We start from the raw sequence: 100545 nt of genomic DNA on the forward strand, positions 1-100545 counted from the left end.
AAGCAATTAAGGCAAAAGCATAAATTAACGCAAAGTGAACTGGCTGAAATTCTTGGGTTAAAACCCACCGCTATTTCAAATTATGAATCTGAGAGAAATGAGCCATCCATCGAAAAGTTAATTGTTCTGTCACAATACTTTGAAGTATCCTGTGATTATCTGCTTGGAATCACCGACTCCTATCTGCCCATCGGCGGTGAAATCCTGGACAAAGACATCGTAGAATTGTTTGATTTGTATCAACAATTATCTCCTGAGAATGTGGCCGAAATCAAAAACTATGCAAGGTATCTGATTTACAAACAAGAGAACCTATCTTGATACAAGTATAAAACCTTATTGAAATAGCACAGGTGCTGCAGACCGCACAAACCCCACCGCCTTATTATAATTTAAAATAAAGGGGGATTTATATCCAAGGCCTGCAACACCCGTTTATTATGCGTTAGCTCCGCAACATTTCTTATACTTCTTACCGCTGCCGCAAGGACAGGGATCATTTCTCCCCACCTTCTTATCCTTCACAACGGTACCGGATTGCTTCTGTTCACGGTACAGCTCTTTTCTGCGCTCCGGTGTAAGAAGCGTATCCCATTCTTCCATCTCGTAAAGCCATTCCGCATGAGCTGCAACCATATTATAATACAGCTTCTCCTTATCAAAGGCCAAGCTGACAGTGGTGTTCTCATCCATCTCCTCAATCGGATTGGACTTCACCAGACTGTCATTGATTCCATCCAAAAAGCCGACAAAGTATTTTAACTCCGTATCAAACTCCGCCGCAAGAGAAGCTACTGTCCCTTCCCACACTTTATTTGCATCCGCAAGTAAAACCTTATAAATTTCCTTCTCAATGTTAAAATAATTGGCCCAGAATAATTGGCCGGAGCGATTATCCATATCATTGGCATAAGCATAATCTCTCCACTCTTGTAATAAACTCATGGTTTCCATCCTTCCTCGTACATAAAAATAACCATTTTCGGCTTCTGTACCTTCCTCTTCCCTTGATTCTTCGGCACAGGTATGATATCTGTGGCTATTATACCATGTATATATATAAATTTCCAATATGAAATATTTTTATTTTAATGTATAAATCTTGTAAATGTGTATCATAATAGTAATATCCTAATAAGGAACGAGGTTCCATTGAGGGATGTAAATGCGTATGCTCTTTCATAATTGGATTCCCCCTCCAATTATGGTTACCAAAGAGAAGTTAAATACTTATCCTCCCCTTTTTAGTAGAACCCCCGTTACAACGACGTAGCGGGGGTTTTGCTTGTGGCTGGAATGGCCTGTTTTCGGAACTTATAGCTAGATAAAAATCATTTATTTCTTCCAATATATCTACTTTATATGAGATTTGCCCCAAAATTGCCCCAAAATTATGATTTTCCAAGCATGGAATCAGAAATATTACATAATCAATATAGTGGGAAGTTTGTTTACTTATTATCATTCATAACAGGTCCTTTTGATAATTTATTGATAAAAACTTCTAAATTTAGTTCCCTCGGTGCAGCAGCAATTATTTTAAAAACCTTTTGGATATTTTGAAACACGCTGTCTTTATGAGATTGAATATACTCCATTGATAAATTTTCAAAAAACATCCATAAAAAATAGAAATTTTGATCGGTCTTATGACTAGTTCCCAAAAGTATTGGAAGTTGATAGCCATCATCCCCAACAACCAAACAAAGTTTACGAATAAAGGTAGAAACTCCATTTATAGATTCTTCAAAATTTGCTATATCTTTATGCGTCAGACTTTCTAGCATTTTTGTAATACGATCCTTTGATGAGATTCGAGCACATACATGCTTATCGCGTATATAAATTGTTAATAAATCAAAATATTTCGCACTTTTATATGTTTTTTGATAATGTAAATATGCCAATGCAGTAATTAATTCTTCATTGCTCATTCGGGTATCCTTTGATCTAAAGATTTTCCCTTCATATTGTGAAGCTATACTTTTTATTTTTTTTGTAATAGCTTGTGTAACATAAGCATTCCACATTTCAAAGCTGTCGGGTTTTATAGGATAAGGCTTAGTATTCAATCGCAGAAATAAATCGATACTATTAAATTCCGGATTTTGTGCAGCATCGATTTCGACAACATCAATGGTAAAATCTAAAATATTATCAATATAATGTGGATATTTATCATGGACATCATCAACATTCATTCCATTAAGTTCCTTTAAGATTTTCAATCCACTAAGCCTAAATTTATGTTTATCTGAAATCCTTTCAACACCATTCTCGTCAATATAGCTTTTACCTAAAAAACCAAGAAGTGTCAGAATTCGTTGTTGACCATCTATTACTTCTTTTACACGCTCTTTTCCTTTATAAATATAAATTGGAGGAATTTTAATACCTAACATGATACTTTCTAATAAATATGATGACTTTTGAATATTTTTCACTTCCGACCTTTGATATGAAGGTCTAACTAAAAATTTCGATTGAAGCATATCAGCTAATATATCATCAATTGTCACAGAAACCGGGTCAGGTTTTATTAGTTTTAGGCTTATTAACTGTTCTTTCTGTGAATTTTTATCCATTATACTGGAGAAAAAAGCTGCATCTTTCATATGCATAGAAAAATCTATCTGATATTTTTTGTTTAAGTAATTGCTTATAAAGCGATACCTATCTATCGTTGCATTTCTATAATGACTACCTGTTAATTCAAAAATTGCTTCTGGTGTATGAAATACATTTAAAATATCAGACCAAAAAATAGTATTACTTGATGCATTAATAATGTTTTTTGCAATATTAAAAGCATCTTTTTGAGGTATCTCTATTTCTTGATCCATCGCAATAAGAAATCCCCAGCAAAGTACTTCGTAGAAAAGTACATTATTATAGATAGCATTTTTATCTAGTTCTTCCTTTATCGATGTTAATAGATTTATAACCACTAGAAATCTATGCATAATTACATCAGGATGACTTTGAGCAATTTCTATAGTATAAAACTGGCGGATAATATCATATCTGCGAGATGATTTTGCGTAGTTATAAATAGGGATTTTAGTCATCGTAAGTATTGTACGAATTCGATCAATCAAAATATTAATTCGATCCCTTTTAGACAAACCGAATTTACTTTTAGGCAAGAACAATTCCTCAGCATCCTTTAAACTTTTAGGCATCTTATCAAGATAAGACTTCAAAGCAACTGTAATAGGATCATCAATGTATTCAGCTCTTGCATTTTCTTCCCTTTTCAAAGGTGTAATTCCAGAATTGTATCTTTTAAAAATCTCCTTTTTAATTTTGTCTTCTTTTTCCGATGTCAGTAGTGGTTCATTTGTAACGCTGCATTGAAGAATACGCAATTTTGTATTATTAAAACTGTCAAGTGTATCCTCATCAAAATCAATATATTTTTGGCCTGTAAAGGAATACAAACGATGTAAACCGTTTTCTTGCAAAGTTAAATCATTTCCCAAAAACTTCAATAATGTTTCATATCTTTGGCGACCATCAATGACTTCATTTTTTGCATCATTATTTGAAGAACCTTTAAAAAGCACCAACGGAGGTATTTCCGTTCCAAGTAATATGCTTTCAATAAAATATGTGGCTTTTTCCTTATCCCAAACATAGTTTCTCTGAAAATAAGGTTTATAATTAATTTTTCCTGCAAATCTTTGGTTTAAAAAAATGGATTGAATTGACCTTAGAGAATTTTCTATTTTTAAATTGTTTTTAAAAATATCCATAATATCACTATAATCTAAATTCCAACTTGAAATATCTTTTGTAGATGACATAATTTAACCTCCTATTATTTCTCTTTTTCTTCTGACTTTTGCTTTGAATGATTCTAATTCATCCTTTGAAATTACAGATCCTTGGAAAAAGAATTCATTATTATAATTTATACGTTGCTTTACTAATCCGTCTAAAGCAAAACGAAAGATGTACTGCCAGCTTTTGTTCCTCATTGCATTTTCTATTTGATGAATAGCAGGAAGCCATTCATAAAGATAACGGCATTCATCATAAATTACTAGGTCTGTAAACATATCTGTACTTTTTGCACAATACTTATAAGAATGACGTTTCTCTTCATTACTATGGAGCGGGTACGCTAATTGATTAATGACCACATCAAAAAAGAGGGACGCTGAAGGGCGGTCCAGAAATTGGTAGATATTTTGATTAGTATCAAAAAAATTTCCAATCGATGCAATTTTCACATCACCTCCAAAACAACCATTCTTTAATGCTATAAAGAATCTTACACCTCTGACAAGCTTATCCCAGCTTCCATCTAAACCCACAAGATCAGTATATAGGAGATTAGAATTAAATTTACACTCATTTTGACTTTTCTTCTTTAACAATAAATCCATAGTAAGAATCCATTTACATACTGAGTTGTTTTTTATACTATTTATAATCTCCAGATTTGTAGATGACTTGGCTTCCTCTATTTCACTCATAGTAAATAAATTAGAATATGGCGCCAGCTCTCCAAATCGTTGAAGTGGAATAATTATTGATGCCAAATCCGATAGGATACATGTAATAAACCTATCATAATAATCGTCAAACATTAACTGAACCTCTTGATAAATCTGCTCGTAATTATCAACACTAAAACTATTTTTTTCATTATTAGAAACATTAACATTCGGGGATTGTTTGAAAAGCATATATAATGCAATCATCTTTGCATATTCAACTTTGATGCTTTCTTTTGTAATATCAGGCTTTGCAAAATTGGTTATCAATACGCCTGGTGAATTTAATCGCTGATGATAAAAAAGAGTTGCAGCACATCGAAGAGCATGTTGAGTAGAAATAATAGCCCCACAAGCATCAATATAAACAATATCAAATTTTTTCGGTGATTGCTTAAAGAATTGCTCAATTGACATTTTAACTATTTTGGGTTGTGGAAAGGCCGTTGTATTGTAGGTATCAACTGCTTTTAAATAAGTTTCTTTATCATTTTCAAATGCCCAAATATTTTGTGGCAAAACTCCAAGTGATATCAATTCGTTAAAATCATTTTCCGGTTGTGGTCCGGACAAATAGCAAACACTTAAATCAGAAGGACGTTTATATCCAATTACTGAATCATGTAATGATTCCCACGCAGAAAAGTAAGTCGATTGAATTTCTTCAACTTCTTTTCTTGCAGGTTCACCCTCATCAAGCTGAAGAAAATAATCAATGATTTGCCTAACATATTTTCTTGGTACGCAACAAGCCTGATGTCTTTCCACAGTCAAAGCCTCTATTGCATGAGACAGGATTCTGTGACGTACAAAATTTTTATCATCTTGCTTATAATCATATATATTCATTAATAACCCCTTTCTGTATAGTTTTATGATTGATATAAGGAATATAATAAACTTCTCATGCTTGCTATAATATATAATTCAAACATTATACGTTAATATTACCATGTATTTCACCTTACAAATACATGGTAATATTATACACCAAACATCAATATAGGTTCAACACTATTATTTTACAAAATCCAAAATAAACCTGCAATTTTCTGCATTTCATTTGCTTTAATATTGGGTAAAACATGTGAATACAAATCCATAGTCATTGCCAGTTTGCTATGGCCAAGAATTGCTTTAAGTACCTGCGGCTGCATTCCATTTTCGATACATCTCGTCGCAAATGTATGCCGGAATGTATGCGGCGTTATATGCTCAAATACGATACCGTCACTGTTAATACTATAGATTACTGCATTTAAATCTAATCTAAACCGATCTCGATTCATCGGATAGCCTAATTCAGACGTAAACACAAGGTCCTCCAATCCTTCCTTTGACATCCATAGTTCCCCCAAATTCATACGCTGCTCTGCCTGTTTCTTCTTCCTATTCTTTAGAAGATTATACACATTATCGAGCATTGGAATATCCCTTTTGGAGGTTATAGTCTTTGGCGTATCCAAATAATACTCATTATTATTAAAATTCAACGAGTTATTAACATGAATTATTTTATTTTTCAAATCAATATCCTGCCAGCGAAGGCCACGTAATTCACCGGATCGCATGCCAGTAGATAATGCAAGCTCACAAATATCCGCAAGATAGCTCTTTTTAACATATTCCAGAAATATTGCTTGTTCCTCAACGGTCATGACCCTATGCTCTTTATGTATTACATTTCGCGGTAACGTTGTAAGCGGTACGGGATTCTCCTTAATCACCTTGTTCTTAATCGCTTGCTTATACATACCGCTTAACACAACTGACGTTAATTCAATTGTATTATTTGAATAACCTTTTCGCTGCATGTCGTTATAAAGCTTTTGAATATGCTCTGGGCGTATATCTTTCAATTTCCTTTTACCAAATTCATTTTTAATATAACAATTGAAATGTTCTTGATAAACAGTTATAGTGCCTTTCTTAACAGAAGGTCTTTTATACTGATCTAACCATGTTTGAAACCAATCGTTCACCGTTATATTTTGCTGCTTTGCATAGATACCATGCTCTACCTCATACCGTAAATCATTGAGCATCTTCTTGCACTCGCTTGATGATTTGCCAACCACATAATAGTCTTGACCCGCATATCGGAATCTTCCTTCATATCTGCCATCTACTTTTTGACGTATTCCCTTTGGTAATTCCTTACCGTTATTATCATAAGCCATTATGCTCCTCCTCTGTACTTAGGAAGAAGGCATCTGCTTACTCATCCTTGAATCCGCAGATGCCTTCTATCTCTTATTCTGCTATACTGTTTATGTAGTCTTTAATAATTTCCATGCTCCATAAAACTCTCCTATTAATTCGTATTTTGGCACCGGCATTTACGCCAATTCTCACAGCCGTTGCTCTTCCACAGCCAAGTCTGAGTTTTAGTTCATCAGTATCAACCAAAAGTTTGTTTCTGTCAGATTTTATTGTTCTCTGCATTTTTATCACCTCCATATATGTACTGTATGTATTCCATCAAAGAAATAATATATAACTCATCTTGTAACCTGTACGAGCTAATCTAAATAGCATGTTTTTTCTTAAATATACCCAGTTCCTTAGTCGTATCCTGTTCATCAGTCACCTCCTGTCCCCTTTCTTCCAATTCATCTAGATCCACTAATTCAATTCCTTTATACCCTCTGGAATTATAAGGAACTGACGGATCATTGGTTATATTTTTTCTGGTCACATGGAAAATCGACTTTAATATCCTTGACCAGCTAGAGCTATACATTACATCAACACCTTTCTTATCGCAGAATAATCTGTAATATTTTTCGAGCTGACAGCTTGCTACCGCTTTTTTCGGATTACGCCTAATATGCTTTTGAGCAAAGGCAAGAAAGCTATTAACATCATTGATATACCCTTCCACAACTTTATTCATTTCTTTCTGATTACTAAAAACAAAATTATTTTCCTTTAGTCTTTTTAATGCTTCCATTGCACGTGATACGATAAGTTCTCTTTCTTCAAGCAATCTTTCTGCCAGATTATCAATTATATCCTCTGGATCAACTACATTCTTAAAAGGTAATATTCTCATTCTCTTAAAAAAAGCCTCATCTGCATCCGTCGCCTTAGCAACTATCGGTAACTCGTTACAAGCAAAAAGAAATAATGCCTTGTTATCAAAAACAAAATGGTCCTGTCCCTTATAGCATACAGTAATTGCATCAGAACCCGTTAGTGACTTAAAGATATCGATTCTTTTATTTGCGATCCCGCTCATTTCGCCACTCACATTTAAGTGCTTTCCAAATAATTGGGCCACTGTAAATTCCTCGCCTAATTGTGAAAAAGACACCGCAGATACGAATTTATTACCGACAATATTTTTTATTAAACTTAATGCCACTGACTTTCCCGAATTACTTGGCCCATAGAAAAATAGTGATATTTTTCTATTTCTTATATTACTTATACAAAGACCGACGATTTCCTCAAAGGTATCTCTCTGTTTCTTATCATCAAACGTCCTCTTCAGAAATTTATAATACTCACTTTCTTCAAATTTCTCCTTATCAAATGTTCCCGGTCTCTTCATATTCAGATGATATGTAAAATAAAATTCCGGTGTCTTTCTCTGTATAACCTCAGATGAAGCAATATTTACCAGACCATCAAGATAATTGAGGTAGTAATTCCGTTGCTGTAAATCTTTTGCTTCAACATAAATAAGTTTCTGATCAGACTTTATCCACTTTACTGCCTCTCGTATGGAAAATGTGCCTATATATAACTTGATACCCTCATCCATACTGTTTCTAATGATATACTCCCCTCTGTCACTATCAATCGGGGTATAATCATTACTAACTTCATCATAGATACTGACGACGCCATCTATATTGGCGCATCTGCATTTTTCCATGATGATCTGAGATATTTCATAGGAACTAATTTTACCTCCCTTGCTTTCACTCCGATCCATCCTATCTTCTCCTTCTTCATTGAAGCTTTTCATGTTAGCTTACCTCCTATTGTTGGATTTGTTTTTACGTTTTCTGTTGCAAATGTGGCCGCTTCATGATACAATTGCATTAAATCTACATGACTTGTTTTTAACTTAGCACCTCCTGTTTTTGATGTAATCTTAGTATATAAAAAATATATAAGGGTTTCTAATGGACTTTATTTCTTACCATTTTCTGTAAATCATTTAAATATAACTGTTTAGCTCATCTCATTTTATCAATGTAAAATTTCGCAAAAAAAGATTATCAGAAACATTACTATTTCCAATAATCTTTAAGCCGGACTATTCCTAAATACATTATTTTATATTATTGCTGGTCTTTATTTTTCATTGCTATAATATATTGACATTTGCTTCCGTCTCGCCCATATAATATCATTCATTATCATCCGATTTATTCTTATTTCATTATCCGCAACACTTAGCATATTTTGCATAAGTGATTTAATGCTCTCTTCTTTTGTTTTGATAAACCGCTTCAGCATTTCTTCATAACCCAATTTAAATGTCGCAACAATAGACGCTGTATAATAATGACTGATCATTATGTAAAAAAGATCGGCCAATCCTATGGCAGATATATATTGAAGAAAGATCCTGTTACTGGTCAAATTATAGTTTATTTCCTTTAAAGGATTAAGAAGTTTCGGCAGAATAATAAAGTCAGGATGACTATATGATCTCTTTATTCTTCCAAATACTTCATCAAAAAGTTCGTTATTTATTAAATCATCAGCAATTGAATCCGACATTTTTTTTAATGATATCTGATGCAATAAATGCCTTGTCTATTATTTTTATCTTTTCATTTTTCTTTACAATTTCTACAAGCAGATTTTTTAAGTTAATATGGATATTTTCTTTTTCCTCTTCATCAATTTTAAACAGCCATCTATCCCTAAAATTCCAGTTTCTTTCTTTTCCAAACCTCCCACACTTTCTGATTTCTCCATAAAATAGATTAATAACATTTCCATCTTGGAGTATGTCGTCTATTATAGATACAGTCAAATCGTACATAAACTCATTCGCATCCAGTTCTTGTTTCTTAGAAGGCAATTGCTGATGTATACTCTTCAAATGTCTATTACTTTTGAGAAGGCTAAATATTTTCGTCTTCAATTTTTTGTTTTTTAAAGCGTGTATTATAATCTGTGTATGAAAAATATATGACTGTGCAATCCAATCTTCCTTGTATCCATATACTTCTTTACAGATTGCATTATGATCAAGTTGAAAGGTAAAATCTAATTCACAATTATCTCCGCAAGCGGTTTTCAAGTGAAATAATTGCTCATTTATAAAAGTAAATACAATCATATGGAGATCAATCCATGAGCCTTTTTCTGACTTTTTGGGCAATATACATTTTGATTTCAAGGCCAAAATTTCTAATCCTGCATCATCCTTAGGATCTATAAAAAAATGATAGTTTTTAATCAAAAAAACATAAAACAAAAATTCATAATTACTTTTGTTCCACCCTTTACTATTTTTATCCTCTCTATAGTTAAAAATTGATCTCCAAATATAATCGCATTGCTGTTCAATATCAAAAGTCAATACATTGTCATCATCTTCATAGAATTTATCCTCATACCTCTTTATAAACCGAAATGTTGCATTTTCAAATATGGCAATATTATTACTCATTAAGTAATCTAAACTTTTCTTCACGAATGCCACATATTTCGTTATTGACTTTACTTCACAATGACTTTCGTTATCTTCCACATGACATAAGATACTATCGTCAATAATACTTCTTCTTATAGCGGCAATATTTTGCTTGATAAATTTGTCAGATTTTGAACGCCCTAAGGTATGGGTTATTCGATTTAAGAATTCATCATATAGAAATTCTGTCATAGTATAGAATTTTTCATGATCAGTATTATCTTGCTCCATAGATTTAAGTTGACGAATCGTGCTTTTTTCAATCTCATCATACATTACGAACATTTTTTTCCTGTCATTTCCGATATCACCATTTAACTCCTTGAAAGCATTGTATTTTACATTTTTCATCCTAGTAATATCCTCCCTTATCCTATTTTACACCTTTTACATCTTTTACAGATAGAGTATCTTTTGATAGGTATATCAATGAAAATAATCTTTACTACCAATAATATAAGTTATCAAAATAGCCATATCTAAATAGTATGCCAACGATTACAGGAACGCAGATATTCCTGTATACCTGTCTCCACTTAATGTACATAGGTGTAAAACCTGTAAACCTGTAAATTTCCCTTCACCAACATACAGCACTTTTATAGATGCTATCAAAAAAAGAGAATAATATATCATTTACATATTCTCTTTTTTTGATAATCAATATTTTACCATAACTTGATCACTATTCCTATTATATTCGTAAACTGTATTCGATAAAAATTCATTTTCTGAAACCTCCGTCTGATTTACCATATATACCACATTTCTCATATCTTCTGTTTCTATATAGCCAACAGGGACAACAATTATTTCGTGTATGCTACATGGAAGAATATATAATCCATCTGTCCCTATCTGATCGGCTATGCCAGCTAATACCTTGGGTTGAAACGCCACAAAAGCTCCATTAAAGTGATCCTCATTTGTCACCACATACATTTCATGACTATCTGTGTCTTTATGAATAATCTTCCTTATTATCTCCTCTCTCTCTGTTGTATCTTCCGCCTCCCTGCCGTTAAGTTCTCTAAGCATCATATGTATGATGAAATCCGTCATTTTTTCAATGACTACCGGCTCCATGACAAGCGTATTTTCCTTTGCCGTCCGCAATAATTCATCCGGCTCAATTCCCCATCCACTTAACAAATAGTTATTGACCGCCATTGACATTATACCCTCTCTTCTGGAAATGACCAGGTACGGAACGACAGCCAGATCCAGCATCCGTTCATGTGGCACTGTCTGAAGCAATTTTATATTTCTCTCATAATTAATCAGTCTGGCTCTTAATTTCGGCCTGGCCCATCCATAGTCCCGGATATTCTGTGTAAAGGCATTCATATCAATCTGATGCCCTAATGCCAGTGCAAGTATTTTCCTTACAATGTACTGCATATCCTTTCCGTCTTGATACTCCGTATAATAATCTTCAAGATAAATCGCCGGTGCCCCAACTGCATCCCTGCGCCGTATACATATATTATTGTATTCCCCGTTGGTTACAAACACTCTGGAAATAGTGATAGGATACTCTTCACCAGCAATCTTTTTTATCTCATTTTTGACCGCTTCCATAAACTGCTCAAAATCCATTTTTTCATTCATACTTTTCCGCTCCTTAAAAACCCGGCAGTTATGCTGCCGGGCTGTTCTCTGCATTATCGTCCAGTTCCCTATACTCCCCATCAATCGGCTCGCTCTTTACCTCGGTCATATCAATGGCGATCTCCGTCTTAATGGATTCATCCGTTTCTACCGCCCGGAGGAAGTCCGTTTTAAGCGGCGCATACTTCAGCACTTTCTTAATCACGGTTTTCTTTGCCATTTCCTCATAATTGGTCTTCCATGGACTGTAGGAGGAAGTGTATCCTTTGGAGTACTTTGTTGCATGGGCATCAATGTCCTCCCTGCTCATTACTTCAAAAGCATAACCGTTGTTTTCAAGCTTGAATAACGCATACACCAGTATCAGCTCTCCCCGGTCTCTTAAGGCTGGCTTATGTACCAGCTTTGCATCCAGTCCCAGCTCATATTCAAATTCATCATTCTCGTATACACACTGTGCCTGGATGGACTGCACCTGTTCATTCCGGTAAACCAGGTCGATCATTCCCTTAAAGCCGATCTGGAACTGACACTCCAGCTTTCCTTTGTTGCTGTACGGAATTAGATAAGCCTGCCCCAGCGGGGTATTCGGCTCCAATCCCAGTTGTGCTGCATTCATCAGTGCAGCAAGAAAACTCAACTGGGTACATTCAGACAGCTTCGGCGTGGTATTTAGGGCGGACAATGCCATTCTGGTGAAGCGCTCCGGTGTGATAACGGAGGGCAGCGCCTTTTTGATCTCCGGTTCCAGCGCCTTGATCATATCCGCTATACTCATATTCTTAGTTATTTTGACTTCCTGCTTCTCCGCTTTTCTTGCAAGCTCCTGTTTAATATCCGGCATAATTCATCCTCCTTTATGCGGCTCTGACCGAAAATCTCCGGCTCTGCGCCTGTTTACAGTAACTCCGGTATATGTCCGGCTGCTCCGTCTTAATTCTGTCCACATCAAGCCGGACGCTGGATACATTCTTCCAGTCCACTTGATAGTTTTCACAATATGCTGTTTCCGCTTCTGCCATGGCAAGCTTGATTTCCTGCTCAATCATTTTCTTTTCCCGGTCAATCCGGTCCATCAGTCCGGATAATTCTTCCCTGCGCTTCAGCCTGTCTTCATATCCTTCCAGCAGGATGCTTTCTGTCCCTGCCGTTTTGAAATAGCTGTTAATGATATCATCCGCTGCCCTGGAGCCGTCCGGGTCCGGCATAACCCCCTTCAATACATGGTTGTTCCAGAAATCCGCTTCGATTGTGATCAGATTGCTTATGATATCTTCATCACGCTCGATCCGCACATATTTGAACTCTTTCCCCAGAATAACTACAGCGATATACCATGCCTTTGCTCCGGTAACGGCCATATAATGATGGCACTGTATCTGGTAATGAGCAGGAACCTCCCCGTCCTTCCATTTATCCGCATTCAGAACATTGGTCGTCTTACATTCCAGCCCGGCTGCTTCCCCTATAATCATACGGTCTACATTGGCGAGCATAAAGGGAAATTGATCATGTGCATACATGACATTTGCCTTTCTGACCTTTAATCCGGTCTCCTGTATAAACCGCTCCGCCACATAATTCTCTAAATCCCTTCCCTGTCTCATGGCTTCATTATCCACAACCTCGGAATCAGGATTGATCTTGTCCAGGTAAACCGATATTGCCGAAGTGTAAGGATTTAATCCACAGATAGCCCCTGCGTCCGAACCTCCTATCCCCATTTTCCTGTATTGCAGCCATTCGCTCCGGGATAAATTAATCGTTGATACTACCTTCTTCATCCTTGACCTCCAAACAGATTAATATTTTTTAGATTTGTTTTAATAATTTCTTTTATAAATAACCCGTACCGTGTTTTTCTCTCCGCCTGCCGGCTCAAAAAAACACCCGTCAGCCTATATGAAAGCCGACAGGTGTTCTAAACTTTATCCATCTATGCCGCCTTAACCATCTCATATGCCCTGTCAATCAGCGCATTCCCGTCCATGGTTCTGGCAAATAGGTTTTCCTTAAAATTGCTGGTTTCCCTCAGCGGTTTTGAATGGGTGGCAAAATCTGAAACCGCATTGATGAACCGGTATCCGTTTCTCCCGACACCGCTTAAATCCGGGGCGTCAAAATAGCGAAGCTTCATATCCTCCCTCAATTTCATAATGTTTCTTTCCTGTATGGATGAACTGTTCTCGTCTGCCGGAAGCAGCAGTTGAATGAATTCCATAACCTTACTGTCGGAGAGTCTGATTTTATTCAGATTTTCAAATTCTTTGCCCAGGGAATCCATATATCTCTCCGCCATGAAAAGCGTCTGTCGGGCATCCTCCAGCTTGATCCGGATATCCCCGGTATGGATTGCAGACCACGCCCTTGTTGCTGTTGATAATGCGAGATTCAAGGTGTTCTGGCAGACTACCCGGATCGGTGTCATGGCTACTCTGATGGCTCCGCTGCCATCATGGGAATTACTGAATACCATGAAAGGACTAATTCGATCCCCCAGCATAATATATTCGCTGGGCAGCTTTGCAAGCAGCCAGGTCTTCCGCCCTTCCTGTAATGATCCGGCTGTTTCATACCGGACGCCACTTCCCAGAAGATCATCGGTAAAAGCGAACGCTTCCTCATTCTGTACCACCTTATAACGGTCTGTGACCACGCCTAAAACCTTATCGTCCGTATCTCGGACATTTGCCCGGTATCCCTCGATAGTGATACCATCCTCTGTGACAATGGATTTCTGCAGTACCTTCCAGTCAAGTCCCGATGCGGCTAGTGCCTCCCTGGATGATAACGCATGGCTGACCTGTGTTCCCAGGCCATGCCAGGGCTTCTCTCTGGTATAAAACATTGTCTCAACATTTGCTGACATAATACATCCTCCTTCAAAATATGATTACTGGTTTACCGTCTCTTCGGATCGAAAATACCGACCACAATCGTTGCAATTCCAATTGACGCTACCGCTACCGTAGTAACTACTTTTAAAAGTAACTTTCCTACTGATATCATGCAACCGCCTCCTTCCATTATTTATAAGAGAATAATATATAAGCACAAAAAAGGAATTAACGGTTTGTCCCACAGGAAAGTTTAAAACGGTTTAAAATGGATGTTTTTTGTAAGGATTTTTTATCGATAGATTTTCATATGACAGGAACACTGTATTAAACCAAAGAGAACCGGCCAGTGCCAATATAAACCGGATTTTCAAGAAAGGAACGGTGAGAAAATGTTAGAGAATACCCCGGATATTCTGACTGTTAAGCAGTGCCATGTTAAGCAGTGCCAGGCACTCTTATCCGTTGGAAAGAACACGATGCTGTCTCTAATCCATAATGGAGAGATTGAAGCTTTTATGGTCAACCATAGATGGCGTATTACGAAAACCGCTTTGATACATTTCATACGGCAAAACCAATATTAAAACAAAGTATTATGATTGCATGCTTTTAGTATAAATCATGATAATTTATATGATCTAAAAAGCGTTGGAGGGTACATAAATGCTACTCTCCAACGCTCTTTTATTTAAATGCATTTATCATTTCTCTAATCCTTTTTATTCTTAATCATTTCTTGCTGTACTGTGTATCCGATAATCCCCATTGCAACAACAGCCTTTCTATAATAGGGTATTTTTGTTCTCATTGAAAAGAATGCTTTCGCTATTGAAAATCTCCACCAGATGTTAAAAATCCCTTCTTCATTATCTACTAAAACATCATAGATAATTCCTTTATCTATAATACATGGGCAACCATCAGACTTCTTCTCCACTCTCATATTTAACTGTGTTAATGGCAGTATAATATAAGATAACAATACTTCATTTTCAATATGGTAGGGTAACTGAAATCTTATTTTTCTTAAGTTATTCTTCATTCTCCAATCAGCAATACAATGCTTTATGCCCAAGGCCGTAAGGCATAATAATAATCCCAGAATGACAGCACCATCAAATCCACCCATTATAACTCCAAGGATAACACCTGCTCCACCCAAAATGTAGTACAACTTATTATATTTTCTAAGCCCATCATCCAGCGGTTCCGGAGATTTCAAAATCAATATCTTATCCTTTTGATTACTCGCTTCATTTCTCACTTCATTTCCTCCTTTGTTTCCCTTGTCATCTCAATTTATTATCCTATTCACTCTGTTTCCCTGGTAGACATGCGACATTTTCCTTTATCATCTGCCTAAGTCTGCGTTCGGTATAACCGTACTTCTTAGCGATTGCCTTAATATTCATTTGCTTACCATTCTGTAATGTTTGTTGCAGTATATACGATTTTGTATATAACTTTTTAGGTAATGTAATCTGCTGCCCTTGAAAATCTTTATGCAATCGCAAGGTTGCTTCTAATCCGATTATCTCTGCTATGTCTTTATATATTCCGGCTAAATCAGATGGTTTTAGCTTGTCACTGGCCGTCAAAATACCTCCTTCTTTCTTTTGTATATTAGCTACTATAAATATACCGTTTTCAAATTGAAAACTCACTCCTTTTTCTTCCTTGAAATTTTCCTTGTATTTTTCCTGGCATAAAAAGGCAACCTACTTACCATAAATCATGTTTAGTAGATTGCCCCTTAAAATCAAATCATGCTATTTCTAATAAAGACAAATTTGCTCTCATTATTCCTCTATTTTTTTTACCGTCGAACCAGCCAATACAATAACCAGTGACTTTCCCCCTTCAACATTATCATACGAACTATTTCCTAATGGTAAACCTATCACATTAATCATATCACCCTCAAATATATCATCCAATGCTCCTTTATAAAAGACATAGTATTGTTGCCCATATTCATCTATAGTGTTAATAGAGGTAATATATTTGCCTCCCGGAATGACCTCTTCCTGTATTTCTACAACACCAAGCAGTGGTAAGGACATTAACATATCGCCATATTTACTTTCGTTTTTTAATATATGCTTTGCCTCTATTCCGTAATCAATCAAATCTTCCTCTATCATTCCTTTACATGGAAATAAGTCTTCGTATTCCTTAAGAAATGATTTTGCCTTACTATTTAAAGTATAACTCGCTATTTCATTTTCTTGTAATATATCATAAAAATCTACTGGTGAATAATCTGAACTTTGTGAAGTACCATCTTCTTTCTTTTCTGATACAGCAGACTGTTTTACACTATCTCCCTGCGCATTTCCCACATTAGTAGTATTCTCTGTCACAGTTCCATCCCCATCAGCCAACATCCCAATAATAAAAAGAACAACTAGTAAAATAACAACTGTAATTATAATCTTTTTAAGACATCCACCTTTTTTCATTCAAAAAATCCTCCCTTGTATTTACATGATTTTTTCTTAAGCATTTTGTTATTTCTATTACCGTTTTAATCAAGCCCATTTGCAGTTCCTTTTGATCGTATCACCTCCATATCTTAATCCAGGACATATGTTTCAACATCATTCTTATAATATACCGTTTTAAAATTAAAAACTCACTCCTCCTTTTTCCTTGAAATTTTCCTTGTAAATTTCCCACATGACCAAAAGTCATTATCTAATCGCTATATCACAGATATTGATATTTACAGCTTATTTTGTTTTCTGATCCATAGGCATGAAAAAGGCAGTAGAATTTCACACGGAAACTCTACTGCCTTTTTGTTTTTACAAAACATCTGGTTGTTTTATCGGCTTATTATATTCCTTCGTCGCTCCGAATTCTCTGAATAATCTGTCCAATATTACAGGTTATCTTTCCCTTACAATCATGTATATCCCGATTAACTTTCTGTTCCTGTTCAATAGCAATATCTATCCTTGCAGCCAATTCTCCAATCCGAGAATTCTTCTTTGAATTAATGCCCGTTCTATTCAGCAAAAGTTTATAAATAAATGTCTGACTTCCATCCTTCTCATTCTTTATAATCTCATCCCTATTAGGCAGAATATCTTTTTCATAGGCATCCTCAAAATGAAGAAGCAGGAACAGTTCAAATGCCGGGTTTATCACCGCTAGAATATTATCCCTTTCCCCATATTCAATCAATTCCTTATAATCCTGCACTTTTTCTTCAAAAATATCAGCATCAAATACAATAATCATTTTATCCTGCGCCTTATCAAAGGAAATATCGGGATTCTCCTTTTGTGCTTTGGCAAATTCCATCAGTTTTCTCGGATAACTGATATCCCGGTCACCCCCTGTCTTTTCTAACAGACGTATATCAATCAGCGGGTGAATATTAAGCAGTTTTCTGATATCTATCAACTTTTTAAAATACCACGTCTCTGTGTTGGCGCCTTCACAGATAAAGAAGTACTTACGATAGGGTTCTCTCTGTTCTTCATTGTCCGTTATTCTGCTATTCCAATTTGTATAACTTCTGACCGGAGCCATGTCCCTATCCCTCCTCTCTGAAATCAAAAGAGGTAAACACAGGGATTGCTCCATATCTGCCCTCAAGATATGCCTTACTCAATACCTTATCGTATCGCTCCTTAAAGCGATCCAAAGAATAAATCGTGCTAAAATTATCTGCATTCCGCTCGATAAACCATATTTCGTCCCTGCGGAATATAGTCTGATCCATAATGGATGATTCATGCGTTGTAAAAAGCAACTGCATCCGGTGATCCTTATGAAGTTCCATGAATAGTTTCAAGAAGCGTTCCGTTAATTTAGGATGCAGACTTCGTTCCAATTCATCGACGACGTAAATTACATCCTCCCTTTTATTTAGCAGCATGTCCATCAAATCAAATAATCTGCGTGTGCCGTCAGACTCTTCCTCAAAACTGAAATCATAAAAGGATCGATTATGATGTAAACGAATCGTCGTTATTTTAAGCTCATTATGCCCCTGCACATCAATATTGAAAAAGTTTTCATTGGATCTCATTGTCATGCGGAAGGAAGAGTTCTCCTGTTCCTCTATTCTGCTCTTCACCTGGTTCATAACCTTGTCAAAAATGGGCTTTGGCATAGCATTACTTAACTCATCCAGAGTGATCTCCTCCATTTTGACCTGGCTTATTCCTGTATCAAAGGTCTCAATCAACTGGTTGATCATCTGCAGCGAATCCTTATCATAGTAATATTCCAAATCGACCAATGGCATGCCAGGCATAATGACAGAAATATGGTTCTGAATCCATTCAAATACATCTTTAAAGAAAAGCAGTTTTGAATGAGTATCATATTTCTTACCCCGGTTCATTTCCGTTAAAAACAACGTGGTTTCATTTCCCTCGAAGTCATCTGCATAGATATTAAATTTATTCTTCTCTATACTACTCAAATTAATAGACTCATCTAAAACAGGGCGATTATTTTTCTCCCTTTGAAAAAGACATTTGGCAGAACCATTTTGATATAGTTCATATAGCCATTCTGAGGTTATTTTTCTCTTACTTAATACAGCAGAAAAACCGTATGCATAAAATTTATCGCCAACCGTGATCTGTAACTCGAAGCTGCTCTCCCGCTCCTTATTCTCTTCTTTATTTTTACAAAACATTTGCACGGCTTCCAAGGGAATTCCTGCGCGTACGCTCTCTTTAAAGAATCGAAAGAATTCTATAAGATTGGTTTTTCCGGAGGCATTTGCACCATAAATAACACCGTATTTTAGCAACTGCGTATTCTTTATCTTTAACTTATGCTCACCATTGATCCTAATTTTATTAGATGAAATCATAGTCAATTCCGCTAACTTGTCAAAGGACTTAAAATTTTCCACGCTTATTTTTACTAACACTAGAAGCTGCCTCCTTATAAAAACAAATATTTTATCTTTATTTTATTATAGATTAAGAATCATATGAAGTCAACTTATGTTTTGACTATTTAGAGATTTTTTCTCCAAATATTAATTTTATGATGCCATATCTTTTAATAACTTGAGTTACTTCGACTTTTTTGATTACTTAAACTTTAAGCTTAACTTGGATATAATATATTAATGATAATACATTATTTACGGATCTTTTATTAAAAGATTTTGTATATATATTGTAAATTTTTCCAATAGGTTCCGAGTTAATAATAGCAATAATAATACGCCCCTAAGAGGTCCCCAAAATATATATTTCTACATTATACATGGGTTTTTTATATAAAATTGCTTAATAATGCTGTTCTTGATAACAGAATTATGTTGTGTTATCATATGAGTAAGTAAGCAATCCCATGTTCACTTAATAAAGGAGGAATATTATAGGTGGATACCAAATTCAATGTAACAATTGCAGTTTGCCCAGATGGTACAACTCTTAAGAATGACATGAAGTATATAAAAAGTTCATTAATGTATGCTGATTCTGTCAATATAATTAGCCCTGTTGCTTATACATATCAACAATTACTACAATATAACAATCAGTTAACCGAAAAAAATGCCATTAAATTGGCGAAGTTAGTAATCCCTTATTGCGAAAGTGTTGATAGTGGAATTGGCAGCGAAATAAAACCTGTTTTTGACCAATTAGAAAAATATTCTGGAACCATAAAAAGTTTACCATATCCAGAAAGACTGAAATATACAAAAACCATGATTCAATTTATGAAAGATATTGGAAATACAACTATAGATTTAATGGGCGCAGGAGACTGTGCCGAATTAAATAAATTAATAAAAAATGGTTGTGTCAATATCGAAAAATTCAATTCGTCAATATCTAATCAAGGTGATGACTTTCTAAATGAATTTATCCAAAAGTTATTACAGTCAATCAATAATTCATTTCCTCTATTCGATAAACAAGCAAACGATCTTATGAATGGCTTTTCGGTCTCTAATATACTATCATTTAGCGATGCTAATAAACTTCAGATTAAAGATACTGCATTCACCAATGAACTAATGCTTGGACTCCCATCTTTTGAAATGTTATCAATTGATGAAATTCTAGATATTAAAAAGGAGTTTAATAATGCATTGGTAAGATTCAGAGGTAAAATGCTTGAATATAGTAATAAAATTCAAAGTTTACCTTGGAATGATGAGTTCAAAGCCGAATGTTCGCTTATTTATATGAAAGAAATCATGCCATCATTAACTGAGATAAATGAAGCAACTAGGCAAAATACTTTTATCAAAAACCTTGGATTAAATTTATTAACTGATAAGAATTTTATAAATACCATGAAAATAGTATCCATAGGTGTGGCTTCCTCAGGACTAATTAAATATCTATTAGATATTGCAAAATTAGATAAAACTGTGCTTATGACAGGCGGTATTACAGCCGGTATATCCGCAATTAATAAATTAGCCCATACATATCAAGATTACAAGGATAAGCAAAGAGAAATCCAAAAGAAGGATCTATTCTTTTATTATACTTTAAATAACCTAAAATAAATTTGATGAAGGATAAGATATAAAATATCTAATATCGTTTTAACATAACCTGTTATAAGCATTATAGAACGATATTCCGCCCCAACATTTGCCCCAACTTCAATTTAATATCACAACATCAGACGAATTTCAATTTTCTGAAATGTCTTATTTTAAAGACAAAATGGAGGTTGATAAAACATGACGGAATTACGTTTTATCAACCTCCCCTTTTTAGCAGAACCCCCGTTACAACGACGTAGCGGGGGTTTTGCTTGTGGTATTTTCCCTTGTTTTATGGGCGTTCCAGCGTTTTTGATATCAGAGTACATCCCTCTCGTTTCCCCCTCAACAACCGGGTTGACACAATTTTGACACAAGAATTAATATTTTTGAGGCGATGCTGATTTTTTAAGTCCCTTCTGCAGTATTTTTTTACATAACGACTTCTAAGCTTTTCAGGCTTATCGGATGGTATCTGTATCAATCTTATGCACTTATCATACATCATTATTAGAGTGTATCTAATTGACACAACACACAAATATACTCTAATTTTAATGCATATATTGTACATTTATTTTGATGTATGTTGTATGATATAATATGGTTGTAATGAAAGAGGTGTTTTTGACGTCCCTTGGAAAGGAAGTTTTATAAAGTGGGAACCATAGTATATAATAAACTACTTGCTATGATGGAGCAAAAAGGATTAACAACATATAAAATTCGTAAAGATAAAATTATATCCGAAGGAACATTACAAAATATTCGGAACGGAAAAAGCATCACCTTGGATTCCGTGGCTTCTCTATGTGATGTACTAAATTGTCAACCGGGGGATATCTTAGATTACATTCCTGATACTGACACAGAAACAAGAGAATAATTTCAGCAACTCTAAACAATGAAAGGAAGTGTTGCCATGAGCAATAGAGATTTTGCCAAAAGCCTTATTGACCAGATACCGGAGGGAAAACTGATTTACATCATCCCTTATCTCCAGGGGGCCGCTTTGCCCGATGAAATTCCCAACGCCGAGACATTAGAAGCCTTTGCCGAATTAGAAGCTGGAGGTGGGTATAAATTTACCGGAAATGCTGCGGACTTATTTAAAGAACTCATGGAGGATTAAGCATGCTTGATGTGCGATATACCACTAAATTCAAGAAGGACTTCAAAACCTGCGTAAAGCGTAATTGGCGCCTTCACAGATAAAGAAGTACTTACGATAGGGTTCTCTCTGTTCTTCCTTGTCCGTTATTCTGCTATTCCAATTTGTATAACTTCTGACCGGAGCCATGTCCCTATACCTCCTCTCTGAAATCAAAAGAGGTAAGCACAGGGATTGCTCCATATCTGCCCTCAAGATACGCCTTACTCAGCACCTTGTCATATCGCTCCTTAAAGCGATCCAGGGAATAAATCGTGCTGAAATTATCTGCATTCCGCTCGATAAACCATATTTCGTCCCTGCGGAATATAGTCTGATCCATAATGGATGATTCATGCGTTGTAAAAAGCAACTGCATTCGGTGATCCTTATGAAGTTCCATGAATAGTTTCAAGAAGTGTTCCGTTAATTTAGGATGCAGACTTCGTTCCAATTCATCGACGACGTAAATCACATCCTCCCTTTTATTTAGCAGCATGTCCATCAAATCAAATAATCTGCGTGTGCCGTCAGACTCTTCTTCAAAACTGAAATCATAAAAGGATCGATTATGATGTAAACGAATCGTCGTTATTTTAAGCTCATTATGCCCTTGCACATCAATATTGAAAAAGTTTTCATTGGATCTCATTGTAATGCAGAAGGAGGAGTTTTCCTGTTCCTCTATTCTGCTCTTCACCTGGTTCATAACCTTGTCAAAAATGGGCTTCGGCATAGCATTGCTTAACTCATCAAGGGTGATCTCCTCCATTTTGACCTGACTTATTCCTGTATCAAAGGTCTCGATCAACTGGTTGATCATCTGCAGCGAATCCTTATCATAGTAATATTCCAAATCGACCAATGGCATGCCAGGCATAATGACAGAAATATGGTTCTGAATCCATTCAAATACATCCTTAAAGAAAAGCAGTTTTGTAAAAGAATAGAGTTATAAATAATGCATAATCATTCTTACTAGTGCATTCTCTTCTGCTATTCTACTAATTTGTTCCACATCCTCCTCTTCCTTACCCAGTCTATTGCAGAGAACGCCTTCCGTTGCGGCGCCAAGTCCTATTTGTTAAGGCTCATTGACGAAGGGAGTCTTGCAGGAGAGCTTTATTCCATCCGGAAGGAGTTGGAAGATTTCTACCTTACCATACAGCAGTTTATTGCGAAGCAGGCCTGCCAGATATTCATAATATGGAAAATATAAAATATATTTAATAAAGAATATTAAAGTTTAAAGTGAGAGAAATATGAATCAGCAAATTAGCTTACCCAGAGAATTATTGCTTGTAAACTATTCAGATGAAACAGTGAGTTTAAAATACCTTAACTATATCTGGAAAATGCCTCAGATTGGCCCTAGACCACCCTACTACACTAACCCAAGATATATTTTAAATTATCCCATTATCTAACAAAAGGGAGGTTCATACATCACCAAAATAAATTGTAAATTAATTCAAAAACGATAATGAAAGGATAATGTATATGGAATTTTGTTAATTCTAATCATACAGGGTAATTCAAATGGGTAATCAAGGTTTTCCTCCAATTAACACCGCAGAAACAGATGATTATACCGATAACTTACAAATCATTCAAAAGTTACAGGAAATTTTTCAAAGAAATTTAATTATTGACCCCTACCCCATGTATCCCAATTACGGTACTATTACACAGTATAAGGATATTCCCATCAGCGTTCCTGAACAACGTCAATTACGTCAGCCCGGACTTGAAGACTTGATGGTTCCGAAACCAATTATAGAGAATCCCAATTACAAAGGTACTGAAAAACTATTAAATAAAGTAGCTTTAATTACAGGCGGTGACAGTGGTATCGGTGCCGCGGCTGCCATCGCTTTTGCAAAAGAAGGTGCAGACGTAGCGATTTCTTATCTTGATGAACATCAGGATGCCATAAGAACCAAAAATCGCATCGAAGAAATCGGAAGAAGATGCCTTCTAATTCCAGGTGATTTAAGTGAAAAACAACAATGCGTTGATATTGTAAATAACACGATTCAGACCTTCGGACGATTAGATATCTTATGCAATAATGTAGGTATACAGTTTCAGCAGCTCAGTCTGCTGGATATTAGCGATGAACAGTTTGATCAAACCTTTAAGGTAAACATTTATTCTCATTTCTATATAACAAAGGCTGCACTTCCTTTTATGTCTCCAGGCAGCTCTATTATTGGCACGACATCCGTTGTAACTTATGTTGGTGCAGACCAGCTTATTGACTATACTGCTACCAAAGGAGCAATCGTAGGCTTTACAAGGGCTTTGGCCAGAAGTGTTGCAAAGGATGGTATCCGTGTCAATGCCGTTGCACCCGGTAAGATATGGACACCCCTAATTCCTGCAAGCTTTTCAGCAGACGAGACTGCTATACCGGAAAATAACATGATGATGCGTATTGGTCAACCATTTGAACTGGCTCCCACATATGTATACTTAGCTTCAGATGATTCCCGCTTTGTAACCGGTCAGATTCTTCATGTTGACGGAGGACAATCAACTAATTCATAAATGGCTCTATTATAACATATAAAAATGATTATATACTAAAAAACATAAATTATGGAATTCTATTTGCATATTTTTACATATCAACTGATACTATGTAGTAAACAATATGTGATAGGGGTAATTCTATTGCTATCAAGGGAAGAATTCACAAGAATTTCTCTGGAAATAAATCTTTTCTTTCAGAGGATAATGAAGGAACATTTATTTTTTATTGAAACCAATTTACAGCCAGTCGAAGCAGGCAATATTGCTAAAGCTAAGTTTTATAAGCAAAGTTTTGAACAGCTCTTATCAGAAACGGTATACTATGCCAATGGTGTTGTATCAGAACTTTCCATCCATTCAAATGAATTTGTAACTCCTTATACCCTAAGAGCGGAAGAAGTGAATGCAAAATTAACCGGGGCCGGGATTAATACAGAAATAACTAAGGCTGAAATGAATCTGGTATATAGTTCAAATTATTATTGTGAGAATTGGCCGGAAAATATTGCATATGATATCAATGCAAGATCATTATGTCTTCTTGATGAAATAATTGCATTTCAAAAAAACTTAATGGCTCTTCAGATGGAATGTAAAATATTTATTACTCTCTATCCTGAAATGTTAGAACACGATACACGTGAAGCAATGTATTACTTAGCAATATTAAAAATGCTTCAAAATAAAGAGCTTCCCAGGATAACATTATGCAATGAACTTAATTTCTGGAATAACATTATGGGTGAGCATGCACAATTTATGGATGGAATGCTGGATCCTACGGAAAGATCACTGAAAAGAACGGCTGAAAATACAGCAGAGAAGTTTGAAAAGTTAGTTGAGGAATGCATTAGAGTCAGCGAAAATCAAATTCTTCAAAGAAGCTTAGATGCTACAGCAAGTATCCAAAATTTCAAACAATCTGCTACGGAAGGATTATTAGAATGTAAAATCAAATCCATTATTCCTCCTCTTCTTGCAGATCATGTACTTCGAGAGGCGAACCATTATCTAATGTTATTGAGGCTGATAAAAAGATAAGATCGCAAAATCACCTCTTTTCCTGCTCTGCGGGAAACGCAGGGGCAGGCTAAAGGGGCTGTCGCCAAAACGAGGGAGCGGGAGCCCCTTTTTGAATAAGGCCGTACCCACTGTAAAGACTAATTGGTTGTTTAACCCCCGTTACAATGACGCAGCGGGGGTTTTACTTGTGGGATTTTTCCTTATCTTATAGGAACAAGAAATTTATATCCCCGGAACCGGCAAAGGCCTTGCTTTATCAAATACGGTTTCCACATCAAAGAATGGTTCCACTCTGTTTTTCCCGCCTGAAATCGCTTCATACATGCGCATACCATCGAGATTAATCCGCCCCTGTCTTAAATATTCGTCCGTAATCTGCACCCAGTAAGGGCCCGCCGCATCTACATTACAAAAATATACAAAGCCTTTCGATTTCAGATAATCATACTTTTCCCCCTTATATGGTTTCCAGCTTCCAATATCGTCTCCATAAGGATAGATATAAATATCCGTATCGCCTAAAATCGGCTTTACCTCCGTCTCCCAAATATCTGTATCCCAGGTGAAATTTTTATATGGGATTTGACCCATATGTCTATGCCCCCAGCTATGGCTGGCGAGTTCCCATCCCATTTCCTTTAACCGATTCGCCACTTCGGTTGCTTTCTTAGTATCTTCTTCAAGGTTGGGGTTTTCTGCATTTGACCTGCGGGAAGTACGGTAACCGAATACGCCCTGATAGCCTGTTATCCCCAGTATTCCCCTCGCTCCGCGATAAGAAAAGTCCGGATGCTCTTCTATAAAGTCTTCCAGCAATGGCACCACATCATAGGAGCCTTGAACGCTTGTACCATCTTCCAAATCCATCTCAGTGGTTACCATGCCGTCTTCCCCGATAACCAGCCGGCTGGCAAATCCATCACCTTCCATGTATTTATAATAATTTACATCGTCCTGTGATAATATAAAAGGGATTTTCCCTTCCGGCAGCATGATCTTCCCTTTTGTAAATTTCACACTTCCATCATCCCCTGTAACAAAATCAGCCATGTCATGAATTCTTACTAACACATAGCCTCGTTCATACATTTGTTCCATGATCTTGTTAAATTCATCTGCAGTAGTCATTACCGTATTATAATCGCCGGAATCCTCATCGCCGTCAAATGCCTTGTTTGTGTCTACAATCAGAGAATGGAAAAATACATGGGAAATCTTTGTTACATCCTCCCATTCAACCAGGGCAGCTTTTTGCGCTTCATATTCTTTGATACGCTCTGTAATCTGTGCATTGCTTTCATAATCTTCAATCGTTGCCAGCAGATCAATCGCAGCATCATAATCATAGCCCTTTGCTATTCTGTCTGCCTTACCCATACGCTCGGCAAGCTGTTTTTGAGCCGCTTCTTGCGCTAAAGTATCTGTTGTTTCAGCTTCATCCGGATTGCTCCCATCTGAATTGTTTCCGTCGGGATTGCCTTCATCTGGGTGATCTGCATCTCCCTGGTCTTCACCGGAGGCTACCTTCCCTCCTGGTTTTCCATCCTCAGAGGAAGCAGTTTCCGTAAAAAATACTAACTTAAGTAATATTGCGGCAATCACTAGCATTAACACTATAAGTATTGCAAACAAAATTAATTTATTTTTCCTTCTATTTCTCCTGTATCTTATTCGATTTCCGCCTCTCACAATGTTCTCCCTCTCCTGATTTGTTCTGTTTTATACTTCTTATTATAACCTATTGATGCCGCCTTACTCTCATCATTTCCTTCACATTCCGGCGCCATATATAGTCTCAGTTATTTTCCTTATCATTGATCCGTTTAATCCTGTAAGCAGAGGAGGCACTCCCTTCCAGGAAACTTGTCCCTTGCCTTTATTACTCCTGCAACAATATTACCATATACCCCCTTCTAATACAACCGAACATTACATTAATTTCTGCCCCGTCCCTAATTCTGGTTGCTGTTCACTCCCTACATTAATTCATTATGAAACGTGACGAAATTTTTTTGATGGTATCTATTCACATTCAAGATCTAACCGCTCAAATATTTGATGGTTCAGACACTTTTTCATTTTTTAAACATGTATAACGACAGTTATCCATCGTCAAATTACCAGTACTGAAAAAACCGCAAATTCCACAGAATGTATTCGATAGAGTATCCAGAACCTTTGGATAAGATAAAACCGATGGCTTTGACTGAAATCAGTATACACCATCGGCTTTTTTGTTCAAGGTAATCTCTGAACAGTAATCGTCTGCAGTTTTTCAACAATTTAAATTGACATTGCCTCTTAAAATCGGTATAATTTAATAGTCATTATAATTATTTATATATTTGAGAATATGAGGTTGAGAATAAAGTGCGTATCAGAACTCGTAAATAATGCTTCTTATGAAAGGTAGAATATCAATGCATGTCAGGAGTTAGATTGCTTCTGTCTTGTTTGCGTTTATTATTCTTATTTTATAGGAAGTATTTTTATGCAGCCTGTGAATGCTATTTTATTTCTCAAGCTCTTTTTTAATGCTTATCTTTGGGAATTAAGTAAAAACAGAAAGAAGGTGTCAATGTGATTATTATTTGTAGATTGATAAGAATCGCTAGAATAAGAATGAGAAAATGCTGTTTCTATCGCTTTGAAAATGCATTATTGTAATCCGGCATATACGATTTTCACGTAGAGGTCGGATAGGAAAGAGAGGCTTATATGTCGAAAATTATAGTTAATGATTTAACTTTTTATTATGCGCAGTACTATCAGCCGGTATTTGAGCATGTGAATCTTAGTTTAGATACCGATTGGAAATTAGGATTGATTGGCAGAAATGGCAGAGGGAAAACAACCTTTCTACATTTGCTGAACCAGACCCTAATACCGAACAAGGGGCATATTCATATGGATGTTAAAACCGAGCTATTTCCCTACCAGGTTAATGTTCAATATCATAAGTCGATGGATATAATAAAGGAGAATATCGGTGGATTGAAAACCTTAGAGGTTCTAATGGATGAAATTCTCAGAGAGAATGTTGAGAGACGTATGGATGAATATCAACAGCTTTTCGAATCATATCTGAAAATGGATGGCTATAACATGGAAAGCCGAATTCGTAAGGAGGTTAATTTAATGCAGCTTCCCGATGATTTGTTGGAAAGAGATTATGCTTCCTTATCCGGCGGCGAAAAGACTAAATTGCAGATTATCACACTATTTCTGCGTCATAACGCCTTTGTATTATTGGATGAGCCTACCAATCACTTAGATATAAGAGGAAAAGAGGTATTGATAACTTATCTTCAAAAAAAGAAGGGTTTTATCGTTGTTTCACACGACCGGGACTTTTTAGATAAGGTAATCGATCATGTTCTTTCCATTAATAAGACTAACATCGAACTAGAAAAGGGAAATTACTCCTCATGGAAGACGAATAAGGATTGGAAGGAGGCTTACGAATTCCGAACTCGTACCAAACTGGAAAAGGAAATCTCGGCTTTAGAGAATCAGTCCGTAAGTAAAAGAAAATGGGCATCCATCGCAGAGGGAACTAAAAATCAGCATGGCAAATTTGAAAGATCCAGTGGATCAAGAGCGGCGCAGTTTATGAGGCACGCAAAGAATGCAGAATTGGAAGCAGAGGAAAATCTGAAGATCAAAAAGGAGCTTTTAAAAAACTATGAGGCAGCAGATGAGCTAACAATAAATCAGGAAAAATCAGAGGAAGCTCTCCTGATCAAAGTGAAGCGGCTTAAGTTCGGATATTCTCATGAGAGAAGCATTATAAATAATGCATGCTTTGAGGTTTACTCCGGAGACAGGATATGGATAAAGGGTGCAAACGGGAGCGGTAAAAGCACTTTACTCAAGCTGTTATCCGGCGCTTTGCCTTCCAAGGATTGTATTGAATATGCCAATGGTCTGATGATTGCCGAAAGCTGCCAAGACCCCTTATGGAAGAATGGTTTTCTATCAGACCTTATAACAACCAGAGAAGAATGGACGAAAATAAGGGAATTCTGTCAGCTATTTAACATATCCGACAATACTATGATGCGGCCCATTGAAACCTTTAGTGGCGGCGAAATCAGAAAATTAGATATAGCCAGAGCCTTCTCCGGTCAAAATCAATTGATATTATTGGATGAACCCTTGAACTATATGGATATTTATTTTCGTGAACAGCTGGAAAAAGCCATTCTGAAATATGAACCGACCATAATATTCGTTGAACATGACGAGCGCTTTGGCATTAATGTTGCCAATAAAGTAATTGAATTGGGTTAGAAAAGGATAAGAGGTACCACTCACAAGTTTAAAGAAAGGTATCCTCCCTTTTTTAGCAAACAACCCACTCCAATGGCGTAGTGGGTTGTTTGCTGTGTATATACGGGCTACTCCACAAGTGATAAATCACTTATCTCTCCTGCCATAATCCGTATCACCATATTATTTATTTCTTCTGAAATCTCATGATTAATACCATGTCCAACACCTTCATAAAATCTTACATTCATTCCATAATCCCTTAGCAGACTCTCTCCTCCCAATTTTTGAAAAGGATCCTCCAGGCCTGCCAGATAAAATATCTTATCCCTGATTTGATCTACTTCTTCCTCTGTAAACACTCGTACCTTATGATATCTCATCGCCATATTATTAAATCCTTTTAATAACCAGGTATAATGATTCAAGATCAGTGTATGATCAGTGAACACCTCTGCATGATCTCCCGACAGCTTTCTCAGGAGCTTTCTTACATTTCCCTTCGTGGGAAATAAAGCTTCCGGGAGAAAAATCTTCATCATGGTCCTCATGGGATTTCCGCTCCCGCCTATGGGCACGGAAGAAGCAATGCAAATTGCTTTCTCCACTCTCTCCGGTCTATGTAATGTATATAGCTGGACCAGGTATCCCCCATGGGATACCCCTATTATAGAAGCCTTTTCCAGTTCAAGAAAATTCATTATTTCATCAATCCATATAACATCATCAAAATCCGCGTTATAATTTTCACCCATTATGCTTTTTCCGGGCCCGCCAATGGTATCTACCGCATATAACCTAAAATATTTTCCCAGTTCCTTTGCATTATAAATCCACATTAGAGCAGAATCGTCACCTACACCATGAAACATAAGTAATGGTTTACCATCCTCTTTCCCGGTTATAGTAACATGGGTAGAGCCATATGTGGTAGGCACCATCCGTTCCTCCACCGGTACACCCCATTGCTCTAACAGCTCATCATAGGTTTTCAATATATGATTTCCTGCTTTCGTACTTCTATATGCTTTCATAAAATCACCCCTTCATCTTTCTATATATGTCTTCCATATTGATTCGGATTTCCTCACAGGCCGTATTGATCTGCTCCTCTGTCACCCCATATCCAACACAGTTTTTTTGAAAGGCCAGGTAAATAACTGCATAATATTCCTGTGCCAGCACCGTTGAATTATTCGGTTTTATATACCCTCTTTCCATCATCCTTTTAAAGACCTGCTCCTGCTGTAATAAGGGCAGTTCAAACACCAGCCTGTGATACATTTCATAGGCCGTCTTCTCCGACATTTTTTCAATGGTCAGCACGGATAACATCTTATAAACATATGGATTTAACAGATAATTTTTCAACACCCCGACGGCGACTTCACAAAATTCTGCTTCCGGAATCGAAGCCAGCTTGATAAATTCTGCTTCAAAAGCAGTCTTCATACTTTCAATCAGCATATCGATCTTTTCCATGAGGGAATCCATGATCGCCTGTTTATTAGTAAAATAATAATAGATGGTACTCTCTTTAATGCCCACCTGTCTACAGATATCTCTGATTGATGCCGCCTGATATCCCTTTTTCGAAAACAACTCTAAAGCAACCTGTTCAATAATGTCCTTTGTATTTGCCTTCTGCTTCATTCATGCTCCTCTCTTTTTTTATCTAGCAATTGTTAGATATATTTTACCTAACATTCGTTAGATAAGCAAGCAAAATTTTAAATCGGCCATTTATTTAACTCCCTGATACAATAGCACCTGCCTTCCTGACTTAACCTATTTCATCCGTCTGCTCCCTCACATAATCCTCCAGGTACCCCTCCAGCTTAAGCTCTTCCCTTGTCAGCTGATCATGCAGTTCACTCAGCTTCGTATAATCACAGGCAATTTCCGGGTTTTCCATCCATTCTTTTATTCTTTCAATCTCCTGTTCCGTTTCTTCTATCACCCTTTCTAGCTTTCTCACTACCTGATTCTTTCTGTCCAGGGCTTTTTTGTCCTGATACCTTCCGCCGGGGGCAGCTTTGGGCACATTTATCTGAACCGCAGGCTTAACAGGCAGGTCCGGCTCGCCGAAGGTAAGCTCTCTTTCCGCATACTCCTCATAGCCAAAGGGATAATAATTCACCCCGTCCTTCTCAAATATCAGCAGCGTATCCGCTATCTTCTGCACGAAATACCGGTCATGGGATACGAAGAGCACGGCTCCCTCATAGTTCAGGAGCATCGCCTCCAGAGCCTCCTTCCCAACGATATCCATGTGGTTCGTCGGCTCATCCAGAATGAGAAAATTGGGCCTCTTCTTCAAAATCTTAGCAAGGCTCAGCCGAACCTTCTCTCCTCCTGACAGCTGGCAAACCTTTTTATATACGCTATCCTGGGCAAAAAGGAAGCATCCCAGGGCAGAACGCGCCTCGGACAAACGCATATCCGGGAACTCGTCGCAAAAATCCTCCAGCACCGTCCTGTCATTGTCATTCTGGGCGAGCTGCTGGTCAAAATACCCGGGATCAATCTGAAATCCGTAGGCAAATGCTCCATCCAGCGGATTCACCTGCTTCACCAGCGTCTTCAGAAGCGTCGATTTTCCGATCCCGTTTTCACCGATTACCGCGAGCTTCTGCCCCTTCTTCAGCTCAAAGCTCACCTCACATAAGGGCTTATCATAGCCGATCACAAGCCGGTTTACCCTCAGGACATCCTGTCCCCCGGGTCTTAAGGGCTTAAATTCCGTACGAAAGGTCTTGAGATCGTATTTTTCCGGCGCCTCAATATGGTCCATGTGTTCGATCTGCTTCAGCTTGGATTTGGTCATGGACACCTTGGTGGGATGATGCTTATACTTCTCCACCAGCGCCATGAGCCTTGCGATTTCCTTCTGCTGCATCTGATAATCCTTCTGCTGCTTATCCCAATTCATCCTCTTCTGCTTTACAAATGCCGAATAATTCCCCGCATAACGCGTCATTTTCCTGTGCTCGATTTCATAGGTGACATCCGCTATCTTATCCAGAAACATTCTGTCATGGGAAATGATAACCACTGCTTTGGGGTACTGTTTTAAATACCGCTCCAGCCATTCGATGGTGGGCAGATCCAGATGGTTGGAGGGTTCATCCAGCAGCAGGATATCCGGCTTGCTTAACAGCAGGCGGATGAAGGCCAGCTTCGTTCTCTGTCCGCCGGAGAAATTGCTGATGGGACGTTTCAGATCCGTCAGGGCAAAGCCAAACTTCGTAACCACGGTTTCCATTTCCGATTGGTAGGTATAGCCTCCTGCGCTCTCAAAAAGCCCCAGTGTCCTCGAATAGCTTTCCAGCACTTCCTTCGAATGGTCTGTTTCCATCTGCACGCAAAGCCGCTCCAGCTTCCCCTTCCATTCCAGCAAAGTGGAAAATGCCTTCAGAAGCTCTTCCTCCGCTGTTAGATCTTCATTTTCAAAGCTGATCTGCTGCTGGAAACCGATGGTGGTATTCCCCGCCCTGCTGATCCAGCTGTCTTCGTCACTGTCCGGATTATCCAGCGTAAGAATTCCGGCAATCAGCTTAAACAAGGTGGTCTTTCCGCAGCCGTTCCGGCCCACCACAGCGATTTTCTCCGTATTTCTTATTTCAAAATTAATATGATCCAGTATGGTATCGGCCGCATATTTCACAAGTCCGTTGTTGATTTGATAAATCATAATTATTCTCTTCCCTTTCTCTAAAGCCTCCCGGTCAACAAATAAATCCTCTATTTCTACCGGAGGCATAAAATCCGCAGGGGGGGCCTCCTGCCAATCCCCTTGCCGCCTCATTGTCACTGTTCTCAGGTACATCACCTTCTATTCAATCGGCTATGGCAAACGCAAAAACTGCCGGATCAGGTTGTTGTCTGCAAACCCGTCCGACAGTTTTATGGTGCACAAATATAATCTGAAAAACCGTTGGCTTCCCTAAGGCTTTTCTTCCTATAAAAAACTGCAGACAGGCCAACGCTGTTGCAGTCACATATCAATGAATCAATCCTGATCACCGGTTCTTAAACTAGGATGCCAAAATGAGATACTCAAACAAATCCTCATGAAAGCATCAAGAGAATTCTTGAATAACACCTGGCACCAGCTATTTTAAGAACTGAAACCTCCGTGCAAAGCATAGCCGACTTTTTTCAATTGTGGTCTTTGCGCGGAGATAATTATAACTGTTAAAGTCTTCGTTGTAGGTTTCACAGAATTGTTCCTTTCTATCAAGCTTCATTAATTAGATCACGATTCATTATATCATATCCATCAATAAATGCAAGCTGCTAAACTGTAAAATGGGCATACTTTATAGCAAAATGAACCCCATGGCGATAACGTCATGGGGTCATTTTACTCCGAATTTGCTTCAGCAGATGGTCTATCTATTGGTCATCATTCCATTATTTACTTCTTCCTGCTCCGCCTCCGCGGCTGCTCCCTCCTCCGCCAGAGGTTGATCTCCCTGCGCCGGAAGAACGCGCGGATGAGCCTCCGCCAAACCCTCCGGACGACCGCCCGGCTCCGCCGCCGCGACTTGCTCCGCCGCTGCCTCCGGTAAAGCTGCTGCTCGAGGAGGACGAGCGCCCGGCCCCTCCGCTGCTTCCCCAGGAACCGCCTCCTGAGGTTGATCTTCCTGCTCCCGAGCCGGATTTATTATCGTTGGACCATGATGACCTTCCGCTATTAAAACCTGTACCCATGGAGCGTCCATGATATCCATGATGCCCCCGATAACCTCCCGGATGATGCCATCCGATATGTCTGCCGCCGTATGGATTATAGGGCATGCCATAGGTATTCCTGTAACGTCTTCTTCTGCGCCCTGAGCTAAAAATCACAATTAATAATATAACGAAGAAGAACGCAACCACTCCTCCTTGGGAACTCCCTTCCGCTCGGTTATCCGCTCCTTCGAAAGCATGACTTGAATTTGTTGAAGTGCCCTTCCTGACCTCCCCAAAATTCTTCTTAAAAAGTACGTAAAACCGATCTGCAACAAAGGATGCTCCCCGACTATAATCCCCGGCTGCAAACTTTGGTTCCAGAGCATTATCCAGAATATCTTTTAATACATCTTCATTTGCAAATTTTTCTGCTTCTTCACCTGGCAGCAGCCAGTAATTATCATCGTTTTTATAAAAAACCAGTAATACATCGCGGCTTCCTACATTAAACTCTTCAAAGGTATTGATTGCATCCTCCTGAAAGCTAAGCCCGGCTTCACAATGATCCTTCGTTACAATATAAAACCCCGCTTCACATAACTCTTTCGTTTCAGAACTATACCTGTTAATGTGATCTCTTGTTTTATTATCTATCATATCCGCATAATCAAATGTATATGGACCTGTTTTATCACTTAATATTTTATCAGTTTCCTCGGAAGCATTCTTCCATTGCCCGCCCAAGGCCTGATAAAATGCATGGTATACTTTTTCAGCACCGGCACTATAATCCTTTGCTGCAAAATCAGGCTCCAAATATTCTTGCAGGATACCGGACATCTTACCGCTTGTTAAAGTATCTTCCAGACCTTCCCCCTGCATCGCCCAATAATCATCGTCGCCAATAGATAAAAGGATCAAAACTCCATTATTCTTTTCTTTCGATCCGATCCCCCATTTATTAAACATATCCAGTGCATAATTTTCAAGAGACTCTCCATCTGTAAAATCAACTGTTACCAGAACCAGCTGCGCACTTGTCTGATCCTCCAATTGCTTTCCAAATTCTAATATTTTCTCTTCCGTATCAGCATTAATTACATCGGCAAAATCATTCACATAAAATCCATCCGCAGGATCTAAGGTATCCGCCGCAGCAGTTTTATATGGTACTATCAATACAAGCAGCAAAATAAATAATATTTTATATAACCCCTTCATTATTTAATCCCCCCTTACTCATATAATTCCAATGGCTTGACAAATGTTATTTTACTTAAAACATTTGCAGGAAAGCGTTCTAAGCTTTCATTAAAGGTGACCGCAAGCTCATTATAACTGCTGTGTGAAATAATTAATTGCCTTGATTCAACATTTACCGCGAAACTGTCTCTGTAATATTGGTCTCTTTCTTCCAAGCTCATGAAGCCCAAATCTTTATATAATTTCATTGCAGCCTCTATTAAGCTTTCGCTCGTCTGATATTTCTCTCTGGGAGTAACCGCACTATTTACCAGATCCCGCTTTCTTAAAACTTCCTTTATTCGTTCATCATCCGGGTCCATGTACCTGCCGGCAACCACGGTCAGATTATAGCATTGATCCGTTATATATTCCAAATCATGCTGTATCCCTTTTCCATTCTTTTTCTCACCGCTGTAAAATATCAGTGAGGTCTCCTCTCTAAGCTGCATCAGTGAGGAATGAGAACCGAATAATATAGACAGGAAGACGGCAAAAGCAGTAATCCCAATTGCAACTTTTCTATTTCTAAGATATTTCATATCTTCCTCCTATCCCGTTGATCAAACCTGAGCAGGCTATAATTTCTTAATATACCGATCCATCTGAAGCATTTCATCCATTACTTCAATATCGATTATGGTTTCCATTACTTTATCTTCATTCAAATCGTCTATTACCTTGCGATAAGCTATAACCAGTTCATTCATAAAGTCCTCTATTTTTTTCATGCCCATGGTACGATTATCCCCTGCCTGTTCTTGCATCTCCAGTTCCTTGTAGTTATTAATCAGGTTTAATGTAGTGGGCAGATAATAAGAAAAAAATCGGCTAACTTTAGGACCTTTATCCGGATATTTTTTTATATACGCAATGATCTGATGCGAAGTATTTTCTATGGCTTCTATTTGCTTTCTGATATTATTATTGACTATCGTATTTCGTAATAATCTCATTCTTTCCAAATGATCTACCGCCGTTATCAGCATTTCATCCGTGCCGGAATCTCCTGTATCAATATTCTTGTATTTTTTATTGACGAAGAAAGAGGGTATTGCAAAAGCTGCTATAAAATACAATAAAACCGATAAGATACCCGCAATAAGGAAATCAGCCATACGGTATAACGGAAAAAGACATGCATATACAATCCATAGCAATCCTACTAAATAAACAGGAACAACTGATTTACTTTTTCTTATCTTCAAAGACTTCACCTCATTTCATTTATCATCCAGCAATTTCTTACATTATAGCAATCTTCTCTGTGTTTAACAAGTTATAAGCTGATTAGAAATATTAAAAACAGCACTAATCTTTGAGACTGCGGATATATTCATCACAGCAATAAAAAATGATTATCCCATACTTTCTAAAGTATCAGATAATCATTTTTTTATTGCCAGGCCAGAGCCGGCATAAATTTATACTTAATATACCAGCGTATATTGGTCCAGGTCAGAACAGGCGAATTGCTGGTTGAATCGGTAACTCCCTGGATTGTGGGACAATCCTCTCCATTTCTCCGCCAAGAGGCGGTATTGATCGCACTATGATTTCATAACTTTTCAATAATATCCTGATATGTTTCAAAATGATGCATCTTAAGCCAAAACAGGTCAACGAGCTGACATCTTGTATCCAGTACATGATTGGTGAAAGCAAATGCCGCCATATCTCTATAGATGGGGCTGACACTTGTCTTATATCGTTTTTTCAGCCAGACATCCACAGGTTCCGAAAAAGTATGTTCAATGTGATGAAACAACTCGTGGCAAATCAACGCATTACGTATATCCCCGGCGGAGAAGGCTCCAATATTCTCCCGTACAAAAAAATCTGCCATCTCGGCTGCAAAAAAGCTGTTGCAAAAAATCTCCTTTGTGTCAGGCAGATAATATGCCCTGGTCTTTTCATGCTCCCCGCAACTTTGGATTGCCGTTATTCCAAGTCTGTACGCCTCTTCTTCCAGCCTGTTTCGGTCTAAAACGTATTGATGGGCGGTCTGCTCCCCTATGGAAACGGCATGGCAGTAAAGCATTTCACGTTTTTTCTCGTTTTTCGCCAAAGCAGGTGAAGAAAGCCACAGAATAAAATCCAGCTGCCTGGGATCGATTTTCTTCAGCTCCTCAACCATTAAAGCCACCGTTTGCCGGGAACTGCTCCCTGCTTTCTCAAATTATCCTGAAGCTCAGAAACTTCCAGCTTGTGCAGACTTGTGGCATTCTTGATACAAATTGCACAGGCAAGCCCCGCCGCTTCACCCAATGCCATCGCCGTTGCTGAAATTCTGGCGGATGCCAGGGCCTCATGAGTTGCCGATATGCAGCGCCCCGTCACAATAAGGTTTTTCGTCTTTTGAGGCAGCATGGCACGGTAGGGGATATCATAACAATTGTATTTTTCCTTGCGGACCCAATTAAGCTCATCTCCGCTGGGACTGTGTATGTCGATGGGGAATGCACAAACAGCGACACTGTCCGGCTGTTCCCTGTTGTTGATTACGTCATCTGCGGTCAGCGTGTACATGCCTGACAGCCGTCTGCTTTCTCTCACACCAATCATATCCGCCACCATCTCCAGACGGCAATCCGCGAACCCAGGGACATATTGACGGAGAAAGGCCACAATCTCTCTAACCTGCGCATGCGCTTCAAATTCTGCTTTTGTAAGCTCATCGGGGGCCACTCCTGACAGCTTGATTACCCGTACCATATTTATGATGGCCTCGCCTTCCTTCAGCCCTTGAAAAAAGAGCACCCTATCCCGCGGGATATTGAGGTCACCATTCTCCTGGGCTTGCTTTACAAGGCTGAAAAATCCTGAAACTGCCACATAATCATTCACATCACACTGGCTGTTCCAGATGAATTGTTCCGGGTTCGCCCGTATGTACTGCCGCACCTCGTCCATTCTAATGCCTGAAACCTTAAACATTAAGCTCATGGGCTGCGCCATGCCGTCCTGCGTTCTGCCGATTACGAAGTTTTCCTTGGCAAAGCTGATGATATCGCCGTCACCTGTGGCATCTACAACAAGCGCCGCCTTAAAGATCTGCTTTCCTGCCCTGGTAGTCACTGTAACTGTTTCAATTATGCCGTTGCTGATCCCCACCCCGGTAATGATGCTATTGAGCAGGACACTGACATTCGGTTCGCTGCCAAGCATCTCAAAATAAAGCATTTTCAGCGCTTCCGAGTCGATTGGCGTAATACTGGAAACCATTCCGATGGGATCCTTGATATGCCCTAAAGTAGCCTTTTTTTCCTTTAGCCTATCGATGATTTCTTGTGCAATGCCCTTCACCACCTGCCTTTTTCCCGCGTGAAAGGTCATGAGCGGCGATACCATTGCCGCTGTATTAGCACCGCCAAAATAAGCATTCTTCTCAAGAATCAGAACCCGCATCCCATTTCGTGCGGCAGAAAGCGCAGCCATAACACCGCTTGTACCTCCTCCGCAGACAATTACATCATATTGCTCTCTTTGCTCTTTCATGCAATCACCTCCTCATTCCATTATAATGGCAGCTTCAAAAATTCTAGGCCATCTCAGGCTGGCCGTATAGGATATCTTCCTGCCGAGGTTCAGCCCCTCCATCATCGCCTGATGTTCGCGTAACTCCTTCTCCAGCAGCTCCTGTGCCAGCTCCGGTTTTTCGATATTCCAGCCGTCCAGCTTTAATTCCGACAGCCTGCGGGAAAGCTTCGGCCGAATCACCGATTGATAGATGACGTCATCCAATATCCGGCCTAGGGTAAACTTCTGATTTTCCTCAACGTTTTTCCCCTCTGCCATTACAATCTGTGCAAGGCTGGTGCCAAGGGCATTACAGGCAGTATTCCAGGCAGAATAACCATAGAGCCGGTTTAAAGGAATTTGCTTTGCCAGATATTCCAGCAGGCGGATATCGCCTCCGTTTGCAAAAGCAACATCCAGAACATAAACCTTCCTGCCCTGTTTTACATCTTCTGCAATAGTGCTTGCCATACGGGTATACTGCGCATCGCTGTAGCCTGACCGTAAGGGTGTGGAATGATCCGCGCAAAAATCCCCCTGCTCCTGTTTGGGAACATAGATATACAAAATGGTATCAGAAGACGGCGCATGATGCAGATTTACTGTCTTCAGATGGCTTTCCAGATTCACGCAAAACGGTCTGTCCTCAAACAGCGCCACAAACTCACCAGGCTGAGGAAGCCATTTTATGCAAACCTCCTTTTCTTCCGGGGAAACAGCCCTGCACATCAGCTCTGCCGTGGCCTCGTCCGTGCCATTGTGCAAAAGCACCCGCTCTCTCAGTCCTAAGGCTTCTATTTTTTCATACAGCCTTCTTTGCTCTGATTTATGAATGCCCCATTCGCTGCAATCTTCCTGAAGAATAAGCAAGAAGTCCAAGACACCCTTATGGACAAGCTCGATACAATGCAGATTGATTGCATGATTTCTCTCTCTGACCGATAAAAATTCGCTCAGAACTTCCTGCGGAATTCTTGTCTTTAATACGTCCAATTGCTTTCGGTTTTCTGCGGTATCCTCCAACTCCGCCAGATGCGAATATTTAGAATAGAGAGCCACTGCTTCCCACCATATTTTTGACTCGGCGTTGAGAGTGCTTACCGTAGTCCGCATCAGCACATTCGCAGCATATAGCTTCAGATGCGGATTTGCCTGCTTAAGCTGCTCAAGAAAATTCAAGCGCTTCCTTGCCTCATCAATTGATATCCTGTTTTGCCGTGAACAGATCAGCCCGCCATACAGCAGCTGTTCAATGGAAATCACCATGGCATCGCAAGACGGGGCCTGTGATAAGACCCACTTTGAAATACTTTCGAACTGCGAAGGCTCTTTAAAAAAATCCATAATGGAAAGCGGCGGCATCACGCAGTTTACCTTTCCCAGTGATGCAAGATCTTTGGGAATATGATAGCTGCAGGGTCTTGAATCCAGTGGAAGAAGCGCCAGTTTCATAACTACCTCCTTAATTGTTAAAGCTTGTCAATGGCATTTCTAAATTCCGCCACAGCTTTTCGCACACTGTCAGGGGTTTTTCCTGTGACAATCGCACCGATCATGGTAGCTTTTACACCGCATGCCAAAAGGTGTCCCACCTCATGGGGTTTTATATCCCGCTGTGTGGGTACCAGTACCGGCAGACTGGTGCGCCCGCAGATGTCCGCATACTGCAGCAGCTCCCGCATACTCAGCCTGGTGCCGTAGCTTTCCGGCTGCATCACCGATGCTTCGAATACATCCGCTCCAAGCTTCTCCAGGTTCTTTAGATATGCCATGTCATATGAACTGTCAAAGGCGACCATTTTGACAATAGAGGGATCTTCCAGCAAGCATAGCGGCATGTCATGAGCATAAAGTGAGACAAAGCTATATCCCGCTTCTGTGGCATTTCTATAATCCTGAATGACGGTTTCTACATCACAGCCGGCTACAATTCCGCAAGGGCCCTTTGCATCTGCAAGAATTTGCAGCAGCTCCTGTTTTTCTTCTTCAAAGCTGGCATAATGATTCTTGCTGGCACGATGGGACACATTTATATGTACCTTTACTGCATCCGCCCCCTCCTCCCATGCAATGCGTGCAAGCTCGGAATCATTTGCAGGCAAACTGATTACCAATGAATGTTTTTTGCTTATCAGCATTTCTTTAAAGTTCATCTTCCTCCATCCTTTCAGCGTTTACTGGAAATCACCACTACCCTATCATGATCCGAAAGACCCTCCAGCTCCAGCTCAATCAAATTCAGAAGCTGTTCATAATTTAAAACAGAAGAATAATCCACAATGCGGTTTTTATAAATAAGAAAAAACTGCGCCAGGGTGATCCCCACATCAGAGAAATCCGAAACACGCTCGATAAAGGCTTTGATGGTCTTCTGATAGTCCTTCCTGGGCTGGCTGAAGATATCCCCTGCATTGGTCTGGAATTTAACAACTCCAAAGGCATCGAGCACACGGTATCGCTTAATTTGGGTTTTCAAAAGGCCGAACAGCCTTCTTTGTTCTGCAATATCCTCATAGATGTAAAGTCCGTCAACGACAGCCGCCAGCTGAATTCGATCCGCGTCTGTTTTCAAAGATTCCGCTGCACTTTTTCTAATTTCAGGCTCCTCCAGCTTTTGCATTGTATGATAATCCTGATCCATTTCAAACGCGCCTGTAGCAATGGCACGCAGGATGTTTTTCCCTTGATCAATCTCAATCTGCACCTCGATGGTATTGACATCGGCCCCCATGGAGACCAGCCTGCTAAAGGCGTCCTTCTTGATCGCCAGAATATCGCTTTCCGTCGGGGTCATAACCGTCTTCTCTACCGTATCCCGCAGCATGGCAAGCGCCGCACCAATTGCGGAAATCACCTCGGCCTTTGGGGCGATGAGGTATTTCATGCCCACTTTCTGACTCAGCCATGGCACCACCGAGGTTGCACCGCCTCCGCCCCCAACAAGGGAGACCAGCTCCGCATCAATACGGTACTCTTCCAGTAAATCCAGGACTACCGGCTTGACCTTAGCTGCGGCTCCGTCCAAAATCTGCTGTGCTATCTGCTCGCCCGTCTTACCAAAGTGACTTCCGATTACATCAAAGGCGCGCTTCACCTGATCATAATTTCCATAAGCGTAATCCCCTTCCCGGGTCATGTTCATCAAAATTGATGCATCGGTAAGAGTAACTGCAAAGCGCTTGCCTTCCTTATTTTCAACCCCCAGATAATCCCCGGGGTCCGAGGGCATTGGTGAAAAAAGAACAGGCTTCGCGCCTTCCAACTCCTGAGGAGTGCTGAAGGCCAGATAGCCCAGCCCTGCAATATGTGCGCTTCTTGGGCCTACCTCCAGCACATCCTGATGCTTCATACGGGTCATGGAACCGCCGCCTACGCCCACAGTACGTGAATCCAAGGTTTTTAAATAGGTGATGTGCCCGCCCACATTGGCACTTTTAATCATCGCTTTACCGTTTTTTATAGCTGAAATGTCGGTACTGGTGCCTCCGACCTCCAGAAAAATACCATCTGAGATTTTTGCAAACATCAAGGCTGCCGCAATGCCTGCCGCAGGGCCGGAGAGCATGGTCAAAATCGGACGCTTGCGCATTTGGTTTAAATCCATAACGCCGCCGTCACTTCGCATAATCATCAGGGGGGATTCAATTCCGCTTTTGCGGATGCTTTGATCCGTGAGGTTTGCCGTTTCGGTCATTTTAGGAAGAATACTTGCGTTGATCACCGCCGTCCTCGTTCTTACCTTTAAGCCATACAGCTGGGAAATCTCATGGCTTGCAGTGGAAAGAAGCTCTTGCCCCAGGGCGAGACTCACTACGGTATCTTCGTTTTCTGTATTATCTACCCCAAAGGCCTCGCTGGCGACAATCACCTGACAGCCCGCTTCCTTCATTTTGCTCAGTGCTTCTTTTATATTGGCGGCACAGAAATCCTTGCTGTTGGTGTCAAAGTAATGATGCTCGGTATCCAGCAGCTTCCCCTTGCTTAGCTCCAGACTCTTAATATTGGTATCACTGCTTGCCTTGATGCCCTCCAGCCCTTTTCCCATGCCGATGATCCCTACCTTGGAAACGTCCCCCTCCAACAGGGCGTTGGTGGCCTGTGTGGTACTGTGTGCCACAAATGCAATTTCACTTTTATCCGTACCCAGCTCCTCAATAATCGTAGTGAATACTTTGATGATTCCCTCTGAAACCGAGTTCTCAGAGGAATGGGTCGTGGGTGTTACAGAATGAGCGATAATGGTATTTTTTTTCTGATCAATTGCAACCGCATGGGTGAACGTACCTCCCACATCAATTCCAATTCTAATGGTTCTTGCCAAGGAAAACACCTCCGTCTTTTAGTAAAAATCCAAGTCCGAAGGTACTCGGACTTGGATCGTATGTTCTTTAGAAGAACCGAATACCTGCGATAACCAGACCAATGATTGCACCTATCCACACAAAGGGAAGGGTCTTTCTCAAAATATCATTGACATCCGTACCGGTTGCAGAAGCCGTCCAGACATTATGGGTATTGGTGGGATCACAGATACCCTGCAGCTGGCCGGTGGACATAAGCGCCGCCATAATTGCAAGGGCAGGCATTGCTCCCGTTCCCAGCATAATGGACCCGATTCCCAACCCGAGTCCCCATACATTGAAGGGACCGCGATAGAGCGCCAGCGGAGCTAAAACAGAAAAGAACAGGATATATAACAGCGGGGATTGGGGCAGCAGGCCTTTGATCGCAGGACCGATGAACTCTGTAACCCGCGGGTCCATAACAACCTTGAGCACCATACCGATTCCGATCATTAAAAAGAGTGCGCCGGCGGAATCGGAAATTCCCTGTGTCACGGCCTTGGTGAGGTTCTTCATGGATTCCCTGCTGATGGTTGTAAGAAAGCAGTAAATAATTGCAATGACCAGGGCCGTCACAATATCCAGCTTTAGAACCAACACCATGATAAGAGGAACGATGGGGGTCAGCATAGCCAAAATATTAACTTTTCTTTCAAGAGGCACCTGAGTACTGGGTTCCGGCCATGCAACTTTTTTTATACGTATCTTTCCCCCGAATTTCTCTTCCACAATGATGAATAAGATACCCATGATAAGAAAGATAATGCCCAGAGGATAAGCAAAGTTTCTGATTTCTTCCACTTGCAAACCGAAGCCGTCAATATACAGTCCCCAGTTAGTCAGATTAAAAATACCGCCCGTGCTTAATGCAAACAACAGAATACAACCGGCCGTAAGCGATGAAATTCCCACAGAGGTCATAATCGGCAGCACGATGGTACCAATCATAATGACCGAACCCAGACCGCCCAGTGTTGTGAACAATGCGCTTAATACCACCAGCAGCGAGATCCCAAGAACCATTGATCTGTCTCCGGCAAGCTCCGATACCATTTTCACAATCGCTTCGGCAATTCCGGACATTTTAATCATCTGTGACAGGATGGCGCCAAAAATCAGCATAATCATGGTAGAGGCAAGCCGGACAGGACCGTCTGCAAACAGCAGGGTCAGAATTCCGGGAGAGGTAGTTTCACCCTCGGTCACATTGTTAAACGGGATTCCGGCTACCAATGCGATTAGAAATGCCATGATTGGAAGCGCAAACATTGCAGAAAGCTTTTTTGTGTACATTAAAATACACATGATAAGAAAGATTAGAATGATTAATACGGTTTGCATAATTACCCTCCTTTTTATTTAAGAATGCCAGGTACGGCACTCCTGTTTTAAAGCTTTATTTTTCAAGGGCTGCAAAGCTTTTTAATAAAGCAGCAATGTCCCCTTGCTTTCCCTTAGGAAACCTTTGATTTCCCCAATGCTCGTTTGAACCATTTAATCTCTGCTTGTGCTGCCATTCCGCGAGCCAGACAGTAATCCTCCGCGCCCAGGCGGACGACATCCTTTGCATTGGCACAGTTGCTTACCCTGCTCTCCATTCCGCCTGCAACAAACACTTTCTCCACATCCCAATGGCCTTTTATCTGTTCAAGCTTTTGATAGAATTCCACAGAGCTACCATCCAGCTTACCTGCTAAATTATATCTTCCCCTGCAAAGCACGCCATTTAAGACTACCGCCATCTTTTCAGGTACAAGCTCATTGTAATAAATATAGTTTTGAATTTTCTTAGCCGATCCCAGGTAATGCTCACGCTTTGCGGCGCCGTTTATGTAGTGGTCAACCACGGTATATACCAGAAACTCACGTTCAATGCTTTCCTTTAAATGTACGTAGTTCCAGTTAAGATCCTCACAGGAGACAACCACCTGTGCTTCATAGTCGATTTGCCCGTTGAGCCCTACCCCTATTCCCAATACATTTTGATAGGTGTCCATCCCTTTTTCCAACTCGCGAAGCAGGACGGAGATGGCCGGCACCTGCTTATCATAAGGAGTGGTCCACGCAGCGGCAATACGGTTCTGACAATCTGTCACCACAAATTCAAATGCTTCTTTTTTCAGTGTAATTCCGATAAACCACCCATAAGCTTCATTAATCTTATATATGATGGAACGCCTGCCGCCAATGGAATCTTCTTTTCCAATGGAGGTGACTAAATTAGCATGGGTCAGCTCATTAATGGCTGAGGACACCGTTGAATTTCCAAACTTAGTCTCCCTGACCAAATCGGATTTTGTAGCATTTTCATTGCTCAGAAGCAACAATAATATGCTTGATATGTTTTGGGATTTTAATTCATCCAGCAATCTATCACACCTGCTTTCCACTTTTTACGAAGCTCGTAAAAAGTATATTCAGATTGTATCATATCCGGAACACGGTTGTCAACTATTTATAAAATATTTTTATTTAACTACTGTTTTGCCGTCACTATTCACAGTTAAATCCAAAAAACATACCGGCCGCATCAAAAAAACAGCCTTTATTCGAAGATAAAGGCCGTGTTTCGCATACATTTATGTTTAAAATCTACACGATATCGGAAGCTGCTGCGTAAGCCTCTTGGATTTCCTCCACGATCCGGGCAGGAACAGGCCCGGGCTGTGCCTGGGGTCTGGCAATATAATACCCCTGTACATAATCCACACCCATCCCAATGAGCGTTTGAAGCTCGGCGGAGGTTTCCACACCCTCCGCGATCACACCGATGCCGCGGCTTTCCGCATAGGATATGATATTCTGCAGGAGCTTGCGGCGGTTGACATCGGCATCCGCATTATGCACAATGGAGATATCCAGCTTCACAAAATCCGGATTAATCAGGAGTAAGGCCGTCTCGGAATTATACCCGGTTCCAAAATCATCCAGTGCAACCTGGCATCCCCAATCTGCTGCCAGCTTCAGCTTGTTATTCGTCTCCGTCTCGGTGGACCGCTCCTCTTCCGTGATCTCAATAACCACCCGCGGAAGGAGGTGGGAGAATTGCTCCCGGATCTGCTGGCTGTCCTTCTCGTTCAGCAGCTGATTTGCAATGGAATTTACAAACACACGGACGCCGGGATCCAAATCAGCCAGCTGCTCAAATTCGGCAAGGCTGTGCCTCCAGGTAAGCCGCTCGATGCTGTAAAGCTTGGATTGTGCTTTGGCCAGCATCAGCACCTCTCCCGGAGACTTAATTTTCTGCATCGTCGGGCGCATCAGGGCCTCATAGCCAAACACCGCGCCGGTCCGCGCATCCACGATGGGCTGAAAATGAAATTTCACCAGCTCCCACTCGATCAGGCGGTTGATCTCCTCCTGATTATGGATCAAATAGGAATCCTTGTTGTATCGCTCCAGATCAAATTCTCCGAATTCTCCCTTTGTTGTATTCTTTACCTGATACATGGCAAAATCCGCATATTTCAGAAGCTTTTCATAAGAAGTAGCGTGATCAGGATACCAGGCAACGCCCGCCGATACCCGAATATTAATCCGGGAATGATCCGGCAGCAGAAATGTGGTATGGCGCACTCCTCTCTCCAAGGCATGAATGGTCTCCTGCACTTCCTCCCTTGAGGAATAACCGGAAAGCAGCACATAAAACTCATCTCCGGACATCCGGGCGATCAGAGCCTGTTCCGGCGAGTAATGCCGTAAGGAATCCGCCATGCTTCGGATATAGTCATCCCCGCAATCATGACCATAGGAATCATTAATGAATTTCAAATTATCCAGGTCGAGCATCACCATTGCCGCCACCCCAAGCTCCTTCGGATTCTGGAATCGCCGGGCCAGCTCGGCAATGAAGGCACGTCTGTTGAGCAAATCCGTCAGCAGATCATAATCCCGCTCCCGTTCCAACTGGCGGCGTTTGCGAATTTCCTGGGTAATATCGCTCACCACCCCCATGATGCGCTCCCCTGTATTGATAACCTTCAGACGCAGCCAGCGGTCCTCGTCTGACCCCCGCGAGATATGCAGTACTTTGATGCTGCCATCCTCCGACTGATCTTCGACCTGACTGTCAAGGGTACCCAGCAGGGCATCAAACTTCTCTCTCCCAATGGTTCTGTCACTCTCCAATTTATTTTCCAATCCAAGCATATCAAAAAGGCTGTCGGTGCAGAATATCCTGTCAGAATCCAGGCGGGATTCAAAAGCCCCGATTTCCACCCCCGCCATATCGATGATCTGGGAAAAGCGGCTTGCCTCATGGGCGACATGAGCACTCAGAGTTTCGATGGCTCCGGAAAGCTCATCAATTTCTGCAATTTTTAGCTTATCCAGCACCAGCTTATGCCGGGGATTGCTCTTACGAAGCTGCACCAGCAGTTGGGTAATAGGCCTTGCCAGCAGCAGGCTGGCCGCCCATGCGGCAGTGAGTCCCAGGAGCAGGGATAACCCCCAGGTCGCCCATATGGAATCCATGATTCTATGCGAAAATCCCAAGAGCTGTTCTTCCTCCAGCATCCCGATCAAGGCCCAGCGCTCCTGCTCAAAAGGTGTATTGGTATTGTAAAGATCAAAATACTGAATGCAGCCATACACCGCATGCCTGTTGGAATTGCCGCCGACCACCTCAAAGGTGTCGGTATATTCTCCCTGTCTTTTGAATTGCAGCTGTGCCGAGTTATTGAAGATATGCTTATATAACGGCCCTGTAGAGAGCTGTATATCAAAATCAAGCACTTCCCTTTCCGATACTCCTACCAGGTACATGCCTTGTTTTTTCGTATTCAGTTCCTGATACGGCATCTGCTTGCCGAGATAATCCGCAGAAATTTCCACTCCCAGGATGGCATGAACCTGGCCTGCCTTATCACGAATGGGCATAGAATAGGTAATGATATCAAGGCTGTCCCCCTTGGGACGAAACACCGGGCACCAATAGCCCAAGTCCTTTTCATTGATTTCGGAATGGGCAATTGCCGCTTCATAAGGCCTTCTGAAATAGTTCCAGTTATCCGGTTTCTCCGGATCAAAGCTCATATACGACTGCCAGTTGGAATCAAGGGGAAGCCTCAATTGTTTGGAAATGCTTGCCGGAGCATGGAACAACAGCAAATCGGAATTATTCACCGAGCTTGTGGCAGGATCCATATCTCGTATGTAGAGCGCACGTTTTTGCAGATGCCCCTCCTCATTATAACTCTCTCCATCCGTCAGAATGAGAAATACGCCTGTCACCAGATTGCGGCGCAGCAGACGGATCAGTTTATCCGAGGACTGGGACAGAACTTCGTTCTGATAAATACCGTCTGCAAAATCCGTCCTTTTTCCTTCCTGATTGCGGTCAAATATCGCACTGATATCAGCCGCTGCCGGATCAAGATTGGACCAGCGCCCCAGCATCTCACTTTCCAGATAATTACGGCGGTTAATGACCTGTCCGTTGAGAATATCAAAGGCATTGTGATTGAGCTTCTCGATGGTACCGCCCAGAATGATATTGACAGAAAAAAGCCCTGCCTGCACAAACAAAGCAATAATAACCGGAATCAATATGCGGCTCATCATGGAATGGCCGGATTTCTTTCCTTTTTCTTTCCCTCGTCTCTGTTTCATCTGCATCCTCTTCCTATTGATTCATACCTATTTCAGCACAAACCTCGCTAGTAAAGTTCTGATACCAATCCTGAAAATTTTGGTCAGTTGCATATTGCGATACCGCCTCTTCCCTGGACATTCCTCCCTCTACCAGTGCATCGATCTGTGTACGGTCGGCCTTTGCACGGTCAGAAAGAGAATATTCCATTACCCGGCGGACTTCAGAAGAACCCGGAAATGCTTTTTCATAGTACAGCTCATAGTCATTGACGACACCGACAGATACCGCAAGCGCATCCTGTACCGCAGGCACAAGCACTTGAAACCCCTCCGCCTTTTCGATATATGCCATGTCATTTGCCGCCTTTTTCACAGGAAGGTAGGCAGAGGACACCGCAAATTCAATGTTGCGGTCCTTTTCGGCAAACCACTTCAGAAAGGTGGCCGCTGCCTGCTCGGTCTTCGGATCGGAGGCAATGACAGCCATGCCCGCGCCCTGCTGGATGGCACTCGGTTTTGTCCCCTTAAAGCACGGCGCCGGGAATACCGCAGCTTCAATGGGATAGCTGCTGTCATCCTCCAGCGTGACCTGCTCCGGAAAATAATACGCACCGGACGTAGAGCCTACGAATGCGATAAGATCACCGGTTTTGGCATCATCCGAGCGGAACCTGCCATAAGCGCCGAACCAGCCGTTGATATAGGGTATGTAATAGTTATCCCAAAGCTTACGGAAGGCCGCTTCATCCGGTTCAAAGGCAACTGTGCCGCCCGTTCTGGAAAAAAGCGCCTTTCCCGTCAGCTGATAATGTCCGAGAATAATATAGTTTGCCATGGCATCCCGTCCAAACATGGCTTTGCCGTCACCAGGGACATCCGGTGTCTTGGCATCCGTCCAGCGGTAATATGCTTCGGAAGCTGCCACAACCCCCTCCAGCGTCTCCAGCTCCTCTATGGATATGCCCGTGTCCGCGGCAAATTGATCCCAGTCCGTTTTATTGATCATCATGATTTCCGTGGATTTGGCGGTGGGAAAGATCTTTAAGCCGTCTGTTCCTTCAAAACGGCCCTCCTCTATATAGGCATCCACATATTCCGCCAGCTCCTCCTTGGTGAAATAGCCGCTCAAATCAGCCACCATCCCCCGCTGGTCCAAATCATACAGCGTATCCGTATAGGCGGCAAAGATCGTCGGCACCTCGCTGGCACCCACCTTTTTATCTATCGCGTCGTGTACCTTTTGGAACAGCTCATTGACATTGCCCTGTCCAAAGGCCTCCACAACGATCCCCTGCTCCTGCCCTGCCGTCTCGTTGAAATCCGTCACCAGCTCATCAAACGCCAGCTTCTGTGGTCCGTTATAATAATGCCATATCTCAATCAAAACAGGGTCACCGGAACCCGGCTTTTCCTGCACGCCCTGACCCGCGCAAGCGGCCGTCAAAAAAACCATACCTAAGACGGCTGCAATCACTTTACTGATATTCGTTATGGAAACCTTCATCCACATTTTCCTCCTGAGTACTTTCATTTTCTGATACCATAGCTGCAAGCTCCTATGATATGGCTTCGCTCCGGCGCACGCGCATAAATGCGCGGTATAATGTCTATCAACATTATACCACGTCCGCAGGCGTCCATGGTATGGCACTGCGTGCCGGGATGCGCACTCCGCTTTGCTCCGGCGCGGTATAATGTCTATCAACATTATACCATATCCATAACAAAATAAAGCGAAAATGTTGTTTTTTTGCTGTATTTTGTCCTTCCTTTGGCATCGGATCGGTCAAAGAGAAAACACGGCCTGAAATACTGTATGGCCGGGATTGGAATTGTCCAGCTTCAGGGTGCCTCCATGCAGCTCCACGATTTTTCTCGTGATGGTTAATCCCAGGCCGTTTCCCTGCTGGGCATGGGAGGTATCGCCTTGATAGAATTTATCAAAAACACGGGCGGCTGTTTCTTCCGATATGCCGCCTTCATTGATAAAGGAAACTGACATCTCCCCTGGACTTTGCTGCATGGCGATCTTCACCGATCCGTAATCCGGCGAGAATTTAATGGCATTATCAATGAGATTGATCCATACCTGCCGGAGCATCTCTTCGTTCCCGATCATATAGACTTCATCGGAATCAAACTGAATATCAATTTTCTTTTTCTCCCACTTTTTCTCAAGCAAGGCGACGGACAGGCGAATTTGCTCTGAAATATTGATTGTTTTTTTATCGGTGAGAATATGCTGGCTCTCCAGCTTCGACAGATTGAGAACATTGGTTGACAGCTCTGCCAGCCGCTCCGACTCGTTGATGATAATGTCAAGATACTCATTTCTCTCCTCCTCGGTGAGATCGGCGCGTTTGAGCATTTTTGCAAATCCCCGGATCGAAACAATGGGCGTCTTGAATTCATGGGAAAAGTTATTGACAAAATCACTCCGGAGCATTTCCGCGCTCCCGATCTCTTCCGCCATATGATTAAAGCTGCTGCTTAGCTGTCTGAATATTCCGGGACCTTGAAAATCAATTCTTGCGCTGTAATCTCCCGCGGCAATTTTCTCTGAAGCAACGATTATCTTTTGAAAGGGATTCAGTGCCCTTCGCATAAACATGGCGGAAAAAATGGTACCGATCACGACGCTGACAATTGCAAAAAACAGGATGGGCGCCAACGCGACGGCATTATTCCCTACGGCTCCGAAATAATTGGTCAGATAGATCCCGATAAAACCAAATATCATGGTGGAAAGCAGAATGCAGAAATTAATGACCGTAAACAGAATGGTAAGACGCAGCTTCACCCCTCTTTGCTTATTATTTTTCATTCCGTATCACCGCCTTATAGCCGATTCCCCGGATGGCTGTTATCTCAAATTCCGGCCATTCCTCAAATCTTTTGCGCAGACGCGCAATATGAACATTCACCGTTGTATCCATGGTTTCGGAGTCCATCCCCCAGATTTCATCCATTAACTGAAGCCGGGTGAAGATTTTATCCGGGTAGGATAGCAATTTGTATAACAGGTAAAATTCCTTCTGCGGAAGGGTCTGCCTGTCCCCCTCCCGGGAAACGGTCAGTGCGTCATAATCAAGGGTAACCCTGCCGATATGGAGCTTATGCTCATTGGCAATTTGCGACCGCCGCAGAAGGGCTTTGATGCGCAGAAGCATTTCCTCTTCATTGACCGGCTTAACCATATAATCATCGGTTCCTACCAGAAAGCCTTTGCATTTCTCCTCCGGGAGCTGCTTTGCCGTGACCATGAGGATCGGAGTATTGTCTCCGCAGCTGCGGAGCCGTTCTGTGAATTCATAACCATTCATCTTCGGCATCATGACGTCCAGCACGATGAGATCAATATGCTGTCTGTCCATGATTTCCAATGCTTCCAGACCGTTTTCCGCACTGAACACCTCATATCCGGCATGAGTAAGTACGGCTTTCATCAATTTTGCAGTGCTCTTATTATCTTCTACAACAAGTACATGAAACATAGCGTATACCTCCTCCGCAGTTGTTTACAATATACGATATAGCATCCTGTCATCCGCAGATTATTGCACTGATCCATGACAACCAGGATGCGCGGTATAATGTCTATCGACATTATACCATAACAATTAACCGAAAATTAACCAGGTATTCCGAAATTTCATATTTTGTTTATGATTAAACCTTCTGAGTTAATTTTCAGTTATTGGAAGAGGGATACAATACCTGTTGCAATCGAAATTGTAAGTATTCATATAAGGAGTTAGATGACATGTTAGAGTTGCGAAAAATAGTGAAAGATTATCCCGCCGGTGATGGTCTCGTGAATGCGCTAAAAGGGATTGATCTCAGCTTCCGGAAAAATGAATTTGTCTCTATATTAGGTCCCTCCGGCTGCGGAAAGACCACCATGCTGAACATTATCGGAGGACTTGACCAATATACAAGCGGCGACCTCATCATCAACGGCAGATCAACAAAGGACTTCAAGGACCGGGATTGGGACGCCTATCGAAATCATTCCATCGGATTTGTATTTCAGGGCTATAATCTGATCCCCCACCAAACCGTACTGCAGAATGTTGAAATTGCCCTGACTCTATCGGGCGTGTCCAAAACAGAACGAAAAGACCGGGCGAAGCAAGCCCTTGAGCAGGTGGGCCTTGGGGATCAGCTGCATAAAAAGCCGAACCAGATATCCGGAGGCCAGATGCAGCGTGTTGCCATTGCGCGTGCCCTTGTCAACGATCCGGACATCATCCTTGCCGATGAACCAACGGGCGCCCTGGACACGGAGACCAGCGTACAGGTTATGGATATTCTCAAGGAGATCTCCCGCAGCCGCCTGGTCATCATGGTGACACACAATCCGGATCTGGCGCAGCGGTACTCCTCCAGAATTATCCGGATGCTGGACGGTAAAATCACCGATGATTCCGCCCCTCTTGCGGCGGAAGAATACCAATCCGCAATACAACAGGATCAGATTCGGGGAGGAAGCGGCAATGACAAGGGGCAAGCCGCCCATCCTGCAGCCAAGACAAAGAAACCGTCCATGTCATTCTGGACAGCTTTCCGCCTGTCGCTGAAAAATCTCTTCACCAAAAAGGGACGAACCACCCTGACTGCCTTCGCCGGCAGTATCGGAATCATGGGAATTTCTCTAATTCTCGCTGTGTCACAGGGCACAACGGCATATATTGATTCTGTGCAGGAGGATGCTTTATCCTCCTATCCGCTGACCATCGAGAAAACCTCGGTGGATATGACCTCCCTGATGGAAACCTTTATGAAGGTCAATAACCCGGAGATCAACCATGATAAGGATGCGGTCTACAAAAAATCTGCCATCTATGATATGCTGACCTCCTTAAACAACCTGGAAAGCAGGGAAAATGATCTGAAGTCCTTCAAGGAGTATCTTGAACAGGAATTGTCCGCCGACGCAGCAAGCGGCGGCTCGGGCGAGTCCCGCTTATCTTCGGCGGAGGACGGGCTAAGTCAAGCCATTACCGGCACACAGTATTCTTATGACCTGGATCTTTTGGTTTACACGAAGAATATTGACGGCAGTATCATTCATTCCGATACACAGGCTCTCCTGCAGGAGCTGATGTCCGAATACCTGGGGGCGGACATGTCCTCCCTCACTTCCCTGACCGGAAGCTCCTCTCTTGGGAGCTCCTCCCCCATGCTGTCCATGGGCTCTTCCATGGGTATGGTATCCATGAACCTATGGCAGGAGATGCTGTCCGGGAAAAACGGCGAGCCGGTCAACGATCTGCTGAAGAAGCAATATGACGTAGTCTACGGTACCTGGCCTAACAGCAGTAATGAAATCGTTCTGGTTCTTGATAAAAACAACGAGCTGGACGACATGACGCTGTATGCCCTTGGTCTGGAATCCAGAGAAGCCATCGATGCCATCATGGATGCCGCTCTGAACAGATCTGATCTGGAAATGGGCGAAGCGAAATGGTCCTATGAAGATATCTGCAACATGGAATTCCGAATTATTCTCAACTCGGACTGCTACAGCTATGATGAAGCTACCGGCCTGTACACGGATCTGAGAAAAACCGATGCGGGCCTCCGATATCTGTATGACAACGGACTGACCCTAAAGGTAACCGGCATTATCCGTCCCAACGAAAACACACAGTCTGCCATGCTGTCCGGTTCCATCGCCTACACAAAGGGCCTGACCGAATATGTAGCTGCACACGCAAGGGATTCTAAGGTGATTGAAGCCCAGAGAAGCAACAGCAAGACCGATATCCTGACCGGCCTTCCCTTCAAGGCAAACACCGGCAATCTGTCGGCTGCCGAAAAAGAAAAGGAACTGCGTGCCTACATTGCCGGAATGGATGTAAAAGCCAAGGCATCCGCGTATATAAATATTATGAGCATACCGCCTCAGGATCAGCTGGAAGCCATGACTGCGGATGCGATGAAGGGTTACACCCGCGCGGACATAGAAAGCGCTATGGCTCAAGCCATAACACAGCAGATGAGCGTGGAGGAGGAAAGAATTCAGTCCTACCTCTCCTCCATGAGTGATGAAGAAATCAACGAGTTATTTGCCCAATCGGTTGCCGAGCAGATCAAGGCCCAGTATGCCGCACAGGTTCAGCAGCAAATGAGCGAGATGTCTCCGGCACAGCTTGCGGCAGCGATGGATCAGGCTCTGTCCGCCTATACGACGGAGCAATGTGCATCCTATTATGATGAGATTGTGGTATTTTCCGAATCCACCTATGAGGACAATCTCATGAAAATGGGTTACATCGATCTGGAATCCCCTTCTGCAATCAACATTTACGCATCCTCTTTTGCCAACAAGGATACCATAGAAGAAGCGATTTCAGAATATAACAAGGGTGTGGATGAACTGTCCCAGATCAAATATACAGATTATATCGGCATTATGATGGCTTCCGTTACGACGATCATCAATGCAATCACCTATGTCCTGCTGGCTTTCGTTGCCATTTCACTGGTGGTATCCTCCATTATGATCGGTGTCATCACACTGATTTCTGTTCAGGAACGTACCAAGGAGATCGGTATCCTGCGCGCTATCGGTGCATCGAAGGGCGATGTTTCCAGCATGTTTAATGCGGAAACCGTAATCATCGGCTTTGCTTCCGGTCTGCTGGGCGTCGGGATTACGTACCTGCTGTGCATCCCCATTAACCTAATTCTTCACAGCGTGACCGGCATTCTGTCCTTGAACGCCTTCCTGCCATTGCCGGCGGCCTCCGTTCTGATCCTGATCAGTGTTGCACTGTCGCTGATCGCAGGCTTGATCCCGTCGAGAAGTGCAGCGAAAAAGGACCCTGTGGTAGCTCTTCGTACAGAATAGCTTTCTTGCAAAATAAACGATTTAAAAGGCGGGAGGATAGAAGCACAGCATGCTCTTCTATCCTCCCGCCTTTTATTCCGCCTATAGAACGCCGAACGACATTGCCGGTTTGAACTACTATGTATATTTTCCGGATGTAATGACGCCGCGCGGCATGCTATATCTCTTCCGCAAATACAATTCCTTCAATCTGGCTGATCCGCGTAATTACATCCATTCTCATCTTCTTCTTTCTCAGCCTCAATGTCATGATTGCGGCGGAAGAAGCGTCCGAACCATAGGTGGGCTTCACCATCTCAACCGATTCTATGTTCAGATCCAGCTGCCTCAGGTTATCCAGTACATTGGTAATCAACGCCAATTTCCCAAATTCCAGGTAAACATCCAAATTCTTTGATTTGGACAGCATATAGTTATCCAAACGGTGCAGCACAACGGTAGAAAAGAAGATTAACAGACATCCGACTATAGCCGCCTTATAGAATCCAACTCCAATTGCCAGTCCCATACAGGCTGTGGCCCATAGACCGGCGGCAGTGGTGAGTCCCTTCACCTGGTGTCTGCCGGTCACAATAATGGTTCCCGCTCCAAGAAAACCGATGCCGGAGATGACCTGTGCGCCAAGCCGGGTCGGATCACTAACTCCGTATTTCTCATATACATACTGGTTTGTAAGGATTGCCAGTGTAGAGCCCAGACAGACAAGAATATGGGTACGCAGCCCTGCCGGACGCCCTGCCCTCCCTCTTTCGTATCCGATAATTCCCCCGCATAGGATTGACATAAGAAGCCGTATTACTATCGAGGCATCATTTACTGAGCTTAAATCCATTGAAAATTCAAACATACTCACCACTCCGCTTAACAAATAAATTTACTATAATGAACTCCGAATAACGTTTTATTAACAGCCTTGCTCACTCCAGATATTCAATTCCCACCAGCGTCAGACCGCGGGCCAATGCCGTTGGACCGGCCAGGCTCCGGTCACATCCTTGCAACATATCCTTTACTCTATCGGGAGGATAAGCCCCTCTTCCCACCTCGATTAAGGTCCCTGCAATAATTCTTACCATATTATAAAGAAAGCCGCTGCCGGTAACCCTTATCACAATATTCTCCCCCTGGCAAAGGATCTCTGCCCTGTATATTCTTCGGACTGTATCCGTCACCTGGGTCTTCACGGAACAGAAGCTTTTAAAATCATGCTCCCCCACCAGATAATCCGCCGCCTCCTGCATCCGGGCCGGATCCAGGGTATAATAGACAAAGGCGGAATAGAGCCGCTGTGTCGGTACCGCCACCCTGCAATTTAAGATCCTGTATTCATAAGTCTTTTGGCTGGCTCTCCTGCGGGGATGAAAATCCAGATCCACTTCCATAGAGGCCTGTATGCGGATATCCTCCGGAAGCCGCACATTCAAGGCAGGGCAGATCTTTTCTGCCGGTATAGCGCTTTCCGTGTCAAAAACCGCCACATTTCCCAGGGCATGAACCCCGGAATCCGTCCGGCTGGCTCCAATCACCGCAATCTCTTCCCTAAGCAGCCCAGACAGGGCTTTATTTAATTCAGCCTCAATGGTAGGCTGCCCCGGCTGCAGCTGCCAGCCGCAGTATCCTGTACCATCATATGCTACTACAAGCTTAATTCTTCTCATAATTCACTCACTTTTATGATAATACTGTTGTTTCGCCTGCTTTTATGGTACAGGCCCTTTATAAAACAGCCTTCTCTATAATACGAACGGCCACAATTACTCCCAAATAGACCGCCAGACTCAAGTAGGCTCCATAATCCCTGCCCTTGTAGTGCAAGGGCTTCATCTTTGTTCTGCCTTCTCCGCCGCGGTAACATCTGGCCTCCATTGCCATTGCCAGGTCATTTGCCCTGCGAAAAGCGGAGACGAACAGAGGGACCAGCAGGGGAATCAAGCTCTTCGCTCTCTTTAATATTCCGCCGGATTCAAAATCAGCGCCTCTTGCCATCTGTGCCTTCATAATCTTATCGGTTTCCTCCAGTAAAATAGGAATAAAGCGCAGGGCGATGGACATCATCATGGAGATCTCATGCACGGGTACCTTGATATGCTTCAAAGGACGCAGCACCTTCTCCAGACCATCCGTCAGCTGGTTCGGCGTGGTGGTAAAGGTCATCAGGGAAGATCCGATAATCAGATAGATCAGACGGATTGCCATGAAGCCCGAATTTTTGAGCCCCTCTTTTGTGATTTTTAAGAAACCATATTGAATCAGAGGCTCCCCCGGTGTAAAAAACACATTAAAAAACAGGGTAAACAGCAACAGAATTACAACTGCCTTCAAGCCCTTCACGATAAATCCCAAAGGCACCCTGGACAGCTTAATGATGGTAAAAAGAAATACGGTAACTGCAATATATCCATAAAAAGACCGGAACAGGAACAGGGATACAATGAACGCAAAGGTCCCGATCAGCTTCACGCGCGGATCCAGCCGGTGTAGTATGGAATTCGTGGGATAATACTGCCCGATGGTGATATCTCGTATCATAGCTTCTCACTTCCTCGAAAGATTTTCAGTATTTCATTCTTCGCTTCTGTTATGGTGGTGGCATCCGTTGATACGGGGTAGCCCCGGTCCTTCAGCGCATTCATAATGTAAGTTACCTGGGGAGCGGCCAGATGCATCTGCTCCAGCTCCCGGTAATGGGCAAACACTTCCTTCGTGGGATGCTGCAGCACCAACTCTCCCTTGTTCATCACAAAGAGGCGGTCCGCATAATTTGCCACATCCTCCATGCTATGGGTCACCAGGACAATGGTCAGTCCGCTCTCCCGGTGAAGTCCGGCAATCTGCTCCAGGATGTCATCCCGGCCCTTGGGATCCAGGCCTGCGGTAGGTTCATCCAAAATTAACACCTCCGGTTTCATTGCAAGCACTCCTGCAATAGCAACGCGGCGCTTTTGTCCTCCGGACAGCTCGAAGGGGGAAGCATCCAGCAGCTCCTCGCCCAGACCGACCATTTTCAGGGCATGATAGGCCCGGAGCTCGCATTCCAGTCTGTCCAGTCCCAGATTCGAGGGTCCGAACAGCACATCCTTGAATACCGTGGTTTCAAAGAGCTGATGCTCGGGATACTGGAATACCAGCCCCACCTTGCTGCGCAGCTCTCTCAGCTTATACTTGGGATCATAGATATCCTCTCCGTTAAAATAAATATGACCGCCGGTAGCCTTAATCAATCCGTTCATATGCTGGATCAGGGTCGATTTACCGGAACCGGTGTGTCCGATCAGGCCAATGAATTCCCCCTTGCGGATTGTAAAGCTGACATCCTTAATGGCATGCCTGGCAAATGCGGTGCCGCCGCCATAGATATAATTTACCTTATCAAATATGATCTGCATTTCCTTCACCTGCTTTCGGTTCCTTTGCTATTCCCTCGAAGACTCCAGGGACCGGATCAGCTCATCCACAGTAAGAATTCCTGCGGGGATCTCCAGCCCTGCCCTGCTAAGCTCATAAGCCAGCTCCGTTACCTGGGGAACATCCAGACGGTACCTCTTGATCTCCTCCACCTGGGAGAATATCTCCCGGGGAGTTCCCTCCATCACCACACGTCCCTTTTCCATTACAAATACCTTATTTGCATGGATAACCTCATCCATATGATGCGTGATCAGGATTACCGTTACATTCTCCTTTTCATTCAGTTCACGTACTGTGGCGATTACTTCCTTCCGCCCGTTGGGGTCCAGCATTGCTGTGGGCTCATCCAGTATGATGCATTCCGGCTTCATTGCCATAATACCGGCAATGGCAACCCGCTGCTTCTGTCCGCCGGACAGCTTATTAGGGGACTGATTCCGAAACTCCAGCATACCCACTGCCTTCAGGCTGTTCTCAACCCTCTGCCAGATCTCATCCGTGGGAACTCCCAGATTCTCCGGCCCGAAGCCTACATCCTCTTCCACCACCGTGGCTATAATCTGATTATCCGGGTTCTGAAACACCATACCGGCACTCTGCCGGATATCCCACAGATTCTCCTCCTCCGAGGTCTTCCGGCCATTCACCCACACGGCTCCTTCCGTCGGATAGAGAATCGCATTAATATGCTTTGCCAGGGTTGATTTCCCGGAACCATTGGCCCCAAGCACCGCGATAAAATCTCCCTTCTTAACCTCCAGATTCACCTGGTCAATCGCACGGCTGATGGACTCCACATTCCCGTCCTCATCCCGTCTGATATATTCATAAGCAAGGTCCTGTACCTTAATCATTTCCATAATAGTAACCCTACCTTTCTTTCTAAGAATTCAGGCTGTGAAAATGCCCTCTCATAGTGTACCGATATTAAAAGCAATCATTACAGCTGTCATGTCACCTGTTGCACAACTGATTACATCAAATTATACCGCATAAGTGTATAAAAAAAAATAGATATTTTCAAGTATGTTAAATTTTATATCAATTCACGGAAAATACTTCTATTTGCCTCTTGGTTATTATAGAATTCACAAGTATTACTGCCATTATTCCAAAAAAATAAGGGATCCTTTCTTCCGCAAAGTGATCCCTTAATCTGTCCTATACTAATTCAATTAATACTTCCATCGCTGCGTCGCCCTTACGAGGTCCGATCTTCACGATTCTGGTATATCCGCCGTTACGGCTGGTATACTTGGGAGCAATTTCGTTGAACAACTTATCGGATAAGTTGATCTCCTTGGTATTTCTCTTCTTGCCGGCGTTCTCAGCAGGAACCTCTGTTACCGGATAGAGATATTTCATCATCTGCTTTCTTGCATGAAGACGGGTTGCGCTGTCCTTCTTAACGGTCTTCTGAACTTCGTCAAAAGCAGTAACCTTCTTACCGTTTACAACTTCCTTCACTCTCTTGCCGTCCTTATCCTTACGAGCCACCTTAGCGGTTACCGTAACGGTCTCAAAATTGTCCTTTTCCCTCACCGCAAGTGCGATCATGTGCTCGGCAATTCTGCGGATTTCCTTCGCCTTGGCTTCGGTTGTAACAATTTTACCGTTGTATAATAAATTGGTCACTTGGTTTCTCAGCAATGCTTTTCTCTGGCTTGCGGTTCTTCCAAGCTTTCTATAACCTGCCATTTGTTTCCCTCCTTTAAACTTTTATCGTCTCGCATCTTTTTACGAAACTATTCATCGCTTGCGTTTAGAGATAAACCAAGCTCTTTTAATTTTGCAAGAACTTCTTCTAATGACTTACGTCCAAGATTTCTTACCTTCATCATGTCTTCCGCCGTCTTATTGGTAAGCTCTTCTACCGTATTGATGCCTGCCCTCTTCAGACAGTTGTACGAACGAACGGATAATTCCAGCTCGTCGATGTTCATCTCAAGAACCTTTTCCTTCTCATTGTCCTCTTTTTCCACCATGATCTCTGCGGTCTTGGCGTGTTCGGACAAATCAATAAAGGAGTTCAGATGCTCGCTCAATACCTTTGCTGCCAAACTGACTGCTTCATCCGGGATGAGTGTGCCATTGGTGTACACATCCAGGGTAAGCTTATCAAAATCAGTAATCTGACCTACACGGGTGTTCTCAACTGTAAGGTTGACGCGCTCTACGGGTGTGTAGATGGAGTCAATCGGAATAATACCGATTGGCAGATCATCATTCTTATTCTTATCCGCACTCACATAGCCCCTGCCGTTGGTGATGGTCAGCTCCATGTAAAGCCTGCTGTCCGGTCCTCCGCATAAGGTTGCAATTACCTGATCTGGGTTAAGTATCTCAATATCCGGGTCAGCCTGTATATCCCCTGCTGTCACTACAACCTCGCCCTCAGCCTCGATATAAGCTGTCTTAGGCTCGTTCGTATCGCTTGTGTTCTTGATTGCTAAGCTTTTGATGTTCATGATGATCTCTGTAACATCTTCCTTAACGCCCGGAACGACAGAAAATTCATGAACAACACCGTCAATCTTAATTTGACTTACGGCAGAACCCGGTAAGGATGAAAGCATAATTCTTCTAAGAGAATTACCTAATGTTGTACCATAGCCTCTTTCCAGAGGTTCTACCACAAAACGTCCAAACTTCTTATCTTCGGAAATTTCTGCAATCTCTATTTTGGGTTTTTCAAAATCAAACACAACAGGACCCTCCTTCTGGGTATTTTGAGCTGCATTCTAATTATTTTGAGTACAACTCGACAATTAACACTTCGTTTACCGGAACATCAATCTGGTCTCTTGTAGGAACTTCCTTCACAACACCTGTAAACGCTTCGTGATTTGCCTCCAGCCATGCAGGTACGATTCTTCCGTCTGTTACCTCAAAGATATCCTTATATCTCTGTGTATTCTTGAATTTCTCTTTAATTTCAATGGTATCTCCGGCCTTTAAGGTGTAAGACGGGATGTTTACACACTTGCCGTTCACCAGTACATGCTTGTGATCCACGATCTGTCTTGCTTCTTTTCTGGTTCTGCCGTATCCCATGCGGAACATAACATTATCCAGTCTTAACTCTAATAAGGTAAGCAGATTCTCACCTGCGGTACCGTTCTTCATCTTCTGCGCTCTGGCAAATAAGTTTCTGAAAGGCTGCTCCAACATGCCGTAGATAAACTTAGCCTTCTGCTTCTCTCTTAACTGCAGACCATATTCGCTGGTCTTCTTTCCTGCTCTTGAGAATGCTCTGTTTGACTTCTTGTCAATTCCCAGGTAAGCCGGCTCCAGACCAAGGGATCTGCATTTCTTTAATACTGGACTCATATCTCTAGCCATTATTATTACCTCCCATCAGACTCTTCTGCGTTTTGGCGGACGACATCCGTTATGAGGAACCGGAGTCACATCCTTAATGCTTGTTACTTCAATACCGCAAGCCTGAAGCGCACGGATTGCTGCCTCACGGCCCTGTCCAGGTCCCTTAACCATAACCTCTACGGATTTCAAGCCATGAACAAGTGCTGCCTTTGCTGCTGTCTCAGCTGCCATCTGTGCAGCATATGCAGTTGATTTTCTGGAACCTCTGAACCCTAATCCGCCGGCACTTGCCCAAGAAAGTGCATTGCCTTCTGAATCGGTCAGCGTAACAATTGTATTGTTAAAAGATGACTGAATGTGTGCCTGTCCACGATCGACGTTCTTTTTCACACGCTTCTTTGTCACTTTTTTAGCTGTTGTCGCTGTTTTCTTAGCCATCTAACAAACCCTCCTATTGGATTATTTCTAAATACTGCATTCCTAGTTTGAACGCATAAAAAGCACAAGTGAATTGTTTTCAACCACTTGCTGCCTCCCGCTGCCGGAATTACTTCTTCTTGTTAGCAACCGTTCTTCTGGGACCTTTTCTTGTTCTGGCATTGGTCTTGGTCTTCTGACCGCGAACCGGAAGTCCCTTTCTATGACGGATACCTCTGTAGCATCCGATTTCCTGCAGTCTCTTAATATTAAGAGCGATTTCTCTTCTTAAATCACCCTCTACCTGCTGGGACTCATCAATTATATCACGAATTCTGCCTACTTCTTCGTCGGTTAAATCTCTGACACGAGTGTCAGGACTAACATTTGCCTCTTTAAGAATACGATTCGAGCTTGCCCTGCCGATACCATAAATATAGGTAAGTCCGATTTCTACACGTTTCTCTCTAGGTAAATCTACACCACTGATACGAGCCATGTGTTTTCTACACCTCCAAAAATATTTGTTTGTCTGCGATGAATAAGCAAGGAAGCTTATTCCGCACCGCAACATCTGCAAAACAGACGTTGTTATGCAACGGACTCAGGCGTTGCTATGCAACAGCTTTATCGTTGCATTAATCAGCCGCTTTAAATTGTGACTGGCAAGACAATCCACTTGCAGCTAAGAATCCATGATGACGGCACGGTTCTTAAGACAGTGAGGTACGGTTAGATGGGCCGACCCAGGCTGTCCACAATATCACAATGTTCCGGTCTGCTTTCTTCCTTATGGGAACGAAAGGCCGGAGGATTGTAACACAAAAAGCAAGAACTAGAGTATATAAAACAATAACGAGATGCTAAGCGGCACTCGAACTATTGTATATTAGCCTTGTCTTTGTTTGTGTTTCGGATTCTCGCAGATAACGCGGATAGAACCCTTTCTTTTAATGATTTTGCATTTTTCGCAAATCGGTTTTACTGATGACCTTACTTTCACAGTAATTCACCCCTTTCAAAAAAGTCCGTTTACTATTATAACATTACAGTCAAATAATAGCAAGTAATATTTTATGCGAATTACTTCGCAAAAAATCCAGTTCATTTCTTCTATTTATCACGCCAAATAATTCTGCCCTTGGTCAAATCATAGGGAGACAACTCCAGTGTCACCTTATCACCGGGTACAATCTTAATGAAATTCATGCGAAGCTTTCCGCTGATATGCGCAAGCACTCTGTGTCCGTTCTCAAGTTCAACCTGGAACATTGCATTCGGTAATTTTTCAATTACTGTGCCTTCAATTTCAACAACATCGGTTTTAGACATTATTCAACCTCCTTATCTGATTTTCCACGTTGCAGCAGTTTGATTGCTCTCTTTATTTCTTCATTTTTCACCGTCTGATTCCTAATCTTCTCAGCAAGGCTCCGGTCCATCTCAGAGAGCATCCGGATGTGGAGCTTTTTCTTTTTCTTCGGACGATCCAGAGTTCTGATTTTTCCGTCCACTAAATATACATATTCCTGATCCATATAAAATATGACATAATATTTACCGGAGTCGTGCCCCGCTGCCGATACGGCAAAGCCGCCGGTTATAATTTCATTACTCATGCAGGATAACCTTTATTTCTTAATTGTCAGTATGCAACATATATCAGTATGTCTATACTGTAAACAGCTCGGGTTCGCCGTCGGTAATCAGTACCGTATTCTCATAATGAGCCGAAAGAGATCCGTCCGCAGTCACTACCGTCCAGTCATCGTCTTCCCAGTACACATCATACCTTCCCTCATTCACCATAGGTTCGATGGCAAGGGTCATACCGGCTGTCAGCCTGGGGCCTCTGCGCTTCTGTCTGAAGTTGGGTATCTGGGGTTCTTCGTGAAGCTGCGTCCCTACTCCGTGCCCCACCAGATCCCGGACCACCGAATAGCCATGGGCCTCTACATAGGTCTGAATTGCTTCCGAGATCTCATGCAAATGATGACCTTCCTTCGCATACCTGATCCCCTCGTAAAAGCTTTCCTGTGTGACCTCAATCAGCCTTGCGGCCTCCTTGGATATCTGTCCCACTCCTACTGTCCTGGCGGCATCCGAATGAAATCCCTGGTAGATAACACCACAGTCCAGGCTTACTATATCGCCCTCCCGCAGAATTCTGTTTTTGCTGGGTATCCCATGCACTACTTCACTGTTCACGGAGACACATACGGAAGCAGGATAACCATTATAATTAAGAAAGGAAGGGATGCAGTGATATCCTTTGATCAGTTCGGCACATCTCTTGTCAATATCAAGTGTTGATATTCCCGGCCGGACCATCGCCGTCAGCTCCTTCAGTACACTCGCCAGAATCCTTCCGGATTCCCGCATCAGCTCGATTTCTTTTCCGGATTTAATATGAATAGCCACGCAATCTCCCTCTTTCATTAACCATCTCGCTGCCGCAGCCTTGCAGGTTTCGGCAGCATACAAATTTCAACCTATCTTTCCACAATACCAATAATATCGGAAAATGTATCTTCCGGACTTCTGGTTCCGTCAACGGATTTTAAGATACCTTTTTCTTTATAATAATCGATTAACGGCTGGGTCTGCTCATGATATACCTTAAGACGCTTTTCCACCGTCTCCGGCTTGTCATCATCCCGCAGAATCAGCTCTGCCTGGCAGACATCACAGATTCCCTCTTTCCTGGGAGGAATGGTAACCAGATGATATGTCGCTCCGCAAGCCACACAGGCTCTTCTGCCTGACATACGGCTGATGATTGTCTCATCCGGAACATCCACATCAATGGCATATTCCACCGCATCATTCTTCCCGGCCAGCGCTGCATCAAGAGCCTTTGCCTGGGGAATTGTCCTTGGAAACCCATCCAGAACATAGCCGTTTTCACAATCCGGCTCCTGGAAGCGGTCCATGATCAGATCCACTACCAGCTCATCCGGAACTAAAAGCCCCTGATCCATGAAAACCTTCGCCTTTTGTCCCAGTTCTGTTCCGTTCTTAATGTTGGCGCGGAAAATGTCCCCCGTAGAGATATGGGGGATACCATATTTTGCAGCCAGCCTCTTTGCCTGGGTACCCTTGCCTGCGCCGGGCGCCCCTAACATAATTATTTTCATAGAATAACCATGCCTTTCTTACTACTAAAATATCCCGCTGCGACATATTATGCCGGTTTTACAGCCTTGGAACCTGTTTTCTGCCGAAGACGGACAGCATTCCCCTCATAGGACAATGCCGCTCTCCGGCAGTCACAGGTTATTTGTAAAACCGTTCATAATCTTCACAGCGGAATGAAACGACCAGGGTGTCAAAAACACCCTAAGCATTTTATTAGTCACTCAAAAATCCTTTATAGTGGCGTACCAGCAGCTGGGATTCAATCTGCTTAATTGTCTCGATAATAACACCGACAATAATGATGATTGAGGTTCCGCCAAAGCTGAAGCTGGCATTGAATATCCCTGAGAATACAACGGGAATCAGCGCAACTATCGTCAGCCCTACCGCTCCAATAAAGATAATATTGTTCAGAACTCTGGTCAGATATTCTGTCGTAGGCTTGCCGGGACGGATACCAGGGATGAAGCCGCCCTGCTTCTTCATGTTATTGGATACTTCAATCGGATTAAAGGTGATGGAAGTATAGAAATAAGCAAAGAAAATAGTCAGAGCAATATACAGCAGCACACCAATGGTATACTTGAAGTCTCCCCAGCTCTTTGTAACGAACCAGCTGTTATGGCTCAGAACCTTCAGTACCTTCGGCCAGAAATATGCTCTTGCCGGATATACATTAAAGAAGGATGCCACCACGATAGGGAAGGACATCAGGGAGCTTGCAAAGATTACGGGGATAACGCCGGCCGTATTCACCTTTAACGGAATATGGGAGGTTTGTCCGCCCACCATCTTTCTTCCCTGTACCTTCTTTGCATAGGTAACCGGTATCTTTCTCTCCGCATTCTGCAATACGATAACAAATACAACGGTTGCCAATACCACTGCCGCAATAACCAGCGCAGCAAGAATAGCCGATACCACAGGCTTTCCAATAATATAGGTCTGGAATAAGCTGATAAAGTCTCTGGGCATCGTAGAGATAATGTTAATTGTTAATATGATTGAGATACCATTTCCCACACCATTTTGTGTAATTTTCTCGCCTACCCACATCAGGAAAGCAGAACCGGCTGTCAGGGATGCAACGATCATTACCACATTGGTGAAGGTCAGGCCGCCGTTCAGGTAGCCGGAATTACCGAAGCCGATTGCCATTGCCGCGGATTCTACTACTGCCAGGCCTACTGTGAGATAACGGGTCAGTTCATTGAGCTTCTTCCTGCCATCTTCGCCTTCTTTTTGCATTTCCTCCAGCTTGGGGATCGCAATTGTCAAAAGCTGAATGATGATGGAGGATGAGATATACGGTGTAATACTAAGTGCGAAAATTGACATATTCGCTAAGGAGCCGCCAGTTAGTGCATTAAAGAAATCCAGGGATTCCCGGTTGAATAACTGGCTGGTCACCTCCCCGCTAATTGCCGGAGCGGGAAGCAAGCTTCCCAGTCTAACAACAATAAGAGCAATCAAGGTGTAGATCAGTCTGTTTCTTATATCCTTAACTTTAAAGGCATTTCGCAATGTTTTAAGCATTAGATCACCTCAGCTTTTCCACCAAGAGCCTGTATTTTCTCGACAGCGCCTGCACTGAAGGCATTCACCTTGACATCAAGCTTCTTGGTAAGTTCTCCGTTTCCAAGGATTTTAACTCCATCCTTCGGGTTTTTGATCACACCTGCTTCAATGAGCGACTCAACTGTTACAGCTGCACCATCATCAAATCTATTTAACATATCTACATTAATTGCAACAATTTCTTTTGTATTTCTGTTCGTGAAACCACGTTTCGGAATTCTTCTGTACAAAGGCATCTGACCGCCTTCGAATCCAACTCTGGGAGCTCCGGAACGAGCCTTCTGGCCTTTATGACCCTTGCCGGCTGTCTTGCCGTTACCCGAGCCGTGGCCGCGTCCTCTTCTGAAATTATCACTCTGTCTGGAACCGGCTGACGGTTTCAATTCTGATAAATTCATGTCGTGCACCTCCTTCTTTCAGCAATTATATTTCTTCAACCTTAACTAAATGCTTCACCTGGGCAATCATTCCCCTTACAGCCGCGTTATCCGGCATTTCAACGGATTTATTGGTTTTTCTTAACCCCAATGCCTCAACAGTTGCTTTATGCTTGGGAATGGCACCGATAGTGGATTTTACTAAGGTTATTTTTAATTTATCCGCCATTTATAATCCTCCATTCTGCCAATACCTGCAAACTTGTGCAGCGGCACAAATTTGCCGTCTGAAAGTCTCTGACTTTCAGACTGACATTTTAATTAAGTTATTACCTGGTTAACTGCTCCACCGGGATTCCGCGCAGCTTCGCTACTTCCTCAGGCGTCTTTAATTGGCTTAACCCTTCGATAGTAGCAAGAACTACGTTCTGCTTATTATTGGAACCCAGAGACTTGGTACGGATATTCTTCACTCCGGCAAGCTCAAGTACGTTACGCGCAGGGCCTCCTGCGATAACGCCGGTACCTTCGGGGGAACGCTTAAGCAGCACGGTAGCACTGCCGAATTTGCCGATAAAGTCATGAGGCACACTGCCGTTCTCGTCTAACGGAAGGGTGATCAGCTTCTTAATCGCGTCTTCCTTTCCCTTGCGGATTGCTTCGGGAATTTCTGTGGCCTTGCCCAGACCGGCACCTACGTGTCCGTTCTTATCACCAACCACAACCAATGCTGTAAATCTGAAATTACGTCCGCCCTTTACAACCTTGGTTACACGCTTGATGGCTACAACTTTATCTTCTAATTCTAATTGACTGGCATCAACGATTGTACGTTTCATGTATTTTCCTCCTTGCTTAGAATTCCAGACCAGCTTCGCGGGCTGCGTCTGCTAATGCCTTGATCTTTCCCTGATATATGAAGCCACCTCTGTCAAAGACAACAGCTTTAATGCCTTTTTCCAATGCTTTCTTCGCAATTACAGTGCCTAAATAAGCAGCTGCAGCTACGTCATTTGTCTTGGAAAGCTCAGCCTTAACATCTTTCTCAAGCGTGGAGGCTGCAACTAAAGTATGACCAACGGAATCATCTATGATCTGGGCGTACATATGGTTGTTGCTTCTGAACACAGCCAAACGCGGTCTCTCAGGAGTACCTGTGAAACGATTACGTAATTTTAAATGCTTCTTAACACGAACTTCTGATCTCGATACTTTACTAACCATTTGTTTTCACTCCTCCCTTATTTCTTACCGGTCTTACCAACCTTACGTCTGATCACCTCATCAGCATACTTAATTCCCTTGCCCTTGTAAGGCTCCGGCTCTCTCTTTGCTCTGATTTCAGCGGCGTATTGGCCAACCTTTTCTTTATCAATACCTTTTACAATAATCTTGTTCTGGCCTTCCATGATGGACTCCAGACCTTCCGGATCAACCATAACTACCGGATGGGAATAACCCAGGGTAAGGGTCAGCTCCTTGCCGGCCTTCGCCGCTCTGTAACCGACACCGTTAATCTCCAGTACCTTCTGGTATCCTTCCGTTACACCGACTACCATATTGGCAATCAGGGTTCTGGTAAGGCCGTGTAAAGACTTCATTCTCTTCAAATCGTTGGGTCTGGTGACAACTACCTCGGCACCTTCCAGCTTAATCTGCATCTCGGCAGGTAACACTCTTTCCAACGTTCCCTTGGGACCCTTAACGGTCACTTTATTATTTTCTGCTATATCTACAGTTACACCTGCAGGAATAGCGATAGGCATTCTTCCTATACGTGACATGCCCGCACCTCCTAATTCGTTCTATGTGTATCGTTCTACTTGTATCGTCTTACTTTGTTACACTTTACTCTGCCGCGTTTTGTTCTGCCCCAACTCACAAAAGCTTCGCTTTTGCTCGTTGTCCGTAACCAACTGACTTCGTCAGTATGTCTTGCTCCGCAAGACTAAATCAGCAGAAGCAGCTGATTTTTGCCAACAATAGGCTGCAACAGCAGACTATTGTTTGCTACCAGATGAATGCCAGAACCTCTCCGCCTACGTTCAGCTCTCTGGCTTCCTTATCGGTAATGATACCCTTGTTGGTTGAAATAATTGCGATACCTAAACCACCAAGAACCTTAGGAAGATTCTCTTTATTCGCATATACTCTCAGACCGGGCTTGGAGATTCTCTTTAAGCCGGTGATGATCTTGACATTTTTATCTTTGCCGTACTTTAATGTAACATGGATGGTCTTGTAGCTCTCCATCTCTTCAATCTCGTACTTCCTGATATAACCTTCCCTAACGAGGATATCGGCAATAGCAATTTTCATCTTAGAAGCAGGGATATCTACTGTATCATGTTTCGCAGTATTTGCATTACGGATTCTTGTAAGCATATCTGCAATGGGATCGCTCATTGTCATTTCAGTTGCCTCCTTTCTTAACTCTTACCAGCTTGCTTTCTTCACGCCTGGTATCTGTCCTTTGTACGCTAACTCGCGGAAACAAATTCTGCAGATGCCGTATTTTCTTAAATACGCATGGGGACGGCCACAGATCCTGCAGCGGCTGTATTCCCTAGTGGAGAATTTCTGCGTACGTTGTTGCTTTATCTTCATTGACGTTTTAGCCATGGAAATACCTCCTCTATTTTCTAAACGGCATGCCGAACTGGGTTAACAGCTCCCGTGCCTCTTCATCAGTCTTTGCAGTGGTAACAAAGATGATATCCATACCTCTTACCTTGTCTACCTTATCATATTCGATCTCAGGGAAGATTAACTGCTCCTTGATGCCAAGGGCATAATTTCCTCTGCCGTCAAATGCGTTGGGGTTAATTCCTCTAAAGTCACGTACGCGGGGGAGGGATAAGTTGATCAGACGATCTGCAAACTCATACATCTTTTCGCCGCGAAGCGTTACCTTGCAGCCGATTGACATGCCTTCTCTGAGCTTGAAGTTCGCAACAGACTTCTTTGCCTTGGTGATCACGGCCTTCTGACCGGCAATGATCTCCAGATCCTTGACTGCTGACTCTAATACCTTGGCATTATCCTTGGCTTCGCCAACACCCATGTTGATTACAATTTTATTTAACTTCGGCACTTCCATTAAGTTCTTATATCCGAACTTTTTCATCATGCCGGCTACTACTTCATTATTATAAAACTCTTTTAATCTAGCCACGCTTTTTGTCCTCCTCCCTCAATTAATCAATCACATCGCCATTGCTCTTTGCAACACGTACCTTCTTCAGGCCCTTCTTGGTCTCGATTGATGCGAAACCAATTCTGGTAGGTTTGCCCTTATGGACATACATAACGTTTGATGCATCGATCGGCGCTTCCTGATGGGTAATTCCACCCTTCGGGTTCTTCTGGCTCGCTTTGCTGTGCTTGGAAATCATGTTGACGCCTTCTACTAAAAGCTTTCCGTCGGTAACAGCGATAACCTTGCCTTCTTTGCCTTTATCCTTACCGGTGATAATCTTCACGGTATCATTTTTTTTGATTTTCATCGTTGCCATCCGTTGACACCTCCCTATAATACTTCTGGTGCTAAAGAAACGATTTTCATGAATTGTTTCTCTCTTAATTCTCTCGCTACCGGCCCAAAGATACGTGTTCCCTTCGGGTTCTTGTCTTCCTTAATAATTACGGCAGCATTCTCATCAAATCTAATATAGGAACCGTCCTTACGGCGCGCTCCTTTTACGGTACGAACCACAACAGCCTTAACTACATCGCCCTTCTTAACAACACCGCCTGGTGTTGCATCTTTAACCGAAGCAACAATGATATCGCCTATATTAGCATATCTTCTGGTTGATCCGCCCAGCACTCGAATGCAAAGCAATTCTTTTGCACCGGTATTGTCGGCAACTCTAAGTCTGGTCTCAGCCTGTATCATGATAATACTCCTTTCAATTTAATCCGATTGACTGCCCTATAATAGGGCTGCCCTGCGATAGGACATATCAACCGGCGAAGCCGCAGACGTTATCGTTATTTATAACGTGTTATTACTTCGCCTTCTCGATAACTTCCACAAGTCTCCATCTCTTATCCTTGGATAACGGTCTTGTCTCCATTACCTTTACTCTATCTCCGATCTTGCAGTCATTGTTCTCATCATGAGCCTTCAGCTTGTAGGTTCTCTTTACGATCTTACCATACAGGGGATGCTTTACATTGTCAACAACGGCTACAACGATTGTCTTATCCATCTTGTCGCTAACGACTTTGCCGATACGGATTTTTCTTAAATTTCTTTCCACAACAATACTCCTTTCCATGGCCGCCCATCAACCGACTGATTATTCCGGCGCCCAATGTTGATTATAAGGTGTTTTTCCTCACGCATTAGAAGCCTTGGAAAGCTCAGAAATTACAGTCTGGATTCTTGCGATGTTCTTTCTGACTTCCTTAATTCTGCTTGTGTTATCCAACTGATTGGTCGCATTCTGGAACCTGAGATTGAAAAGCTCCTTCTTCGCAGCTACTAATTCCTGGTTTAACTCTGTAGCTGATTTTGATTTTAAATCTTCTACATATTTATTAATTTTCACTGTTTTCACCGCCTTCTAATTCTGCACGGGATACGATCTTGCATTTAACCGGCAATTTATGCATCGCAAGACGCAATGCCTCTCTTGCTATCTCCTCGGGGATACCAGCAATTTCAAACATTACACGTCCCGGTTTAACAACAGCTACCCAGTACTCTAATGATCCTTTACCGGAACCCATTCGGGTCTCAGCAGGCTTCGTTGTAACAGGTTTATCGGGGAATATCTTAATATATACTTTACCGCCACGCTTTGTGAAACGAGTCATAGCAACACGGGCTGCTTCAATCTGGTTTGATTTAATCCAGCAGGGCTCCATGGCAACAAGACCAAACTCACCTTGGTTAATGGTATTGCCTCTGGACGGCTTACCTGCCATACTGCCGCGGAACTGCTTACGGCGTTTAACTCTCTTCGGCATTAACATTAGTTATCGCTCCCTTCTGCTTTTGCTCCTTTGGTAGGAAGTACTTCACCATGATAAATCCAAACTTTAACGCCTAATTTACCAAAGGTGGTATCTGCCTCGGCAAAACCGTAGTCGATATCGGCACGCAGGGTCTGCAGCGGAATAGTTCCTTCATTGTAGAACTCCGTACGGGCAATATCAGCGCCGCCAAGACGACCGGATACGGCTGCCTTAATACCCTTTGCTCCTGCCTTCATGGTTCTTGCCATAGTTGACTTCATCGCTCTTCTGAAAGAGATACGATTCTCAAGCTGGGAGGCAATGTTCTCTGCTACTAACTGAGCATTGAGATCGGGCCTCTTGATTTCCTTGATCTCCAGATTCAGCTTCTTGTCTGTGAACTTCTGAACCTCACTCTTTAAATTCTCGATTTCCGCACCAGCCCTGCCGATTACAACGCCGGGCTTTGCAGTAAAGATTATTATTTTCAAACGATCAGACGCTCTTTCAATCTCAATCTTGGAGATACCTGCGCTAAACAGCTTCTTCTTCAGGTACTTTCTGATATTATAGTCTTCCACGAGATTGTCAGCAAAATCGCTTTCCGCATACCATCTGGAGTCCCAGTCATTGATAACTCCGACTCTTAAGCCATGAGGATTAACTTTTTGTCCCATCTTTGCCCTCCTTATCTCTCATTCAGCACTACTGTAATATGGCACATTCTCTTCTCAATACGATAAGCGGTACCACGTGCTCTGGGTTTAATTCTCTTCATGATCGGACCCTGGTTCGCAAAGCATTCATCAACGTAAAGCTTTGCAGTGTCCATATTCTTAACCTCAGCATTTGCAATTGCTGACTTCAACAACTTCTCAATAACAGCGGATGCATATCTCGGGCTGTAAGCCAGGATACCAAGGGCTGTCTGTACATCCTTGCCGCGAATGGCGTCTAATACGAAACAAGCCTTCTGTACGGAAATTCTCGCAAATGATAATTTCGCACTTGCTCTATTGTCCTTCTGCTCATTTCTTTCTCTCTTAATCTGGGATCTATGTCCTTTCGCCATGGATAGAACCTCCTTCCATATCAATGCTCACGCATTATTTTCTTGTCTTCTTTTCGTCTTTTCCATGTCCTCTGTAGGTTCTGGTAGCAACAAACTCACCAAGCTTGTGACCAACCATATCTTCAGTGATATATACCGGAACATGTCTTCTTCCATCGTGAACCGCAATGGTATGTCCAACCATCTGCGGGAAAATGGTGGAACGGCGTGACCAGGTCTTAATAACGGTCTTCTCGCCGGACTTATTCAACACATCTACTTTTTTCAATAAATGATCATCAGCAAACGGTCCCTTTTTCAGTGAACGAGCCATGTATTCTAACCTCCTTAGATTTCTTAGATTACTTAATTGCCTTACCGTCTCTTCTTCTTACAATAAGCTTATTGGACTTCTTATTGTTCTTTCTGGTCTTAAGACCAAGAGCGGGCTTGCCCCAAGGGGTCACAGGGCCCGGACGGCCGATACCTGTTCTTCCTTCACCACCGCCGTGAGGATGGTCGTTGGGGTTCATCACGGAACCGCGCACGGTAGGTCTGATACCCATGTGACGCTTACGTCCTGCTTTACCAACTGTGATAAGCTCGTGGTCAATGTTTCCAACCTGGCCGATGGTAGCTCTGCAGATGATGGGCACCATTCTCATCTCACCGCTGGGGAGACGAAGGGTCGCATACTTGCCTTCCTTAGCCATAAGCTGTGCGGAGTTGCCGGCAGCACGAACCATCTGAGCTCCCTTGCCGGGATATAACTCGATATTGTGGATCTGGGTACCTACCGGAATATTAGCCAGGGGCAGACAGTTGCCGACTCTGACCTCGGCGTTCTCGCCGTTCATCAGCTTGGTTCCTACGGTCAGTCCGTTGGGAGCAAGGATGTATGCCTTTTCGCCGTCAGCATAGGTAATCAGTGCGATATTCGCAGTTCTGTTGGGATCGTATTCGATGCTGGATACGGTTGCAGGAATACCATCCTTTCTTCTCTTAAAATCAATTATTCTATATTTTCTTCTTGAGCCACCGCCCTGGTGTCTGACAGTAATCTTACCCTGGTTGTTACGGCCGGCGTTCTTATTTAAAGAAACCAGCAAAGACTTCTCGGGCGTAGACTTTGTAATCTCTGAAAAATCAGAACCAGTCATGTGTCTTCTGGAAGGTGTATATGGGCTGTATGTTTTAATTCCCATGTTTTGCACTCCTTTCAATGCGATGCCAAATATTGTTTTCTTGGCATCTGTTCTGTATATGATACGTTCTCCGCCTTTTACAGTCCTGCGAAGATTTCAATCTCAGCACTGTCATCGGTCAGCTGGACAATGGCCTTCTTTACCTTTGCTGTCTTTCCTACGGTGTTGCCGCGTCTGCGGTTCTTGCCGTCCATGTTCATCGTATTTACCTTCTCAACCTTAACGCCGGTAAACATCTTCTCAACCGCTTCCTTGATCTGGTTCTTGGTTGCATCCGGATGAACGGAAAATGCATATTTCTTCTCACTCATCGTGTTCATGCTCTTCTCTGTTACGATGGGCTTCAAGATGACATCATAATACTTTAAATCTGCCATTATGCGTACACCTCCTCGATCTGAGCTACGGCACCCTTCGTCAATACCATGGTATCATACTTTAAGATGTCGTATACATTAATGGAGTTTGATAACACTGTTCTTACCTTGGGAAGATTTCTGGCGGAAAGAATCACCTTTTCATCCTTCTTATCAAGAACGACGAGAGCTCTCTCCACTTTCAGGCTGTTAAGAACCGCCTTCATCTTCTTGGTCTTAATCTCATCAAAGCTTAAATCGTCGAGTACGAAGAACTTTGCTTCATTTACTCTGGAAGTTAACGCTGATTTGATTGCAAGAGCCTTTTCCTTCCGGTTCATCTTGAAGGAGTAGTCTCTCGGCTTGGGAGCGAATACAACGCCGCCGCCCTTCCACTGAGGAGATCTGGTAGAACCCTGTCTTGCATGACCGGTTCCCTTCTGTCTCCAGGGCTTTCTTCCGCCTCCGCTTACTTCTGCGCGGGTCTTGGCACTCTGTGTTCCCTGACGCTTGTTCGCCAGCTGCTGAACAACTGCCATATGAACTAAATGATCATTTATCTCTACTCCGAAGACTGCATCGTTGAGCTCTAATGTGCCAACTTCCTTGCCTTCGATATTATAAACTTTTACGCTTGCCATTTATGCTTCCTCCTTTCTTAAAGCTTCTAGTTTGACTTTACTGATTCTTTCAGCATAACAAGGGACTTCTTCGGTCCGGGCACCGCACCTTTAACCAGGATGAGGTTCTTCTCCGCATCAACCCTTACCACTTCCAGATTCTGTACGGTAGCTCTTACCGCACCCATACGTCCGGGCATGTGCTTGCCTTTGAATACTCTGCCGGGGGTTGTTGCCGCACCGTTGGAACCTGCATGTCTGTGGTACTTGGAACCATGCTTCATCGGTCCTCTGGACAGGTTATGTCTCTTGATGGCACCCTGGAAGCCTTTTCCCTTTGTCTTGCCTACCGCGTCCACCTTATCGCCCTGCGCGAAGATATCAGCCTTGATTTCCTGGCCTACGGTGTAGTCAGCGGCATTCTCAAACCGGAATTCTCTAAGATATCTTTTATTCGCAACACCTGCTTTCGCAAAATGTCCTTTTCTCGGCTTATTTACCAGAGTTTCTCTGATATCACCAAAACCGACCTGCACAGCGCTGTATCCATCGTTGTCAACAGTCTTAACCTGTGTAACAAAGAGAGGGCCGGCCTGCAATACTGTTACCGGAATAAGAGCGCCGTTCTCACCGAACACCTGGGTCATTCCGATCTTTGTAGCTAAAATCGCCTTTTTCATTCTTTTACCTCCTGTTTAATCTACAGCGGATCGCATGCTTCCTGTATTGCCGGTCACATCTGCGATCATCCTAGACGGTTATATATATCATATATGAACCCTAAGGATTTTTACTTGATTACTTTTACTGCTTTGCTTTTATTACTTTGTCTTCATCTTAATGTCGATGTACACACCAGCAGGCATCTCCAGTCTGGATAATGCGTCAACTGTCTTCTGGGTAGGTGTGATGATGTCAATTAATCTCTTGTGTGTTCTCTGCTCGAACTGCTCTCTGGAGTCCTTATACTTGTGAACCGCTCTAAGAATTGTTACAACTTCCTTCTTTGTCGGCAACGGAACCGGTCCGCTCACCTTGGATCCTGTCTTCTTAACAGTATCAATGATTTTTCCTGCAGATTGATCGATTAAATGATGATCATACGCCTTTAGTGTAATTCTCATTACTTGACTTGCCATAAAAAAAGCCGCCTCCTTTTCGCACTTAATTTCAGTACGACAAGTGGTGACTGTACACTCATCCGTGTGTATCCTCATGTTTCATACATTTTGACAAACCGGTTACAGTTTGTCTTCTGCAGTACTTTATGAGATTTTTCACACGTCTTATCTGCCGGATGGCAGAACGTTATATGGTACAGTGACTTGTCGCCAGTTTCATAACTTGACCTTCGCTCCACGGAATAACCCGCCTGAATAAGCGGCAACCTCACGTTTCAACGCTATCAATGTCACAACATCAGATATTATACACTAGTATAAATGCAAATGCAAGCACTTTTTTAACTTTTAAAAACAGATTTACATTTGTATTTTATTTCCATTTTTATCTTCTTCATTATGATTTATTCTCTCTTCCGCCGAAGCCAGGGCATACTACTTCTGTAAAACGTTAATTTTATTTTTCCTCCCGGACAATATAGACCGGGCGCCTTTTGGTTTCCAGGTAAGTTCTCGCCAGGTATTGCCCCACAATTCCGGTGCAGAACAGCTGAACCCCGCCGATCAGACAGATGATGCAGACCAGGGAAGGCCACCCTGCCGTCCGGTCTCCGAAGATCAGGGTCCTCACAATGATGAATGCAATCAGAACCAGGGCTACGAGGAAAAAGATGATTCCAAATACCGAGGCCAGCGCCAAAGGCGCTGTGGTGAATGCGACAATGCCATCCAGAGAATACAGGAACAGCTTCCAGAAGGACCATTTTGTCGTTCCGGCAACCCGTTCCACATTGACATACTCCAGCCATTTTGTCCGGTAGCCCACCCAGCTGAAGATTCCCTTGGTAAAGCGGTTATATTCCGTCAGCTCCAATATGGAATCCACCATCTGCCGCCGCATCAGCCGAAAATCCCTGGCACCGTCCACAAATTCTGTCCGGGATATGGCGTTGATGAGGCGGTAAAAGCACCGGGCAAAGAAAGAACGCAAGAGAGGCTCTCCCTGTCTGGTTACTCTTCTGGAGGCGGTACAGTCATACCCCTCCTCCAAAACCGTGCGGTACATCTCTCCGATCAGTTCCGGGGGGTCCTGCAGATCCGCATCCATCAGCACCACATAATCTCCTTTTGCCTTGCGGAGCCCGGCATATATGGCGGCCTCCTTGCCAAAGTTCCTGGAGAAGGAGACATAATGCACCCGGCTGTCCCCTTCCCGAAGCTCCCGGATCCGCTTCAGCGTATCATCTGAGGAGCCGTCATCCACAAAGATAAATTCCCAATCCAGAACGGACAGCTTTGCCGCCTGCTCCCGGATGGCATCATAGAACAATTCCACTGTTTCCTGCTCATTATAGCAGGGAACAACAACAGATAGCAGTTCAGACATGGCTCTTCTCCTTCCTGCGCCAATAGAGGATAATCCCAAGAAATACAACCAGGCTTATTCCCGACACCAGCAGTCCCTCCGATAAATAAGGAGTCCGATAGCTGAGAACAATATGATGCTCCCCTTCCGGCAGCTCCATGGCCGTATACAGGACATTGCCTCTGCGCAATCCTGTCTTCTCTCCGTCAACCCTGGCAGTCCAGCCCTTGCTGTAAGGAATGGCGAATACCATAATTCCCTTCTTCTGAAGATGAGCATCTCCCTCGACCCGGTTACTGCTGATGCGGATATTGGTCAGGGTCTCTTTTCCCAGCTTCTTTATCTGCTTTTTATAATGTTCCATGGAAAGGCTGTACAGCTCTATTCCATGGTATTCATAAGTCTCACGGTTTGGAAAGGTGATGGCAATCCAGGCCTTTTTACGTTTGCTGTAGCCCGTATTAATGAGAAAATCTATTTTTCCAAAATAAGAATTGTGATAGAGATTGCGGACATTGACCCGCTTTGTTATCTCCTTTTCCCCTTTTACCTTGAAGGTCTGCATCTGCATGGCTCTCTCGGGAATACCAAGGCCTGCAAGCCGTACATAGGTCTCCGCTTTTTCCTCTCCCTCAAAGTTCAGCTTTAATACGGAGCCTGCCTGCCGGACCCGCAGGATATTCTCTTCCAGCTCGATCCCCTCGCCGATCTCCATTTCATAGTCCAGCTTCGTCAGCCCTTTCATGGTATCCTGCTTCAGGCTGTCCCCATAGCTGCTCTCCTCTTCAAGAACCACGGCATACAGCAAGGCATTCTGCTTTTCCAGGGCACTCTTCTTCTCATATTCCTCCTGCGTCAGATAGCTGTGGTAGGTATAGCCCAGGGGCAGGGCAAACTTATTTCGTAACAGATAGATCGTCTTTCCTCCGTACTCCTCTGTCTTAAGAAGCTCATAACCGTAAGGCGCCGCCGTTTTATCCTTCGTTACGACATACCTGACACTTGCCAGTGCATCCAGTATGGTACGGTTATCCTGATGATCAACGCGATAAGCCGATCTTTGGCTTGCCAGTTCCAGATCTTTATAGAACTTTGTAACCGCTTTGTCCGTCAGGCTGAAATAAGAAGAGACATCATAAAATCCATGAATGAGTGCCTCATTGCGCACGTTGTCCCCATAGGTCTCCACACGAAAGAAATCCTTTTGCATCTCATCCTCCAGGCCGGATATCATAGCGGTAATCCCGTTCTCCTCCACTGCCCTTACTTCCTTTTCGCTGAGGAATTCCTCCACATACCCCTTAAAATTCATATCATAAAAGACATAACCGTCAAATCCCAGCATACCGATCACAAGAAGATACATTGCCGCATGCTGAAGAAGCCGGCGTTCCCCCAGCCTCCTCGACTGAAGCAGCAGCACGGCCAGCACAGTGAAGAGAAGGAGAAAAAAAGCATATTTAACCACCGTCCGGGAGGGCAGTACAAAAGCAAGGATGCCGTAACCGAGCACTCCTATTCCCAGCAGATACCCCTCCCGGCGTTCCAATTGATACAGCTCTTCATAAGTAAATGCAAAGACTGCCGCGACCACAAAAGCCACCAGGAAATCCCACCGGTTTGTTATATAGGAAAAGCCGTTCATAAAATATCCGAAAGCCGGGATGCACAGCCCCAGCAGCACCAGCACCAGCACGGACGCCAGCCTGCGGTATTTCCTCCTGCACAGCACGATGGCCGCACTGACGCCTGTCACAGCCGGAAAGGATAAATAGGTCCAATAATTAGGGCCCGCGCCCGAAGCAAAGAACCCCTGAAGAAATTTCAGATAATATCCCTTACTATAATGTAAGTAATGAGTCAGAAGCTCTGCTCCCTTCTCCATTCTTCCGTTCTGCAAAAAGGCATAAATAATCGGAAGAAAGATAGCTGCCCCCAGCAATATTCCCAGGAGATAGCATCCCCCGGTCCGCAGCCCTGCCATCACAAAGCCCAGCACCTTATTCCGGGCATCGCGGTGATAGACCGTAAGATAGCGGAAAACAACATAAATAACCGCCATTACGGTTAAGAGATATAAAAAATAGAAATTACTGACGGTACATAAAGAAGCCATGACAATCAATAAATGGGGCTTCCTCTTTCTCATCACCTCTTCCAGCCCTATCAGCAGCAAAGGAAGATAAATCATCGGATTCAAAAAATAAGGGTGCCTGACACCGGAGAAGAAAGCATACCCGGAGAACACATAAATTAATGCTCCCAGCGCTGCCCCGCTCCCCTTCAGACCATTTTCCTTCCTGCCCCAGTATCTGCAGAAAGCAAGGAAGCTGATTCCCGCCAGATAAAAGCGAAGCAAAATCAATAAGGTATATACCATTACCCCATTGTTCTCTGTCATGAAGACCGCCAGCAGAGAGACCGGATCTCCCAGTACATAGTAATGCAGTGTGGTAATCGTGTCATATCCCATTCCGATGCTGAAATCCACCATGGGAAATCCATTTCCCCGGAATATCCCCCGCAGCAGCTTCCCATAATAGATCAAAGCGGGATAATGCTGACTGATACCGTCCACATTCCACACAAAGGAGCGTCCTTCCTTCAGAAATGGCAAAAACACCACCGGAAGGAGCAGAAAGAAAAAGACGGAATATATAAAAAATGTATTTTTAAACAGCTTAAATTTCACTTAGAGCTCTCCTGCCTTTCCTCATCATGCTTTTTAAATATAATAAATTTACTGGCAATGTAGTTTGTTAAAATCACAATCAGATTGGACAAGGGTTTCATAATCAGATCCGGCCAGCCCAGCCGTTCCACGCAGAAGTACATGAAGAAAACATCCAGCAGCCCGGTCAGCAGCCTGCAAAGAATAAAGAAGAAAATCTCCAGCAAAATCGCACCGAGGGCTTTATTGCTGCTGTGAAAGACCAGCCTTCGATTTGTAAAATAGGCGAAAACCACCGCTACCCACCATGCCAGGAGGGTCCCCGCTGTCGTGCCAAGCTTCAGATACCTGGTACCGGCATAATAAGTGAGCAAATTAATCGCCGTCGTACAGCCGCCGAAGAAAACATATAAGATCACATCCCTGTATTTTTGATATGCTTTTTGCACTCGATTTCTCATTTTAGATGACCCAGCCATTCTTATTAATTTACCCTACTTATAGAAGTTTTAGCATATATCCCCTTATTTATTCCTCCGCTGAAAAGAGCATCATGAAATCCCGGTAATACCATGATTTCATGATGCTCTGCCAGAAACCCGCTCTATGATCCGAAGCCGCTCCCGCAGACAGGTCTATTCCGGTACAGCCCTGTCATAACCCGTCACGGTCCATATTCCTGTTTCATCCTTGCGGACCAGACGCTCCAGGTAGACATAAGAGGCAATGGAGTGTTTATCGTTGATTTTAGCAACCGCTTTCCTTCCGTCATTCTCCGTTATTTCAATATTCTCATAGGCGATGGGATAATCCCCTTCAATCCCCTCCGGTGAGAGCAGAAGACTTGCAAAGACCTGGGCAACCATTGCCGGATCCAGCTTCCAGGGAGAATGACCGGCATCCACACTCTTCTGTTCATTTTCCTCTGCGGAAAGATCCACTTCAACCCTTACTTCCGGTTCCATCCCCTTCTCCTTTCCATCCTCCGGATTAGCCCCGGGAGAGGTTATTGTGCCGGAAGAAGGAAATACTGAAGCAGGAAGTACCATCTCACCTTCTGCCAGCTCTTCCAAAAATGGCAGAAGCTCCTCGAAGCTGACATTTCCCAGTACGTCAAATTCCAGCTCCCCCTCCTGCCAGCGAACAGAATTAGCACCGGGCTTTATCATAAGCTCTGCCGTATTATCGCTGATCCGGCCCAACGCGGCCATGGAATCCGCCCGGAATTCCTCCTGAGCTTTGGACTGCCGGATTACAACGGTTTTATCGCCGTCTCCGGCGGTATAATAGAAGCTCAGAGTGTTCTGTCTTTTCTGAACGGCAAGCTTCGCCAAGGTATATCCCTCCGGCAGCCGGTTTGTGACCTTTGGCAGGAAATCCACCACATTTTCCGCTTCCTCAATGGTATTTATAACCTGCTCTTCCTCCGTATTCTCTTCCGCATATCCCTCCGGCAGCTGATACCGGAGCAGTGCGTGCGGAATCTCATCCGCGAATTCAATGGAGGTATAGGCAACCCGATACTGTATTGCATTCCGCATAGCCGTCTCCCGCTGCAGGGGAAGCTTGGTCTCCTGATCTACCCACAGGCGGTAGGTATCTCCTCCGTCCGGGGTGATTTCCAGAATAGCGGCCATCCGCCCGGCGATTACTTCCTCTCCCGCCTCCTTGACAGCCTGTGCCAGCTTCACTTCCTCTATCTCCTGCCCTAATTCAAAAGTGAAACGGTAAGGATCAGGGAAGGCCGGCAACAGACAGATCTCATTTTCCAGGGGACGAAGCTGCCATTTTTTCTCTCCGTTATTCACGGTTATAACACCTTCGGCGGTGCCTTCCAGCTCTTTGACATAATAATTTCCGCGGTCATCCACCCATACCTCCCGCTTTGCCTGGGTCAGCTTCTCACCCTGTTCGTTGCTCTCTTCCACCACAAGAACTCCATGATAAGCTTTCACCTCCCGGAAGGCCTTTTCCATGGCATATACCATGTTCTCCCCTCCGCTGGGCAGAAATATTCTCACTGCCATCAAAAGCACAATGACTGCCGCCGCTGCCAGAAGAAGACCTGCGCCTCTTACGGGCTTTCTCCGTAAATAATGCTTCTTCCTTATAAGGTCAGATCTCATCTGCTCCTGATTCCCTTCGGACAAAGCTTCCTCCTGACGAAGACTTTTCACCCTTCTTACTGTATTCATCAAGCGCTCCATTTCCATATCATTGCCTTGAGCCCCATGCTGGGACGGTTTTCTTTCCTTATTAAGCTGGTCAATATAATTGGAAATCGCTTTTTCTCTATTCTTCATTCCCATACCTCCTTATTGTTCCTTCTCCATCAGAAGCTCTGACAAGGCCTGCAGGGCGCGATACTGCATCACCCTGACCGTTCCCTCCCTGCAGCCCATGATCTTTGCCGTATCCGCCGCAGAATAGCCTTTTATAATCCGGAGAGTAATGACCTCCTGCTGCTTTGCCGTCAGCTGCTTCATCGCCTCCGCCACCACCGCTCTTTCATTGACTTCATCGGTAAAATCCCCTCCTGCCATCTCCAGGGTATCCAGCTCCCTTTCATCTGCTCTTCTCCCTTTCTGATTCTTCCTCCATTGATCCCTTATGATATTCATAGCAATTGTTTTCAGATAATTCCCGTAATTCAGTACCGCATCCCGGTGCTTCTCCAGATAGGAAATCGCCCTGGCATAGGTCTCCTGGGTGATGTCCTGGGCCTCCTCCCTGTTTTGCACTTTATAATAAACGAAGCGGTAAAGCTCCTTCCAGGTGGCAGTACAGATTTCTTCCATAAATTCCTTGTGCTTCTCTGATGTATGATCCATCCCTTCTCCTTTCCCGTAAGCATCTCCTGACACACTTCTTATCATGAAATTACCCTTTATCAATAGGTTTACAAATAAATAGACGAAATAAAAGCATATAATGTTACATACCAATCTGTATTTATTTTCATTTAAGAACTTACCGTATTAATATTGGATTTTTTCACATAAAAAACACTATGAGAAATGAGCTTCCCATAGTGTTCCATTTATTTTTCAGTTTCGGCTATCTTTCCCATCTCCCGGAAGCGCCGCAGGGCAGTACCAGCCCGCTTCGGGTCACCGGCAGTCCGATCTCATCCGCCGTAACTCTTCCCCCGAATTTCCTGCCGATCTCCTCCGATATCATATAATGCAGGACTCCTGCCTGCAGTCCCGTCGTATAGGAATTAAGCAAAAAGAATAAAGGCGCCTCGGATAACAGCTTAGTGCAGAGCTGAAGGAAGGGATAGATGCTGTCCTCGATCTTCCATATCTCCCCCTTGGGGCCTCTTCCATAGGAAGGAGGATCCATAATAATGGCATCGTATTTGCTTCCCCGGCGAATCTCCCGCTCTACGAATTTGACACAATCATCCACGATGTAGCGGATCGGTGCCTCGCCCAGTCCGGAAGCCGCGGCATTCTCCTTGGCCCAGGTAACCATGCCCTTGGAAGCATCCACATGGGTGACCGCCGCCCCCGCCCTGGCTGCCGCCAAGGTGGCTCCCCCTGTATAAGCAAAGAGATTCAGCACCCTGATTTCACTCCGGCCGCTGCCTCCGGCATTCCGTATCTTCTCCGAAAACCAGTCCCAGTTCACGGCCTGTTCCGGAAACAGCCCCGTATGCTTAAAGCTGAAGGGCTGCAAATGAAAGGTCAGCTCTTTATAAGCAATATCCCACTGCTTGGGCAAATCAAAAAACTCCCATTCCCCGCCCCCCTTAGAGCTTCTATGGTAATGGGCATTGGGCTTCTTCCATCCCTGGTGTGCTCTGGGGGTGTCCCAGATCACCTGCGGGTCGGGGCGCACCAGGTGAAACCTCCCCCAGCGTTCCAGCTTCTCCCCCTGCGATGTATCAATCACTTCATAATCCTTCCACTCACCGGCAATCCACATAATAATCTCGCTTTCTGTTTCTCTTCTAATCGAATATCTTTTTCTTGAATCACTCTATTGTCACAGTTGTTTTTTATTATAAACCAGGATTTCTCGAATTACAACCAAATTCCATCCCCGTCTCGTTCCTCATTCAGGAAGGCTGGCTACAGCTCTTTCGTTAAAGTGAGTGTGAGAAAGGCGGCCTTACTTTTCTGCAGACCGTCTGAGCACATCTTGTGAAGCGGAGCGTCCTGAACGTGCGAAGGTAAGGCAAAGAAAAGTAAGGCCGCCTTTCTCACACGTACCTACTCAATGACAGCATCCTAAGCTTTCTCTTATCATTCTAACGATATTCTAACTTGACGCTTCACTGTTTTTGGAATAAACTAATTCATATAAAGCATTCACAAAAGTTGGGTATCCCATCAGGCAGCCAGGTAACCATACAATCATACAATCAGAACTTATTCCACAGCAAAACCTATCGGATAAGCTCTGGTGACCAATATCATATGGAGGATCATATTATGGGAATTTTAACACGTTTCAAGGACATTATGTCCAGCAACATCAACGCATTGCTTGATAAGGCAGAGGATCCTGAGAAGATGATCGATCAGTGCCTCAGAAACCTCAATTCTGATCTCGGCAAGGTAAAAGCCGAAACCGCATCCATCATGGCAGAGGAGCAGAGAGCAAAAAGAGTTCTGGATGAATGCAATGACGAAATCAACAAGATGCAGTCCTACGCCATCAAGGCACTGGAAGCAGACAATGAGGCAGATGCCAGAAAGTTTCTGGAGCAGAAGGCCAGCCTTACCAGCAAGCAGGGCAGCCTTCAGGAAGCATATAATCTGGCACATTCCAACGCGGCACATATGCGTGAGATGCACGACAAGCTGGTAGGCGACATCAATGAACTGGAATCCCGCAGAGATATCATCAAAGGAAAGCTTGCCGTTGCCAAGACCCAGGAGCGCATCAATAAGATGGGTGCTTCCGTTGCCAGCGCCAATGACTCCATTGCCAGCTTTAAGAAATATGAAGATATGGCGGATAAAGCCCTGGATAAAGCCAATGCTATGGCAGAGCTGAACAACTCTTTGGCTGACCGCACCCTGGAGGATCTGAAGGATAAATATGCTTCTTCCTCCAACATTGACGATGAGCTTGCCGCATTAAAGGCCAGCCTGAACCAATAATCCCAATGCAGTGACACATTTATCACCCCCAAGGCACCGGCAAAAGCCGGCAGGGGGACAGAACACATATATGAAATGTCCGCAAACAACCGATGGCTTGCTTTGCGGGCATTTTGCCAAATAGGGAGGGAACGCATGTCTACTGTCATACATTATAAATGTCCCAACTGCGGATCCGACATGGCCTTTGATACCCTGACCGGCTCTCTGCGCTGTGCCAGCTGCGGACGAACAGACAATATCGATAACCGGAAGGGGACGGCGGGTTCAGGCGAAGAAGGCGATTTTCGCTATGAGATGAACGAGGATGATATTAAGGCCGCCAATTCCGCCTTTGACCATGATTATGCCGATGCCGGCACCGATGATGAGCCCAGCAGGCATTCCACCTTTCAGGAGCATGAAGCTCACGAATATCATTGCAAGAACTGCGGCGCTGTTCTGATCACCGAAGCCAACACCGCTGCCACGACCTGCAGCTTCTGCGGAGCAGGTGTGGTACTGAGCGACCGCCTGACCGGAAATCTGGCTCCTTCAAAGGTAATCCCCTTCACCATAAGCAAGGAGCAAGCCCAGGAAGCCTTCAAGAAATGGTGCAAAAAGGGACGTCTGACCCCCAGGGATTTTATGACCGCCGACCGGATCAAGAACATCACAGGCCTGTACATACCTTTCTGGCTCTATGACATGAACGGCCGGGGGGAGGCAGAGGCCATCTGCACCAGAGTACGCACCTATTCCGACGCCGACTGGATCTACACCGAGACAAAATACTATAGTGTATACCGTAAGGTGGATCTTAATTATTCCCGCATTCCCTGCGATGCCTCCCGTAAAATGGAGGACAGTATGATGGATAAGCTGGAGCCTTATCAATATGATAATCTGAAGCCCTTCCATATGCCCTATCTGGCAGGATACATCGCCGAAAAATATGATTTCACCGGTGAGGATATGCTGCCCCGGATTAAGCAGAGAGTCGGCTCCTACGTGGATAACTATCTCTCCTCCACCATCAGCGGCTACTCCTCCGTCTCATACCGGCGCAAGGATATTCATATCCGCAAGAAGAAAGCAGACTATGCCCTCCTTCCCATCTGGATGGTATGCTATGATTACAGGCAGACAGAACACATCTTTGCCATGAATGGCCAAACAGGCAAAATAGTAGGCAAACCGCCCTTAAGCAAGGGAAAGATCTTCGGCTGGTTTGCCGGTGTGACAGCCGGCAGCTTCCTGCTCTTTCAGCTGCTTACTCTGATTGGAGGTGCATTGTCATGAAACAGTTCATGCTATTCAAATCCCTGCCGCTGCTTGCACTGTTGCTTCTGATGGCCGCAGCCGTCTCTGCCACCGCGGTTCGCGCATATGCCTCCGAAGAGGATTCCTCTGTTTATCCACATGTCCATGATAATGCAGGCGTGTTATCCACAGCCCAGCAGAAAAATCTGGAGCAAATGTGTATTGATTATGGAGCCGAGGCCGATATCGATATCATAATCCTCACCCACAACGACAAAAACGCCCCCTATGCGGAGACCTATATTGAGGATTGGGAGGATCTGCAGCCTGCAGGGGACCGGGTCTACCTCTTAGTTGATTTATATAACCGGGATGTCTCCATAGAAGGCTTCGGCCGGGCGGAAACCTACATTCACTCCAAACGCATCGATGCCATTCTTGATGAGATTTCCCCCGATCTGTCCGACGGTAATTATTATGAGGCTTTCCAGGTCTATATTCAGCGTTCCGCCGGTTATATGAATGACGATTCCCTGCTTAATTACGATCATAATTACACTTCGGAATATGGTTCATCCTCTTCCAAGGCCGTAAGTCTTATTACAAATGTATGGTTTCAGCTTCTTGCGGCCGTCATCATCGGCGCAATAACCGTCTCCGTCATGGCTTATCATTCCGGAGGCCGGATGACCGCAGGCAGTTCCAATTATATGGAACAAAATCATTCGGGATTAATCGGCCGGAGGGATGATTACCTCCGGACCCAGGTCACCCGTGTGAGAAGACCAAAGGAAAATACGAATTCCGGATCCGGTGGGTTCAACTCCAGCGGTTTTCGCGGGGGCACCAGCAGCGGCGGGCGTTCTCACAGCTCCGGAAGCCGTAAATTCTAGCCTTCATTACCGATTATAAAATATATTCCGGCCTTTTTTCATAATGCCGGACGATTTACTCAGAATAAATAATGCAGGAGGAAATAATATGGGTATTTTTTCAAAGCAACTTTCAAACGTGATTGAGTGGAAGGAATTCCGCGAGGATATGATCTTCTACAAATGGCATAACGATGAAATCAAAAAAGGAAGCCGTCTTATCATCCGTCCCGGTCAGGATGCCATCTTCCTGTTTAACGGCAAGCTGGAGGGTATCTTCAAGGACGAAGGTGATTATGATATTGAATCACAGATTGTTCCCTTCCTGTCCACTCTGAAGGGCTTCCGTTTTGGCTTTAACAGCGGTATGCGGGCCGAGGTGCTCTTTGTGAACACCAAGGAATTCCAGGTAAAATGGGGCACCCAGAATGCCATCAACATCCCCGTACCCCAGCTCCCCGGCGGTATGCCCATCCGATCCTTCGGTACCGTTACCTTCAAAGTGGCGGATTATGTCAAACTAATCGACAAGATTGCCGGTGTCAGGGATATCTACGCGGTGGAGGATGTCCGTCTGCGTATCGTATCGATTCTGGATCAGCTCCTGATGAAATGGATCACCAGGGAAGGCAAGGATATGTTCAATCTCCAGGCCAACTCCTTTGATATCGCAAACGGCATCCGCACAGATCTGGATATGCAGCTCTTCGATTCCGGCCTGAGTGTTACTGCCTTCCATATCATGAGCTTCACCTATCCCGAAGAGATACAGGCCATGATTACAAAGAACGCCTCCCACAGTATGGTGGGCGATCTCGGACGTTACCAGCAGGTGGAGCTGACCGACGGAATGGCCTCGGGCAAGATGCACGGAGGCGGGATTGCTTCCGACATAGCAGGCATGATGATGGGAATGAACGCGGCCAACCAGATGATGCAGAACATGAATCAAAACCAGGGTCAGGCCGCTCCCTCCGGTGCAAAGCCTAATTTCTGCCCGAATTGCGGGACCAAGACCGGAGCCGCCAACTTCTGCCCTAACTGCGGACAGAAGCTGACATAAATTACGGTGTCCTCCATACCGCCTCAATCTGAGCTGCCGCCACAGAGCCATTTTAAGAAAGGCCCCGGATCGCATAACCGATCTGGAGAGAGGCTCCAAATCCTATGACCGATTTGGAGCCTCTCTTTTTCAGTTTTATCTCTATTCTACTTGAAACACTTTATCATTCACTAATTTCTTCAGTCTGGCATCGGCATCCTCCATGGTATCACCCTTCACCCCAAAATAGAACTTAATCTTCGGTTCCGTACCGGAGGGTCTCACCGCACACCATGCATTATCATTCAATTCAAAATACAATACATCGGATTTGGGAAGTCCGGTGGGGGATACTTCTCCCGTCTCCATATCCGTAATGGTATCCATCAGATAATCCCGAAGCTTAAGTACCTTGTAACCGCCTGCTGTCTTGGGAGGATTCTTACGGTAAGCACTCATAATCTCCTTCATCTTCTCCATTCCGGTAATTCCCTTCAATGTTACAGAGACCAGGTCCTCCTTAAAATAGCCATACTTCTTATAAATGCGGTTCATCTGCTCATACAGGCTAATTCCCTGGGAACGGTAATATGCCGCCGCTTCACACAGGCACATTACGGCAACCACCGCATCCTTATCTCTGGAATGGGTTCCTACAAGACAGCCGTAGCTCTCCTCATAGCCAAAGATATATTCATTGGAGCCGGTCTCCTCGAACAGCTTGATCTGCTCTCCGATGTATTTGAAACCGGTCAGCACCTCAATCAGCCTTGCATTATAATACTCCGCTATCATATCTGAGATATTGCCTGTCACAATGGTCTTAATCAAAGCCGCATTCTTAGGCAGAATGCCCTTCTCCGCCTTCTGGGAGAATTCATATTCCGCAATCAGGGCACCGGTCATATTTCCGTTAAACAGCACGAATTCGCCCTTTTCATCCTTTACCATAATGCCCAGGCGGTCCGCATCCGGATCGGTGGCAAGAATAATATCCGCTCCCACTTCCTTCGCCAGCTTCTGTGCCAGGACAAAGACCTTGGGATCCTCGGGATTCGGATAGCTTACGGTGGAGAAGCCGGAATCCGGCAGTTCCTGTTCCGGCACCACATAGACATGTTCAAAGCCAAGCTCCTTCAAGATGCGTCTCACCGGAAGATTACCGGTTCCATGAAGGGGCGTATATACAATTTTCATCTGTCTGCCTTCTTCGCTGACCGGATTCACCACCAGCTTCTTCAGCTCGTCAATATATTTATCATCTATCTCACTGCCGATAACAGTCAGCAGCCCCTGCTTCAGAGCCTCTTCCTTCGTCATGGTCTTCGAGGAAGCAAAGTCCGTAATCGCATTCACCTCGCCGATGATTTCCTCATCCTTGGGGAAGGTAATCTGCGCACCATCCTCCCAATATACTTTATAGCCGTTATACTCCGGCGGATTATGGCTTGCCGTAATTACAATACCGGCTACGCAGCCCAACGTCCGGAGAGCAAAAGAGAGCTCGGGAGTCGGACGGAGCGTTTCAAACAGATAGGCGGGAATCCCATTGGCCGCAAGGCACAGAGCGCTGTCCAGCGCAAACTCCGGTGACATTCTCCTGGAGTCAAAGGCAATGGCAACTCCTTTCTTCTCCTCTCCATGCTTCTTAATGGTGTTGGCCAGCCCCTGAGTGGCCCGTCTTACCGTATATAAATTCATTCTGTTGACACCGGCACCCAGGATTCCTCTCAAGCCTCCGGTTCCAAATTCCAGATCTTTAAAAAAACGCTCTTTGATCTCGTTATCATCACCCTCTATTGCAGCCAGCTCCGCTCTGGTCGCCTCGTCAAAATACGGGTTAGATAGCCATTCCTCATATCTCTTCCTATAGTCCATACCCGAAACCTCATCCTTTCTCACTAAGACAAAATACAGCCGCATCTATGTATTAACACACTTTCGCACAGCTTTTCCTCTTGCCGAAATATTTTATTGCAACCCGTTAATTCATTAAAATACATACTTCATCATACAATGCTTTGTATGGAAATGCAATATTTTTTTCACAGGGCGAACCCATGTACGAACGAATCCACAAGCGGAACGGTAACGTAATTGAACGTTCGTAACACAGCAAAATCAGCCGGAACAGAGGATATTCGTACTTTATCCAATGCCCGGCTGGTTTTCTTTATTATACCATGTCCGCAAGCGTCCATGGTATGGCACTGCGTGCCAGGATGCGCACTCCGCTTCGCTTCGGCGCTGTATAATGTCTGTCGGTATTCTATCTATAGCTCGCTGTCGTTATCCTCCGGGCTCAGTTCATTCTCGCCCCAATCATCGGCTTCGGCCGCTTCATCATCCTCGGAATATTCGGCTTCATCCTCAGAATAGTCATCCTCTTCATATCCGTCTTCCTGATAACCATCCTCAGAATATTCAAAATCGCCGTACTCATCCACATAATTGCCTTCGCCGTCCAGCTCCTCGGGGATCATATAAGCAGCCGGTGTATCGGTATCCAGCTTCACGGAACGGTATCTCTTCATACCGGTTCCGGCCGGAATCAGCTTACCGATGATAACATTCTCCTTCAAGCCGATCAACGGGTCAATCTTACCCTTAATGGCTGCTTCCGTCAGAACCTTGGTTGTCTCCTGGAAGGAAGCTGCCGACAGGAAGGAATTAGTGGCAAGGGAAGCCTTTGTGATACCAAGCATTACCTGCTTGCCGTCCGCCAGCTCCAGACCCTCCTCCTGCATCTTTTTGTTCACATCTTCAAATTCCAGAATATCTACCAAGGTACCCGGCAGGAAGTTCGTATCACCGTTGCTTTCAATGCGAATCTTCTTCAGCATCTGACGTACAATCACCTCAATATGCTTATCGTTAATTTCTACACCCTGCAGACGGTATACTCTCTGTACCTCCTGAATCATATAATCCTGAACGGCACGGATTCCCTTGATCTTTAAAATATCATGAGGATTAACGCTGCCCTCGGTCAGCTCATCGCCGGCCTCAAGCACATCTCCGTCCTGAACCTTGATCCTGGAGCCGTAAGGAATCAGATACGCTTTGGATTCCATGGTCTCATTATTAGTTACAATAACCTCGCGCTTCTTCTTAGTATCCTTTATGGTAACTACTCCGCCGAATTCCGCGATAATCGCAAGCCCCTTCGGCTTTCTGGCTTCGAAAAGCTCTTCTACACGGGGAAGACCCTGTGTGATATCATCACCTGCCACACCGCCGGTATGGAAGGTACGCATCGTAAGCTGTGTACCGGGCTCACCGATGGACTGGGCTGCAATAATACCTACCGCTTCGCCCACCTGCACCGCCTCGCCGGTTGCCATGTTGGCGCCGTAGCATTTTGCACAGACACCGATATGGGATTTACAGGTAAGAACGGTACGGATCTTCACCTTATCTACGCCGGTTGCAATAATTCTCGCCGCACGTCTGGGTGTAATCATATGGTTTGCCTTAACAATCATCTCACCATCGGCATCGTAGATCGTCTCACAGGAATATCTTCCCGTAATTCTCTCCTCCAGGCTTTCAATCACTTCCTTACCGTCAGCAAAGGTCTTAATCCACATCCCGGGAATCTCCTGGCCCTCGCTGCAGTCCACCTCACGGATAATCAGATCCTGCGATACATCCACCAAACGACGGGTCAGATAACCGGAGTCCGCCGTACGAAGAGCCGTATCGGACAGACCCTTACGGGCACCGTGAGCGGAGATGAAGTATTCCAATACGTCCAGACCTTCACGGAGGTTGGATTTGATGGGCAGCTCAATGGTACGTCCCGATGTATCCGCCATCAGACCACGCATACCGGCAAGCTGCTTGATCTGCTTGTCAGAACCACGGGCACCGGAGTCGGACATCATCTTGATATTGTTGAATTTATCCAATCTGTTTAACAGAGTATCGGTCAGAACCTTATCCGCATTCTTCCAGGTCTCGATTACGGTATTATACCTCTCGTCCTCGGTCATCCTGCCTCGTCTGTATTCCTTGGCAATACTCTCAATGGTGGCTTCCGCGTCCGCAATAATCTGCTTCTTCTCATCCGGAACCTCCATATCGGAGATGGATACCGTCATTGCGGCACGGGTGGAATATTTATAACCCAGAGACTTAACCGCATCCAGAATCTCAGCAGTCTTGGTTGCTCCGTGGATATTAATGCATTTCTCCAAAATCGGCTTTAACTGCTTCTTACCAACCAGGAAGTTGATCTCCAGCTTCAGGAAATTGTCATCCTCGCTGCGGTCCACAAAGCCCAGATCCTGAGGGATGATCTCATTGAAGAGGAAACGTCCCAGGGTCGACTCAATGGTTCTGCTCTCTATCACACCATCCCTGTTCTCTCCGAATCTTCTCACCCGGATCATCTCATGAAGAGAAATCGCACCATTCTCATAGGCGAGAATCGCTTCGCTGAGATTCTTATAGGAATGCCTGATATTTCCTTCTATCTCCCTCTCAATGGTCAGATAATAGATACCAAGTACCATATCCTGGGAAGGAACCGTTACCGGCGCACCATCCGAGGGCTTCAACAGGTTGTTGGGAGACAGAAGCAGGAAGCGGCACTCTGCCTGAGCTTCCACGGATAACGGAAGATGAACCGCCATCTGGTCTCCGTCGAAGTCCGCATTATAAGCGGTACATACCAGAGGATGAAGCTTAATTGCCTTACCTTCTACCAATACGGGTTCAAAAGCCTGGATACCAAGTCTGTGAAGGGTGGGGGCACGGTTCAGCATAACCGGATGCTCCTTAATTACCTCCTCCAGAACATCCCATACCTCGGTCTGAAGCCGCTCTACCATCTTCTTGGCAGATTTGATATTATGGGCGGTTCCCCTTGCTACCAGCTCCTTCATAACGAAGGGCTTAAACAGCTCGATAGCCATTTCCTTAGGCAAACCGCACTGATATAATTTTAATTCCGGTCCTACCACGATAACGGAACGTCCGGAGTAGTCAACACGCTTACCCAGAAGGTTCTGACGGAAACGTCCCTGCTTACCCTTTAACATATCGGACAGAGACTTAAGCGCACGGTTACCGGGTCCGGTTACCGGCCTTCCTCTTCTGCCGTTATCGATGAGCGCGTCCACCGCTTCCTGAAGCATTCTCTTCTCGTTGCGCACGATGATATCAGGCGCACCCAGCTCCAGCAGTCTCTTAAGACGATTATTACGGTTAATAATTCTTCTGTACAAATCATTCATGTCGGAGGTGGCAAAACGTCCGCCGTCCAGCTGAACCATGGGCCGCAGATCCGGAGGAATAACCGGAATAACGGACAGAATCATCCATTCCGGCTTATTGCCGGATTCACGAAAGGCCTCCACAACCTCCAGGCGCTTAATGATCCTTGCGCGCTTCTGGCCGGTGGAATCCTTTAAGCCCTTCTTTAAATCCTTGGATTCCTTCTCCAGATCAATGGCCTGAAGAAGCTCCTGAATGGCCTCCGCTCCCATTCCAAGACGGAAGCTGCTGTATCCGTATTTCTCAATGGCTTCCTGGCGTTCCTTCTCGTTCAGAACCTGCTTATACTGTAAATCCGTAGTACCCCGGTCCAGTACAATATAGGAAGCAAAATACAGAACTTTTTCCAGGGTTCTGGGGGAAAGATCCAGAATCAGCCCCATACGGCTGGGTATTCCTTTAAAATACCAGATATGGGAAACCGGCGCTGCCAGCTCGATATGACCCATCCTCTCACGGCGTACGCTTGCCTTCGTTACTTCAACACCGCAACGGTCGCAAACTACACCCTTATATCGGATCTTCTTGTATTTACCGCAATGACATTCCCAGTCCTTGCTGGGTCCAAAGATTCTCTCACAGAACAATCCATCCTTTTCCGGCTTCAAGGTTCTGTAATTGATTGTCTCCGGCTTTCTAACCTCACCCTTCGACCATTCTCTGATTTTCTCCGGTGAAGCTAAACCAATCTTTATCGCATCATAGGTTATCTCTTGCATATTGCTTATCGTTTCAGACATCCTTCGGCTCTCCCTTCATTTATTCCTGACTGCAGCGGCACCGTAGCCAGATCAGATATCATCATCCACTATATCCTCGTCCTCTTCATCCTCATACATTCCATCGTCCAGAATATCCTCTGATTCATCTTCGTATATATCGAAGATCTCAGCATCAATATCCTCCGCATCGGTCTGAGTGAAGCCGGCATCCTCATAGCCTTCGTCATATCTGAAATTGTTATCGCCTTCAATTAACGGAGTCAAATCAGAAGCACCGTAATCAATGCTTTCTGTCATCTTCACCTCGTCGCCGTTCTCGTCCAGAACCGTAACATCAAGAGCCAGGGATTGAAGCTCCTTAAGCAATACCTTAAAGGATTCCGGAATACCGGGTTCTGAGATATTCTCACCCTTAATGATCGCCTCATAGGTCTTAACACGGCCTGTCACGTCATCCGACTTCACCGTAAGGATTTCCTGAAGAATATAGGCTGCGCCGTATGCCTCCAGGGCCCAAACCTCCATCTCACCAAATCTCTGTCCGCCGAACTGCGCCTTACCGCCCAGAGGCTGCTGTGTTACTAAGGAATAAGGTCCGGTGGAACGGGCATGGATCTTATCGTCTACCAGATGGTGGAGCTTCAGGTAATGCATGAAGCCAACGGTTACAGAACCGTCAAAGTACTCACCGGTACGGCCGTCACGAAGCCTTACCTTACCGTCACGGTTAATGGGTACGCCTCTCCAGTCCTCATGGTTCTTCGGGTGCTCCTTCAGATATTCCATCAGTTCCGGATCCAGTATATCCTTATATTTTGCTTCGAAATCTTCCCAGGAGGTATTGGCAAAATCATTGGCAATCTCCAGGGTATCCATAATATCAAACTCGTTGGCACCGTCGAATACCGGGGTGGAAATATCAATTCCCAGTACCTTGGCCGCCAGGGACAAGTGAATCTCAAGTACCTGTCCGATATTCATACGGGAAGGAACACCCAGAGGATTGAGTACGATATCCAGGGGTCTTCCGTTAGGAAGGAAGGGCATATCCTCCACCGGCAATACGCGGGAAACAACACCCTTGTTACCGTGACGGCCTGCCATCTTATCCCCTACCTGAATCTTTCTCTTCTGGGCAATATATACGCGGACCGTCTGGTTTACACCGGGTGATAATTCGTCGCCGTTCTCCCTTGTAAATACCTTGGCGTCCACAATAATACCATATTCACCATGAGGAACACGAAGGGAGGTATCTCTTACCTCTCTCGCCTTCTCACCGAAAATGGCTCTGAGCAGTCTCTCTTCCGCAGTCAGCTCTGTCTCACCCTTCGGCGTTACCTTGCCTACCAGAATATCTCCTGCACGTACCTCCGCACCAATGCGGATAATGCCTCTTTCATCCAGATCCTTCAGGGCATCATCGCCGACACCCGGAACATCCCTGGTGATCTCTTCCGGCCCCAGCTTGGTATCTCTGGACTCCGCCTCATATTCCTCGATATGCACCGAGGTATAAACATCCTCCTGTACCAGACGCTCGCTGAGAAGAACCGCATCCTCATAATTATAACCTTCCCAGGTCATAAAGCCGATCAGCGGATTCTTGCCGAGAGCCAGCTCTCCCTTGGAGGTGGAAGGGCCGTCTGCAATTACCTGTCCGGCCTCAATTCTGTCGCCGCGGGAAACAATGGGTCTCTGATTGATACAGGTTCCCTGATTACTTCTAGCAAACTTTACCAGCCGATAAGAGCTCTTTGTATTATCATCATTCTTAATGACAACTTCCTTTGCGGTAACACGGTCAACCACACCTGATTTTTTGGATACCACGCATACGCCGGAGTCGATTGCCGCCTTGGCCTCAATGCCGGTACCTACGGCAGGCGCCTCGGTCAGAAGCAGCGGAACTGCCTGACGCTGCATGTTGGCACCCATCAGGGCACGGTTGGCATCGTCATTCTCCAGGAAAGGAATCAAAGCAGTAGCCACGGAGAATACCATCTTCGGGGATACGTCCATTAAATCAATCTTATGCTTCTCATACTCGGAGGTCTCCTCCATGTATCGCCCGGAGATACTGCTGCGGACAAAATACCCCTTATCATCCAGGGCTTCATTGGCCTGGGCTACCACATACTTATCCTCTTCATCCGCGGTAAGGTATACCACCTCATCCGTTACCCTGGGATTCATAGGATCTGATTTGTCCACCTTACGGTAGGGAGCCTCTACAAAGCCATATTCATTAATTCTTGCATAGGTTGCAAGAGAGTTGATCAAACCGATGTTGGGACCTTCAGGGGTCTCGATGGGACACATTCTTCCGTAATGGGAATAGTGAACGTCACGCACCTCAAAGCCTGCACGGTCACGGGACAGACCGCCGGGACCCAGAGCAGAGAGACGTCTCTTATGGGTCAGCTCACCCAGAGGATTATGCTGATCCATGAACTGGGACAGCTGGGAGCTTCCGAAGAACTCCTTCACCGCTGCGGTAACCGGCTTAATATTGATCAGGGACTGGGGACTGATGCCCTCCAGATCCTGGGTCGTCATTCTCTCACGAACAACGCGCTCCATTCTGGACAGACCGATACGGTACTGGTTCTGCAGCAGCTCGCCTACAGCTCTGATTCTTCTGTTGCCCAGATGGTCAATATCGTCCGCATGGCCGATGCCATATTCCAGATGAATATTATAATTAATGGAAGCAATAATGTCTTCCTTCGTAATATGCTTCGGAATCAGGTCACTCATATTCTTCCTGACCGCTTCCTTAATTTCCTCAAGACTGCTGCAGCTCTCCAGAATCCCCTTCAGAACCGGATAGTATACGTCCTCCGTAACCCCCAGTTCCTTTCTGCCGGCATCCACATAATTGGTGATATCAACCATCATATTGGAGATAATCTTAACATTACGCTCTTCCGCTTGTACCATAACATAGGGTACGGCTGCGTTCTGGATCTTTCTCGCCAGCTGATCCGTCACCTGTGTTCCCGCTGCCGCAAGAATCTCACCCGTAGACTTGTCAACCACATCCTCCGTAAGCACAAAACCTGTGATACGGTTGCGGAAATGAAGCTTTTTATTAAATTTATATCTGCCGACTTTGGCCAGATCATATCTTCTGGCATCAAAGAACATACTATTTAATAAGGATTCTGCATTCTCCACCGCCAGAGGCTCGCCCGGACGAAGCTTTTTATACAGCTCAAGAAGACCGTCCTGATAGCTGCCGGTAGGATCCTTTGCCGTCGAGGGATCCTTTGCTAAGCTGGCAAGGATCTTCGGCTCTTCGCCAAATAACTGCTTAATCTCTTCATTGGTTCCGTATCCCAGAGCTCTTACGAAGGTGGTGATAGGAACCTTTCTATTACGGTCAACACGTACATAAAAAACATCGTTGGAATCTGTCTCATATTCCAACCATGCCCCTCTGTTGGGTATTACCGTGGAAGAAAATAACTTCTTACCGATTTTATCGTGATCTACTGCATAATATATACCGGGGGAGCGTACTAACTGGCTGACAATAACTCTCTCTGCACCGTTGATTACAAAGGTACCGGTCTCCGTCATCAGAGGCAGGTCTCCCATGAAAATATCGTGTTCATTGATCTCGTTATTTTCCTTGTTGTGGAGTCTTACCTTAACCTTCAAAGGCGCTGCATAGGTTGCATCTCTTTCCTTACATTCCTCAATCGTATATTTGATGTCATCCTCACACAATGCAAAGTCCACGAATTCCAGACTCAGATGTCCGCCATAGTCTGCAATCGGAGAAATGTCATCGAATACTTCCTTGAGTCCCTCGTCCAGAAACCATTGGTAGGAATCCTTCTGTACTTCAATGAGATTCGGCATTTCCAGGACTTCCTTCTGCTTGGAGTAACTCATTCTCACGTTATTACCAACCTTAATTGGATGCATTCTGTTTTTGTCCATTGACGTTTTCACCCCTTGAATTTTATATGTGTTTCGACCAGGATGGTGCTTTTTCCATCATAATCCTAAAACTGAATAAAAAACTACTTTTCAATTGTGATTATATGTGCTATAATATAAGTAATTAGGCATACATCACCACAATAGTGCATCTTTCATACTAGCACATTTCTTTTCAACTGTCAACTCAAATTTTTTGAGTTTTTTTGTTTTATACATGCAAATATATACAATTTGAAAAAGCCTCCCGAACGGGAGGCTTTTTCAACGAGCAATTTTTTGCACTTTAAAAAATTGTGAGTCTGCTTTTCTCCCGAACGGGAGGCTTTTTCAACGAGCAATTTTTTGCACTTTAAAAAATTGTGAGTCTGCTTTTCTCCCGAACGGGAGGCTTTTTCAACGAGCAAT

96 protein-coding genes (1 of these 96 only partly in view) are annotated in these 100545 nt (G+C 43.8%); 13 read left to right on the forward strand and 83 right to left on the reverse strand.

Translation table 11 applies throughout. The annotated features are described in order from the left end of the window. A protein-coding gene (locus HNQ56_RS18585; RefSeq protein ID WP_429149271.1) for a helix-turn-helix domain-containing protein crosses the window boundary here: on the forward strand, positions 1 to 321 show its 3' portion. It extends 21 nt beyond the left edge of the window; 321 of the gene's 342 nt are visible here — the last part of the coding sequence; its start codon lies off the left edge, out of view; it ends in the stop codon at positions 319 to 321. A gap of 117 nt (positions 322 to 438) precedes the next feature. Here the strand turns inward: HNQ56_RS18585 and HNQ56_RS18590 are convergent, their stop codons facing one another. The 12 genes from HNQ56_RS18590 to HNQ56_RS18645 all read right to left on the reverse strand — a co-directional run bounded on the left by HNQ56_RS18590 (position 439) and on the right by HNQ56_RS18645 (position 14647). After that, positions 439 to 945 carry an SEC-C metal-binding domain-containing protein gene (locus tag HNQ56_RS18590; RefSeq protein ID WP_429149273.1) on the reverse strand — a complete coding sequence of 169 codons (507 nt, stop codon included), beginning with the start codon at positions 943 to 945 and terminating at the stop codon, positions 439 to 441. A gap of 506 nt (positions 946 to 1451) precedes the next feature. After that, positions 1452 to 3806, reverse strand: a complete 2355-nt coding sequence (locus HNQ56_RS18595; RefSeq protein ID WP_429149275.1) for a DUF262 domain-containing protein — start codon at positions 3804 to 3806, stop codon at positions 1452 to 1454. 3 nt (positions 3807 to 3809) lie between these two features. Further along, positions 3810 to 5351 (reverse strand): hypothetical protein, encoded by a 1542-nt coding sequence (locus HNQ56_RS18600; protein ID WP_429149277.1) that lies wholly within the window; start codon positions 5349 to 5351, stop codon positions 3810 to 3812. Positions 5352 to 5524: 173 nt separating this feature from the next. Continuing rightward, on the reverse strand, positions 5525 to 6682 hold the full coding sequence (locus tag HNQ56_RS18605; RefSeq protein ID WP_429149279.1) for a tyrosine-type recombinase/integrase: 1158 nt from the start codon (positions 6680 to 6682) through the stop codon (positions 5525 to 5527). Between the two features lie 73 nt (positions 6683 to 6755). Then, a complete protein-coding gene (locus tag HNQ56_RS18610) occupies positions 6756 to 6947 on the reverse strand; it encodes a hypothetical protein (RefSeq protein ID WP_429149281.1) in 192 nt (63 codons plus the stop codon). A gap of 82 nt (positions 6948 to 7029) precedes the next feature. Next, on the reverse strand, positions 7030 to 8478 hold the full coding sequence (locus tag HNQ56_RS18615) for a DNA primase family protein (protein WP_429149283.1): 1449 nt from the start codon (positions 8476 to 8478) through the stop codon (positions 7030 to 7032). Positions 8479 to 8810: 332 nt separating this feature from the next. Continuing rightward, on the reverse strand, positions 8811 to 9242 hold the full coding sequence (locus tag HNQ56_RS18620) for a hypothetical protein (RefSeq protein WP_429149285.1): 432 nt from the start codon (positions 9240 to 9242) through the stop codon (positions 8811 to 8813). Continuing rightward, entirely contained in the window at positions 9223 to 10518 is a 1296-nt protein-coding gene (locus HNQ56_RS18625) for a hypothetical protein (RefSeq protein ID WP_429149287.1), read from the reverse strand. Before HNQ56_RS18625 ends, HNQ56_RS18620 begins: the two co-directional genes overlap by 20 nt. Before the next feature lie 309 nt (positions 10519 to 10827). Beyond that, positions 10828 to 11778 carry a DUF5688 family protein gene (locus HNQ56_RS18630; RefSeq protein ID WP_429149289.1) on the reverse strand — a complete coding sequence of 317 codons (951 nt, stop codon included), beginning with the start codon at positions 11776 to 11778 and terminating at the stop codon, positions 10828 to 10830. Between the two features lie 28 nt (positions 11779 to 11806). Beyond that, complete coding sequence (locus HNQ56_RS18635) at positions 11807 to 12622, reverse strand: recombinase RecT (RefSeq protein ID WP_429149290.1); 816 nt, start codon at positions 12620 to 12622, stop codon at positions 11807 to 11809. Between the two features lie 13 nt (positions 12623 to 12635). Continuing rightward, positions 12636 to 13562, reverse strand: coding sequence for a YqaJ viral recombinase family nuclease (locus HNQ56_RS18640; RefSeq protein ID WP_429149292.1), 927 nt, complete (start codon positions 13560 to 13562; stop codon positions 12636 to 12638). A gap of 152 nt (positions 13563 to 13714) precedes the next feature. Beyond that, entirely contained in the window at positions 13715 to 14647 is a 933-nt protein-coding gene (locus tag HNQ56_RS18645; protein WP_429149294.1) for a DUF932 domain-containing protein, read from the reverse strand. Positions 14648 to 15007: 360 nt separating this feature from the next. Here HNQ56_RS18645 and HNQ56_RS18650 point away from each other — a divergent pair, with 360 nt between their 5' ends. Continuing rightward, positions 15008 to 15202, forward strand: coding sequence for a helix-turn-helix domain-containing protein (locus HNQ56_RS18650; RefSeq protein ID WP_429149296.1), 195 nt, complete (start codon positions 15008 to 15010; stop codon positions 15200 to 15202). Positions 15203 to 15327: 125 nt separating this feature from the next. Here the strand turns inward: HNQ56_RS18650 and HNQ56_RS18655 are convergent, their stop codons facing one another. The 5 genes from HNQ56_RS18655 to HNQ56_RS18675 all read right to left on the reverse strand — a co-directional run bounded on the left by HNQ56_RS18655 (position 15328) and on the right by HNQ56_RS18675 (position 19518). Then, positions 15328 to 15882, reverse strand: coding sequence for a hypothetical protein (locus tag HNQ56_RS18655; RefSeq protein WP_429149298.1), 555 nt, complete (start codon positions 15880 to 15882; stop codon positions 15328 to 15330). Positions 15883 to 15925: 43 nt separating this feature from the next. Next, complete coding sequence (locus tag HNQ56_RS18660) at positions 15926 to 16282, reverse strand: Mor transcription activator family protein (protein ID WP_429149300.1); 357 nt, start codon at positions 16280 to 16282, stop codon at positions 15926 to 15928. A 135-nt stretch (positions 16283 to 16417) separates the two neighbouring features. Continuing rightward, complete coding sequence (locus HNQ56_RS18665) at positions 16418 to 17080, reverse strand: hypothetical protein (protein WP_429149302.1); 663 nt, start codon at positions 17078 to 17080, stop codon at positions 16418 to 16420. A 376-nt stretch (positions 17081 to 17456) separates the two neighbouring features. Next, positions 17457 to 18158, reverse strand: coding sequence for an RloB family protein (locus HNQ56_RS18670; protein ID WP_429149304.1), 702 nt, complete (start codon positions 18156 to 18158; stop codon positions 17457 to 17459). A 4-nt stretch (positions 18159 to 18162) separates the two neighbouring features. After that, on the reverse strand, positions 18163 to 19518 hold the full coding sequence (locus tag HNQ56_RS18675) for an AAA family ATPase (protein WP_429149305.1): 1356 nt from the start codon (positions 19516 to 19518) through the stop codon (positions 18163 to 18165). Between the two features lie 462 nt (positions 19519 to 19980). Between HNQ56_RS18675 and HNQ56_RS18680 the strand changes: the two genes are divergently transcribed. The 3 genes from HNQ56_RS18680 (at position 19981) to HNQ56_RS18690 (ending at position 22237) form a co-directional block, all read left to right on the forward strand. Then, the gene (locus tag HNQ56_RS18680) at positions 19981 to 21123 is read left to right on the forward strand and encodes a hypothetical protein (RefSeq protein WP_429149306.1); all 1143 of its coding nucleotides are present in this window, start codon (positions 19981 to 19983) and stop codon (positions 21121 to 21123) included. Between the two features lie 640 nt (positions 21124 to 21763). Continuing rightward, positions 21764 to 21991: a helix-turn-helix domain-containing protein gene (locus HNQ56_RS18685; RefSeq protein ID WP_429149307.1), complete on the forward strand. Its 228-nt coding sequence runs from the start codon at positions 21764 to 21766 to the stop codon at positions 21989 to 21991. 36 nt (positions 21992 to 22027) lie between these two features. After that, entirely contained in the window at positions 22028 to 22237 is a 210-nt protein-coding gene (locus tag HNQ56_RS18690; RefSeq protein ID WP_429149309.1) for a hypothetical protein, read from the forward strand. Between the two features lie 172 nt (positions 22238 to 22409). On the opposite strand, the gene HNQ56_RS18695 is transcribed toward HNQ56_RS18690, so the two are convergent. Beyond that, entirely contained in the window at positions 22410 to 23126 is a 717-nt protein-coding gene (locus HNQ56_RS18695; protein WP_429149311.1) for an AAA family ATPase, read from the reverse strand. A 668-nt stretch (positions 23127 to 23794) separates the two neighbouring features. On the opposite strand from HNQ56_RS18695, the gene HNQ56_RS18700 reads away from it, so the two are divergent. Then, complete coding sequence (locus HNQ56_RS18700; RefSeq protein WP_429149313.1) at positions 23795 to 24805, forward strand: SDR family oxidoreductase; 1011 nt, start codon at positions 23795 to 23797, stop codon at positions 24803 to 24805. Positions 24806 to 24856: 51 nt separating this feature from the next. Continuing rightward, positions 24857 to 25831, forward strand: coding sequence for a DUF2935 domain-containing protein (locus tag HNQ56_RS18705; RefSeq protein WP_429149315.1), 975 nt, complete (start codon positions 24857 to 24859; stop codon positions 25829 to 25831). A gap of 204 nt (positions 25832 to 26035) precedes the next feature. Here HNQ56_RS18705 and HNQ56_RS18710 read toward each other — a convergent pair whose 3' ends face one another. Beyond that, positions 26036 to 27190, reverse strand: coding sequence for a polysaccharide deacetylase family protein (locus tag HNQ56_RS18710; protein ID WP_429149316.1), 1155 nt, complete (start codon positions 27188 to 27190; stop codon positions 26036 to 26038). Positions 27191 to 28531: 1341 nt separating this feature from the next. On the opposite strand from HNQ56_RS18710, the gene abc-f (HNQ56_RS18715) reads away from it, so the two are divergent. Continuing rightward, complete coding sequence (gene abc-f, locus HNQ56_RS18715; protein ID WP_429149318.1) at positions 28532 to 30106, forward strand: ribosomal protection-like ABC-F family protein; 1575 nt, start codon at positions 28532 to 28534, stop codon at positions 30104 to 30106. Positions 30107 to 30213: 107 nt separating this feature from the next. Here the strand turns inward: abc-f (HNQ56_RS18715) and HNQ56_RS18720 are convergent, their stop codons facing one another. From HNQ56_RS18720 to HNQ56_RS18800, 17 genes are all read right to left on the reverse strand, one after another. Continuing rightward, entirely contained in the window at positions 30214 to 31119 is a 906-nt protein-coding gene (locus HNQ56_RS18720) for an alpha/beta fold hydrolase (RefSeq protein ID WP_429149320.1), read from the reverse strand. Between the two features lie 4 nt (positions 31120 to 31123). After that, the gene (locus HNQ56_RS18725; protein WP_429149322.1) at positions 31124 to 31738 is read right to left on the reverse strand and encodes a TetR/AcrR family transcriptional regulator; all 615 of its coding nucleotides are present in this window, start codon (positions 31736 to 31738) and stop codon (positions 31124 to 31126) included. Positions 31739 to 31868: 130 nt separating this feature from the next. Then, the gene (gene abc-f / locus HNQ56_RS18730; protein ID WP_429149324.1) at positions 31869 to 33914 is read right to left on the reverse strand and encodes a ribosomal protection-like ABC-F family protein; all 2046 of its coding nucleotides are present in this window, start codon (positions 33912 to 33914) and stop codon (positions 31869 to 31871) included. Between the two features lie 587 nt (positions 33915 to 34501). After that, positions 34502 to 35986: a TPM domain-containing protein gene (locus tag HNQ56_RS18735; RefSeq protein WP_429149325.1), complete on the reverse strand. Its 1485-nt coding sequence runs from the start codon at positions 35984 to 35986 to the stop codon at positions 34502 to 34504. Positions 35987 to 36000: 14 nt separating this feature from the next. Then, a complete protein-coding gene (locus HNQ56_RS18740; RefSeq protein ID WP_429149327.1) occupies positions 36001 to 36549 on the reverse strand; it encodes a LemA family protein in 549 nt (182 codons plus the stop codon). A gap of 36 nt (positions 36550 to 36585) precedes the next feature. Next, positions 36586 to 37215, reverse strand: a complete 630-nt coding sequence (locus tag HNQ56_RS18745) for a 5-bromo-4-chloroindolyl phosphate hydrolysis family protein (RefSeq protein ID WP_429149329.1) — start codon at positions 37213 to 37215, stop codon at positions 36586 to 36588. Positions 37216 to 37565: 350 nt separating this feature from the next. Beyond that, on the reverse strand, positions 37566 to 38153 hold the full coding sequence (locus HNQ56_RS18750) for a hypothetical protein (protein WP_429149330.1): 588 nt from the start codon (positions 38151 to 38153) through the stop codon (positions 37566 to 37568). Then, the gene (locus tag HNQ56_RS18755; protein WP_429149332.1) at positions 38144 to 39505 is read right to left on the reverse strand and encodes an FAD-dependent oxidoreductase; all 1362 of its coding nucleotides are present in this window, start codon (positions 39503 to 39505) and stop codon (positions 38144 to 38146) included. The genes HNQ56_RS18750 and HNQ56_RS18755 overlap by 10 nt, the downstream gene beginning before the upstream one ends. A 12-nt stretch (positions 39506 to 39517) precedes the next feature. Then, the gene (locus HNQ56_RS18760; protein ID WP_429149334.1) at positions 39518 to 40978 is read right to left on the reverse strand and encodes a DUF4127 family protein; all 1461 of its coding nucleotides are present in this window, start codon (positions 40976 to 40978) and stop codon (positions 39518 to 39520) included. Between the two features lie 17 nt (positions 40979 to 40995). Continuing rightward, positions 40996 to 41628, reverse strand: a complete 633-nt coding sequence (locus tag HNQ56_RS18765; RefSeq protein ID WP_429149335.1) for a beta/alpha barrel domain-containing protein — start codon at positions 41626 to 41628, stop codon at positions 40996 to 40998. A 65-nt stretch (positions 41629 to 41693) separates the two neighbouring features. After that, positions 41694 to 43847 (reverse strand): hydantoinase/oxoprolinase family protein, encoded by a 2154-nt coding sequence (locus HNQ56_RS18770; protein WP_429149336.1) that lies wholly within the window; start codon positions 43845 to 43847, stop codon positions 41694 to 41696. Positions 43848 to 43914: 67 nt separating this feature from the next. Beyond that, positions 43915 to 45210 carry a hypothetical protein gene (locus HNQ56_RS18775; protein WP_429149338.1) on the reverse strand — a complete coding sequence of 432 codons (1296 nt, stop codon included), beginning with the start codon at positions 45208 to 45210 and terminating at the stop codon, positions 43915 to 43917. Positions 45211 to 45323: 113 nt separating this feature from the next. After that, positions 45324 to 46238 (reverse strand): ROK family protein, encoded by a 915-nt coding sequence (locus HNQ56_RS18780; RefSeq protein ID WP_429149340.1) that lies wholly within the window; start codon positions 46236 to 46238, stop codon positions 45324 to 45326. 223 nt (positions 46239 to 46461) lie between these two features. Then, a complete protein-coding gene (locus tag HNQ56_RS18785; RefSeq protein ID WP_429149341.1) occupies positions 46462 to 49479 on the reverse strand; it encodes an EAL domain-containing protein in 3018 nt (1005 codons plus the stop codon). Between the two features lie 13 nt (positions 49480 to 49492). Then, entirely contained in the window at positions 49493 to 50965 is a 1473-nt protein-coding gene (locus HNQ56_RS18790) for an extracellular solute-binding protein (RefSeq protein ID WP_429149343.1), read from the reverse strand. Positions 50966 to 51247: 282 nt separating this feature from the next. Further along, the gene (locus HNQ56_RS18795; protein ID WP_429149345.1) at positions 51248 to 52285 is read right to left on the reverse strand and encodes a HAMP domain-containing sensor histidine kinase; all 1038 of its coding nucleotides are present in this window, start codon (positions 52283 to 52285) and stop codon (positions 51248 to 51250) included. Next, positions 52275 to 52955 carry a response regulator transcription factor gene (locus tag HNQ56_RS18800; RefSeq protein ID WP_429149347.1) on the reverse strand — a complete coding sequence of 227 codons (681 nt, stop codon included), beginning with the start codon at positions 52953 to 52955 and terminating at the stop codon, positions 52275 to 52277. Before HNQ56_RS18800 ends, HNQ56_RS18795 begins: the two co-directional genes overlap by 11 nt. 269 nt (positions 52956 to 53224) lie before the next feature. Here HNQ56_RS18800 and HNQ56_RS18805 point away from each other — a divergent pair, with 269 nt between their 5' ends. Continuing rightward, complete coding sequence (locus HNQ56_RS18805) at positions 53225 to 56317, forward strand: ABC transporter ATP-binding protein/permease (RefSeq protein WP_429149349.1); 3093 nt, start codon at positions 53225 to 53227, stop codon at positions 56315 to 56317. 157 nt (positions 56318 to 56474) lie between these two features. Here HNQ56_RS18805 and HNQ56_RS18810 read toward each other — a convergent pair whose 3' ends face one another. The 43 genes from HNQ56_RS18810 to HNQ56_RS19020 form a co-directional block, all read right to left on the reverse strand. Further along, positions 56475 to 57164 (reverse strand): MgtC/SapB family protein, encoded by a 690-nt coding sequence (locus HNQ56_RS18810; RefSeq protein WP_429149351.1) that lies wholly within the window; start codon positions 57162 to 57164, stop codon positions 56475 to 56477. Between the two features lie 70 nt (positions 57165 to 57234). Beyond that, positions 57235 to 57975 (reverse strand): tRNA pseudouridine(38-40) synthase TruA, encoded by a 741-nt coding sequence (gene truA, locus HNQ56_RS18815; protein ID WP_429149353.1) that lies wholly within the window; start codon positions 57973 to 57975, stop codon positions 57235 to 57237. A 58-nt stretch (positions 57976 to 58033) separates the two neighbouring features. Continuing rightward, the gene (locus tag HNQ56_RS18820) at positions 58034 to 58846 is read right to left on the reverse strand and encodes an energy-coupling factor transporter transmembrane component T family protein (RefSeq protein WP_429149355.1); all 813 of its coding nucleotides are present in this window, start codon (positions 58844 to 58846) and stop codon (positions 58034 to 58036) included. Beyond that, a complete protein-coding gene (locus HNQ56_RS18825; RefSeq protein WP_429149357.1) occupies positions 58843 to 59703 on the reverse strand; it encodes an energy-coupling factor transporter ATPase in 861 nt (286 codons plus the stop codon). Before HNQ56_RS18825 ends, HNQ56_RS18820 begins: the two co-directional genes overlap by 4 nt. A 27-nt stretch (positions 59704 to 59730) precedes the next feature. Continuing rightward, positions 59731 to 60585, reverse strand: coding sequence for an energy-coupling factor transporter ATPase (locus HNQ56_RS18830; protein WP_429149359.1), 855 nt, complete (start codon positions 60583 to 60585; stop codon positions 59731 to 59733). Between the two features lie 301 nt (positions 60586 to 60886). Beyond that, positions 60887 to 61423 (reverse strand): bL17 family ribosomal protein, encoded by a 537-nt coding sequence (locus tag HNQ56_RS18835; protein ID WP_429149360.1) that lies wholly within the window; start codon positions 61421 to 61423, stop codon positions 60887 to 60889. 47 nt (positions 61424 to 61470) lie between these two features. Then, positions 61471 to 62430 carry a DNA-directed RNA polymerase subunit alpha gene (locus HNQ56_RS18840; RefSeq protein ID WP_429149361.1) on the reverse strand — a complete coding sequence of 320 codons (960 nt, stop codon included), beginning with the start codon at positions 62428 to 62430 and terminating at the stop codon, positions 61471 to 61473. Between the two features lie 40 nt (positions 62431 to 62470). Further along, entirely contained in the window at positions 62471 to 63067 is a 597-nt protein-coding gene (rpsD, locus tag HNQ56_RS18845) for a 30S ribosomal protein S4 (RefSeq protein WP_429149363.1), read from the reverse strand. A 15-nt stretch (positions 63068 to 63082) separates the two neighbouring features. Next, positions 63083 to 63487, reverse strand: coding sequence for a 30S ribosomal protein S11 (rpsK, locus tag HNQ56_RS18850; protein ID WP_429149365.1), 405 nt, complete (start codon positions 63485 to 63487; stop codon positions 63083 to 63085). A 109-nt stretch (positions 63488 to 63596) separates the two neighbouring features. Further along, positions 63597 to 63965, reverse strand: a complete 369-nt coding sequence (gene rpsM, locus HNQ56_RS18855) for a 30S ribosomal protein S13 (RefSeq protein ID WP_429149367.1) — start codon at positions 63963 to 63965, stop codon at positions 63597 to 63599. 390 nt (positions 63966 to 64355) lie between these two features. Further along, positions 64356 to 64469, reverse strand: coding sequence for a 50S ribosomal protein L36 (gene rpmJ, locus HNQ56_RS18860; RefSeq protein WP_003497809.1), 114 nt, complete (start codon positions 64467 to 64469; stop codon positions 64356 to 64358). 110 nt (positions 64470 to 64579) lie between these two features. Then, the gene (gene infA / locus HNQ56_RS18865) at positions 64580 to 64798 is read right to left on the reverse strand and encodes a translation initiation factor IF-1 (protein ID WP_184094592.1); all 219 of its coding nucleotides are present in this window, start codon (positions 64796 to 64798) and stop codon (positions 64580 to 64582) included. Beyond that, complete coding sequence (locus HNQ56_RS18870) at positions 64798 to 65085, reverse strand: hypothetical protein (protein WP_429149370.1); 288 nt, start codon at positions 65083 to 65085, stop codon at positions 64798 to 64800. The genes infA and HNQ56_RS18870 overlap by 1 nt, the downstream gene beginning before the upstream one ends. 52 nt (positions 65086 to 65137) lie before the next feature. After that, positions 65138 to 65887: a type I methionyl aminopeptidase gene (gene map / locus HNQ56_RS18875; RefSeq protein ID WP_429149440.1), complete on the reverse strand. Its 750-nt coding sequence runs from the start codon at positions 65885 to 65887 to the stop codon at positions 65138 to 65140. Positions 65888 to 65958: 71 nt separating this feature from the next. Then, positions 65959 to 66603, reverse strand: a complete 645-nt coding sequence (locus HNQ56_RS18880) for an adenylate kinase (protein ID WP_429149371.1) — start codon at positions 66601 to 66603, stop codon at positions 65959 to 65961. A gap of 214 nt (positions 66604 to 66817) precedes the next feature. Next, positions 66818 to 68140, reverse strand: coding sequence for a preprotein translocase subunit SecY (secY, locus tag HNQ56_RS18885; RefSeq protein ID WP_429149373.1), 1323 nt, complete (start codon positions 68138 to 68140; stop codon positions 66818 to 66820). Next, on the reverse strand, positions 68140 to 68580 hold the full coding sequence (rplO, locus tag HNQ56_RS18890; RefSeq protein ID WP_429149375.1) for a 50S ribosomal protein L15: 441 nt from the start codon (positions 68578 to 68580) through the stop codon (positions 68140 to 68142). Before rplO ends, secY begins: the two co-directional genes overlap by 1 nt. Positions 68581 to 68605: 25 nt before the next feature. Next, on the reverse strand, positions 68606 to 68788 hold the full coding sequence (gene rpmD / locus HNQ56_RS18895) for a 50S ribosomal protein L30 (RefSeq protein ID WP_429149377.1): 183 nt from the start codon (positions 68786 to 68788) through the stop codon (positions 68606 to 68608). A 100-nt stretch (positions 68789 to 68888) separates the two neighbouring features. Then, on the reverse strand, positions 68889 to 69398 hold the full coding sequence (gene rpsE / locus HNQ56_RS18900; protein WP_429149379.1) for a 30S ribosomal protein S5: 510 nt from the start codon (positions 69396 to 69398) through the stop codon (positions 68889 to 68891). Between the two features lie 16 nt (positions 69399 to 69414). Continuing rightward, complete coding sequence (rplR, locus tag HNQ56_RS18905; protein ID WP_429149381.1) at positions 69415 to 69783, reverse strand: 50S ribosomal protein L18; 369 nt, start codon at positions 69781 to 69783, stop codon at positions 69415 to 69417. Positions 69784 to 69800: 17 nt separating this feature from the next. Continuing rightward, positions 69801 to 70343, reverse strand: a complete 543-nt coding sequence (rplF, locus tag HNQ56_RS18910) for a 50S ribosomal protein L6 (RefSeq protein WP_429149382.1) — start codon at positions 70341 to 70343, stop codon at positions 69801 to 69803. 226 nt (positions 70344 to 70569) lie between these two features. Beyond that, a complete protein-coding gene (rpsH, locus tag HNQ56_RS18915) occupies positions 70570 to 70971 on the reverse strand; it encodes a 30S ribosomal protein S8 (protein WP_429149384.1) in 402 nt (133 codons plus the stop codon). Between the two features lie 24 nt (positions 70972 to 70995). Continuing rightward, entirely contained in the window at positions 70996 to 71181 is a 186-nt protein-coding gene (locus tag HNQ56_RS18920; protein WP_429149386.1) for a type Z 30S ribosomal protein S14, read from the reverse strand. 13 nt (positions 71182 to 71194) lie between these two features. After that, entirely contained in the window at positions 71195 to 71734 is a 540-nt protein-coding gene (gene rplE / locus HNQ56_RS18925; protein ID WP_429149388.1) for a 50S ribosomal protein L5, read from the reverse strand. A 22-nt stretch (positions 71735 to 71756) separates the two neighbouring features. Further along, entirely contained in the window at positions 71757 to 72074 is a 318-nt protein-coding gene (gene rplX / locus HNQ56_RS18930; RefSeq protein WP_429149390.1) for a 50S ribosomal protein L24, read from the reverse strand. Positions 72075 to 72088: 14 nt separating this feature from the next. Then, positions 72089 to 72457 (reverse strand): 50S ribosomal protein L14, encoded by a 369-nt coding sequence (gene rplN, locus HNQ56_RS18935; RefSeq protein ID WP_429149392.1) that lies wholly within the window; start codon positions 72455 to 72457, stop codon positions 72089 to 72091. A 112-nt stretch (positions 72458 to 72569) separates the two neighbouring features. Beyond that, positions 72570 to 72824: a 30S ribosomal protein S17 gene (rpsQ, locus tag HNQ56_RS18940; protein WP_429149394.1), complete on the reverse strand. Its 255-nt coding sequence runs from the start codon at positions 72822 to 72824 to the stop codon at positions 72570 to 72572. Positions 72825 to 72902: 78 nt separating this feature from the next. Beyond that, positions 72903 to 73115: a 50S ribosomal protein L29 gene (gene rpmC, locus HNQ56_RS18945; protein WP_429149441.1), complete on the reverse strand. Its 213-nt coding sequence runs from the start codon at positions 73113 to 73115 to the stop codon at positions 72903 to 72905. After that, on the reverse strand, positions 73105 to 73542 hold the full coding sequence (gene rplP, locus HNQ56_RS18950; RefSeq protein WP_429149396.1) for a 50S ribosomal protein L16: 438 nt from the start codon (positions 73540 to 73542) through the stop codon (positions 73105 to 73107). Before rplP ends, rpmC begins: the two co-directional genes overlap by 11 nt. Further along, the gene (gene rpsC, locus HNQ56_RS18955) at positions 73542 to 74201 is read right to left on the reverse strand and encodes a 30S ribosomal protein S3 (RefSeq protein ID WP_429149398.1); all 660 of its coding nucleotides are present in this window, start codon (positions 74199 to 74201) and stop codon (positions 73542 to 73544) included. The genes rplP and rpsC overlap by 1 nt, the downstream gene beginning before the upstream one ends. 11 nt (positions 74202 to 74212) lie before the next feature. Continuing rightward, positions 74213 to 74596: a 50S ribosomal protein L22 gene (rplV, locus tag HNQ56_RS18960; protein WP_429149400.1), complete on the reverse strand. Its 384-nt coding sequence runs from the start codon at positions 74594 to 74596 to the stop codon at positions 74213 to 74215. A gap of 34 nt (positions 74597 to 74630) precedes the next feature. Continuing rightward, positions 74631 to 74909 (reverse strand): 30S ribosomal protein S19, encoded by a 279-nt coding sequence (gene rpsS / locus HNQ56_RS18965; protein WP_429149402.1) that lies wholly within the window; start codon positions 74907 to 74909, stop codon positions 74631 to 74633. 28 nt (positions 74910 to 74937) lie between these two features. Next, positions 74938 to 75780 (reverse strand): 50S ribosomal protein L2, encoded by an 843-nt coding sequence (gene rplB, locus HNQ56_RS18970; RefSeq protein ID WP_429149403.1) that lies wholly within the window; start codon positions 75778 to 75780, stop codon positions 74938 to 74940. A gap of 77 nt (positions 75781 to 75857) precedes the next feature. Continuing rightward, positions 75858 to 76157, reverse strand: coding sequence for a 50S ribosomal protein L23 (gene rplW, locus HNQ56_RS18975; protein WP_429149405.1), 300 nt, complete (start codon positions 76155 to 76157; stop codon positions 75858 to 75860). Then, entirely contained in the window at positions 76157 to 76777 is a 621-nt protein-coding gene (rplD, locus tag HNQ56_RS18980; RefSeq protein WP_429149407.1) for a 50S ribosomal protein L4, read from the reverse strand. The genes rplW and rplD overlap by 1 nt, the downstream gene beginning before the upstream one ends. A 26-nt stretch (positions 76778 to 76803) precedes the next feature. Continuing rightward, positions 76804 to 77436, reverse strand: a complete 633-nt coding sequence (gene rplC / locus HNQ56_RS18985; protein ID WP_429149408.1) for a 50S ribosomal protein L3 — start codon at positions 77434 to 77436, stop codon at positions 76804 to 76806. 141 nt (positions 77437 to 77577) lie between these two features. Beyond that, on the reverse strand, positions 77578 to 77895 hold the full coding sequence (rpsJ, locus tag HNQ56_RS18990; protein ID WP_429149410.1) for a 30S ribosomal protein S10: 318 nt from the start codon (positions 77893 to 77895) through the stop codon (positions 77578 to 77580). A gap of 439 nt (positions 77896 to 78334) precedes the next feature. Beyond that, a complete protein-coding gene (locus tag HNQ56_RS18995) occupies positions 78335 to 79264 on the reverse strand; it encodes a glycosyltransferase family 2 protein (RefSeq protein WP_429149412.1) in 930 nt (309 codons plus the stop codon). Beyond that, on the reverse strand, positions 79257 to 81935 hold the full coding sequence (locus HNQ56_RS19000) for a YfhO family protein (RefSeq protein WP_429149413.1): 2679 nt from the start codon (positions 81933 to 81935) through the stop codon (positions 79257 to 79259). Before HNQ56_RS19000 ends, HNQ56_RS18995 begins: the two co-directional genes overlap by 8 nt. Next, positions 81932 to 82375 carry a GtrA family protein gene (locus HNQ56_RS19005; protein WP_429149415.1) on the reverse strand — a complete coding sequence of 148 codons (444 nt, stop codon included), beginning with the start codon at positions 82373 to 82375 and terminating at the stop codon, positions 81932 to 81934. The genes HNQ56_RS19000 and HNQ56_RS19005 overlap by 4 nt, the downstream gene beginning before the upstream one ends. A gap of 174 nt (positions 82376 to 82549) precedes the next feature. Continuing rightward, positions 82550 to 84217 (reverse strand): sigma-E factor regulatory protein RseB domain-containing protein, encoded by a 1668-nt coding sequence (locus HNQ56_RS19010; RefSeq protein WP_429149417.1) that lies wholly within the window; start codon positions 84215 to 84217, stop codon positions 82550 to 82552. A 12-nt stretch (positions 84218 to 84229) separates the two neighbouring features. Then, positions 84230 to 84745: an RNA polymerase sigma factor gene (locus tag HNQ56_RS19015; RefSeq protein WP_429149419.1), complete on the reverse strand. Its 516-nt coding sequence runs from the start codon at positions 84743 to 84745 to the stop codon at positions 84230 to 84232. 226 nt (positions 84746 to 84971) lie between these two features. Then, a complete protein-coding gene (locus HNQ56_RS19020; RefSeq protein ID WP_429149421.1) occupies positions 84972 to 85844 on the reverse strand; it encodes a class I SAM-dependent methyltransferase in 873 nt (290 codons plus the stop codon). Positions 85845 to 86353: 509 nt separating this feature from the next. On the opposite strand from HNQ56_RS19020, the gene HNQ56_RS19025 reads away from it, so the two are divergent. From HNQ56_RS19025 to HNQ56_RS19040, 4 genes are all read left to right on the forward strand, one after another. After that, positions 86354 to 87028, forward strand: coding sequence for a PspA/IM30 family protein (locus HNQ56_RS19025; protein WP_429149423.1), 675 nt, complete (start codon positions 86354 to 86356; stop codon positions 87026 to 87028). 135 nt (positions 87029 to 87163) lie between these two features. Then, entirely contained in the window at positions 87164 to 88309 is a 1146-nt protein-coding gene (locus tag HNQ56_RS19030) for a TFIIB-type zinc ribbon-containing protein (RefSeq protein WP_429149425.1), read from the forward strand. Beyond that, on the forward strand, positions 88306 to 89163 hold the full coding sequence (locus tag HNQ56_RS19035; protein WP_429149427.1) for a TPM domain-containing protein: 858 nt from the start codon (positions 88306 to 88308) through the stop codon (positions 89161 to 89163). The genes HNQ56_RS19030 and HNQ56_RS19035 overlap by 4 nt, the downstream gene beginning before the upstream one ends. A gap of 88 nt (positions 89164 to 89251) precedes the next feature. After that, the gene (locus HNQ56_RS19040) at positions 89252 to 90205 is read left to right on the forward strand and encodes an SPFH domain-containing protein (RefSeq protein WP_429149428.1); all 954 of its coding nucleotides are present in this window, start codon (positions 89252 to 89254) and stop codon (positions 90203 to 90205) included. A gap of 141 nt (positions 90206 to 90346) precedes the next feature. Here the strand turns inward: HNQ56_RS19040 and HNQ56_RS19045 are convergent, their stop codons facing one another. The 4 genes from HNQ56_RS19045 to HNQ56_RS19060 all read right to left on the reverse strand — a co-directional run. Then, positions 90347 to 92062 (reverse strand): phospho-sugar mutase, encoded by a 1716-nt coding sequence (locus tag HNQ56_RS19045; protein WP_429149430.1) that lies wholly within the window; start codon positions 92060 to 92062, stop codon positions 90347 to 90349. A gap of 395 nt (positions 92063 to 92457) precedes the next feature. After that, positions 92458 to 96204 (reverse strand): DNA-directed RNA polymerase subunit beta', encoded by a 3747-nt coding sequence (gene rpoC / locus HNQ56_RS19050; protein ID WP_429149432.1) that lies wholly within the window; start codon positions 96202 to 96204, stop codon positions 92458 to 92460. Between the two features lie 51 nt (positions 96205 to 96255). Continuing rightward, positions 96256 to 100137: a DNA-directed RNA polymerase subunit beta gene (gene rpoB / locus HNQ56_RS19055; RefSeq protein ID WP_429149434.1), complete on the reverse strand. Its 3882-nt coding sequence runs from the start codon at positions 100135 to 100137 to the stop codon at positions 96256 to 96258. A gap of 182 nt (positions 100138 to 100319) precedes the next feature. Then, positions 100320 to 100545 (reverse strand): hypothetical protein (locus HNQ56_RS19060; RefSeq protein ID WP_429149436.1); only part of this gene is annotated, 226 nt, incomplete at its 5' end.

The organism is Anaerotaenia torta (genome assembly GCF_050433395.1).
Taxonomy (GTDB): Bacteria; Bacillota; Clostridia; order Lachnospirales; family Lachnospiraceae; genus Mobilitalea; species Mobilitalea torta.

Excerpts from the sequence above, each read along its gene's own strand:
- HNQ56_RS18590 (WP_429149273.1), bottom strand. The coding sequence starts at position 945 with ATGAGTTTATTACAAGAGTGGAGAGATTATGCTTATGCCAATGATATG.
- HNQ56_RS18595 (WP_429149275.1), bottom strand. The coding sequence starts at position 3,806 with ATGTCATCTACAAAAGATATTTCAAGTTGGAATTTAGATTATAGTGAT.
- HNQ56_RS18600 (WP_429149277.1), bottom strand. The coding sequence starts at position 5,351 with ATGAATATATATGATTATAAGCAAGATGATAAAAATTTTGTACGTCAC.
- HNQ56_RS18605 (WP_429149279.1), bottom strand. The coding sequence starts at position 6,682 with ATGGCTTATGATAATAACGGTAAGGAATTACCAAAGGGAATACGTCAA.
- HNQ56_RS18610 (WP_429149281.1), bottom strand. The coding sequence starts at position 6,947 with ATGCAGAGAACAATAAAATCTGACAGAAACAAACTTTTGGTTGATACT.
- HNQ56_RS18615 (WP_429149283.1), bottom strand. The coding sequence starts at position 8,478 with ATGAAAAGCTTCAATGAAGAAGGAGAAGATAGGATGGATCGGAGTGAA.
- HNQ56_RS18620 (WP_429149285.1), bottom strand. The coding sequence starts at position 9,242 with ATGTCGGATTCAATTGCTGATGATTTAATAAATAACGAACTTTTTGAT.
- HNQ56_RS18625 (WP_429149287.1), bottom strand. The coding sequence starts at position 10,518 with ATGAAAAATGTAAAATACAATGCTTTCAAGGAGTTAAATGGTGATATC.
- HNQ56_RS18630 (WP_429149289.1), bottom strand. The coding sequence starts at position 11,778 with ATGAATGAAAAAATGGATTTTGAGCAGTTTATGGAAGCGGTCAAAAAT.
- HNQ56_RS18635 (WP_429149290.1), bottom strand. The coding sequence starts at position 12,622 with ATGCCGGATATTAAACAGGAGCTTGCAAGAAAAGCGGAGAAGCAGGAA.
- HNQ56_RS18640 (WP_429149292.1), bottom strand. The coding sequence starts at position 13,562 with ATGAAGAAGGTAGTATCAACGATTAATTTATCCCGGAGCGAATGGCTG.
- HNQ56_RS18645 (WP_429149294.1), bottom strand. The coding sequence starts at position 14,647 with ATGTCAGCAAATGTTGAGACAATGTTTTATACCAGAGAGAAGCCCTGG.
- HNQ56_RS18650 (WP_429149296.1), top strand. The coding sequence starts at position 15,008 with ATGTTAGAGAATACCCCGGATATTCTGACTGTTAAGCAGTGCCATGTT.
- HNQ56_RS18665 (WP_429149302.1), bottom strand. The coding sequence starts at position 17,080 with ATGAAAAAAGGTGGATGTCTTAAAAAGATTATAATTACAGTTGTTATT.
- HNQ56_RS18670 (WP_429149304.1), bottom strand. The coding sequence starts at position 18,158 with ATGGCTCCGGTCAGAAGTTATACAAATTGGAATAGCAGAATAACGGAC.
- HNQ56_RS18690 (WP_429149309.1), top strand. The coding sequence starts at position 22,028 with ATGAGCAATAGAGATTTTGCCAAAAGCCTTATTGACCAGATACCGGAG.
- HNQ56_RS18695 (WP_429149311.1), bottom strand. The coding sequence starts at position 23,126 with ATGCCATTGGTCGATTTGGAATATTACTATGATAAGGATTCGCTGCAG.
- HNQ56_RS18700 (WP_429149313.1), top strand. The coding sequence starts at position 23,795 with ATGGGTAATCAAGGTTTTCCTCCAATTAACACCGCAGAAACAGATGAT.
- HNQ56_RS18705 (WP_429149315.1), top strand. The coding sequence starts at position 24,857 with ATGGAATTCTATTTGCATATTTTTACATATCAACTGATACTATGTAGT.
- HNQ56_RS18710 (WP_429149316.1), bottom strand. The coding sequence starts at position 27,190 with ATGGGTAAGGCAGACAGAATAGCAAAGGGCTATGATTATGATGCTGCG.
- abc-f (WP_429149318.1), top strand. The coding sequence starts at position 28,532 with ATGTCGAAAATTATAGTTAATGATTTAACTTTTTATTATGCGCAGTAC.
- HNQ56_RS18720 (WP_429149320.1), bottom strand. The coding sequence starts at position 31,119 with ATGAAAGCATATAGAAGTACGAAAGCAGGAAATCATATATTGAAAACC.
- HNQ56_RS18725 (WP_429149322.1), bottom strand. The coding sequence starts at position 31,738 with ATGAAGCAGAAGGCAAATACAAAGGACATTATTGAACAGGTTGCTTTA.
- abc-f (WP_429149324.1), bottom strand. The coding sequence starts at position 33,914 with ATGTACCTGAGAACAGTGACAATGAGGCGGCAAGGGGATTGGCAGGAG.
- HNQ56_RS18735 (WP_429149325.1), bottom strand. The coding sequence starts at position 35,986 with ATGAAGGGGTTATATAAAATATTATTTATTTTGCTGCTTGTATTGATA.
- HNQ56_RS18740 (WP_429149327.1), bottom strand. The coding sequence starts at position 36,549 with ATGAAATATCTTAGAAATAGAAAAGTTGCAATTGGGATTACTGCTTTT.
- HNQ56_RS18755 (WP_429149332.1), bottom strand. The coding sequence starts at position 39,505 with ATGAAAGAGCAAAGAGAGCAATATGATGTAATTGTCTGCGGAGGAGGT.
- HNQ56_RS18760 (WP_429149334.1), bottom strand. The coding sequence starts at position 40,978 with ATGAAACTGGCGCTTCTTCCACTGGATTCAAGACCCTGCAGCTATCAT.
- HNQ56_RS18775 (WP_429149338.1), bottom strand. The coding sequence starts at position 45,210 with ATGCAAACCGTATTAATCATTCTAATCTTTCTTATCATGTGTATTTTA.
- HNQ56_RS18785 (WP_429149341.1), bottom strand. The coding sequence starts at position 49,479 with ATGAAACAGAGACGAGGGAAAGAAAAAGGAAAGAAATCCGGCCATTCC.
- HNQ56_RS18790 (WP_429149343.1), bottom strand. The coding sequence starts at position 50,965 with ATGAAGGTTTCCATAACGAATATCAGTAAAGTGATTGCAGCCGTCTTA.
- HNQ56_RS18795 (WP_429149345.1), bottom strand. The coding sequence starts at position 52,285 with ATGAAAAATAATAAGCAAAGAGGGGTGAAGCTGCGTCTTACCATTCTG.
- HNQ56_RS18800 (WP_429149347.1), bottom strand. The coding sequence starts at position 52,955 with ATGTTTCATGTACTTGTTGTAGAAGATAATAAGAGCACTGCAAAATTG.
- HNQ56_RS18805 (WP_429149349.1), top strand. The coding sequence starts at position 53,225 with ATGTTAGAGTTGCGAAAAATAGTGAAAGATTATCCCGCCGGTGATGGT.
- HNQ56_RS18810 (WP_429149351.1), bottom strand. The coding sequence starts at position 57,164 with ATGTTTGAATTTTCAATGGATTTAAGCTCAGTAAATGATGCCTCGATA.
- truA (WP_429149353.1), bottom strand. The coding sequence starts at position 57,975 with ATGAGAAGAATTAAGCTTGTAGTAGCATATGATGGTACAGGATACTGC.
- HNQ56_RS18820 (WP_429149355.1), bottom strand. The coding sequence starts at position 58,846 with ATGATACGAGATATCACCATCGGGCAGTATTATCCCACGAATTCCATA.
- HNQ56_RS18825 (WP_429149357.1), bottom strand. The coding sequence starts at position 59,703 with ATGCAGATCATATTTGATAAGGTAAATTATATCTATGGCGGCGGCACC.
- HNQ56_RS18830 (WP_429149359.1), bottom strand. The coding sequence starts at position 60,585 with ATGGAAATGATTAAGGTACAGGACCTTGCTTATGAATATATCAGACGG.
- HNQ56_RS18835 (WP_429149360.1), bottom strand. The coding sequence starts at position 61,423 with ATGGCAGGTTATAGAAAGCTTGGAAGAACCGCAAGCCAGAGAAAAGCA.
- rpsD (WP_429149363.1), bottom strand. The coding sequence starts at position 63,067 with ATGGCTAGAGATATGAGTCCAGTATTAAAGAAATGCAGATCCCTTGGT.
- rpsK (WP_429149365.1), bottom strand. The coding sequence starts at position 63,487 with ATGGCTAAGAAAACAGCGACAACAGCTAAAAAAGTGACAAAGAAGCGT.
- rpsM (WP_429149367.1), bottom strand. The coding sequence starts at position 63,965 with ATGGCTCGTATCAGTGGTGTAGATTTACCTAGAGAGAAACGTGTAGAA.
- infA (WP_184094592.1), bottom strand. The coding sequence starts at position 64,798 with ATGTCTAAAACCGATGTTGTTGAAATTGAAGGCACAGTAATTGAAAAA.
- HNQ56_RS18870 (WP_429149370.1), bottom strand. The coding sequence starts at position 65,085 with ATGAGTAATGAAATTATAACCGGCGGCTTTGCCGTATCGGCAGCGGGG.
- HNQ56_RS18880 (WP_429149371.1), bottom strand. The coding sequence starts at position 66,603 with ATGAAAATAATTATGTTAGGGGCGCCCGGCGCAGGCAAGGGTACCCAG.
- secY (WP_429149373.1), bottom strand. The coding sequence starts at position 68,140 with ATGCTTAAAACATTGCGAAATGCCTTTAAAGTTAAGGATATAAGAAAC.
- rplO (WP_429149375.1), bottom strand. The coding sequence starts at position 68,580 with ATGAATTTATCAGAATTGAAACCGTCAGCCGGTTCCAGACAGAGTGAT.
- rpmD (WP_429149377.1), bottom strand. The coding sequence starts at position 68,788 with ATGGCGGATAAATTAAAAATAACCTTAGTAAAATCCACTATCGGTGCC.
- rpsE (WP_429149379.1), bottom strand. The coding sequence starts at position 69,398 with ATGAAACGTACAATCGTTGATGCCAGTCAATTAGAATTAGAAGATAAA.
- rplR (WP_429149381.1), bottom strand. The coding sequence starts at position 69,783 with ATGGTTAGTAAAGTATCGAGATCAGAAGTTCGTGTTAAGAAGCATTTA.
- rplF (WP_429149382.1), bottom strand. The coding sequence starts at position 70,343 with ATGTCACGTATAGGAAGAATGCCTATCGCTATTCCTGCAGGTGTAACT.
- rpsH (WP_429149384.1), bottom strand. The coding sequence starts at position 70,971 with ATGACAATGAGCGATCCCATTGCAGATATGCTTACAAGAATCCGTAAT.
- HNQ56_RS18920 (WP_429149386.1), bottom strand. The coding sequence starts at position 71,181 with ATGGCTAAAACGTCAATGAAGATAAAGCAACAACGTACGCAGAAATTC.
- rplX (WP_429149390.1), bottom strand. The coding sequence starts at position 72,074 with ATGGCAACGATGAAAATCAAAAAAAATGATACCGTGAAGATTATCACC.
- rplN (WP_429149392.1), bottom strand. The coding sequence starts at position 72,457 with ATGATACAGGCTGAGACCAGACTTAGAGTTGCCGACAATACCGGTGCA.
- rplP (WP_429149396.1), bottom strand. The coding sequence starts at position 73,542 with ATGTTAATGCCGAAGAGAGTTAAACGCCGTAAGCAGTTCCGCGGCAGT.
- rpsC (WP_429149398.1), bottom strand. The coding sequence starts at position 74,201 with ATGGGACAAAAAGTTAATCCTCATGGCTTAAGAGTCGGAGTTATCAAT.
- rplV (WP_429149400.1), bottom strand. The coding sequence starts at position 74,596 with ATGGCGAAAGGACATAGATCCCAGATTAAGAGAGAAAGAAATGAGCAG.
- rpsS (WP_429149402.1), bottom strand. The coding sequence starts at position 74,909 with ATGGCTCGTTCACTGAAAAAGGGACCGTTTGCTGATGATCATTTATTG.
- rplB (WP_429149403.1), bottom strand. The coding sequence starts at position 75,780 with ATGGGAATTAAAACATACAGCCCATATACACCTTCCAGAAGACACATG.
- rplW (WP_429149405.1), bottom strand. The coding sequence starts at position 76,157 with ATGGCAGATTTAAAGTATTATGATGTCATCTTGAAGCCCATCGTAACA.
- rplD (WP_429149407.1), bottom strand. The coding sequence starts at position 76,777 with ATGGCAAGCGTAAAAGTTTATAATATCGAAGGCAAGGAAGTTGGCACA.
- rplC (WP_429149408.1), bottom strand. The coding sequence starts at position 77,436 with ATGAAAAAGGCGATTTTAGCTACAAAGATCGGAATGACCCAGGTGTTC.
- rpsJ (WP_429149410.1), bottom strand. The coding sequence starts at position 77,895 with ATGGCAAGTCAAGTAATGAGAATTACACTAAAGGCGTATGATCATCAT.
- HNQ56_RS18995 (WP_429149412.1), bottom strand. The coding sequence starts at position 79,264 with ATGTCTGAACTGCTATCTGTTGTTGTTCCCTGCTATAATGAGCAGGAA.
- HNQ56_RS19005 (WP_429149415.1), bottom strand. The coding sequence starts at position 82,375 with ATGAGAAATCGAGTGCAAAAAGCATATCAAAAATACAGGGATGTGATC.
- HNQ56_RS19010 (WP_429149417.1), bottom strand. The coding sequence starts at position 84,217 with ATGAAGAATAGAGAAAAAGCGATTTCCAATTATATTGACCAGCTTAAT.
- HNQ56_RS19015 (WP_429149419.1), bottom strand. The coding sequence starts at position 84,745 with ATGGATCATACATCAGAGAAGCACAAGGAATTTATGGAAGAAATCTGT.
- HNQ56_RS19020 (WP_429149421.1), bottom strand. The coding sequence starts at position 85,844 with ATGTGGATTGCCGGTGAGTGGAAGGATTATGAAGTGATTGATACATCG.
- HNQ56_RS19025 (WP_429149423.1), top strand. The coding sequence starts at position 86,354 with ATGGGAATTTTAACACGTTTCAAGGACATTATGTCCAGCAACATCAAC.
- HNQ56_RS19030 (WP_429149425.1), top strand. The coding sequence starts at position 87,164 with ATGTCTACTGTCATACATTATAAATGTCCCAACTGCGGATCCGACATG.
- HNQ56_RS19035 (WP_429149427.1), top strand. The coding sequence starts at position 88,306 with ATGAAACAGTTCATGCTATTCAAATCCCTGCCGCTGCTTGCACTGTTG.
- HNQ56_RS19040 (WP_429149428.1), top strand. The coding sequence starts at position 89,252 with ATGGGTATTTTTTCAAAGCAACTTTCAAACGTGATTGAGTGGAAGGAA.
- HNQ56_RS19045 (WP_429149430.1), bottom strand. The coding sequence starts at position 92,062 with ATGGACTATAGGAAGAGATATGAGGAATGGCTATCTAACCCGTATTTT.
- rpoC (WP_429149432.1), bottom strand. The coding sequence starts at position 96,204 with ATGTCTGAAACGATAAGCAATATGCAAGAGATAACCTATGATGCGATA.
- rpoB (WP_429149434.1), bottom strand. The coding sequence starts at position 100,137 with ATGGACAAAAACAGAATGCATCCAATTAAGGTTGGTAATAACGTGAGA.